A 115,343-nucleotide genomic window follows, 5' to 3' on the forward strand; every position below is an offset into this window, starting at 1 on the left:
GTTCTTCGCGGCTTAACGGATGGCTGGAGCCTGTTTCAGCCGCGCGGTCGCTCCATGTTGTGCCCGTTCCGAGGAGCCGGTCGAGCAGCGACAGAAATTCCGCTTGGGTAACTTGGTCGTTCGGTTTATAAGTATCCGTTGTGTCCTTACCGTTCGCGAGGTAATGGGAAGCGATCACCTCGATTTCGTTTTTGGCCCAATGTCCGGTAATATCCGTAAAGGTTTTGAGCGCTTCGGCCGCGAGGAACGCGCCCGGCTTGGAAACCTGGAACGTCACGGCGCCCGATTGGTTGTTGCCCGGTGCCGCATAGGTCCATACGCCATCGTTATTTTTTGAGAAGACGCCGACTTTGCCGCGGTTTTTCACTTTTGACGAATCCAACGTCAAAGTAATGGATACCGGAGAGGTCAGTGCAGACGCCGGGTCGTTTAACGTCAAGTTGCCCGAAACGATATTCGCGGTTCCGCCGTTCGGAGCCTGAACCGTTCCAGCGGCAGCGTTGGTAAAGCTGAACGAAACGGAAAGACCGTCTTTCGTGACAAAGCTTTTCAGGGTGCCGGCCGGAATGTTGATTTCAAAACCTTTGCCTTTGATGGTCAACGGTTTGGCCGACTTCAGCAATTGATCCGTTAGCGTGTTGTTCAGCTTCAAGCTAAATGGATGGTAGGCTTCAATGGCCGTGTCGCTAATATCTACCGTCACGTTTTTGCTGTCCTGTTTATTCAGCTGCCCTGTCACATATGCGGCGTCGATATTTAGTTCAGCCGTTTTTTGATCGCCCGTGCCTTTTTCGGTCAACACGCCGGCTGTGAGCTTGGAACCGGACGGCGTACTAGGTGCAGCAGGTGTTGATGCCGATCCTCCGCTTGTCGACGAGCCGCCTCCACCTGGAGACGAACCGCCTCCGTTACCGCCGCCCGGATTCGGGTTCGGAATCGGTTTTGCGCAAGGCATTCTGTCCGGGACGGTTTTCTCTAACGCACCCACGGATTGAGCCGATTCAAATTTGTCTTTGGTCACTTGCAAGGCGCCCGATACTTGATCTTTTTCCGGACTTGCAGATGTTTTCGGCGATGCGACTCCGGTGTCGTCCGGTCGTTCCGAATCTGTTCCGGTATCGGTGACCGGCTGGTTCTGGTCAGGTTTTGGGTTGTCGTCCGTTTTCTTTCTGTCGGATACGATGACTTGGATGCCCGTTAACGACGATGCCTTAACCGCTTTTTGATCCGTATTGATCATTTCGGCTCCGCCGAGGTCAATGGAATAAGTGCCCGGTTCCGGTGCGGTAAACGTGAAATGCCCCAGGGTGCCTTGTTTTGCCGGTCGATCCAAATCATAACCAAAGGTCGCCGTTTTCTTGCCGGCATCATTCAAGGAGCTGGTTTCAATTTCTTTGGCGCCGGGAACGATTTGATTCAGCTTCAGTTTGGCGTCATAAGTCACTTTAACCGTCATCGATTGAATGTCGTCGCGGCCGTCGAAATGGATGTTGACGTCAAATGGTTCATTCGTGTACACGCTGCTTTGCACCGTTGCGAGACTAACGTCCGTGCCGTCGCCTTTCAAGTTGTACTCATAAGTTTTGGCAGGCGCGGCCGAACCGTTTCCGGCGTCGTCGGATACGTAGAGTTCGATTTTGTTCTGCCCTTGCTTCAGGGGAACCTTGACGGTGAATTTGCCGGCGGAATCGATGGTGCCTTTAAATTCTTTGTTTTTCGGATCCGCCGTATCCACGACCGCCTTCACATGGATCAGGTCTTGAACGGTTCCGAGGCCGAAGTTCAGGAGCAAGTCGCTTTTAATGCTGCCTTGCAGCACGCCTTCATCGGGTTTGTCGGGGCTGACCGCTACTTCTTCCGGAAGTTTCGCAATCGGCGCCGTGTTGTCGAGGAGGAACGCTTTTGCCGAATCGAGCACCAGCGTCGGTTCCTTGGCTCCCGCTTTTATAAGTACAGGGATCAGGGCATAAATACCGTCAGGATGGTCTTTTTTGTTCAATTTTACTTGGTTCCCTTGATCGTCATACATCGTTCCGTCCCAATCAAATGAATAGTAGAACGGATCGAGTTTATCCGCGAAGTCGTCTTGATAGATTTGACCGACGGGTTCCAGCGTATCGTCATCGTTAACGAGAGCTACGATAAACGCGTAATCGTCCGCTTTTTCGTTTAACGCGTAATAAACCGTAACCCCTTTGCCGCCTTCCGCGGTCGAAAGGTAGATCGGATCTACTTCCACATTCGACATTTCAGGCTGATCATAGGATTCGCCGACATATACGCTGAACGGCACATGCAGTTGATGCCCGGTTTTCATCTGCGTAAATTCGATGTTTCCTTGATAGATCCCCTCCGGCGTTCCTTCCGGAATGGTGAGCGTGACCGGCAGATCAAAGGAAGACTCGTTCGACTTCAAATGGATATCGCACAGATCCGGAATCAGCGATAATCCGCTGTTGCTTGTCCAATCGACATACACGCCGTAGTGCTGATTGCTGCCCGCGATATTATCGATCGTCAGCTTTCTTGTTGTAGTCGTTCCTGCGCCTAATTGTCCGAAGGAGAGGCTGCCCGAATAAGCGGTTTGGACCTCGCCTGTTTGCAGCTGGGACGGCAGGTTTTCTTCGACCTTCACGATCGCTTCGGCTGCGGCGGTATTTTTCAAATCGACCCGGCCAGCGCCTTGTTCGTTCACGCCGTATTGTCTGCCTTGACGGTCCTTCATCAACAAGGCGTTGTTCGTTAACCAAGCCTTGATTTGATCCGGTTTCAGGGTCAGGCCGTCTTTCCGGCTTTTCTCAAGCAAGAGGGCGGCGGAACCGGCCACATGAGGCGTTGCCATGCTGGTGCCCTGCAATTCCTCGTAGGCGTTCGCATAGTCTCCGTCGAAAGCCGGAATGGATGACTTGATGCCCACGCCCGGGGCTGCAATATCCGGTTTGATGCTGTAAAAGGGCAGGGAAGGGCCTCTGGAGCTCAGGTCCGCAAGCAAATCCTGTTCCTTCTTGTAATTGAAGGCGACATGATTATCTCCCTTATCGATGGCATCTTTCAGCTTTTTGCCGCTATCCTGCGTAATCGTGTAGGTCGGCACGGATTGCTTCGCGCCTTCGATCGTCGCATTGATTTCGCCTGCCGTATTGTTGAAAATGATGAGCGCTTTTGCGCCGTTTGCCGCGGCGTTTTCGGATTTTTCGGCAAACGAGATTTCGCCGCGGGAGACGAGCACCGTTTTTCCGGCAACGTTCAGGTTTTTGTAATCGCCCGCTTTTCCGAGTCCCGCATACACCAGTTCAAGGTCGGCATCGGTATTGTCGAGCTTTCCCGATCCGGCCGCCAGTTGGGCATAGATGGTACCCAAGTTGGCGGAAATGAAGATCGGCGTGTTGAGCGGCGGCGTCGAAGCGCCGACGGAAATGGCCAGCTGCGCGGAAGCCGGGCTGCCGACGGTCTCGTCGCCGGGGCCTTCGTTCCCGTTGGCGACGACCACGGTCACGCCGGCCAAAGCGGCATTGTCCACCGCAATCGAGTCGGGCGTATAAGGATTATTCATGGAAGAACCAAGGGACAGGTTGATGACGTCCACGCCGTCGCTGACCGCTTTTTCAATTCCGGCGATAACATTTTCGGTGCTGCCTGAGCCGTAAGGACCAAGCACGCGGTATACGTAGAGGTCGGAAGCAGGCGCTACGCCGCGAACCCAACCGCTGCCTGTGTCGGGATGATCCGGATCCCCCCGGCCGGCAATCGTGCCGGAAACATGGGTGCCGTGCGAGGTTTCGTAAGGTTTGCCGTCTTTCGGCGGTTTGCTGGAATCGGGCAGCGTTTCCATCGGGTCACCGTCGTTATCCACAAAATCATATCCGCCTTTATAAGCGTCCTTCAAGCTGGGGTGGTGGTAATCGATGCCGGTATCGATGACGGCTACCTTGATCCCTTTGCCGTCATAACCCGAATTCCACATCTCGTTCGCGCCGATCAGCGGAGCGCTCTCGTCCATGTAGGGGGTAATTTCAGGCTTTTCCTCGATCGGGAGCGCATGGACTTCCGCGTTCGGGAAAACAGCCTTCACTCCGGGCAGCGTCAGCAGCTGGTCGACCTGATTCGCAGGCAGCGTCACGGCATAACCGTTAAACACTTTCGAATATTCCCGGTGAAATTGAGCGGATGTTTTGGCAAGCGCGGCCGATTTAAACGTGAGATGCTCTTGGTTCAGCTGCGTCTGATAGCTGCCGATGGAAGAGCGGGCCCGCAAGGACGGTTTGCTTTCGTACACCTTCAGCGGGTCGTTCTCAAGCTGGACGATAACGGAAATCGGCTCGCTGCTGTCGGATTCGGGCACGAAGTTTTGTGGTTTTTTAGCAGCCGAGAACGCTTGAAGCCCGGAAGCGTTTTGTTTCAGCAAATCCTTTGCGGCTCCTTGCTTTAGTAGGGAATCCAGGCTGATTTTGGCGTTTTCGGGAAGTTTGAACGCAACCGGGGCCGCGGAAACCGCACCGGGATAAATCATTCCTGCCGCGAGCACGGCGCTTAACATAAGCTTGGAATACCCGCGAATTTTAGTCCTTTTTTTTCTGCTCAATTCATATCCTCCTTTAATCGATAATGGAATGCTTCGACTCCGGCCCCCCTTTGTCCATAACGTTAATTGAACACTAGTAAAATACATTTTCATTTTACAATTTTTACATTTATCTGGTATGAGACCGAAGAGGGACGGCCTTTAGGATCAGACCTGGCGAACGCCGTCGTTTCGAAGTGTCAAAAAAAGAAAGTAAACCTTGGCCGGCCCACGCAAAAGGCCTGATGGGCGATTTTTTTTCGCTTTTATCGTATTTGGCGGAATTGAAGATGGGAATCAGGACATGGGGGAAGCGGAAGGGAAGCTGCAAAAATCGGCTTGATTCCACAGAACTCGTTTCTTGCAACTTTTACAATCGGGAACTGAATATTTGCGGACAAAACGCAATAAAGATGAAATACGGAATCGCTTTCGAAGCGAAAAAAGGAGGGATATGATGATGATCGCAAAACGGAAATGGGCGCTGATGTCGTCGGTTTTGCTGCTAGCCGTGACCGTGGGTTGTTCCAGTCCGGGATCAAGTTCGGCTCCCAAAGGAACGGGAAACGATCCTGCTCCATCCCAGAGCGGGGGAGACAAAGGCACGACGGAAAAGAAAACGATTACGATCACGTACCGCGACGACGGCACCGGCGAAAAAGGGACGTTATATAAATGGATCAAAGAGGTTTCTGCGCAATATCCGAATAAAAACGTCGAAATCAAACCGACGCCGATCCAGGCATCGGAGGGAGATTATTTTGCCAAAATCGCGCTGGCCCTCAAATCGAAAGACACCGCTCCGGATATCGTCACCGAGGATACGTTCATGCTGAATTCAGACGCAAGCGCCGGCTTCCTCGAACCGATGGATGACAGGCTGAAAGGCTGGGAGGACTGGAGCAACGGCTCGTTCATCGAAGCGATGAAAAAGGGCGTTACGGCCAGCGACGGCAAAGTGTACGGGGTACCGTACAATACGGATTCGCGCGGGCTTTGGTACAACAAGGAGATATTCAAGAAAGCGGGACTCCCGGAAGATTGGAAGCCAAAAACGTGGGATGAGGTGCTGGATGCGGCCCGGACCATCAAGGAAAAAGTGGGCGGCGACGTCGTCCCGATCTGGATGAACCTTGGCAAAGCGACCGGGGAAGCCACCTCGATGCAGACGTACGAAATGCTGCTGTACGGAACAGGCGAACGGCTTTATGACGACGCCGGCAAAAAATGGATCGTCAAAAGCCAAGGCATCAACGATGCGCTCGGCTTTATCGAGACGGTGACGAAGGAAAAGCTCGGCCCGCCGCTTTCGAAAGTGTTGAACGGGCAGGCGGGCAACACCGCGACCCGCGAATATTTGCCGAAGGGCAAGCTGGCGATTTCGCTGGACGGCTCCTGGATTACGGGCAATTACCTGGATAGCGGGGCCGCTCCTTGGCCGGAGTACAAAGACGTCCTCGGATTCGCGCCGATGCCGACCAGCAAAGGGCAGGATCCGGGTACGATCACGCTGGCGGGCGGCTGGGCGCTGTCCATTCCGAGCAATGCCCAGCATAAAGACGAAGCCTGGGATTTCATCAAATTCGCTTTGAACAAGGAAAACACGAAGAAGCTTGTCATTTCGTCCGGAAACATTACGGTACGGGCGGATGTCGCCAAAGATCCGGAATATACGAAAATGCCGTTTAATGAAATCGCGACGGAATACTTGCAAAACGCTGAATTCAGACCCGCCCAGGACAAATATCCGGAAGTGTCGACGCAAATCCAAACGATGGTCGAGTCGGTCGCGACCGGCACAGCCGCGGCGGATGCAGCCAAAAAGTACGCGCAGGACGTCACCCGGATCGTCGGGCAGGATCATGTCATAGAAAAATAAAAAGCCCCGCATGCCTGCGCGAAACCGTCATCGGTGCGAAGCGCGGGCATGCGGTGTTCGCATTTCATCCGAGAAAGGAGAGTCGCGTCCATGGGCGGAGTCTCGGTATCATCCCCTCAGTTTAGAAAAAGAAACTGGACCTGGTTGTATTTTCTGCTGCCTTCCATCGTCATCATGCTGCTGTTTTTTATTTATCCGATCCTGCTGACGTTTTTTTACTCTTTTACGAACCTGGCGTTAACCGGGGAAGCCGCAAAAGAGCTGAAATTCGTCGGGTTGGACAATTACGCGCGGATGTTCCAGGACCCGACGGTTCGAATCAGCATTTGGAACACGCTCATATTCCTGATCGGTTCGGCCGTGATCGGACAGCAGGTGCTTGGTTTTCTGATCGCCCTGCTGATGAAGCATAAAAACAAGACGTTCCGGCGCGTCATCGGCACCGTCGTATTGGCCGGATGGGTCACGCCCGAAATCGTGTGCGCCCTATGCTTGTACAGCTTTTTCGGCGATGAAGGCACGCTGAACGCAATCATTACGTCTTTTGGCATCTCGCCGGTCACGTGGCTGTATACCGTTCCGATGTTGACCGTTATTCTCGCGAACATCTGGCACGGGACCGCTTTTTCGATGCTTGTCTTTCAGGCGGCGCTGGATGACGTGCCGAGCGAAATCGAGGAAGCGGCGGTCGTGGACGGCGCATCCAGGCTGCAAATTTTGTTCCGGATCACCATTCCCTATATCAGGGAAACGATCACGACCAACATGATGCTCGTCACGCTGCAAACGTTGGGCGTGTTTGGCCTCATATACGCCATGACGGGCGGCGGTCCGGGAACCAAAACGACGACGCTGCCGATTTTTATGTACAACCAGGCCTTCGTGAACTACCAGCTCGGTTACGGAACGGCCATTTCGCTTCTGTTGCTGCTGCTCGGCATCGTGCTCAGCCTGTTTTATATCCGTTCGTTAAAAGAGTAAAGGAGATTTCGTATGAACGCCAAACAGCGCAAGCTTATCTATCGAATCCTTCCTTATGTCATTTTATCGTTGATCGGGATCTGTTTTTTGCTGCCGCTATTGTGGGTGCTGGTGGCATCCGTCGATCCGAATGCTATGCAATCGCTGAAAATGCCCAAGCAGCTGACGGCCGGGAACTATGTCGATGTGCTGACCAGCCGTGAAAACCAGCGGGCTTTTGCCATCGGTCTGTTGATGTCGCTGGGTCAAGCCCTCGTCGTCGTCCTGCTCGCGCTGCTTGCCGCCTATCCGCTGTCCCGCTATCAATTGAAATACAAGAAGCCGTTTATGCTGACGATATTGTTCATGACTTCGCTGCCGATTACGGCCGTCATGGTGCCGGTGTATCAGCTGTTTCTCACGTTGAAGCTGTATGACAACGTCGTTGGCGTCGTGCTTTTTTACGTCGCTTCGTCCATGCCGTACGGGATTTGGATGATCAAAAATTTCATGGATTCCGTGCCCGAAGATCTTGAAGAGGCGGCATGGGTGGACGGCGCGTCGGTGTTAACCGGCATTCGAAAAATCGTCGCTCCGCTCATGGTGCCCGGGATCTGCACGGTAGCGATTTTTACGTTTTCCGGCAGCTGGGGCAACTTTTTCGTTCCTTACATTTTGCTGCAAAATCCCGAAAACTTTCCCGCCTCTTTAAAACTTTATCAATTTTTCGGCCAATACGGCATGGTAGACTACGGCAGGCTGGCGGCGTTTTCGGTATTATATGCGATACCGTCGATCGTGCTGTATATTCTGTCGCAGCGGTTTATGTCCAAAGGTTTCAGCATGCAGGGAGGGACGAAGGGGTAGCGCATTCATTCATTCAAATGGTTGTGACGGATGGAAATGAGGATGCTGCTGGCAAACAGCGGTTGAAGGGTCCACGAAAAAAGGAAAAGGCGAAGGGACAATCCCCGCGTAACGGGGCGCACCTTCGTCTTTTTCGTTACATTTGCAGTTCCTTAACCATGTCCGCCAGTTTGTTCATCGTCTTCCAGTTCCGAACCGTACCCGGCGTACCCAGCTTGTTCAAACTGTCCGCCAGCTTGGATTCATTGAATTTGTTGCGGATCAGCATGTAAAGGTCGGGACCGATAATCGTGTATTCATCGATGCCGCGGTCGACCGCGGCGAGGCGCTCCATGCCTTCAGCCGTCGGAATCCCCGAAAGCATCGACACATGGATGGATTCGCCTTCCTGAAGCGAAGCTTCATCATAAGGGCACTGCCGGAGAATCGCCGTAAAGTCCGCGCCGCTGCGGATGATGACGGGAATGTTCAGCCCGAAAGCGCTATTGATTTCCTTTTCGATGAGATCCCGCAAGGAATCGGCGTCCAGATCCGAGGCCAGTACCACGTTGCCGCTTTGGATATACGTTTGAACCTGCTTGCATCCCGCTTTCTCAAGTACTTCCCGAAGCTCGGCCATTTTGATTTTGTTATGCCCGCCGACGTTAATGCCGCGAAGCAGCGCCGCGTATATGGTCATTTTAATCGTTCCTCCCCTGTCGGAATGGGATCGTTTTTTTTGTCAATATGGTAGATTTTATATAATCCTCTTCCATCTTGCAAATGAAAATTATTTGCTTATATTTCGTATAGCACCGTAAAGCAGGGAGGGCATCTCTCTGCTTTTTTTGTTGATGCTACGTTTGAAGGCGAGTTGTTGAATTGCGCTGGCGATCGAACGTTTAACGATAAATCGATGAAGTACGAGGGAATATGCGGCGAATCGGAAAATCGGATCACAAAGTAGACACAATTAGCGGGAATTTTAGCCAACTCGGGCTATATGGAACGAAGGGCGACTTCTGTAGAATATGTAACGTAAACCGAACCCATGGAGGTGTTATCCGCTGTCCAAATTTCGTTTTGCATGGGCCGTTACGCTCCTATGCTGCTTTTTCGTTTTGTTTCCATCCGCTTCAGGTAGGGCAGCTGCATCCGCCGCCGTTCCCCTGCAGCCGATCGTAGATCAGGCCCGGACCGGGGAGACGATTCGGCTCGCTCCGGGAACTTATCTTGGCCCCGTCACCATCCGCAAATCCGTCGCCATCGAAGGAGACGGTGCAGCAACCATAATAAACGACAGCGCCAACTCCGCCATCTCCGTTGAAGCCGACGGAACCCGGTTAAGCGGACTGTTGATTAGACATCAAGGAAATGGGGATACGGCCGGCGTTGAGGTTCATGCCCGTTCGGTTCAATTGGAGCGGCTGAAGATCAACACTCGTGGGCATGGCATGATGCTGCGGGACGCGAATGACGCCGTGATCCGAAACAACGACATCGCATCTTTTGCGGAGACCGCCGCGCATCCCGAAGAAAAAGGGAATGGAATCGATCTTTACAACGCTCAGAATAACAAAATTTCGAACAACAAAATCGCTTATATGCGGGATGCGATTTACATGGAAAACGGCCGCAACGAAACGGTACAAGGGAACCGGGTTTCTTATTCGCGGTATGGCATTCACCTGATGTACATAGACGATTCGCAAGTGGCGGATAACACCGGGGAATTCAACTTTACCGGGGCGATGGTGATGGTCGTGTCCAATACGTCGATTTCAGGCAATGCATTCCGAATGCAAAAGGGCAACGCCAATTCGCAGGGGATTCTGCTATACGACGTGCGCCAATCCCGGATCGAGCGGAACGTGCTCGAAGGAAACCGGGTCGGGATTTATATGGAAAACGCTGCGGAAAACCGGCTGGCGGACAATGATCTCATCCGCAATTTTGTCGGCATCCAAATGATCCGCTCGGACAGGAACGAAATGAAACATAACGCGTTTGTCGCAAATGTCATCGAAGCTTCGGAAAAAGAAAGCGGGAGCAACCGTTTAACGGGGAACTATTGGGACTCCTTTCAAGGACTCGATTTGACGAATGACGGAATCAGCGAATTGCCGTTTTCGGTTCGTCCGTTCTATCAGAACGTCATTGCGGGGAATTCGGCTTATCAGCTGTTTTTCCAGTCTCCGGGGATGAATTTTTTGAGCGAGATGTTTTCGGGAGGCGTTCAAGCCGCCAAAGACAATGCGCCGTTGATGAAATTGGATATTCAGGAAGCGGCAGCGCGTGGCCGGACAGGGGATAACGTTGCCGTAGCCGCCGTCGGATTCGTGCTGCTTGCAGCTGCGTTATCGATAATCGTTTTAGGGGGAATTCGAACATGAAAACAAAAAGATTCTGGATGCCGGTCGCCGTGGTGACGCTTGGCGCGCTCGTTATGAGCGGTTGCGGTGCAAAAAAATACGAAGCCTTGCCCATCGATGAAGCCGTCGATATTTGCGAGGAATGCAAAATGCAGGTCAAAGACGGCGTATACGCGACGCAGCTGACGCTGGCGGACGGAAAAAATTATAAGTTCGACGATATCGGATGCATGGAAAAATGGGAAAAGGAGCATGCGCAGGAAAAGCTGGGCATGGATTTCGTTCGCGATTACAACGATAAAACGTGGATCGAACATGACAAGGCCACCTATGTTTATGATCCGTCCATCCGCACGCCCATGGCTTACGGGGTGATCAGCTTCACAGACAAAAAAGCGGCCGAGGAATTTGTTGCCAAAGAAGGGGTCGGGAAGGTCATGAGCGCGGAAGAGCTGGCCCATCATGATTGGAAGCAAAATAAAGACATGATGATGGGGCATGAGGGAAGCGGATCGGGAGACATGAAGGACATGAAAGGAATGGACGGGACGAGCGAACGCAAGCAGGGGCATTCGGACCATCCATAAACGAAAGGAACCGGGGATGCAAACATGTCGGATATGATCCAATTGGCCAAAAGGGAAATCAGGTTAGGGTTCCGGAATCCTTGGTCGTATTCCTTCCTGATTTTGTTCAGCGTTTTTGGTTTGTGCCTGCTTGGCATTAACGCTCAGAACTATGTGCAAGGGTATTCCGGAGTGACAGCATCGATGCTCAGCCTTATTTTGTATCTGCTGCCTTTGATGACGTTGTTTATCGGAGCGTTTTCGCTTACTTCCGAGAAAGAAGACGGAAGCTGGCAGCTTCTGTCCGCGTATCCGCTCGGGACGCTCGCTTTCGTTGCCGGGAAATATGCGGGACTCCTTGTCGTGCTGCTGACGGTGACGTCTTTCGGGTATGGCCTGATGGGCATGCTTGGCGGCATGATCGGCGCAAATCTCGACTTTAATACGTACGGCTTGTTCTTCATCTTTTCATGTTTATTGGTCCTGCTGTTTTTAGGCTTGGCCATGCTTGTCGGCTCGTTGTCCAAAAACCGATGGCACGCGCTGACGATTTCCGTATCCGTCTGGTTTTTTGCCGTCATCGGCTGGCAGGCGTTTCTGCTTTCCTTTTTAAACCTGCTGCCTTATTTGTGGATCAAACCGCTGCTGGTGACGTCCACGTTTCTGAATCCCGCCGAGCTGGTCCGGATTTTTGTCGTCGTCCGTTTGGGAGGCGGCTCTATTTTGGGTCCGGAATATTACCGATGGGTCGAGTGGATTCAGCGTCCCGGCGGGGGTTTGCTTTTTGGGGCGGCATGCCTGATGTGGACGGTTTGCTTGATGACAGCCGTGTATTGGATTTGGGAAAGGGGGCGCCGGCGTGGATGAAGTGATCGTACAGGTCGAAGGATTATCCAAAAGCATAAAAAAACAGCCGATCGTAAGCGATGTTTCTTTCAGCCTGAAGAAAGGCGGCATCCTGGCATTGTGCGGCGGCAACGGGGCCGGAAAAAGCACCGTGCTGCGCATGCTTGCCGGCATTGTGCAGCCGACGGCCGGGAGCGTATCTGTGAACGGCATCAGCCGGGAGCACAACCGGCGGCTGTATGCCGAACAAATCGGCTATATGCCGGATGATTTTCAATTTCAGCCTGGGTTTGCGGCGCGGGAAACATTGCTTTTTTGGGCGGCGCTCCGAAAGGTTTCCAAGGAACGGGTCGAAGAAGTTCTGGCGATGGTCGGCCTGGAAACCGCCGGAAAAAAGCGGGTCGGCTCCTTTTCCAAAGGGATGCGGCAGCGGCTCCTTCTGGCCCAGGCCCTGCTGGCAAAGCCGCCCGCGCTGCTCATGGACGAACCGACGAACGGCCTCGATCCGTTTTGGACCCGAGAATTCGTTCGTTTGCTCAAGCAGCTCCGGCATGACGGCGGCACGATGATATTTTCGACGCATCAGCTGGAAGTGGCCGAGGAGTTGGCCGACCACGTCGTCTTTTTACATCGGGGCCGGGTTGCCGGCGAGGGGAGCGTCCGTTTTTTCCGGGACAGGTATCGTTCCCTGCATGATGCGTTTCATGCCAGTTTGGGGTTGGAATAAGCGATGCAAAAAGCGTGCAGCCTGCGGGCAATGACGGTCTCATCCGGAGGAAGCTGCTCCGCCGCGTAAGGCTTAAGGCTTGGATGGCTGCCAACCATAACCGCGGTATGGGCGTGCTGGAACATCGTCGCATCGTTTGCATCGTTACCGAAAGCAACGTACGACTTGTCCTCCAGTCCAAGCTTGATGAGCCCGCTCCACTTATCGATGCCGGGAGGGCTAATATCCAATATGCCTTCGTTTCCATGCTCATGCACCACAACGGGCAATGCCGACAGTTTACCGAGCAGCAGCTTGCGGTCCGGGACGTCAAGCCACGCCATTTTTACAATTTTGTCCATGGAAGTGAGAGGAACCTGGCGTGCGCGCCGCTGCGGATCGACATTGCGCCGGATCGGGTGATCATCCCTTCCCGTGTAGGCGTAGTCCCATTCGCCGTCGATAAGATAGGGGAGCCGATGTTCTTCGATGATCGCCAGCAGATGTTTTTGCGTATCCGCTTCAAAATGAACCGTCGACATGATATGGTTATCTTTGGCTGCAAAAGCGCCGTTTCCCCCGACCAACGGATAATGGTGCATATGCGGGGGAAGGACGGGAAGCAGGTCGCGAATCGGGCGCGCGGAAGCAAAAATAACTTCGTGGCCGCGGCGAGTCAGTTCGTCGATCGCGTTGACGATGGCGACGCCAAGCGGCTTGCCTTGAAAACAAAGCGTACCGTCGAGATCAAATACGAATTTCATTGGTTGCACATCCTTCGTCTTTTTGTTTATATCATAGAAGGCGTTGGCGACCAAGGAAAGGACATATGTCCCGAAAGGATCATCGAATCTCATGAAAGTGATACACGATTCCAACTTACTGCAAAAGAAAATGCGGGAATTCGATCTGGAAAGCCTGTTCACCTCATTTTCCGGCATCCCGTTCGAACTCCGCCTTTACGAAGAAGGCGAACTCGTGCTTGCCGAGGGAGAGCGGATGGATGCGCTGTTGTTTTTGGTGGAGGGCAGGGTCAAAATTTCATCCAGCGTGCAGACGGGAAAAGCGCTGCTGCTTCGGTTTTGCGAACCATTTTCGGTGATGGGGGACATTGAGCTGATCCAGGACGTGCCGGTGCAGTCCCAAGTGGAGGCGGTTCGGCGCACGTTGTGCCTGGCGGTTCCATTTTCGTATATTTACGGGCATTTATTGGACGACCCGAAATTTCTAATGTTCCTGTTGACCCATGTTACCTTCAAGCTTCAGACCTGCACGGCGGCTTCAAGGGTCAATTTGCTGGCCGGCGTCGAAAACCGGTTTGCCAGCTATCTGCTGTCCACCCTGCATGAACAAAGCGAATTCGGCCAGGAAATCCGGACGGCCAATACGCAGGAAATCGCGGATTTGATCGGCACGACGTCACGTCATTTGAACCGCGTCATCCTGAAGCTAACCGAACAAGGTGTCATCCGCAAAGAAAAGGATTTGATTTACATTTTGGACGCGCGAGCGCTTAAGGAACTGTCCAACGGAATTCGTTACGAGTAGGTTCTTGCTTAGAATGATGAATCACTTTGCAACTCCTCTTGATTCATAAATATTCCTTATTCTTCAAAGCGTAGTCTTTGCAAATAAAATTTGAACCGTCATTTGATGTTGAATTCATATTAGACCTTGTGATATGGTTAACCCAACCAGCATTGAAAGGGTGAACCAAGGCCAATGATCTACTAATCCTGTCTTCAGCGAATAATCGTGTTAAACGATTCATTTCCGGATAGGGTTAGTGTGGGCTTTGATCGATATATGCACGAGGTGTGCCGTTCCATGATGAACGGCTTGTCATTTCGCGTCAGCCTGCCCCTGTCCGGATTACGGAACAGGGGCTTTTTGCGCGGATTTTATGTCCCTGATTCCGTGAACATGATCAAGGAGGAACTAAACATGAAATGGACATTTCGCGAGTATAAGGTGCCGATGCCAGATTCCGGACCGTACGGTATGGCCTGCGGCCAGGACGGTGCTTTGTGGTTTACGGAGCAGAAGGGAAACCGGCTCGGAAGGATAACGGAATGCGGAGAAATAAGCTCTTTTGTTGTCCCGACGCCGCAAGCGGGTGTGATGTCGGTCGTTGCCGATTCCCGGGGGGACGTCTGGTTTACGGAATATCACGCGAATAAAATCGGGAGATGGAAGCCCGGCGGCGTTTTTGCCGAATATGACGTTCCGACGCTAAACGCCGCGCCTTTCGGCTTGACGGAAGGTCCGGATGGCGCGATATGGTTTACGGAAATGAACACGGGCAAGATCGGAAAAATATCACCCGCAGGCGAAATTGCCGAATACGCATTGCCTAATACCCAATCATTCCCTTCCTTTATAACCCAAGGCTCGGACGGAGCGCTTTGGTTTACGTTAAATCAGGGAAATAAAATCGGCCGGATCACCGTGGAGGGGAAAATCACGGAGTTCGACATTCCGACGCCCCAATCCGGACCGGTCGGAATCGCAAACGGACCCGACGGCGCGTTGTGGTTCGTCGAAATTATGGGGAATAAGATCGGAAGAATCACGATCGGCGGCGAGATCAAGGAATACGCGATTCCGACGCCGAATGCGCGGCCGCATGCGATTGCGCCGGGAATACGGGGAGACCTCTGGTTTACCGAATGGGGAGGCAACCGCATCGGCAGGATTACGATCGACGGCGCCATGACGGAATACTTGATCCCGACCGACATGGCGGAACCGCATGGCATTGCAGTGTCCGAAAACGGGGATGTCTGGTTTGCGGAAGAATGCGATAAAATCGGGCGGCTTATCATGGAAAAGTAACAAGCCGAACCATGTACGGCGTGGCTAAACATCCCCCTTGAACGGCTGCATCTGGAAGTGGACAAAAGTCCAAGGGACACGAAAACTACGGTAAAAACTCAATGAAGCTTTTCGAAGCTGCCGATAGCGGGACGCCCTTTAAAGTTGCAATCCCGACCCGTCGTTCCGGGATCGGCGGATCCAGCGGAATTTCGATCAGTTTGCCCGTCGCCAGTTCATTCATAACGAAATTGCGGGCGATAAACGTCAAACCGAAGCCGCTTCGGGCAAACTCGACCAATAAATCAAGGCTTCCCAATTCAAATTCGGGCCTCAACTCGACGCCGTTGGATTTTGCGTATTCGTCAAGATAATGCCGCGTGCTTCCTCCGGGCTCCAGGAGCAGCAACGGATATTGGCCGATGGAAGCCAGGGGAAACGGAGCCTGCATTAGGGAAACGTATTGTGGATGGCCCACCAAACAATCCTGCAGCACCAAGCTTTGGCGGAAATCGACTTTGGGGTCCGACACGGGCAGATTGACGATCCCGAAGTCGATTTTTCCTTCTTTTAAAAGCGCCAAGGTTTCCGGCGTCGTACGATTCGTAACGTGCACGCGAATTTCCGGGTACTTCGCATGAAACTGCTCGAGGTAAGGCAGCAGGTAATGCTTGCATAACGTGTCGCTGGCGCCGATATGGATTTCTCCATGCAATAAATTTTGCATTTCCGCAATTTTTTTCTTGCCGACTTCAAGCAGGTGAATGGCCTGTTCAACGTATTGAAACAAAACCTCGCCTTCGGCAGTGAGAACGACTCCTTTGGACGTGCGAAAAAACAAAGGCCCTCCAAGGCTGCCCTCCAACTGCTTGAGCGTGTGACTGACCGCGGGCTGCGTAATGTGCAGTTCTTCCGCTGCTTTCGTTAAGCTGCCCAGCTTGGCGGTCCAATAAAAAACGCGGTACCATTCCATATTCGTATCCATTGTCATTACTCCTGTTTATATCAAAGATTATTAATATCAATTTCACTTATGTAATAATCGGAATTATACTTATCCTTGTTGATAAATTCAAGCGATGGGGAGGAAATGCAATTGCCAGTCACAGCGATTGTAGGAGCTAACTGGGGAGACGAAGGCAAAGGCAAAATGACCGACGTTCTTACGGCGGATGCGTCTTATGTTGTCCGTTTTCAAGGAGGCAGCAATGCGGGACACACGATCATTAACGATTACGGAAAATTTGCGCTGCATATGCTGCCGTCGGGGGTATTTTACCCTGATGCCGTCAACGTGATCGGTCCGGGAACGGCACTGGATGTTGAAATGCTGCTGAAGGAACGGGACGAGCTGTTGTCGAGAGGCGTGCCGGAACCGAAGCTGGCCGTTTCAAGCCGGGCTCAGATCGTTCTGCCGGTGCACCGGCTTTTTGACGAACTGGAGGAGGAGCGGTTGGGCGCGCGGAGTTTCGGCTCGACCAAACGGGGGATCGCCCCGTTTTATGCCGATAAATATGCAAAGCTGGGGATCCAGGTTGCGGACTTATATGACGGGAAAAGATTGATACCGCGATTGGAACAACTGCTTGACGCCAAAAACGTGCTGCTTGAGCATTTGTACGGTAAACAGCCTATACGGGCGGAAGAGCTGGCGAAGCCGTTGCTGGAAATGGGCGAAAAGCTTCGGCCTTACGTCGTTGACACGACCCAAATGCTGAATGAAGCTTACCGCAGCGGAGCCTCCATATTGCTTGAGGGCCAGCTCGGGGCGCTACGCGATCCGGATCACGGCATCTATCCGTTTTCGACGTCCTCTTCGACATTGGCGGGTTTCGCAACGGTCGGGGCAGGGCTGCCTGCGCAGGCGATCACCGATGTGGTTGCCGTCGTCAAAGCGTATTCCAGCTGCGTCGGCGCCGGGCCATTTGTGACCGAGCTCGATGGAGCGGAAGCTGAGGAATTGCGCCGGCGCGGAGGCGATGCGGGCGAATACGGCGCTTTGACGGGCCGCCCGAGAAGGGTCGGCTGGTTTGACGCGGTGGCGACGCGCTACGGCTGCATGGTGCAGGGCGCGACCGAAATCGCATTGACCAATCTGGATGTGCTCGGCTATCTGGACCAAATTCCGGTTTGCGCTGCGTATGAACTGGAAGACGGTACGGTAACAGATCAATTTCCGGTAACCTCCATGATTGACGGTGCGAAGCCGGTGCTTCAATATTTTGAAGGCTGGAAATGCGATATATCCGGAGCGCGCACGTTTGAGGAACTGCCTGAGGCCGCCCGGCGTTATGTCGAATATATCGAATCGGCCGTCCAGGTCAAAGCGAAATATGTTTCGGTCGGCCCGAGACGGGATCAGTTGATTTCGCGTGCTCTATAATAAATGAACCGGTATAAGAGGAAAAAGAACCCCGATCATATAGGATTGCGGGTTCTTTTTGTATGCAGCCACATACATGGAACTCGACCCATTATATTCGAAGATGGCGCACTTTTCGGAAAATATGCATAAATTTCCTCCTATGGCGAAAACTAACGTTCATTAGAGGAGGGTGATGCTGCATGTGCCAGCGTTATTCAATGGCCGCCGACCTGCCGGTGTTGATGGACCATTTTCAAGTTGACCGCGTGATGTATTATTACAGAAACCGTTATAACGTCAGTCCGACCCAATTTACCCCGGTCATACTTCAGCAAAACGGCGAGCGCGTCCTGGACGAGTTCCGTTGGGGGTTCATTCCCTACTGGGGGAAAGACGCGGTCAACGCCGACCTGCGTACGGTGAAGGACAACCCTTCGTACCGCAAAATGATCGAGAAACAGCGGTGCGTTATTCCGTGCAACGGTTTTTACTATTGGAAAAAGGAAGGGAAGAAGGCGTACCCCGTGCGAGTGGTGATGAAAAACCGCGGGATGTTCGGAGTAGCCGGTCTATACGAAATCTGGAAAGATCACCATGGCGAGCCGCTCCGGACCTTTACGCTGGTCATGACAAGCGCCAACCGCTTGATCGGAAATTTGGAGGAACCCCGGATGCCGGCCATTTTGCCGGAGGAAGCGATAAAAGACTGGCTGAATGAAGAACCCGGCGAATTTCACCGGCTAAGCTCGCTCCTGCAAACCTACTCCGACGAGGAAATGGAGGCATACCCGGTCACGCCGCTGATCGGCAACGACACGCATGACAGCGAAGAATGCATCCGGGAAATGGATTTGCGGACGGCCTGGGTGAAGCAGTAACTCTAGCGGTTCCGACCGAGAATGAGCATGTTTTGGCGCAATCCCCTCGCCGCCTTTTGCCGCAATTCCCTTTGCCGCAAAAGGCAGCAGGTCCTTGCCTCCCCCTGCTTCATTGGCGCAAACGCTTCAATATGTTATATTATTTGAGCTGGGGGATTCTTTTTTTGAAAGGACAGGCTGTCCTCAGGAGAGGGGGAACTAGGATGAGTTGGCGCAAACCGCTCTTTGGAATCGCTTTGCTGTGCTGCCTATTGTTAAGTGCTTGTTCTTCCGGGGAGGAACACACCGCGGCGCCGGCGTCAGCTCCCACCGTGCAGGATTCCGCCGAACCGGCGGCCGGCGAAGGCCAGACGTTGACGGTGGTGGCTCCGAGCGCAGAGAACAAGGTAAGTCCAAAAAATGATGCAGGCAAATATAAAATTCAAACCAAGCTGACCGATTTTCAGCTGTTAAGCGAAACGCAGGGCATTGCCTGGGGATTGACCCGCAATGAGCTTCGTTTGTATTTAACCGAAGACAACGGCCGGACCTGGGTTAACATTTCTCCGTCGGCCAATGTGCAGTTTCCGGCGAACCCCAAGTACGGAAAAGATATCTATTTTACGGACCCGATGCACGGATGGATTGTCCGCGATCCTTCGGGAATGTCGGAAACGATCGTTTTGCATACGAGCGACGGGGGAGAAACCTGGAGCATTTCTTCGATCCCGCAAAAAAACAGGGTATCGGCGTTGAATTTCGATTCGCCCCTGCACGGCGTGATGATGACGACGGAGGAGGCATCGACGGGCAAGGAGCTGAAGGTGCTCTATCGCACGGATGACGGCGGGGCCGTCTGGAACGTCGCGATGCAGAACACGGTCTACGATCCGGGAAAATCGGGCGCCGGCAGTCCCATTCCGCATCTTGGATATACGGTGGGCCTGAACTTCAGGGATTCGCTGAACGGTTTCGTGATGGTTCAGGAGTTGGGCGAACCGAAACTCTACCGGACGAAGGACGGGGGCAAGAAATGGATCGCAGGCCCGTCCATTTTTGACAGGGAGAAGCTGAAGCCGTGCGTCTCCTATGCGGCGGGGAACCTTGAGTTTTTTGGGGCTTCGCGTCAGGAAGGATGGATTCCGATCGGCTGCAGGCTGGGTGAGAGCACCAAATATAACGGCTATTTCACGAAAGACGGCGGCGAGACGTGGACCTTTGCCAACTTCGCGCTTCAAGCAAGCGAAGGTCTGAACCAATCCCTGCGGCCTTCCTTCATTAATGCAAGCGAAGGATGGGCGCTGGTCGGCAGCACGCTGTATCATACCGTCGACCAAGGCAAGGCATGGTCGGCGATGGCCGGCGATGAAGCGCTGAAGGAAAAGCTGAAGCAGTACCCTGAAGTCGTCAAGCTGCAGTTTTCGTCTCCAACCGTGGGGTGGCTTCTCATCGGCAACAACGAGCAAAAAAGCTCGCGGCTTCTTCAGACAACCGATGGCGGAGTCACGTGGAGAGTGTTGTAACATGAATGGAGAACAGGATGTTCTCCGTTTCAGAGTGTGGACCCGTAGGGTTGTGAAACGAATGATTTTTTCCGTTTCACAACCCTATTTTTCTTTTGAAATTTAGCGTGAATCTGTTTTGGGATCATGTTAAATTTCCCTATTTTATTGCAATTCGCAAGGTTTTTTGAGATTCAATGCATCACATAGAAGCGTCGTGTATTGTTACATTGTTGAAATAGAAACAAAAACTCCATATAATATGGTAATGCACCAACGGGTGGGAGGATAGGCGATGAACAAACAAGAAGAGGTCCTCTTGGAGTTCAGGGATTTATTTAACAAGATGGCTTGGCTTAATAAGAATAAGATGGAAGACAGTCTTAAGGGTTATAAGCCTTCCGAAGTACATTGTATCGAATCCATTGGAAAGCATGTCGATCCCAACGTGACTAAACTTGCCGAGTCCTTATATATGACGAGAGGCGCCATAAGTAAATTGACGAAGAAGCTCATGGAAAAGGGCCTGATCGATAGCTACCAGAAGCCGGAAAACAAGAAAGAAATCTATTTTAGGCTTACCTCGCTAGGGAAAGACATTTATAACATCCATGAGGAACTGCACAAAGAGTTTCAAGAGCGGGATCGAGCCGTGTTTGAGCAGGTAACCGAAGAACAATTTGAAAGTATGCTTCGCTTCATCGAAATGTATAGCAGGCATTTGGATGCAGAAATAAAGAAACAGGGGATAAGTATACATTAAGCCAGAATCCATGGGATCAGGATTTTGCAAAATTCGATTCCAGCCGCTTCCGGGTATAATATATAGACGAACTAAACCGTTTTGCTCTATCTATTGCTGATTAAAAGTCGCTCCTTGGATTTTTGCAAAAACCTCGAATATGAAAATGAAACCACAAGCAGCCTTGCTCTATTGAGAGCGGGCTGCTTTTTTATTTTGGTTACTTTGTTGACAGGGAAACAAAATTGCGATATTGTTGACAAGGAAACAAACGAGAACTTCTGAGAGAGGAGAATAAAATGACAAAAAACAATATAAAGGAACCGGGATTACCCCGAGAAATCCTCATGGCTGCCTGGGCTATTGCACTGGGAGCTATTGCCCCAATGCTTGACTCCACGATGGTGAACATCGCCATCGACAAACTCAATAAGGATTTCAACACGACTTTGGATACCGTTCAATGGTCCGTAACAGGTTATGTGTTAGCCCTTGCGATTGCAGTTCCCGTATCCGGCTGGCTGATGAACAAATATAACGGTAAGAAAATATACATCGGGGCGGTGATCGCCTTTGGGATCATTTCTGTTCTAGCAGGAATCAGCTGGGATATTTCCAGCTTCATCTTCTTCCGCTTGCTCCAAGGATTCAGCGCCGGGATCATTACCACGATCATGTCAACTCTTTTGGTTAAAACAGCGGGTCCTGAAAATGTAGGGAAAGTGATGGCCATCGTCAGCACGCCTATGATTCTCGGACCGATCTTAGGTCCTGTCATCGGTGGCTTCATCGTTCAAGGCGCATCATGGCATTGGATATTCTTCATCAACGTGTTCATCGTTCTGATCGCTGCACCGCTGATGATGAAAAAGATTCCGGACTTTGAACCGTTCAACAAAGACGGTAAACTCGATGTGTTTGGGATTATTGATTTGTCCTTCATGAGTGCGGCATTGATTTACGGAATTACGAAAGCGGCGGACCATGCATCCTTTACCAATCGCGAAACCATTCTATGGGTGGGTATCGGCCTCGCTTTAGCCCTTATTTACTTCGTATACAATCGGATCAGAAAAAATCAAACCGTGCTGCCCATGGATTTGTTTGCGCACAAGAGCTTCGCAGCAGCAAGCATCGGTTTGTTTTTAGCGAATATTGCCGTCATGGGGCCAATGCTAATCCTGCCGTTGTTCTTTCAAAACCTCCGTCATTTCACGGCAATCGAAGCAGCGCTTGCGTTAATTCCTCAAGGCGTCGGAATGCTCGTTACTCGGCCGATGATCGGAAAAATGATCGATAAGATCGGCGCGAAATACGTCGTTATGGCCAGCCTTGTTCTTTCCCTTATCGGATCGATCCCGCTCATCTTTATCACCGATAAAACAAGCATGATTTGGATTTCCATCGTATTGTTCATCCGCGGCACCAGTTTTGGAGGAATTATGCTCCCGCTCACCAGTGACGCTTATACGGGACTTGACAGCAAACAACTTCCGGAAGCGGGTGTCGGGATCAATATGATTGAAAACGTCGGTTCCAGCTTTGGTTCAGCGGTGATCGCAACCGTTGTCGCAGCTGCCGTACAAGGAATGCGACCCACGATTTCCAATGACTTAAAAGGTTACCATGCCGGATTTTTCGTGTCCGCCGTTGTCCTTGCGGTCATCTTCATTCCAAGTCTATTCCTCACGCATAAAAAGAGCGCATCATAAAAAACGGAGCTTGAACAACAAGTTGCCGCATGAAGAGCCGACCATTAAAAATTTTTAGAGAACCCTTGCAATCGATTGGGAACCCCGATTGTTGCAGCGGTTCTTTTTTGTTTTGATAGATGGGTTTGGAATTGAACGCAAAACACTCTATCACGCTATCGTCGCAGGCTTATATACTAAAAAAAGTGACGTTCAAGCCTGTGCCGGAACCTACTAGGGTGCCACTGTTTAGAATTGACATATCGTTTTGGAACTGTTTTGAAACCGAAGAACACCATGGAGGAATGACAAATGCGCAAAAAATGGTTTTACAGGCTGCTGCTATCGTACCTGCCGATCTTTCTGGCGATCACTTCTTTGCTGTGGTTTATCTCGGCCATGGCAATGAGCGAAATATCCAAGAAAGCGTCGGAGAGAGCCAATGACGCATCAGCCGCACATGCGATGGATTTGCTCGATGCATCGCTGAAATCGATTGATGCCGCCGTGTTGAAGGAACTTGGAAAAAGCGGGGCGCTTGCCCAGTTTTTTTACCTGCCGGAAGAAGGCACGACGTTTAATACGCTGTACCAGCCTTCGAATATGCTGCGGAGCCTGATGACCGGCATCCAAAGTATCCGCATCGATTCCATCTATTTATACCGCCAGCGGGACGGCGCCGTGTTATCTGCGGATTCCTTGCTTCCGATAGACCAAAGCGGGGACCGCGAATTTATCCAAGGGCTGCTTGACGAGCCGGACGGCCCGGCGAAAGTTTGGTCCGATGTGAGGAGCTATCGGGAGTTTCGAGGGGAAGGGAACCCGGCGGACGTCGTGTCGTTAGTTCGTCAGGTCCCGGTCATCAGCGGCGGAGAAGGGTTTATCGTCGTTAATATCCGGACGAGCTCCATATCCCAGCTGATCGAGAATGTGATGGGTTCGGAATATACCAGCATCGGGCTTCGCGACGAGAAGGGCAAGTATCTGTTCAAGGAGCATGATGAAGCTTCCCCCCAAACCTTTTTCGACAATCCAAAGACGGCCCGCGTACGTTCCGAGTATACAGGTTGGGAGCTGCAATCCGGCATAAAGTATACGGGCATTTTCAATTTAATTACGGGATTTGCAGAAATACTGCTCACGGTTGGAGGATTGGCGATCATGATCGGGATTATCGGAATCGTGCTCGTAACAAGGCGAAATTACAATCCGATCCAATCGATTCTCATGAGAATCCAGCATGCGTCGCGAGGGAAAATGCTGGACTTGCTCCCCCAATCGGGCAAGGATGAGTTCAAGTTTATCGAAAACGCTGTGGACAATCTGATGGAACAGTCGATCCGGTACGAGGAGCGCCAGCGGCAGGATCTTGTTTACCGCCGTCAATTTTTCTTTGAGGAATTAATGGAGGGCAACCGGATCATCGAGGAGCGGGAATGGAGCGAACAGATGGCGCTGCTTGAGCTTCCTGCGGACTGCGCAGCATTCCAGGTCATTGTCCTGGAGCTCGACCATTATGGACGGTTTGCGGCGGAATATTCCAAGCGGGATCAATATTTGTTGAAATTCGTGCTAAGCAGCATCGTCCGGGAGCTTTCTTCCGATGGCGAAGCAAACATTTGGACCGAATGGCTGAATCCAAGGCAAATGACCGTATTGTATCAATATCGTCGCAACCCGGCGACGGAGTACGACATCTTGCACGCGTCCAGGAAATGGCTGGATTGGATCGCCGGCAATCTGAAATTTACCGTCACCGTCGGCGTAGGCGGAAGAGTAAAGCCGCCTGCGAACATTCCGGAATCCTACCGGCAAGCCCTCGAAGCTTTAAGATACAAGACCGTGCTCGGGACAGGGCGAACGATCGCTTATGAAGAGATCGAAGGGATGAATCCGGGGGAAATCTTTTCCCATCTTCAAACGATCCGCTCCCTGGCCCAGAAATTCAGAATGGGAAATGCGGAGTGGCTGGACGATTTTGAACGCCTGTTTGAAGAGCTCCGGGCCATGCTGCTCTCGCGCGAAGAACTTGAAAATGTAGGAGGTTATCTGATTTACCACTTGCAGCGTGAAACAGGAGGGCTTACGGCCGATGTGCGGGAGCTTTGGGAAGAGGGGGCGGCGGACCGGCTTCATGAATGTTTGGAACAATTCGATACGGCGGAAGAACTTTATGTTCAATTGCGCGAATGTTTGGCGGATACGGCGGAACGATTGAAGCGGCTACGCGAAGGGAAGCGCAACCATCTTCAAATTCGTGAAATCAAAACCTACATCGACCAGCATTACGGCAATCCGGATTTGTCGTTGACCTACCTAAGCGATACGTTTGGGCTGAATCCGAAATATATTAGTCAACTGTTCAAAGAGGAGTACGGGGTGAATTTTGTGGACTATTTGACGCAAGTTCGGATGGAGCACGCCAAGCAAATGCTGGTGGACACCGACCTGGCTATCAAGGATATTGCCGTTCATTCAGGGTATTTGCATGCATTTTCCTTCATCCGTGTCTTCAAAAAAATGACGGGGTTAACGCCGGGCGATTTCAGGAAAAACAGCCGGTAATTCAAGGGTTTTCGCCGGAAAAACCGAGCATTGTGCATGGAAGGAAAACTGTTTATTGAATTGGGCTTAGGCGCTGCATTATCGTAAAGGCACTCCGGATCAAGCCGGGAGAAGAAAGGGGGGAGAGCATGAAGGCAATCAAAACAGATACCGTGGTGATCCGGCCGCGGAGAGCGCATGGAAATGGGGGGGATAGAAAGAAAAAATTAAAAATGAATGAAGCCGGCAGCCGCCGCAAACGTTTCAAGAGCAATATTCCGCTCTTCATCTTGTTTATTCCGATCATCGTATTTTTCATCGTGTTCAAGTATTTTCCTATGGTCGGACTTGTGATCGCTTTCAAAAATTACAATTTTTCGGGCGGCATATGGGGGAGCGAATGGGTCGGGCTGGAGAATTTTCGGATGCTTTTTTCCAATCCGCAGACGCTATCGATCATTAGAAATACGGTGGTGTTAAGCTGTTTGGGACTGATCATCGGATTTCCGTTTCCTATTTTGCTTGCCATCTTGATGAATGACGTTCGCAGAATGTGGTTCAAGCGGACCGTGCAGACGCTCGTTTATTTGCCCCATTTCCTGTCGTGGGTCGTTTTGGGCGGGATGGTGCTGACGATTTTTTCGATTGAAACGGGAATTGTCAATCATTTGCTGCAGGCCTGGTTCGGTTTTTCCTATCCGTTTCTGTACAAAGAAGGTTCGTGGATTGCGATTTTTATCGGGTCCGGCATTTGGAAAGAAGCGGGATGGGGGGCCATCATTTATTTGGCGGCTTTATCCGGAATCGACCCTAGCCTTTACGAGGCCGCCAGCATCGACGGCGCAGGCAAATGGAAGAAAATTTTAAATGTGACGCTGCCCGGTATATTGCCCACGATCGTCATGATGTTTATTTTAAATATCGGCCACGTCATGGAAGTGGGATTCGACCAGGTGTTTATGCTGAAAAACTCGGTTGTCTCCAACATTTCCGAAGTGATCAGCACCTATATTTACCGGATTGGCTTAAAGGGTGCGCAATTTTCGCTGTCGACGGCAATGGGATTGTTTGAATCGATCATCGGCCTGATTCTGGTCGTTACCGCCAATCGGATCGCCAGAAAATTCGGCCAAGGACTTTGGTAAGGAGGGATGCTTGGGATGAGGGATACGCTTGGCGAGAAAGTATTTTACCTGTTTAATTACGCGCTTCTTTCACTGTTTGGCCTGCTTTGCCTCCTGCCGATTTTGAACATCGTATCCGTGTCATTCAGCGATTCGCATGCTGTCGCTTCGGGGAGAGTTTCGTTATGGCCTTCGGGTTTTTCGCTGGATTCCTACAAGGCGTTGTTCGTTGGAACCGGCATCGTCCGCGCGCTGATCAACAACGTGGAGATTACGGTCGTCGGCGTTGCGCTTAGCATGATTGCCACGATCATGGCTGCTTATCCGCTGTCCCGAAGCTATTTCTACGGACGCCGGTTTTTCACGCTGGCCATCGTATTTACGATGTTGTTCGGGGGCGGGCTTATTCCTTCGTATCTGGTGATCCAAGCGCTGGGACTTATAGATCATTACAGCGCCCTATGGCTGCCCGGTTTGGTGAGCGCTTTCAACATGCTTGTGCTCAAAACTCATTTTGAAAATCTTCCGGCCGAGATGGAGGAGGCGGCAAGAATCGACGGGTGCAATGAATGGCGCTTGATCGGTCAAATTTTTCTGCCGCTGTCGATGCCCGTTATTGCCGCGCTTACCCTTTTTTATGCGGTGGGATACTGGAATTCATTTATGAACGTTTTGATTTATATCAACAGTCCGGAAAAACATAATTTAACGGTGTTGGTCCAGCAAATGATCTACAGCCAGTCATTGCTGTCGGAAATCAACAACGTTCAGCCGGATGAAATCCAGCAGTTGACGCCGGATGGGGTAAAATCGGCCGGGATCGTAGTCATGATCGCTCCGCTTTTGGCCGTTTATCCGTTCCTGCAAAAGTATTTCGTTAAGGGCGTCATGATCGGCGCGATTAAAGGATAATAAAAAGTCGACATTTATGGGGGTAAATATGATCACGACGAAAAAAATGGGAACCTTCATCGCGATTGCGGCACTTTTGTCGCTGACTTTGGCAGGCTGCGCCAAGGGAGGAAATCAGGGGGACGGCAGCACTACGGATGGCAAACCGTCCATCTCCTCCGCGATCTATGATCGGGGAAGCGTTCCGCCAAGCGAAGGGACCGTCGAGAAAAACCGCTGGACGAAATGGATCAACGAAAACGGGCCGGTTAACGTTACGTTTACGGCGATTCCCCGCTGGGAGTCGGGAGAAAAGTACAACACATTGTTTGCTTCAAAAACGGCGCCCGATCTTATTTTCGAATACGACTCGGGTCTTCGGGACCAACTGTACAACCAGAAGCAGCTGATGCCGATCGACGACATGATCGAAAAATACAGCACCGATTACAAGCAGCTGCTCGAACAAAACCCGCTCTTAAAAAAGCTCGCCATAAAATCGGACGGCAAAATGTACGAGTTTGGGCATATCAACGGACTGGCAACCAACCATGTGCTTTACATCCGGGAGGATTGGCTTAAAAAGCTGCATTTGGACGTTCCGAAGACGACCGAAGATCTGTATCAGGTGGCCAAAGCATTTACGGAGCAGGACCCGGACGGCAACGGGAAAAAGGATACTTACGGATACAGCCTTAGTTTTGTAACGGCCAATATTACGGATAAGATCTTCCAAAACGTAGGCTGGGTCATTGAGGACGGAAAGCTGATTCACGATTGGGACCGGCAGAAAGCTGCAACGATATTCAAGAAGAGACTGTACGATGAAGGTTTGGTCGACAAGGACTTTCTGGCCGACAAAAACGGGGAAAAAGCGAGACAAGACTTCATCAACGGGAAGCTCGGCATGTTCGGCATGAACAACGGTGCGGATGCCCCGGGCCTGCAGCTGCTGGAAGCATTGCGCAAAAACGATCCGAATGCAGTCATCCGAGCCATACCGCTCCCTAAAAGCGAATTCGGCCAATTCAGTCCGGCGGTTCAAAATCCGATCCAAATGACAGCGGCCGTCAATGCCAGAGCCAAAAATCCGGAAGCCGTCATGAAGTATGTCGATTTCCTTGTGAAAAAGGATACTCAAAAGACGCTGCGCTACGGAATTGAAGGCGAGCATTGGAAGGAGGCCGGCGGCGGCTGTCCGGCTGTCATCGATAAAGAAAAAAACGATAAAGAGCTCAGTTACAATATCGACTATCAAATGCTGACCAACAAAACGGATTTCGGAAAATGCGGAACGTTTGCGAGCACGCTCGATCCCTCGAAACCGCTGGAGAAGGAATTTTTAGGCATCATCGATCAAGCCAAGGAGGCTTACCTGGATCCTTCCCGGCCCCTGGCGTCGATCGCGTCGGATGAGCATATGCCTTCTCCGCCGCAGAACATCCAGTTGATCCAATCGAACGCAGGCCAACCTATGGGAGATATTATCAACAAGGTCGTGGTCAGCGGTTCCTCGTATTCGGTGGACCAGGCCATGAAGGACATCAAATCCGTATGGGATAAAGCGGGTGGTCAGCAAGTAGACGAATGGTATGCCAAATGGTACGACGAAAATAAGGATAAAGCGTTTTTAACGCCGGACATGTATAAGATTGAAATAAATCAGTAGACCATATGCACTTTACCTACTGTAATTGAAGTGAATACAGTTTAATGATGGATTCCGCATGATGGATTCCGTATGATGAATTCCGCATGATGGCGGCCCGCAAGGTCATCGCTTGAACTGGAAGGCGGTTTCTTGCGGGTTTTGCCCCAACATCGGATCGCTGCTTCTCCTGGATGCAAAATTGTGCGAAGCCGCTTGCGAATAACCGGGAAAAAGTTCATGAAATGCTTGTCTGACAAGGACTAGTGGTTTTTTTGTCATTTTCCCCGCATATACTTGTTATGAACAGGCCCGCATAGGAAGCATCGCTCAGCCTAAAGTTGAAAAGGAGGGGGAAGCATGCCAGGGGAATCGTCATTTTGGATGTTTGACTTCTTCGGTAAAGTCATGCCGATCTTTTTTGTTGCCATTATCGGTATCATCGCTGTGTCTGCCGGCAGAGGATTGCTGCAGTGGGGGCGGAACAACAAGCAGCCTGTTCTCACGGTCGACTCCCGGATCGTCAGCAAGCGGACCGAAGTCCATCAACGCCATACGCATGAACCGAATGATCAGATGACCAGCCATACGAATACGGTCTATTATATTACGTTCGAAGTGGACAGCGGAGACCGGATGGAGTTTCCCGTCAGCGGCAAAGAGTTCGGCTTGTGCGCGGAAGGGGATTCGGGAAGGCTTACGTTTCAAGGCACGAGGTACAAAGGCTTTGAACGGCGCATGCGGTTTGCCGGAGAAGCCGAAGCGGGGGCGCGATATCGGAATTATGAGCGGTTGTAATACGGAAATGACGCGTGCCGAATGAAAGGGACTGCATCTGTTTGGGGATGCGGTCCTTTGCGTTTTGCGAATGTTTCTTGAAACGCGGCTCCGGTGAAAGTAAAGTAGAGGCATCAGGTTAGGCAAGTACCAAGGAGGAATAACACATGTCATTTGAAAATCTTGTCGTGGTTGTGACCGGGGCGGCCCAAGGCATCGGGTACGGCGTGGCGAAGGCTTTTGCGGAAAAAGGATCAAAGCTCGTCCTGGCGGATTTGAACGGGGATCAAGGCGCAGCAGCGGCGGCGGCCATTCGGCATGAAGGCAGACAAGCTATTTTTGTCCCTTGCGACGTACGAAAAGAGGAAGACATAAAGCGGCTTATGAAAGCCGCGGAAGAAGAATACGGCAGAATCGACGCGCTGATCAATAATGCAGGGGTTTCCCGCTGGAAGTCTCCTTTGGAGCTGTCCGTCGAGGAATGGGACGACGTCTTGAATACGAATGCGCGAAGCTGTTTTCTCGCCACCCGGGAAGCGGCCTTTTCGATGAAAAAGCATGGCGTTCCGGGAGCCGTCGTCAACATTGCATCCACGCGCGCGCTGATGTCCGAACCGAACTCGGAAGCGTACGCCGCCTCGAAGGGGGCGATCGTGGCGCTGACCCACGCGATGGCCGTATCGCTCGGCCCGGACCGGATCCGCGTCAATTGCGTCAGTCCGGGATGGATCGAAACGCAGAGCTACGACGCTTTGAAAAAAGCGGATCATGAGCAGCATCCGGCCGGAAGGGTAGGCAAACCGGAGGATATCGCCAAAGCCTGCCTATATTTGGCAGACCCGGACAATTCTTTCGTAACCGGGACTCATTTGGTGATTGATGGGGGAATGACTCGAAAAATGATTTACGAACCGTAACTTTTCTCCTGCGCAGTTGGCCCTAAAGCTTTCCATTTTTTCACTATCGCACGCCGAGCGGACGGACACGCCGTCACCGGCATAGTTCCTTTTATGCAGTTTCGTTTGCCGGACCATAAGGTGAGCCTGTTCCTTTAAGGATTACGGCTCATCTTTTTTTAGGGGATCAATGCTATAATTACTCCGTTTACTACTTGAGGATTGGGGAGTCCTCACATAGGAATGGAGGGAAATTATGATTGTCAAAAATTCTCGATGGCTCGCTGTCCTGCTGATTCTGGCCGCGGTCCTGCTTACAGGATTCGACTCCCCGTCGAAGGGAGTAAAGGCCACTTGGGTTTGGCAGACGGAACTAATCGAGGATGGTGGAGAACATCTGCTGGATTTCGCTCACAAAGAAGGCATCAATCTGATCTATTTGCAAATCAATCGGGATTTGCCTAAAGAGACCTATGAAACGTTCGTGCGGCGCGCACACGAAGGGAATGTCGCCGTTCATGCGCTGGGCGGGGATCCGCGATGGGCGCTGCCGAAATATCTGGACCGCATGCTTGGCCTTGCCGAATGGACGATGGACTATAATGCCGTCGCGCCGCCCGAAAGCCGGTTCGATGGCATCCATCTCGATATAGAACCTTATGTTCTACCCCAGTGGGAAGAGGATCCGAATGCCGTCATTCAAACCTGGGAGAGCAACTTGACCGCTTTTCTGGGCAAAACATCCGGCTCCGGTCTTGAGCTCGGCATCGATATTCCTTTCTGGTTCGACGGTTACAGCTCGTCGGAGGGCGGATCTCTCAACGAATGGCTGATGCGTCAATTCGATCACATCACCGTGCTCGCCTACCGTAATGAAATCGACTCCGATTACGGGATCATCCCGCTGTCCAGAGACGAACTCGATTTGGGCGACAGGCTCGGCAAAAAAGTACTGATCGGCGTGAACACGAAGCAAATGCCGGGGGAGAGCCACACCACGTTCTACGGCCGGAATAAAGAACAGATGAACCAATCGCTTTCGGCGTTATCCGAACAATTGAGCTCGCATTCTTCTTTTTCCGGACTCGTCATACATGACTTCCGCTATTGGGAGAACATGCCCGACGAAGGAGGCAGCGGCGGCGACAATCCGGATCCCGAGCCCGATCCAGGGGACATGGTTCCGGATGCGGAACCGGTCAACCGGGATCAAACGGTACGAGGCACGTATATCTGGGAAGCGAACCAGGTGCTGCAGAACGGACAGGAAATCCTTGACTTTGCCAAGGAGAAAAAGCTCAACTGGCTTTACGTCCGCCTCGATTTGCAGCAGCCGTTCAGCGCGTATCGGACCTTCGTCAAAGAGGCGTCCGCCGCGGGGATTGAAGTCCATGCGATGGGAGGACACCCGGTTTGGGCGCTTCAGGAAAGCAGGCCCAAAATGATGAAGCTCGTCAATTACGTCAAAGACTACAACCGCGCGGTGGACGGGGACGAACGTTTCCACGGCATCCATTTGGATATCGAGCCGTATGTCCTGCCGGAATGGAAAACCGATGACAAGCGGGTCATATCGGAATGGGCATCCAATCTGGATGCGTTCGTCACCGAGCTGAAGAAAGATTCCCATTTGCAAGCCAGCATGGATTTGGCGGTTTGGCTGGATAAATATAAAGCCCCCGGCGAAGACGTTTCGCTTAGCAAATGGATGATTCAGCGCATGGACCATGTGTCGTTGATGGCATTCCGGAATACGGCCGCCGGGTCCAACGGCATCGCCGGCGTCTCCAAAGAAGAAATCGGATTTGCGAACGAATTGGGCAAGCCGATCCTCATTTCGGTGGAGATGAAAGAAAATTATGAGGGCGCCCACATCAGCTTCTTCGAAAAAGGAGCGGAATATATGGAGGGAGAGCTTGCCAAGCTGCCGGAACTGTTCTCGAATTCCCCTTCCTATACCGGCAACGTGGTGCACGCCTACGATTATTGGCGAAATGCCAAGCCATAACCCGTTAAAACGAATTTTTCCGTCAAAGCCTCTGCCCGTGCCTTTAAAGCCGGGAAGAGGCTTTTTAATATATAAGATTTCCATGCCGCTTCGCGGCACCAGACTTAAGGCCGGATCATCTGGGCATTCACACAGAAAGCCTAAAAGGCATAACATAAGGTGTTGGCAATGCGAGTGAGATAAAGGAGCGTGAACGCAAATGGCAGGACTTGAGAAACACTATTTCGGGCGCGGCAATACGGCGGCGGGATTGTATACGCTGTACGATTCCATTTTAAGCGGGTTGGATACGGTATTTGTCATCGACGGGCGGATCGGTCCGGGAACCTCCCAGGTGCTTGGCGAGCTGGCCGAAGCATGGAAAGACAACGGCTGGACGAAGCATTATATACATGAAACGCTGGACAGCAAGCGGCTGGAAGGCATCATTTTGGAGGAAGCGCGGATCGGCATCGTCGACGGAAACGCGTGGAGCGCCGATCCCGTGCTTGAAGGCACGGAAATCCGCGTGATCGACGCTACCGCGGCGCTGCGGGCAGGGCTCTTCGAAGAAGCCGAAGCCGAGGTGAAGGAGAAGGAGCGGGAAATCGCGGACCTGTACCCGAAGGCGTTCGACTCTTTTTTAAGAACGCTGCGCATACACGACGAATGGGAAAAATTTTATATCGATAACCTGGACCGCGACCGCGCCAATCAAATCACGGCCGAATTTGCCGACGAATGCCTGATCCCGTTCCGTTCCAAAAAAGCGAACGTTACCCGCCGGTTCCTCGGCGCGGCGACGTGGCAAGGGGCAATCGACTACGTGCCGAATTTGACGGAAACGCTCCGCACGCGCATCTTCGTGAAGGGACGTCCGGGTTCCGGCAAATCCACCATGTTTAAGAAATTGGCTATAGAAGCGGAAACGCGGGGGATCGACACCGAAATTTACCACTGCGGCTTTGATCCGAACAGCCTGGATATGCTCATTTTTCCGGAGCTCAGCCTGGCCGTTTTCGACAGCACCGCGCCGCATGAGCATTTTCCGAGCCGCGAAGGCGACAGCATTCTCGACGTGTACGAACTGGCCATAAAACCAGGCACGGACGAGGCGTTCGCGGAAGAAATCGCCGAGATCCGGAGCAGATATTCGGCATCCATGAAACATTCGATTTCCATTTTGGCGGACATCAAGCGGATTCGCGACGAAGCATGGGAAGCTTTCGATGCGGCTTTGGATCCGGCTGAGCTTCGCTCGATCGCAAGCCAAATCGTCCGGCAGGTCGATGCGCTGACCAATTCGTCCGTATGATTCGAGCGGACTGCCGTTAATTTTTTGGAGGAAATGCGAACCTATAGGATAGGCGTCTTTTCCCGATGATAACCGGAGAAGGCGCTTGTTCTTCGTTGGCCGATCGGGAATGGAAGGGGAAAATCGTCAGAATTGACTTATCCTTGTCGCAATAAAGTACAAGTTGCAGCGATTTGTTGTCACTCATCTGGGCGAATGCACATACACTTATATGGAAAATCATTCTTGCAGGGAGGTAGAATCTTGGCTGTTATCAAAACGAATACAGGGCAGACCCGATTGCTCGCTCGTTTGATGAGGGCTGAAGCCGAAGGTGAAGGGAGTCTTGGAATGCTGATGGTCGGCAACGTCGGCGTGAACCGGATTCTCGGAAATTGTCTGGATTTCAACAATATCCGCAGCATCAGGGATATGGTTTATCAAAGCCCAGGCGGTTTTGAAGCCCCGACGAAGTCGTATTTTTATCAAAGGGCCAGAGAACAGGACATCAGGCTTGCGCAGCGCAATATTAACGGCGAACGGTTTTGGCCGGCTTCCAACGCTTTATGGTTTTTCCGCCCCACGGGCAATTGTCCGTCGACCTGGTTTAACCAGGCGAATACCGGACGATTTAAAAATCACTGCTTCTTTAGTCCTTCGAGCGAGGATTGTCCGAATGTGTATTGATTCGAAAATAACGAACAAAAGCTACGAATTGTACTTAATTAAGGAGGATTTGAACGTATGATGCCTCAATTTTTTCGTCCGGCGCCTTATCCGACGGGCAGCGGATATCCGGGAATATCGGGAAGCGGCATGGGAACGCCCGGAACAATTGGAATGCCAGGAACGATGGGAACTCCAGGAACGATGGGAACTCCAGGAACGATGGGAACAATGGGAACGGTTCCGCCCTCAGTCACAAGCGGCAGCCCGATGACCCCGACGGGAGCGGTAGTCCAAGCGCCGCAGCAATTCGAGCAGTCCTATGTAGAAAACATATTGCGTTTGAATTTGGGAAAAACGGGAACTTTCTACATGACTTACGAAAACAACTCCCAATGGAACGCCAAAATTTTCACAGGCGTCATCGAAGCCGCCGGTCGGGACCATATCATCATTTCCGAACGGTCCACCGGTCAGCGCATCCTGCTGTTGACGCTGAATCTGGATTTCATCACGTTTAACGAGCCCCTTGTTTACCAATATCCCGGCGTGATCGGCAATCCGCCCCAAAGCCGGTAACGAGGGATTGCCGCTCTTCTAGATGTAGAGTGCGGCGGGAAGTTTATCTCCGTATTTGGATTAAAGCGCCGAAAAGACCGCCTTTAATGTCATAAAAGACAGGGGGCGGCTCTTTTTGCCTGCTTAGCGGATGTTTGCTTGCAAAAACAACGGGTCCCTGTCATATACAGACTTACCTTAAGGTTTGACTGTCCAGTGTATAAATATATAATTAAATATATATTCCAAAATCATACACAAGCGGATTTTGCGAAAAACCTTAACTATAGATAGGAGATGGATCCATTGGGAAGTTGACGGCCAACACTATTTTTATGCATGACAGGAATCATCATTTTACGATACGAAGGAGGTGTACCTATTTGCCGGTCAAGACTTGCGGTGAATAGGAAGAAGATTGACTGACCCCTTACCGAGTTTGATCAATTTGATTTGGGTAGTGGTACTTGTATTATTGAACGGTTTTTTCGTTTCCGCGGAGTTTGCCATGGTAAAAATCAGGAGCAGCCGCGTAGAAACTTTGGTTGACGAAGGACGCAAAGGCGCGGCGTTTGCCCGCAGCATCGTCAACAATCTGGATGCTTATTTATCCGCTTGCCAGCTCGGCATCACGCTGGCATCACTTGGACTTGGATGGCTAGGGGAACCGGCCGTGGCAAGTCTGGTCCGACCTCTGATTCACGCCCTGGGCTTTGGAGAAGCCGCAGTTCACGGCATTGCCGTGGTCATCGCGTTTCTCATCATTACGATTCTTCATATCGTGCTTGGAGAACTGGCGCCGAAATCGATGGCGATCCGCAAAGCGGAATCGGTCGTGCTTATGTCCGCCGCTCCAATGGTTTATTTCAATAAGCTGATGTATCCGTTCATCTGGGTATTGAACGGGCTTGCCAACGCGCTATTGCGCCTGTTCGGGATCGCCCCGGCTTCGGAATCCGAATCCGCCCATACGGAGGAAGAAATCAGGATTCTGATGAAGGAAAGCAACAAAAACGGGCTCATCGACAATACGGAACTTGCGCTCGTGGACAACATTTTCGATTTTGCGGAGACGACCGGGCGGGAAATCATGATTCCCCGTACCGAAATGATCTGCCTCAACACGCAGCTTTCCCGCGAAGAAAATCTTGAAATTGCTTACGAAGGCATGAGAACCAGATACCCGGTCTGCGACGGCGATAAGGACCATATCATCGGCTTCATTCATATTAAGGATTTGCTTCGTTCTACGGCTACCGAATATAATGCTTTAATTCGTCCGATCCTTGCTGTACCGGAATCCATTCAGATCAGCGCTCTGCTGAAGCTGATGCAGCGGGGGAAGACCCAGATTGCCATTTTGATCGATGAATACGGCGGCACATCCGGGCTCGTAACCCTGGAAGACATTATGGAAGAAATCGTCGGTGAAATCCAGGACGAATTCGACGAAGAACGTCCTGGCATCGAGAAGATTCATGAGAATGAATATTCGATTGACGGGTTGATGCTTATCGATGAAATCAACGACCGATTCGGACTCGATTTGGATACGTCGGACTACGACACCGTAGGCGGCTGGCTGTATTCCCACATCGAGACGATCCCGCCGCACAAGGGGCAATCGGCTGAAATCGATGGACATATTTTCATAGTGGAAGAAACGGATCACAAGCGCATTTCAAGGATTAAGCTTCTGATACCGCAGGTTATGGCGGAGGAAGCGGGCGCATAAAGTGTGAAATAGATGAAAGGCACGGGTGCATTTGGCCCGTGTCTTTTGATGTTTTTCGAAAGACCCCGCAAAGGACCTGAACCGACATATCGAAGCCAGGCACCTTATTCTGCGGGGGATTTTGCATTGTTGAACGACGGGTGGATTTTCTGGTATGATGGCAACTATCTGCATCGGCCCACAAGAGAGCCATTATACAACGACGCCATAAATTACAAAGTATTTCGATTGAAATAGTGGAATGCGTTAAAGTGTTCACGATATAATGAAGTCAATTTAGTTCATATTTTGGGAGGGAGGAGAGACAAGTTGGCGTTTGATATAGAAATTGCGTTTGAACCCGTTCACGAGTTTATGAATAGCTTGCATTCCTACATATGTCGAAAGTCACACAAAAAGATAGATCTCGCCCTATGCTGGGCACAAGAAACAAAGGAGCGGCTCACGCCTGATTTTGCCCGCCTGCTGGATGACATGCTCGTTAACGGAGACTGGGGCTTCGCGTATTTGACCGCTTTTGTTGCTCCAAAGGGCTTGAGGGTTGACGGTTTTCTCGATTGGTTCGGGCAGCTGGGCACCCGCGATTTGATCGAGCTTTTCGCCGCCAACGGCAACGAATTTCCGGAGGAAGACATCGAGGTTTTCCATGAAAAAATGCTGCACCTGTTTCGGGAGTGGCACGAGCAGTATTTTAAGCACGTAGACCCGGCGATCCTGCCGGCGTTAGAGCGCGAGAAGCAGGACAGGCTGCGGCGCCTGGGGGAAATCCAGGGCGAAGAATTCGTCGACGAAACGACGAACGGCATGCTTTTCAAGCCGCTGCCCCAAATCGAGAAGCTCGTTCTCGTGCCTCAATACCATTTTCAGCCGCTGAATATGGTGGCCCAATACGGGAGCATGCTCGTCTGCCATTATAATGCGCGCATCTATTTGGGGGATGAAGACCTCATTCCGACGCATGATCTCCGGTTGCTCCGCAGCCTCGGCGAAAAAAACCGGATGAAAATATTGAAATTTTTGAACCTTGGCCCGCGCACGTTCACGGAAATCGTCAGCCATTTAAAGTTATCCAAGGGCATCACGCACGATCATATCTCGAAACTCCGCAGCGCCGGCGTACTTTACGCCCATTTCGAAGGCGAGAATTTGACCGAATACAGCTTGAGAAGACGGGCTTTGGACGAGCTTCAGGAACGTATATACCGTTATATAGAAGAAGACTGACGCAAGCGGTAACCTCCTTATTTTGCCGGACACGGCGGTGAGGAGGTTTTTTATCGTTCGATGGGTAGTGAAAATAAAAGTTCGTGAATACAGCAGGGGCCTTATAAAAATTTTTTCAGAAAACTTTTTAAGTTCTCTATTTACAGAACTCGGTTTGGTTCCTATAATAGACAATAATTAATGGAATCTTAATTCATACTTATCTTATAGGAATGATCGAGATGGGTACAAAATGGGAGGTTATCGTTTCATGAAAAAGGGCGTTATTTTATTAACTTCACTCATGCTTGTCGGCTCGCTGCTGATGGCGGCGTGCTCGAACAAAAACGATGCGGATCCGGCCGCAAGCGGCAATGCCGCGCAAACGGAACAAGGTTCGAAGGAGGGGGCTGCGGCAACGCCGGGCGGCGAATCCGGATTAAAGGAACCTTACGCGGCAGCGGACATGTCGAAACTTCCGGCCGTCGCGAAGCAGCGGACCGATACGATCATCGTCGGCCTTACCGATCCGAGCGGCGCGTTTACGCCTTACTTTACCCAAAGCGGCTATGACGGCAACGTCAACTCGTTGTTGTTCAGCTCACTGGTAACTGTAGACGATAAAGGGCTGCCAATTCCTGATTTGGCCGAAAAATGGGATGTTTCGGACGATCAGCTCACTTATACATACCATCTGCGCAAAGACTTGAAGTTCAGCGACGGATCGCCGTTGACGGCGGATGACGTCGCGTTTACGTGGACGATTCAGTTCGACAAAGCTTATGACGGGGATTCCATGGTTCCGACGCTCGCCGTTAAAGGGGCGCAGGCTTACAAGGAAGGCAAAGCGCAAAGCATCGAAGGGATCAAAGTCATCGATCCGCAGACGATTTCCGTGACGCTCGAAAAACCGAACGCCACCGCGCTCGTCATGTTGGGAGGACAGGTTTTGTCCAAAGCGTATTACGGCAAAGACTATAAATTCGGACAATTGGATTACATCAAAAAATTGCATTCGAACCCGGTCGGCAGCGGTCCGTACAAGCTGGAAAAATTCATTCCGGGACAAGAAGTCCGCTTCGTGGCCAACGAAAATTATTACAAAGGCAAACCGAAAACGGAACGCTTTATTTATAAAACGTCGGAAGGCGATACTTGGCAGTACCTCGAAACCGGCGAAGTCGACTACGCTTCGTTCAGCGCCACGACGGAAAACATCGAGAAGCTGAAATCCCTCGGCTTCGTGAACATCATCCCTTATACGCCTAGTTCCTATGGATACCTTCAGGTTAACCTTGAGCACGATGTGCTTAAGGACAAAAAAGTGCGGCAAGCGCTCACCTACGGTTTGGACCGCCAAAGCATCTACGTGGATGCCAACCAGGGAGCAGGTTCGGTTGCGAACATTCCGGCTTCCCCGATCTCCTGGGCGTACACGGAAGAAGGCATCAACCCGTATAAATTCGATACGGAAAAAGCGAAGCAGCTTCTGGACGAAGCCGGATGGAAGGAAGGAGCGGACGGTATCCGTGAAAAAGACGGCAAACCGCTGACTATCCATTATTTAGGGTCCAAAAACAAGCAGACCGACATTTTCATCGCGGTTGCGAAAGAAAACTTCCAGGCGCTGGGCGTGAAATTCGAACCGGAAGTGTTCGCGGACTTCAACTCGCTCGTATCGAAAGTGGAAAGCGGAGATTACGATCTCGTTTCCTTCTCCACGCCGATGCTGTCCGACCCTTCCGACGGCGTCGTGCAGTTCATGAACGGCGAAATCAAAGGCTACGACAATCCGAAATTCAAAGAATTATATGAAAAAGGTTTGGCGACGACCGACATCGAGCAGCGGAAACAAGTTTACAAAGAACTCTTCCAGCTGCTGAACGATGAACTGCCGATCATTTTCACGAGCTACAAAAAAACCGTCTATGGATACAATGGAAGAATCGACAATCTTTCTGTTAGCCCGTTCGTCGGGTTGGCCAACAGTCTTCCGGACTGGACGCTGAAACCGGCGCAATAATCCGCGGCAAACATTTACGTCCCTCGCTTCGCGGCTTGATCGCCGCGGACGGGGGACCATGCGATTAGGAGGCTAATGATGAGTGCGTATTTAACGAAAAGGATCAGCTATATGCTGATCATTTTGCTGGCTGCGTCGCTGTTGATTTTTTGCTTGTACGCGCTGACACCGGGGGATTTCATCAGCAACAACATCAAATTAAGTCCCGAGCGCAAAGCCGAGCTGAGGGAAATATACGGGTTTAATAAACCTCTGCTCGAACGGTACGGCATTTGGATGAAAAACGCGCTGCACGGCGATTTCGGATATTCCCTGGCCCAGCAGAAGCCGGTGCTGACGCTGTTTAACGAATACATCTGGAATTCCTTCCTGCTTGCCGTCGTGTCCACGTTTTTAACGTGGGTGATCGCCGTCATTATCGGCGTCGTTTCCGCGTACAAGCAGTATTCGTGGTTCGATACGCTGGTGATGGTTTTGATTTTTGCGGCGATGTCGCTTCCGTCGTTTTTTATCGGTTTATTCCTGATCAAAATATGCGCCGTCGACCTGAAGTGGCTGCCTCCGGGCGGCATGCTGACGACGGGCAGCAACGCGACGGGGTGGGCGTACGTCAAAGAAGTGATTCACCATATGACGCTCCCCGTCGTTGTCATGACTTTGCTTGGGGTCGGTTCCTTGACCCGCTATTTCCGCAGCAACATGATCGACGTCATCAAGCAGGACTACATCCGCACGGCGCGGGCCAAAGGTTTGAAGGAGAACAAGGTGCTTTTCAGACACGCGCTTCGCAATGCGCTTTTGCCTGCCATCACGCTGGTGGGCTTTGAGCTTCCGTCCTTGTTCGGTGGTTCGCTGATCATCGAGAAAATTTTCAACTGGCCGGGAATCGGGCAGCTGTACATCCAGTCCTTCGGGCTGCGGGATTATCCGCTGCTTATGGGCTTTACGATGCTGTTAGCGGTGTTGACCGTCATCGGTACGCTGCTTTCCGACATTTTGTATCATATTGCCGACCCGCGCGTCCGGCTGCACTAGGAGGGGGGAACAGATATGTCATTGAACAGCACTCCGATCCCCGGAGCGGTCGGGACAAACAAGGCTTCTGCGAAATCTTCATCCCTTTTCAGGCAGTCGATGCGCAGGCTGATGAAAAACAAGCTCGCCGTTTCGGGGCTTATCGTTGTCGTTGTTATGTTTTTGGCCTGTTTTGTGGGGCCGTTTTTCTCGCCTTACACCGATAATAAAGTCAATATGGCTTTGATGAACAAACCGCCGAGCCTCAAGCATTGGCTGGGGACGGACGCCCTTGGCCGGGATGTCTTGACCCGCGTGCTTCAGGCCGGCCGCATTTCGCTTACCGTCGGCCTGGCGTCCATGGTATTGTCCGTTTTTATCGGTTCGCTTCTTGGAGCGATCGCAGGGTATTACCGGGGCATCGTCGACCAAATCATTATGCGGATCGCGGACCTCTTGCTGACGATTCCGGGACTGCCGCTGCTGTTTATTTTCGGGGCGCTGCTTTCCGACTGGAAGGTGCCGACCGAATACCGGATGTACATCGTCATGTTGATGCTCGGTTTGGTTAACTGGCCGGGCCTCGCCCGGATGGTACGGGGCCAGATGCTGAGCCTTCGGGAACGGGAATTCATGCAGGCCGCGGTCGTTCTCGGGCTCCGGGACCGCCGCAAACTGTTCAACCATTTGCTGCCGAACATCGTCCCGTTATTGATCGTGATCGCGACTCTGAACATCGGCGGATCGATTCTCAGCGAATCGGCGCTCAGCTTTTTCGGGCTTGGGGTCATGGCACCGACGCCGACATGGGGGAACATGATCGACGCGGCAAACAACCTGATCGATTTTCAGGAGCATCCATGGCTGTGGGTTCCTCCGGGCTTTTCCATTTTCGCCACCGTCATCGCGATCAACATTTTCGGGGACGGCCTCAGAGACGTTCTTGATCCTAAACAGAAGAGGTAGGTGGGGAACTTCCGATGAAAGATTTAATGAAAATAAATCATCTCAGCACGCATTTTAATACCGAAAACGGTACGGTCAAAGCCGTCAACGATGTCAGCCTGCGCGTACGCCAAGGCGAGACGGTATGCATCGTAGGGGAATCCGGCTGCGGCAAAAGCGTGACCGCGATGTCCATCATGGGTTTGGTCGAGGAACCGGGCGGCAAAGTCGTAAACGGCCAAATCGAATTTGAGGGCCGGGATCTTTTGAAATTAAGCAAAAACGAGCTGCGCTCCATCCGTGGCAACGAAATATCGATGATTTTTCAGGAGCCGATGTCTTCGCTTAATCCGGTTCTGAAAATCGGTCAGCAAATCATGGAGCCGCTGCTCGTCCATCAAAAGCTGAGCAAGAAGGAAGCGCGGAAACGGGCGATCGAGCTGATCGAAAAAGTGGGCATTTCGCGTGCCGAGCAAATCGCGGATTCTTACCCGCATGAGCTGAGCGGAGGCATGCTGCAGCGGATCATGATCGCCATCGCGATTTCGGGCAATCCGAAATTGCTCATCGCCGACGAACCGACCACCGCGCTCGACGTGACGATCCAGGCGCAAATCCTGGACATTCTCCGCCAGTTCAAAGAACAAAACAACATGTCCATCATGCTGATCACCCATGATCTCGGCGTCGTGGCCGAAATGGCGGATTACGTTATCGTCATGTACGCGGGCAAAATCGTGGAGGAAGGCGAAGTCGTCAAGCTGTTCCAATCGCCGAAACACCCGTATACCCAAGGGTTGTTGAAATCCAAACCGATCATCAACCAGCGCACGGATGAGCTGTATTCCATCCCGGGGCAGGTCCCGAATCCGCTGGAGTTGACGGAATCCTGCTATTTCCACGACCGCTGCCAGCACTGCATGGACATTTGCAGAACGAAGCAGCCTGTTTTGAAAGAAGTCGGCGAGCAGCAGAAAGCCGCTTGCTGGCTGTACGAGGAGGCGCTGGTCCATGCCTGAGGCATTGCTTGAAGTCAATCATTTGAAAAAATATTTTCCGATCCAAAAAGGGCTGCTGAACCGGACGGTCGGACACGTAAAGGCGGTCGACGATATCAGCCTGACGATTGCGCGCGGGGAAACCTTCGGCCTTGTCGGCGAATCCGGAAGCGGCAAAAGTACGGTCGGCAAAACGATCATCCGCCTTACCGAAAAAACCGATGGCGAGGTGAAATTCAAAGGCGTCGATGTATACGGATTGTCCGCCGAGGAGCTGCGCAAAATCCGTCCCAGCATGCAGCTTATCTTCCAGGATCCGTACAGCTCGCTAAATCCGAGGATTCGGGTAGGCGATGCCATCGGGGAAGCGCTGCTCGATCACGGTCTCGTGCCAAAAGAGGAAATCCGGGAACGGGTGCTTGAGGTGCTGCAATCCTGCGGATTGTCGTCCTATCATATCGACCGTTTTCCGCACGAATTTTCGGGAGGACAGCGTCAGCGGATCGGGATCGCCCGGGCGCTCATTTTGAACCCGGACCTGATCATTGCCGACGAACCGGTATCCGCGCTGGACGTGTCGATCCAGGCCCAAATCATCAATTTGTTCCGTAAGCTGCAGGAAACGCGGGGGCTCACGTATTTGTTCATCTCCCATGACCTGAGCGTCGTCGAGCATCTTTGTACCCGGATCGGCGTCATGTATTTGGGTTCGATGATGGAAACCGCATCGCGGGACGAACTGTTCAAAAATCCGCTTCATCCGTATACCAAAGCGCTTTTGTCGGCGGTGCCGATTCCGATTCCGAAGCTGAAACGAGAACGGATCGTCCTGAAAGGGGACATCCCAAATCCCGCGGACCCGCCGGCCGGCTGCAAGTTCCACACGCGCTGCCCGTTTGCGGTAGCTCGATGCAAAGAAGAGGTGCCGCAATTCCGCGACGCAGGCGGCGGGCATTTCGTGGCTTGCCATTTGGCGTAGTGTACAACTAAACTTGATAGTCCAAGATGTGAAAGGCATGGTTCCCGAAGGGAATCATGCCTTTTTGCGATTGCTTGTACACGTCGGTCGGGTGGAACGCATTGAAGAAACGATTGCGCAATTTTAATGTTTTTTAAACGAAAAGGTATGCTTTTTTTAACCTTAAACATTTATGATTTTGGTGATGGTTATGTTGAAGGTTCCATGAGGAGGAAGGTATGCGGTTATTTGAAGCGCTTTTGTCCATTTCTTGCTTTATGATGCTGAGTTCACTGGTTTTAACGAAAAAAACGGTTCGTAAAAATGTGGCGGCGGCCATTTTGGGCGTGATCAGTTTAGGAATATTGGCGGCCCAACTGCTTGTGGAGGGATACCGCTGGCAGATGGGGATCGTATATGCGCTGTCTTTTATTTGTATTTGTTATTGGGCGGCAGGCTTTCTGTCTGGTGCGAACAGGCTGGCGAAAATACGAAGGCGATGGTTCAAATACGTTACATATGCAGCTGCCGTGCTGCTTTTATCGGTCTCCGTTTGCTTATCCGCCTTGCTGCCTGTCGTTCGGTTTCCCGAACCGGGAGGAAAATATCAGGTGGGCACGAAAACGTTCCATTTTGTAGATGAAAATCGGGAAGAAATATTCACGGATAACCCTGCCGATCATAGGGAGTTGATGGTACGTGTGTGGTATCCCGCGGACAAACTGGCCGACGGACGTCCTGAGCCGCTTTTGCCCCATAACAACCATGACTTTGATGCCTATATCGGAAGTTACGCCAAGCAGATCGGCATTCCGTCATGGTTATTGAGCTACTGGAAATATATCGACACCCATTCGTATCCAAATGCCAAAGCGGTGCGCGAAGCGGCGCCGTATCCTCTGGTCATCTTAAGCCATGGCATGGGCACGGGGATGGTGCTTCACGCTTCACAGGCTGAAAACCTGGCAAGCCACGGCTACGTCGTTGCCGCGATCGACCATACCTACAGCACGTTGGCGACGGTTTTTCCGGACGGCAGGGTGACGGATTATAGGACGGTCATGGACGAGAATCATTTTTGGGAGCAGGGAAGGAAGATCGGGAAAGTATGGAGCGGAGATGTCAGGTTCGTCTTGGACAAATTGGCAGCGGTCAACTCGGGGGCAGGTTCAGCCGGATTGGAAGGGATGATGGACATGAAGCGGATCGGCATTATGGGACATTCCTTCGGCGGGGCGACGGCGTTTGATGCGTCCTATACGGACGACCGGATCAAAGCGGGAATCGATATGGACGGAACCGTTTATGAGCTGGAGGGCCGGGAAGCGCCGAACAAACCTTTTTTATTCATGAGGGCGGGGGATTATATCAAAAATATGGATATCCTGAAGAACGACAAGAACATCGACAAAACCAGTCTCGGACATCTCGAAAAAGAGTTTTCTGTTTCCAAAAAAGCAGTGGAACACGGAGGGAACTTTGTGGAGATCGACGGCGCTGGACATTATAATTTTACGGATTTGCAGCTGTTCTCCCCACTGCTCCCATGGACGGGAATGACGGGTGCGCTTAAGGGAAGCCGGGGCGCGGAAATCGTCGATCGGTACGTGCTGGAATTTTTCGACGAACATTTGAAGGGAAACGTCGGAACGCTGCTGAAAGGACCGAATGAGGCGTACCCGGAGGTGCGATTTTACGGCAACGCAAGCAAATAAACGTTAGAGAGGGTTAAGAGGTCTCCGGCATGGAGACCTCTTTTGAGGCTGCGGTTATCCATGTTACAACACATTAATCTGTACGATCGTGAGGTTAGGCCAGATCTTATTCCAGTTTTTGTTCCTGACCCGGTTTTCATAGATTTGCGCGCGTTCCGGCGTGGTGTTGTAGTAGGGTGTCGGTTTGACGATCAAGTCGATCGCATCCTGTATGCCATGCGGGGCGGTCAGCACAATGCGGTCATGTTCGTCCAATGTCAGGCCAAGGGCCGTGGCGGTTTCCGTAAAGTTGGAAATGGCGTCGACGGATGAAACAAACGGAGGCATTCGGTTTAATAGATGCATCCGGGCTTCGTTTTTGACGGACCACGGCACATTCGGGCGGATGGAAAACAGCTTGCTTTCGTGCTCTTTTTCCACGGCTTCGTCCGGATTGCCCGGATCGAAAAAGACGACATCCACGTCCGGCAAAGGCGTTCTTTCGGTAAAACCATGCTGCACATCCCAAATTTTCGAGCGGACAAAACCGGCGCAAACCCACCAGTCCGGAAGCTGCAGCGTTTTGGCGGCATGAAGGATGTCCATCATCCAGTCGTCCGATTGCACGAGACGAATGAGATCCTGTTCCGATCGGATCATATTTACGTTATTCCTCCTCGCATTAAAATGCCACGAAGCCGAGCGATAACTTATTATACTACAGCAAAAGACAGCAAAAGAGGAGCAGAAGCAAATTCACAAAAAAATTTGTAAAATAGTGAAACCTTGTCCAAATGATTTACGTTATAACTAGTGTATTCCAAAAATAACCATTCAAGGAAAGGTGAGAGTATGAAGAAATCCAATGTTCGCAAGCTATTATCCATGACCGTTGCCGTCTCTGCGCTCAGCATGCTGCTGGCGACCGGGGCGGGAGCCGAATCGTACGCAGCCGACAATACTTCCGCTTCTTCTGCAGTGACTGAGCCTGGTGCTCTCACACCACCTCCTCCAGAGACTTACAATAACATGAGCCTTAACGGCAATTATTTGTATCTTGCTGATGGAAACGCCAATATTTCGGCGATCGGCGACGGAAAGCTAAGCGTCAATGCGCAAACGACGGCTACGACGGTCGTTGACGTCATTAAAGCCGATGTGACGCTGCAGCGGTTTACCGGCACGGGCTGGGTGAATGTCAATTCAAACCTCTTCTCCAGAAATTCGTCCGATTTTGTGACAGGCGATGCGATCTTTGTCGGGGTTAAAGGTTTTTATTACCGAATTGCCTGCATTCATTCCATTAACAAAAACGGTGTTTTCGAACAAAAAATTACGTATTCAGGAAGCGTACTGGCCTATTAATAGATTATCAAAAAACGGCAACCCGACCCGGGTATGCCGTTTTTTTGTCCAATTGTGAAGGACTCCTCTGCGGGTGTTCGAATGGCAAACCGTTCGTGGACTTACATCTTTAATAGGCTCTGAATAACAATTAAAGGAATTTACCCCTTTTTATTATAAAAATATCCCTTCTGCTCGCCGTGTCTTTTCTTGATAATGAAGAAGTAAAACGCTTGCGCATGAGTTAACCTGCAAAAACGAAGCCGAAGGGAGGGAGTTTTCCGGCAACCCATTGCTTTCAAACGTTTGCAAGCGCTGTCAAGTCCAATAAGAGGAGGAAAGTAACGCATGATCCTCAACCGAATGGCATTCCGAAAAACATGGAGTATCGCATTGGCTTTTTTTATGGTTTTTACGTTGTCCCAGTGGTCAGGGGCGGGAATACCGAAAGCGCATGCCGCCGTGACCGGCAAAACGATGGTGGGCTATTGGCATAACTTTGACAACGGCTCCGGTTTTATCAGGCTTCGAGACGTTTCTCCCAAGTTCGACGTGATCAATGTTTCTTTTGCCGAGCCCGCTTCCGGAGCGACGAACGGTACAATCGCCTTTGCGCCGTATAATTACACGGATGCGGATTTCAAGGCGGACATCGCCTATTTGCAAAGCCAAGGGAAAAAGGTCATCATTTCGATCGGCGGCGCGAACGGGCAGGTCCAGCTTGTAAGTACGGCAGCCCGCGACAATTTCGTGAATTCCGTCACGGCGATCATTGAAAAATACGGATTTGACGGGTTGGACGTCGATTTTGAAGGCCATTCGCTTTATTTGAACACGGGGGACAACGATTTCAAACATCCGACCACTCCGGTCATTGTGAATTTGATTTCGGCTTTGCGCACCATTAACGATCATTTCGGAACGGATCGGTTTTATTTGACGATGGCGCCGGAGACCTTTTTCGTGCAGCTGGGTTATTCGTTTTACGGCGGAAGCTGCATCAGCTGCGACAACCGCGCGGGGGCCTATCTCCCCGTCATCTACGCGACCCGCGATATCCTTGACTGGCTGCAGGTACAGAATTACAATTCCGGCCCGATTACGGGGCTTGACGATCAATACCACAACATGGGCACGGCCGATTTCCACGTCGCCATGGCGGATATGCTGCTGACCGGGTTTCCGGTCGCCAAAAATCAAAACAGCTTTTTCCCGGCGCTTAGGCCGCACCAAGTGGTGTTGGGGCTGCCGGCGAACGCAAATGCAGGCGGTGGATTCACTTCCGTCAGCGAAGTGCAAAAGGCGCTGGACGCCCTGATCAAAGGGATTCAATTGCCCGGCTACAAAATGAGGGGGAACACGGGCGGATATCCGGATTTCCGCGGGTTGATGACTTGGTCAATCAACTGGGACCGGTACAACAATTTCGAGTTTTCGAACAATCACCGTGCTTATTTGGATGCCTTAACCCCGCCGGTTCCCGATCCGGTTCCGCCCACGGCTCCGACCAACTTGACCGTCGCTTCCAAAACGGCTACCAGCGTGACGTTAAGCTGGACCGCTTCGACGGATAACGTCGGCGTTACAGGTTATACCGTTACCTACGGAACAGGCAGCGTCAACGTCGGCGGAACCAGCGCCACGATCAGCGGTTTAACGCCAAATACAACCTATTCGTTTACCGTCACCGCAAGGGACGCTGCGGGTAACGTTTCGCCGGGAACCTCGGTGACCGTCACGACGGATGCGCAGGGCGGCGTTCAGGCATGGGCTCCGAATGTCAGCTACAAAACCGGAGACGAAGCAGTCTATCAAGGGAAAACCTATATCTGCCGCCAACCGCATACTTCCCTGCCCGGATGGGAACCGCCGAACGTTCCGGCGCTTTGGCAGATCAAATAGCAAACAGCCCTGCAAAATGCGGCGTGCCGAGCAACATTAAAAATCGCAGGTGAATGAAGGAGGACGCAACCGAGCATAGGCGAGGGAGCGTCCTTTTATACGCAGAGGGGGCGGATTTTTGATAAAGGAACGAAAGGGGGCTTGAAGGCAGCAAAAAACCGCCCCTTGGCTTCGGCCAGGGACGGTCCCGTTCTGCGATGATTAGCGCAACGTTTTAAGCGCGCCGCTCCATGCAAGCACTTGATCCAGCATTCCGTTCAGGTTCGTCAGATGCAGATCGGCAGGCTTGAACGTCGAGAAGTTTTCAAAGTCGGTGAACAGCGACAGCGCCGGATGGATACGAACGTCCGCCACGGACAATTCGCCCAAAATGCCGCGCAAATGTTCCGCCGCACGGGCGCCGCCGACGGAACCGTAGCTGACGATCCCTGCAGCTTTGTTAATCCATGCATCGCGAGCATAATCAAGCGCGTTTTTCAGCGAAGCGGTGATGCTGTGGTTGTATTCCTGCACGATAAAAACGAAGCCGTCCAATTCGAAAAGCTTCTTGTTCCAAGCTTCAGCTTGTTCCGAAGCGTCCGCTTCTCCCAGGAGGGGCAGCTTGTAATCGGCAATGTCCACGATCTCATAGTTCGCGTCGCCGCGTTCGTCCGCGATTTTTTTGACCCATTCCCCAACCTGCGGGCTCAAACGGCCTTCGCGGGTGCTTCCCAAAATAATACCAATGTTCAGTTTAGACATCTCTTCTTCTCTCCTTATCGGGATTGTAGTTATCGTGTTATGAATTGATTCGGTTGTTAGTATCATAATATCATCGCATATACATTGTCAAGTAACTTACAATAAGTTTGTGGTTTATTTTGTATCCCGGCTTTAAAACCTGCCTCTTTGTTATATGATGAGGTCATCCAAAAAAGTCACGGAAGTGTTAAAAGCAAGTCATCATCCTGGTAGCGCGGCGAAAAAGAGATGGATATAATCTAGTTGCAAACGCTTACAATTGCTTTCAAATGAAAAAAAAGGGGGGGCTGTCTAGTCGCGGTAAAAGCTTTGAAACGGGTTCGGAAAGCATCGTTCTGTTTTTCTCGGAGTTGTGAAGCGGATTTACATTGATTTTATGACGCTGCGAAAGGTGGTTTTGTTATGGGAAGAACCTTCGTCAAAAAACTGATGGGCATGTCGTTAAGCGCGCTGCTGCTCGCCGCTGCGGCCTTGCCGTTTACCGCGCAGGCGGCATCGGATGTCACCGTCAATTGGAACGATGTCAAACAGGAGATCGACGGGTTCGGAGTTTCGCAGGCCGGTTGGTCCGATGCCATCTACGATTTGAGGGAACCGGCTCGGAGTGAAGTGATGGACCTGCTGTTCAGGCCCGATATCGGGATCGGCATATCGATTTTCCGCGGTGCATTGTTCCCCGAGTTCAATCCCGCTCCGGGGCAATACGATTTTAATGTAAGACCCGATCAGGTATGGGTCATGCAGCAGGCGAAAGCGAGAGGAGTCGATAAACTGATCGCCAGCACCTGGAGTCCTCCGGCGTGGATGAAAACGAACAACTCGACGACTCACGGCGGGTATTTGAAGCAGGAGAATTACGGCGATTACGCTGCGCTGATGTCCAAATTCATCAAGGCATACAAGCAGCAGTTCGGCCTGGATCTGTACGCCGTTTCGATCGCCAACGAACCCAACTCCATGACGTTTCTGTCCTGGGATTCGAGCGAATGGAATTCGACGAACTTCCAGGTGTTCCTGAAAGATTATTTGAAACAGGCCATGGTCAATGAAGGCGTTCAAGCGACCAAAGTCATCGCCGGCGAATCGTCCTGGTGGTCCGAGGACCTGATCAAAGATTCGTTAAACGATCCCGCTTCCGCCGAAAGGCTCGATATCGTCGCCGGCCACAATTACCCCGTGCCGATTATCAATACGGAGCTGCCGACAACCCCGTTTTCGACGGCCCTTTCCAAAGGGAAAAAGGTATGGATGACGGAGGTGTCCAAGGTCGACTCCTACGATCCGGGCATGGGATCAGGCCTCAAATTCGCCAAGCAGATGCATAACTTCATGACCAAGGCGGGCGTTAATGCGTGGATGTATTGGACCGGCGCGATCCCGGGCAACAACGACGAAGGGCTTATCAATGTCGACAAAGCCGCCAACACGTACGCAGTAACGAAACGCTACTATACATTCGGAAATTTCAGCAAGTTCATCAAACCCGGCTACGTGCGGATCGGAGCCCCTGACAGTCCCCAATCGGGCGTATACACCTCGGCTTATAAAGATCCGGCCACCGGCAAATTCGCGATCGTCGCCATTAACGACAACGACGCCACGTCGGAATTCGACCTCGTGCCAAGCGGTTTTACGGCCGGCCGCCTGACGCCTTATACGACCAACGACAACCTCAATTTGGCCGCAGGTCCAGCCATTCCTTTACAAAACGGAAAATTTCACGCCATTCTTCCTCCAAAAAGCATCGTGACCTACACCGGCGAAAACGGCTCGCCGTCTCTCCAGGAACAAACGCTCACGGACGAATTAAACGACTGGTCCAAAACCTACTCCCACACCAGCGGCCTCGTCATGGACTCCAGCAACAGCGGATATTTTAACGGCGATACGTCCCGGGTAAAACGCAATAACGGCACCACCGAAAACTTCGTTTACAACATTCCGAACATTACAAATTTTAAAGCGGATCTGTATCAATTCAGCATTTGGGACGGCGTCGCGTTTTACGCGTCTGCCGACAACGAGCATTGGACGCAAATTGCCCATACGAGCACGCCAGGCAGCTACACCGGAAGCAAATGGTACAAAAAAACGTATACACCGCTGGAAATGCCCGCAGGCACCCAATATTTGAAAATCGAATTATCCGGCAGCGACTCCTGGGAAAAGCAAGTTTCCCGAGTGGTAATCAACTCTTTATCATAATCGAAAGCCGGAAGCTTTGAGTATAGTTTTTAGCTATAACTGGATATAGGATAATACAGTTACGCTATATCCATCAATACGTGATATCTTTCTTGTAACCATTTTATTTAGGATTTGGCAAAATCTTAATTAGGAGTGTTACAAGATGACAAAAAGCAGTGTTTTGGGATACCCGCGCATCGGATCAAACCGTGAATGGAAAAAAGCGCTGGAAGCGTTTTGGGCCGGAAAAATCGACGAAACGGAATTTCAAAGCCGGTTGAAGGACATCCGGTTGGACCATTTGCGCAAACTTCGGGAAAAAGGCATCGACCTGATCCCGGTCAACGATTTCAGCTATTATGACCATGTTCTGGATACGGCCGCGATGTTCGGCATTATTCCGAAGCGTTTTGATTATGACGGGGGCGCCGTGCCTTTGTCCGTTTATTACGGAATCGCCCGCGGCACGAAAAATGCGGCGGCGAGCGAAATGACGAAGTGGTTCAATACCAACTATCATTATATCGTTCCGGAATTGGATGGGGCGACGCCGGCGATTACCGAAAACAAACCGCTGGCAGCCTATCGGGAAGCGAAGGAACATCTCGGCATCGAAGGGAAACCGGTCCTTCTCGGACCGCTGACGTTCCTCAAACTGTCCAAAGGGTACTCCGAATCCGAAACGGATGCCTGGCTTGAGCGATTGCTCCCGCTTTATGTGCAAATTCTTCGGGAGCTTGCGCTTGAAGGGGTGGCATGGGTACAAATCGACGAGCCGATCTTGGTCACCCGTCTATCCGGCGAAGACCTTGGGCGGCTCAAAACCATCTACGGCACGTTTGCCGCAGAGGTCCCGGCCCTTAACGTCATGCTGCAAACGTATTTCGAAGCGATCGAAAATTACGATGAAATCGTCGCGCTGCCGGTTCAAGGCATCGGGCTTGATTTTGTGCACGGATTCGCCGGAAATATCCGGTCGATCAAGTCGTCGGGATTCCCTGCGGATAAAGTGTTGGGAGCGGGAATCGTCGACGGAAGGGGGATCTGGAAGGCGCCGCTCCGCGAAAAGCTCGGGCTGCTCGAGACGCTTCAGCAGTTCGTTTCGGCCGACCGGATCGTCGTGCAGTCCTCGTGCAGCCTGCTGCATGTCCCCGTGACCGTACAAAACGAAACGAAGCTGCTGCCGGAACTGAAAAACGCGCTGGCGTTTGCCGACGAGAAAGTGGACGAAATCGTACTTTTGACCAAAGCCGTTTCCTCGGGCAAGGACGCCGTCGCCGGCGAACTCGAAGCTTGCGACCTAGCGATCGGGGCGTTGATGCAGTCAAAAGAGCGCAACCGGAGCGATATCCAAGATGCGGTTGCCGTCATCGGCAAGCAGGACGGAAGAAGGAATCTGCCTTTTGCCGAGCGGCATGCCGCCCAGCAGCAAAAATGGCAGCTCCCGGTTCTTCCGACGACGACCATCGGCAGTTTTCCGCAATCGGTCGAGGTCCGCAAAGCCAGGCAGCTGTGGAGAAAAGGAGAATGGAGCAGCGAACAATACGCCGGCTTCATCCGCGATCAAATCGATACGTGGATCAACCTGCAGGAGGATATCGGGCTTGACGTGCTGGTCCATGGCGAATTCGAGCGGACGGACATGGTGGAGTTTTTCGGCGAAAAGCTAGGGGGTTTTGCCTTCACGCAATACGGGTGGGTGCAGTCGTACGGCTCCCGGTGCGTCAAACCGCCGATCATATTCGGGGACGTTGCGTTCGAAGAGCCGATGACGGTCGAGGAAACGAAATATGCCCAATCGAAAACGAGCCGCCCCGTCAAAGGCATGCTGACCGGCCCGATTACGATCATGAACTGGTCGTTCGTCCGGGAAGATATCTCCCGCGAACAAATCGCCTACCAACTGGCCTATGCGTTGAGACAGGAGGTAGAGGCGCTTGAGAAAGCCGGTATCGGCTTGATTCAAGTCGATGAGCCTGCCGTCCGCGAAGGGCTGCCGCTGAAGGAAAAAGATCAGGCGGAATATCTGGCCTGGGCCGTAAAAGCTTTCCGCTTGACGACATGCACGGTCCAGGATACGACGCAAATTCACACGCATATGTGCTATTGCGAGTTCCATGACATGATCGATTCGATCACGGAGATGGATGCCGACGTCATTTCGATCGAAACCTCGCGCAGCCATGGCGAACTGATCCACAGCTTCGAGGAAAACACGTACGGGCTTGGCATCGGTCTCGGCGTATACGATATCCACAGTCCGCGCGTTCCGGGCGTCGAGGAGATGACCGGCATGATCGACCGCGCGCTGCGCGTGCTCGATCCGAAGCTGTTCTGGATCAATCCGGACTGCGGATTGAAAACCCGGGGGATGGATGAAACCATCGCCTCCTTGCGCAACATGGTGGAAGCGACGAAAATTTCGCGAGACAAATACGCCGTTCGGGTCTAATGGTTACCCGGACGCTCAAAACCCGCATTTTTGCGGGTTTTTTCTTTGCCGGGATTTTGTGAAATTCGATTCCGACCGCTCCCGGGTACAATATATAGACGAATTGAACCGTTTCGCTCTATCTATTGCTGATTGAAAGTCGCTCCTTGGATTTTTGCAAAATCCTCCTTTGCATAAAAAGAACGGTATTGGAGTTATTCCTGTTTGCGAGTATAATATTTCTATCTTATTTATGCATAGCCGCTTTCAAAAAGTTTGCTTGATCTGCATTCCTACCACGAAGAGGATTACGATGTTTGCATTCCGGAAAGCGATTGATTTTTTCCAACCATTATGTTCTAATGGAGTCACCTACTTTTTATACATTTGACTTTACTAAGTGCTTATTTTTTGAATGAAATTTCATTTTAAACAAACAATCATGAATAAACGATCAAAGCGGGGGATTTTGTTATGGAAGTCATTGATATCTCGTCAAAGCCGCCTGTCGATTCCAAACCGGTCGTACTAATGATCGGCAAATTCGACGGAATCCATAAAGGACATCAGGCGATTCTCGAAACGGCCCTTCGGTTGAAAGGGGAAGGGGAGTCGCTTGCCGTCATGAGCTTTTCGGAGCATCCGCTCTGGGTATTGAAACAGGATGAGGCGTTCAAGCGGAAAATCACGCCGGACGGCGACAAATTGCACATTCTTAAGCAATATGGCGTCGAGCGTTATTACCGGATTCGTTTCTCGAAGGAATATGCGGAGGTTTCCGCGGAGGAATTCGTGCTGGAGCATCTTTCAAACCTGAACGTCAAACGGATCGTTGTCGGGGAAGGTTTTCGCTTCGGCCACGGACAGGGAGGCGGTAAGAAGGAACTAAGCGAGCTTTGTTCCCGGATCGGCGCGGAAGTGACGGTGATCCCGCTCGTCACCGAAAACGGGGCGAAAATAAGCAGCGCGGCGATTCGTTCCGACATATCAAACGGCCATGTGGAAGCGGCGGCAGCCCTTTTAAACCGTCCATACTCTGTTACGGGGATCGTCATTCACGGTCAGAAGCTCGGAAGGAAACTCGGTTTTCCTACTATTAATATGGGCGGCGTGGACGACTATGTATTTCCGAAGCCCGGCGTTTACGTGGGGACGGCCCAAATCCACGGCGAACCGGAGGGGAAAGATCGATACGACGTATTGATCAGCGCGGGGTACCGCCCGACCGTCGATGGAGAAGGGTATTTGATCGAAGCTTTTCTGCTTGACTTTTCCGGGGATTTGTACGACCGGACCGTAACGATCGGCTTCACGCATTATTTGCGCGGCGAAATCAAGTTCACGGGATTGGATGCGTTGATTGAGCAAATGAAACAGGATGAGGCCAACGCGAGAAAGCTGCTTTCTGCAAGTCCCGTCTAAATCACGAACGAACCATCGCTTCTGTTCTCGGGGAGGGAAAGCCATGGGGATCATCATCGTCGAAATTTGCGACGGCAGTCTCATTCGGGAGATCGATATCGCCGACCTATTGGAAGCCGAATATCCGGAGGTTGCAGTGCTTGAAAGCACCTGCCTCTCGTTTTGCGGCATTTGCGCGAGAAGGCCCTATGCGCTCGTCAACGGCAAGCGGATTTTTGCCAAAACGGCTGAAGAATGCCTCGATCTGATCAGGCAGTGCATTGAGAAAGAATTGGAAATCTATGCATAACAAGTACCCGAACATGATTTCTAATACAGGGCCCAGGGTACGGAAAAAGGTTTCGACGAACCTAACAGGTATTCGAAAAACTCCATATTACAGAAAATGATTTCGGCGAAGCTGTACGAGTGAAAACTCGGCAGCTTTTTTTGTTGGCGTGGGTTGGGTCTGGTAATGAAAATCATTTGTAAGATCCAAGAAAAGTTCATTTGACCGCTCGAACAAAAACGTGTATATTGATTATATAAAATATCAGATTAGAATAATTCTAATTTAAATATAGGAGGAATGAAGACATGAAAAATTACGACTATCATCATCTGGACCACGTCAAAGAGCAGCACACCTCGAAAAAAACGCTGTGGATTACCCTGCTGCTGACTTTGTTTTTTACCATTGTCGAAGTCGCGGGCGGGCTGATCTCCCATTCCTTGGCCCTGTTATCCGATTCCGCGCATATGATATCCGACGTATTGGCTTTAGGGTTAAGCATGGCCGCCATTTATATGGCCACCCGGAAGCCGAACCGGAAATACACGTTCGGGTTTCTGCGGTTTGAGATCATTGCATCGTTTTTGAACGGCCTGGCATTGGCCGTCATTGCATTGGGCATTTTCGTGGAAGGCATTCAGCGCATGATCCATCCGGTGGACGTGAAGCTGCCGACGATGCTGACCATCGCGGTGATCGGGCTGATCGTCAATATCGTTTTGACCGTTGTTCTCAGCCGCAGCATGAAGGAAGAAGAAAATTTGAACGTGAAAAGCGCGCTTTGGCATTTTTTCGGAGATCTGCTGAGCTCCGTCGGCATCATCGTGTCGGCCGTACTGATTCATTTTACCGGATATCAATTTCTGGATCCGCTGATCAGCATGGTCATCGGGGGAATTATTTTTACCGGAGGGGCCAAAATCATCCGCGAATCCTACCTCGTGCTGATGGAATCGGTGCCGGACAAATTCGATTTGGACGCCATTCGGAAAGATATCCGCGCGTTGGAAGGAATTGAAGACGTGCATGAGCTTCATTTGTGGTCCGTTTCGACCGAGCATTACTCGTTGACCGCCCACGTGTTCATTCGGAAAGACATGCAGCCTTTTTACGTTATTTCTGCGATCAATGCGCTGTTGCAGGAAAAATACGGCATCGCCCATTCCACCATTCAAATCGAACATCCGTCGATCCACGATCACGGGGAATATGGACAGCGGTTTTTGCTGAAACATGCTTGAGCGGCAGCGCTCCAAGCGATTTAAAATAATTTTCATGGTGCCGCAGCCTTATGCGGTTTAAAAATCGATTGACGAGAAAAATGCAGTCAAATACAATAAAGGAAAATATGTGAAATATTAGAATGATGTTTTTATCATGGATAGGGTTTTGCCTCTTACGTCGAATGCCGTAGATGAACCGTTGTTCATCTGCGGTTTTTTGCATCCATCGGGCCTATGCGTGCCTGCAACATAATGTTCATATTAAAAAGGAGTGTTGAAGAGGTGCACACATGGCCAGTGACCCATGAAGCTTTAGCGAAGCGAATCCAGCGGGCCGAAATCGGCTTTACGACCTCGCGGATCCGTTCCATCGGCGAACAACCGGGCAATCCGCAAGGCGTCGAAATTCAAACCTTCGGAAGCGCCGTTTCCTTTTACGTCAAAACGATGCCTTGGGGGTTGTTTAATTCGGTCAAGGGGTTGTCTGGTGACGACGCAGGCAGGGTTGAAGATATCATCCGGTTTTATAAAGAGCGGAATCGCGCTTTTCTGCTGGACATCGATCCGGTGGATACGGACCCGAAGCTGTTCCGCCATTTGGCGGAAAACGGGCTGTTCCAGCAAGGTTTCCATTCCGTCCTGTATGGAATGCCTGACCCCCAAAAGCCGGAACTCCCTTCAGGCATCACGATTCGCCAAGTGGACAATGAAGCGGATTTCGATGCTTATGCAGGCATTCATTGCGTCGGCTCCGGGATGGATATCGCCCATAAACATCATTTTGCGGAGAACAATATCGGGTTGCTGAACCGGCCGGGTTGGACATTGTATTTGGCCTATTGGCAGGATCAGCCCGCAGCGGTCGGCGTCATGCATGTCTCCGATGGGATTGCCTCGTTTACGCTTGCGGCTACGCATCCCGAGTTTCGGAACAAAGGCTTGCAGTCTTCGCTTTTGAAATGGCGGATGCATGAAGCCTATCAAGCCGGATGCGAATTGGTCGCCGCCCAGGCCGCATTCGGGAGCACAAGCCAAAACAACATGGAGCGGGCCGGTATGCGTCTTGCTTGGACGCGGGCCGTTTGGGCCCCTCTTTCGGGAAGCTGAGCCAGCCATCCAAGTTAAGGAGCGGCAGCCCGTTTCAAGCTTTTGATACGACGGACTGGCAAAATGAAATCTTCATTTTCTCCTCGTCGGCTGATTTTGGAAAAAAGCGAAATTCGTGCAAGCGGTTCGATTCTAAAACCCGAGAGCTGACACATATCGTTAGATAGCGTCGAGTTCTTGTTGCACAGAACGCTTTTTACCATTTTTCCGCGAGGTGAACGAATGAAAAGAAAAACGCTTTACTGGCTTCTCAGCTGCCTGATCCTGGTCGGGTTATTTCCGGCGGGCGCGTCCGCGCAAACGGAACCGGAATCCGTCATTTACGGGGGTGGACCGTTTTATTCCGGCGGCACGGCAACCATGAACACTCTGAAACAATCCGGATTTACGACCGTGATGTTATGGACGATCCATGTCCACGGCAACGGAGATCTTTATTACAACGATCAGCTCGTCGTTTCCAACGGGACCTATGTCGGCAATTCGGCTTGGCCGGGCCAGCTCGCAACGCTCAAGCAAGCGCCGACCTCGGTCAAACGCCTCGAAATCAGCGTCGGCTCTTGGGGCGTAAGCGATTTTCAAAACATTAAAAACCTGATTGCTTCCCAAGGCACCGGCACGAACAGCATTTTGTACAAAAATTTTGTCGCGCTGAAAAATGCCACATCGGCCGATGCCGTGAGCTTCGACAATGAAGATTTGTATGACGTCGCCTCATCGGTGTCGTTCGGCAAAATGCTGTCCGATCTTGGATTCAACATTACGTTATGTCCTTATACCAATGTCAGTTATTGGAAAAGCGTCAAGTCCCAGCTCGGCGCTAGCGTGGACCGCATTTACCTGCAGGTATACGACGGCGGAGCCGGAAACGATCCTGCCTACTGGAACAGCCAAATGGGAATGACCGTGATGCCGGGACTTGACAGCAAAACGTCCAGCGGCGGGAATACGCCGGGGCAGGTCGCCAGCCGGATGGCCGGTTGGAAGGCGTCGGCGGGCATTACCGGGGGATTTATCTGGTATTACGACGCGATATTGAATAATCCGGGCGCCGGTTCGGCGGCCGATTATGCGGCAGCCATCAACAATGCGCTGTCCTCGCCAAGCTCCGGATCGCTGGCGACCGGCGGGACGGCTGCGGCAAGCTCGACGAACAGCCCGGCCGGAGAAGAGAAAGAAAAAGCGTTCGATGGCAGCAGCGCGACCAAATGGCTTATTTTTGCGAATTCGGGCTGGATTCAGTATCAGTTCGGAAACAACGCCGCCCATGCCGCTGCGTCGTATTCGATCACGTCCGCCAACGATTATCCAGCCAGGGATCCGAAAAACTGGACGCTTCTCGGATCTAACGACGGAACGAACTGGACGACGCTGGATTCCCGCTCGAACGAAAGTTTTTCAAGCCGTTTTCAGACGAAAACTTATGGGTTGAACAATTCGACAGCGTTTAAATATTACCGATTGAACGTTACGGCAAACAACGGCGGAGAGGAGCTGCAAATCGCCGAGATCGGTTTGTATCCTTAACATTCGCATGTTCCGGCGGCTGCTTCGGCAGTTTGCCGGACTTTTTTTGTCCGGTCTAAAAACACATGGTAAGAAGATGAACTTTTTTAATTTACATACCACTTCTTATCTTTTATTATAAGGATAATTGAGGATAAGAGGTGAACGCGTTTATGAATGCCAAAGAAGCTGCCGTGCTGCTCGGGGTTCATTACAAAACGGTGCTGAATATGATCAATGACGGCCGCTTGACGGCTACCAAAACCGATTCCGGGGATTGGGAAATAAGCGAAAGCGATCTGGCTGCCCGCGAGCAGCAAATCCATGACAAGGAATTTTCGGCGATTTATGCTCATATGGCTGTCCAAATGATCGAGAAAACTCACAACCGGGCGGTGAAGGCTGCTCGTGAAGAACTTCTATTTGCTGCGCGGTCTCTTGTTAAACATGCAGACCATCCAAGCCAGTTCAGCCAACAGGCGAAACGCCTACAGGACGCTCTCGATGCCTTTAAAGCAGCGGAGGCATTTACGATCACGGTCGAATCAATCCGGAAGCAGGCGGAAAGCGAAAGCTGATGGAAAACAAACGTTGGAGCGTCTTGCGGAGCATCCGGCGTCACAGTAATCGGACACGATGGCATGTTATGCTTAACATAGGGCTTGCCTTCCACAGGCTGGTTCTTTCTTGTATTTGCATCATGATGAAGAGGGAGAGATATTATCCATGGAAACGATCGAAATTTCGGATGATCTTTTTGAACTGCTGGACGGCGAACGGCTCGACCGAAAACAACATGAAGCGATGATGCTGATGACCGTAACCGACGATGGCTGGCCTCATAATGCCATGATCAGCGTTGGGGAAATCGTCGCGTTCGACAAAAAAACGCTGCGGTTGGCCTTATGGCCCGGAACGAATACGACCCAAAACTGCATTCGAAGCGGCAAAGCGCTTCTCGTGGCCGTCTATAAAGGAAAAGTGAATTACGTACGCCTTTCGCTTACGCGAATCGGAATGGCGGAAGAAGCTAAACATCCGCTGGAGCGGTTTTCGGCCGTCGTTGCTTCGTTTAAAGAAGATGTGGCCAAATATGCGGATATTACTTCGGGGATACAGATTCAGTTAAAAAATCCGGACGAAGTGCTGACGCGATGGAAAGAAACGCTGAAGGAAACGAAAGGCTGATCGGTTTTATGAATTTTCAAAAAACATATTTACCTCACGCCGATTTTTTTATATGATAAACGTATTATCAAATGCAGTATCCTATCAAATGCGATGAAGAGAAGAGTAAATAAATCGATTCTTTCACAGAGAGCTCCGTCCGCTGAAAAGGAGCAAAGGGTTATTTATTGAACAAAGCCTCTGAGCAGCACATTGGAACCATACAACGGGGATAGTGTGCCAGGTGCTCCTGTTACAGGGCTAGAGTATATGCATGGATCGCATGCCGTACTTGAAGAGGCTGATATGGCGACGTATCGGCGAATTTGGGGTGGTACCACGAGTGTTCAATCTCGTCCCTGAGACTAGGTCTTGGGGGTGGGATTTTTTATTGTATCAGGGTTCGATGCTGCATGTACGACATGTACGCCGCACAGGCGAACTGAATAGGTAATGAGTATAGGAAGATTGATGATACCGGTCCGTTTGGCGGACGATCTAAACAAACCTCAAACATGATGACACTATCGAAAGGATTTGAAACTTATGGCTGAAAAACTGAAAGCGGGTATTGTCGGAGGAACGGGAATGGTTGGTCAGCGCTTTGTCCAGCTGCTGGATCAGCATCCATGGTTCGAAGTGACCGCGATTGCGGCAAGCAAAAATTCGGCGGGCAAAACGTACGAGGAATCCGTGCAGGGCAGATGGAAAATGGCCGGATCCATGCCGGAGCAGGTCAAAAATATCGTCGTGCAGGATGCTTCGCAAGTCGAAGAATTTGCCTCGCAGGTCGATTTTATCTTCTGTGCCGTGGATATGAGCAAAGACCAAATCAAGGCGCTGGAAGAAGCTTACGCGAAAACCGGGACTCCCGTCATTTCCAACAACTCGGCGCATCGCTGGACGCCGGACGTTCCGATGGTCATTCCGGAGATCAACCCGGATCATATCGGTGTTATTGAAGCTCAAAGAAAACGCCTGGGCACCAAAACGGGTTTTATTGCGGTAAAACCGAACTGCTCCATTCAGAGCTACGTGCCGGCGCTTCACGCGCTGCTTGATTTCAAACCGGAAAAAGTGGTGGCTTCGACGTATCAGGCGATCTCCGGGGCGGGCAAAAACTTTACCGACTGGCCTGAAATGCTCGACAACGTGATCCCTTACATCGGCGGCGAAGAAGAAAAAAGCGAACAGGAGCCGCTGCGTATTTGGGGCAAGCTGCAAAACGGCGAAATCGTCAAAGCCAGCTCGCCGCTCATTACGACGCAATGTATCCGCGTTCCGGTGACGGACGGCCATTTGGCCACCGTGTTCGTCTCCTTCGAAAACAAGCCTTCGAAAGAAGAAATCATCGAACGCTGGCGTCAATACAAAGGACGTCCGCAGGAGCTCGGGCTGCCAAGCGCGCCGCAGCAATTCATCACGTATTTTGAGGAAGAAAACCGTCCGCAAACGAAGCTCGACCGCGACATTGAACGCGGCATGGGCGTGTCGGTAGGCAGACTTCGCGAGGACTCCATATACGATTATAAATTCGTAGGCCTTTCGCATAACACGCTTCGCGGAGCGGCAGGCGGCGCCGTTCTGATCGCCGAGCTGCTGAAAGCGGAAGGATATATTCAGCCGAAGTAAGTTTCGACAAAAAAACAGCATGCCCCCGATTCCGGGAGCTTGCTGTTTTTTTTCATTCCCACCAGTGCTTCATTTCTTTAAAGGTGACGTCCCACAACTTTTCATCGCCTTCAAGTGTGATGGTCAGTTCATCCGTTTTTTCGAGAGGCAGTTCGAATTCGTTGATTTGGTTGTCTCCATTTTCGCCCGAAACGGTAAGCATTTCGCTGCCGTTGACGAAAATCGTTATTTTCCCGTCTTTGCTTGCCTGATCGGGTAAACCGTAATAACCTGCAAGAACCCCTTCTTTACCTCCGATATGGTAAGTATAACTTCCCGTTTTTTTGCCTTCGATTGCATACAGGTTGAGTTGTGGTTTGATCGTTTCGCCCCCGATGGCGAAGGTTTGGGAGTGATTCGCGGCGGACGACTGGCCACTGGTTTCCTGAAGGTCAGATAGAGCAATGACCGGACCTTCCTTTTTGGCGAACGTTGCCGTAACCGCTTCGGAAAAGCCTACGAACGCCACGGTCAGGACAACGGCTAACATGCCGGTCCGTGCTAGCTTGCTCCAGATGTTGGCCGCACGGAATCCGAATGCCATTGCCCCATATCCGATGGCGGCGCCGATTGAATTTTGAATCGCGTCATTGATGTCGAAGCTGCCGAGAAACGTCAGCGCCTGCAGCGTTTCCAGCAATAAAATGCCCGCGAAAAAAAGCGAAATGAAAGGGAGGAACTTCAGGCGAAACAGCCAAGGAATCAAGATGCCAAATGGAATGAATGCCGCCACATTGCTTAAATTGAAGAACCACATCATAAAAAAATGCAGATCGGATGCTCTTGGAAATCTCAAACTAAACACAGAGTCGGGTAACCATATAAAGGTATACTCATGAGTTTGTTTGGCTGCATCGATCCGTCCGAAGCCAAAAAACATGAGGTATAAAATGACGATGGCATAAAAAATTGTGATTGCTATAATGATTTTGCGTTGTTTAACTTCCATATGAACCCCTTTCGCATTGTATCGACCGTGAACATGTATCAGTATACGATGAGTCCGCTAATCAAGCTATTTGTGATCCTTACGCGAATCTTACAGGTATGTAAGAAACAATCAAACCGTTGATCCGCCTTGGCAAAAAGCCAGGCGATCGACTTCATGCGTTTTTCGGAATCCGGTTCGACTGAAGCCAAGATCCATAAAAAATATGAACTTCATATGAATGGGAAGCGGCTGCTTTTCATAAAGAAACCGAGCCTTTCCGTCAAATAAAACGGCAGGGCTCGGTATTTAGTGAGAAAAAGAAAATGAAACGGAGGGCTAAATTCGTTTATGACTGCGCGACATGGGAAAGTGTCGGGCGTTTCTTCGTGATTTAGATGCGTTCCCGGCGCGCGTTGCGGACTTGGATTTGCCCGTCTTGCCGCGGCTGCGGCGAGCTCGTGGGGGGTTATGGTCTGAAAGTGGAGCGGGATGGAGGATGTTCGCCGGCAATTTCAATGCAGTATAGTTGACCGGAATGATGCCCATCGACTGCATGGCATAGGCCAAGTCGGGATCCGTGAACACGGATAGTTCCCGCTCCCGGATGTCCGTCCATTCCGATATTCCGCGGAGAACGTCATCGACGTATCCCGGGTGGCATACGATCTCCGTGATCCCCTCCGGAAGCGATCGCAAATATCTCATCAATCTTTGCTTTGCACCGCTGTCTCCATAGGTATCAAGCAGTACGGCGTCGGTCATGCCGGGCAGCTGCACGCCACGTAGCGGATGAACGATTTGGGATTTCCGAAGCGGCACGTTTTCTATGACGGCTTTTTCCGCCATAACCTTATAAATCACGGGATCGTTTTGATGCAGCAGATGATGGGAATCCAAGTGGGTAGGAATAAGGCCGGTGCCGATCATGCGATTCCACTGCGCATCCAGTTCTTTCTTCACATCGGCGGCATCCCGAAAGCGCATGGTTCTGCCGTCGTGAAAAACGCCGTCCGGCCTTACGAGCGAAGGTATGCTCGCCGGGTTGGAAAGGGGTTTTCCGTAAGTCAGGTTGAAATGCAATCCGATGCCGAGTCCCTGCAGCCATCGGGAGGCATTGACCGCATCTTCAGAGCCGGGCATGTTGACCATCAAGGAAGTGCTGGTAATTCCTCCAGCCTGATAGGCTCTGATAATGCCTCCGTTGACGGCGGGCGACAGCCCAAAATCGTCGGCGTTGATGATGACTTGCCTGCTCAATGGCGATTCCCCCTGACGATAAAAAGTACGGATCATTTGCATGAGGTATATATGCCTGTTGTATTAGTCTAATCCGCATCAAGAAAGGCGAAACGGACGCAGGCCTATCATCGAACCCATTTCTTCCGTTCCGGGCGTATTATTTTCTGAAAAGCTTCCGGTAGGAATTCGGGGATTGTCCCGCATTTCGGGCAAAACATCTCACGAAATAAGGAAAGGACCTGAAGCCGGCAAGCTCCGCGATTCGGCCGATCGGTTCATCCGTATGAATAAGCATCCGCTTTGCCTGCTCGATCCGGTATCTCGTCAAATATTCCAACGGGGTGCAGCCAAACGCTTTTTTCATGCATAAGGAAATGTAGTTGGGGTGGAAATGAAGCGATTCGGATAACATTTGATAGCTGATATGTTCCATATAATGGCGGCGAAGAAATTCGCCTGCCCGTTCCGCGATGCGAACATGGGGGCTTTCCGCATATTCGCCTCCTTGATATTGAAGCGCGGACAGCAGATCCTGCAAATGGACTTGCTGCTTCCAGCGCGCTTTTGCGGATTGCTCCATATTCAGGAGCATGATGCGGCGTACCGCCGATCCGGCCGGCCCGTTTGGCTCCAGCTTTCCCGTCTGCGGAATGTAAATCGAAAATTTCTCGATCCGGCCATAAGGGGAATCCTCCGGTTCCGCCCAAAAGGATGCCTCATCCGATGAGGCGTTCCAACTTCCGAGCGTATGGAAGTGAAGCCAATAAAAATGCGTTTCGGTCCGGCAAGGCTCGGCGGTTCTGTGCGACCGGTCCGGGCGCAGAATCCCGTAATGTCCGGACGCGATATGCAAGGGGCTGCCTTCCTCCTCCAGATACAAACATCCACTGGTTACCATGAGTAGGTCGAAAACGCCGATGCCGCTCCGATCCGGATGGGTTCCGCCGGGAGGATACGTGTCTTCCCCGCACGAAACGTAGTGGGGGAGGGGCGGAGATACGAATTGGAACATTGCTCTCCTCCTTCCTTTGGCTATTGTTGCTATTATCATAACGAGAATACGGAGGGATGCCAATAAGCGAGGGATGCCATACAGGTTGCGATCGGATAAAAACAGGTTGTTTTCGGTTATCGAAACCGCCGAACGATCATGTTATATTTCGAAAGAAGCAACGGCGTTTATGCCAAAATCGAATGGAGGGGAGCGGGAAACGTGAAATTGTTCGAAACTGCATTTGACGGTTTGCTGCTTGGAGCGATTAAACCGATGGGCTGGTTAAAGGATCAGCTTCGCATCCAAGCCGACGGATTAACCGGGCATTTGGAGGAACATTGGCCGGACGTGGGACCGGATAACGGCTGGATCGGAGGCAAAGGAGAAAGCTGGGAACGGGGGCCGTATTATGTAGACGGTCTGCTGCCCTTGGCTTATTTGCTCGAAGACGGGGAACTGATCGCCAAAGCGAAGAAATGGGTGGAATGGACGCTGGCGAACCAAAAAGAGGACGGAAGCTTTGGACCCGAGCGGATCGAAACGCCGAATCACGATGTCGACAAATCCCAGGATTGGTGGCATTTGATGATTATGTTAAAAGTCATCGTGCAATATGGAGAAGTGGCCGGGGATGAACGGGTGATTCCTTTTTTGACCCGATTTTTTGGTTACGTCTATCGCGTGATCGGAGAACAACCGCTTCAGGGATGGGCCAAAGCACGCGGCGCGGAGATGCTTCTAAGCATAATCTGGCTTTATAAGCGAACGCAGGACAGCTTTCTGCTGGAATTGGCGGACATCGTTGCAAACCAGACGACGGATTGGACCGATATTTTTCACGACTTTCCGTTTTGGCGCAAAGTGGATACGTTTGACTGGACAACCCACGTCGTCAACGTAGCGATGGGCATCAAGACACCCGGCGTTCTTTATGAGTTGACCGGGGATGCGTTCGAACGCGACGCGGTTCATCGCGGAATCGATTCGCTGATGACGTATCACGGTCAGGCTCACGGCATGTTTTCCGGCGACGAGTTTCTTTCGGGAACGCATCCGAGTCAAGGCGTGGAGCTGTGCGCCGTAGTCGAATACATGTTTTCGATGGAGCAGCTGACGCGGATTTTCGGCGAAGGACGATTCGGGGATATCCTTGAAAAGGTGGCGTTTAATGCGCTGCCTGCGGGGATCGCTCCCGATTGGAGCGCTCACCAATACGACCAGCAGGTAAACCAGATTTTATGCAACGTGGCCCCGCGCAGCTGGGTGAACGGGCCGGATGCGAACATTTTCGGTCTGGAGCCGAATTTTGGCTGCTGTACAGCAAATATGCATCAGGGCTGGCCGAAATATGCCTCGCATTTGTGGATGAGCGATCAAAAAGGCGGGCTTGCAGCCGCCTCCTACGCGCCTTGTACCGTTAAAGCGAGCGTCGGCGGCGGAACGGCCGCCAAACTTACCGTAACCGGCGATTATCCGTTCCGCGAGCAAGTAAGAATAGATATCCATTTGGAGCGTCCGGACACCTTTGCCGTTTCGCTGCGTATTCCTGTTTGGTGCGACCGGCCTGAGGTCACCGTCAATCAAGGCAGGGTGGACATTCATGTTCAAAACGGTTACGCACGCCTGGAGCGGGAATGGCGCGACGGGGATGTCATCAGCCTTTCGCTGCCAATGACGGTCACGACCTCTTTCCGAAACCAATACGCAGTCAGCGTGGAGCGCGGGCCGCTTGTCTATGTGCTTCCAATCAAGGAAAACTGGCAGACGATCCAGCGGCGTGAAAGGTTCCATGACTGGGAAGTGTATCCGGGTTCCGCATGGAAATACGGATTGCTGTCCGACACCGGGTTTAAGGTTACCGAATCGGAAATCCCGAAGCAGCCATTTTCCCGGGACGGTGCACCCGTGCGGATCACGGCGTTCGGCAAGCTGATCAAAGACTGGAAGATGGAGGGAAACAATGCCGGTACGCCGCCGATGAACCCTGACTGTGCCGGCCAGCCGGCGACGGAGCTTCAGCTGATTCCCTACGGGTGCGCCCGTTTAAGAATCGGAGAATTTCCGCTGATTGGACCCCGAAAGCCTGCCGGAAACCGAAACCGGTGCCGATAATTTTGTTGATACCTTGTTTCAGCAAGATATGTTATTGTGGTAAAGTATGACATTGAAATGCAGATGGGAGGATGCCAATTGGATCGAATCACGCTTGAAGTTCTAGACAGCGACGGAACCGTAAAAGCGGCCGTCACCGACGATGGACAGGTCCAACTCGTTTATTCCGGCAACTATCAGCCGGGGGACGAAATTGTTTTAAAAAGCGAATCGAAAAACGTATATTTGATCATGCAACTTGACGATGCCATAGGCCCGGCCTTTATCTATTTAAAGGAGCATGAATTCCGCTTTCCCGTTCCTTTCGGCGAGAAAAAGTTTTCTTATTCCCCGAAAGCGTTTTCCGGCGAGCTGCATGCGCTGAACGCGCGACTGGCGGCGGAGGATGAAATCAACGCATACAAAAACGTGGCGCTGAATGCCTATGACCATCATGATAACGACTCTTGCTTTCCCCATGCGAGCGCAAACGTGGAAACCCGGGGCGAATCCGTCTTTGCCGCACGGAACGCGATCAACGGCAACAGCATGAATTATTCCCACGGAAAGTGGCCTTTTGAGTCTTGGGGAATCAACCAGCGGAAGGATGCGGAGATTACGGTCCATTTTGGCAGAACGGTCGACATCGACAAGGTGGCGATCACGATCCGGGCGGATTTTCCGCATGATAATTATTGGGAACGGGTTACGCTTGTTTTTTCGGACGGGAGCAAACATGTTGCAGACCTGGTCAAAACCGACCGGAAGCAGATGATCGTCCTGGAACCTCGAAAAGTGGAATGGGTTACGCTGAAGGATCTGATCCAATCGAATGAACCGTCGCCATTCCCGGCGCTGAGCCAGTTCGAGGTTTTCGGCCGCGAGGCGGCGAAAGGCGAATAGCCAATATTTGCTTTGCGCATAGTAAAAGGCGAACCTATCAATCAAGGAGGCCTTTTCGCATGAATGTACAAAGGGCAAAGGAAATCGCATCGTCACCGGTCATGGCCAACGTCATGTGCGACGGGACGCCGATCTACATTCAACATGTCGACGAGCAAAACGAAACCGCCCGCATTTACCCGCTGGGTAATCCGCAAGATGAACGGGAAGTGCCTTTGTATTCGTTATCGGAGCAGGATGGAGCGTTGGAATAATCGGTACATGCAGATGCAGTCGGCGTCGGGTTTGTTCATATGCCTGTCTCGATCGGGAAGAACGTTCCTCTTTCCATAGCTGAGCGTTATGAAGGTGACCATGTTATCGTTAAAAGCCCTTAGCCGGATCATGCCGGCAAGGGCTTTTTTTCTGCGGGAAGAATGTTGTCGAATTATTTTAACCAAACGAAAAGGAAATGTGCGGAACGCGAAGAAAAGGTTTAGGAAGCTCGTTATGGCTTGATTTTGTTGAAATACATCTTCGACGAAAAAAGAGGTGGGCGATTGATCATGGTAACGGATAGCAGAAGGTATTGGATCGATACGATGAGCCGCATTGCGGAGCCCGTTTTGAATGCGCTTTCCGAAAAGCGCTTGAAAGCATCGATGCCGGTCAAAGGGGACCCGTCGCGGATTCCATATATGCATCTTGAAGCTTTGGGAAGGTTGTTGGCCGGCATGGCGCCTTGGCTGGAAACGGGCGGACGGAGCGGAGAGGAAGGAGAACTGCGCGAACGGTATGCCGAGCTGGCAAGGCGGGCGATCGATGCCGGGACGGACCCGGAATCCCCCGACTGCGTGAACCTCACTCAAGGGGAGCAGCCGCTTGTCGATATGGCCTTTCTGGCGCAGGCGATTCTTCGCGCCCCGACCGAACTATGGGATAAGCTGGATGCAAGGGTCAAGAAAAACGTCACGAATGCGCTGTATACGCTGCGGAGGGTAAGGCCTTTTTACAGCAATTGGCTGCTGTTCGCGGCGACCGTGGAAGCATGTTTGTTCCGGATCGGCGAACAGTGGGACCCGATGCGGATCGATTTTGCTTTAAAGCAGCATGAAAAGTGGTATCTTGGCGACGGGATGTATTCGGACGGGGAAGAGTTTGCCTGGGATTATTACAACGGATTCGTCATCCAACCGATGCTGATCGACATTTTGGATACGGTCGGCGATCAGTATCAAGATTGGGCCGCCAGCCGTCCGGTCGTCCTTCAAAGGGCGAAACGGTATGCGGCGATTCAGGAACGGCTCATTTCTCCCGAAGGCACGTTTCCTCCGATCGGCCGCTCTCTTGCATACCGCTTCGGCGCATTTCAGCCTTTAAGCCAAATGGCGCTTCGGGAAGACCTCCCCGAAAAGCTGGCCCCGCCTCAAGTGCGCTGCGCATTGACTGCCGTGATCAAGCGGATGGCGGAAGCTCCCGGTTTTTACGACGACCGGGGATGGCTGAGCATCGGTTTCTGCGGGGACCAGCCGGAAATAGGAGAATTATACATATCGGCAGGAAGCGTGTATCTATGTTCCTTGGTCTTTTTGCCGCTTGGCCTGCCTGCGGAATCTCCGTTTTGGCGCGATGCGGATCAGGAATGGACCTCGCGCAAAGCATGGTCGGGGCTTTCTTTTCCTATCGACAAAAGCTTGTAGATGCCGGGAGGCTGAGGTTTCACACCGCTTTATGAAACGTAGTCGGTATCGCGGAATTTTAGGGTTTCCATTGAAAAAAAGCCAAGAACGTACCCTGTGTCTCGGCCGAAATGGGGAGGAGAATCCATGTATAACGAAAAGATGACGATTCCATTATTGCCTGGCGAATGCTGGTGGGGTTGATTGCGCCAGTATTGCATAAGGAAGCGGTATCCCGTAAGGTGGTCTTTCCTTCCGGCGTCTGGGAGGGAGCGGACGGCAGCCGGGTAACCGGACCTTGCGAAATGGAAGTGGATGCGCCGCTGTCGACGCTGCCATGGTACCGCAAACGAAAGACCGATCCGGAAAAAACCTACACATGAGCAGTCGGCTGACGGACGCCTTTATCCGGTACCGTTTTACAAGCTGTAGATCCTGCAAAAAAAGCAGTCCAGCGGCTTTTCTTAAAGCGCTGGACTGCCAATACTCCCGATTGCCCCGGTTTATCGCTCCTTAAAACATCTATCAAGAACAACATTTACGCTTTCGTTCGAATCCATTTCCAGCCGATCAGCAGCATTCCGATACTGATGGCCAGAAAATACAACGGCATCGTCAGCAGCGAACCGTTATGAAGAACGCTCATTCCCCATGTCGCCGCGCTGACCAGCAAATAATATCCCAAACTGAATACGGCACCGGCTGTCCCGATCACGTCTTTAAAATCCGCAAGCGCCAGGCTCAGGCAATTGGGCAGCGCAATTCCGGATCCGATGAACAAGGCAAACATCGTGATGACGATGCCGATCATGACCAAGATGTCCGGCAGCATCGGCAAGCAGCATGCGATCGTTAACAGAAGCGCACCTGACGCCATCACGAGACAGCCCAGATGAATGATCGTTTCCGGAGCGCGAGTGCGCAGCAATCTTTTGGAGATCAAGGTGCCCACGACGGATGCCAACGCTACAAAGATACCCAAAAAGCCGTAAACTCCCGGCGAAAGGCGAAAGCGTTCGATAAAAAGGAAGGGAGCCTCCGCGTAATAGCTGAATAAAACCCCGTTGATTCCGCCGATCAATGCTCCGAACGCCAGTACCCGCGGCAATGACAGCATAGTTTTCACGACAGGAAAAACGGCTGCTTTCGTCCTTGCGGACACATCCGTCGTTTCAGGCAGTTTCAAAAAAGCGTAAACAAACAGCAAACAGCTCATCGCCACAAGCGAAAAAAAGACGGCTTTAAAACCGAAGGCCTGGTCGATCCATCCGCCGATCAGCGGTCCGACTGCAGGGGTAAAAGCGATGACGGCCGATATTCGAGCGAACATCGCATGCCGTTTTTCTCCCGGAACGCTTTCACGAAGCATCGTTTGCGTAATGATCGACCCCGTTGCCGCGCCGAATGCCTGAATAAACCGGCTGATTAGAAGAAAGGCAATGGATTCCGAAAAAAAACATAAAAGGCTGCCGACGCCGTAGACCACGAGGCCGCCAAGCATGGCCGGCCTGCGCCCGATCAGGTCGGATAGCCACCCGAAGCCGAAAACGCCCAGCGCAAATCCGATAAAATAAACGCTTAGGGTGAACTGAACGGAGCTGTTCGAAACGCCGAGCGCCGCGGAAATATCGGGGAGCGACGGCGTATAGACGGTTTCGCTGATTTGCGGAAACGCCACAAGAACAATCATCAACAATAAAGACGGTGCTGCTTATTTTTTCATTTATGTTAGCCCTCCTACAAGCTAAAGCTGCTATTCCGTTACGTCAAGAATAGGAGCCTAGCTAGGGAAAAGGGGGCATCATGATGGCGATGCGGCTGTAGATCGACATTTCAAATACCTTTCTTTTTATCGAATGTAGGAGGGTTAAGCAAAGTCAACAAACTTTCGCTAGATTAACATCCTGAAGAGATTTGGTCAATCATTGGCAGATTTATTCGCTTTTTGCGATCAGCTGCAATGGACGGCACGACCCGAACCTGTTTGGTGACGAAAAAGGTTAAGCATTATAATAAATTCGGATTTCATCATATATTCAGCCGTCTTGGCGATCATAAAATCACATACATCAAAGCTATACGCAGGAGGTTTCGTCAATGTTAGGAATCACGGTAAACAGAACGGGAGAACGTCACCCGCTGGAACTGAAAGAGTTGGAAATTCCACGCCCCACTGCGGGGGAACTGCTGATCAAAGTTCATGCCGCGGCGGTCAACCGAACGGATATCGTTACCCGGCAAGGGAAGGCGGGATATATGACCAACCCGATTTTAGGCGTTGAAGTCGCCGGAACGGTGACGGAGGCCAGCGGCAATACCGGTTTTCAGACCGGAGATCGCGTCATGGGTTTGGTCAACGGGGGAGGTTATGCGGAATATGCGGTCATGCCTGCGGAGCGGGCGATGAAAATTCCGGAGTCGTTTACGTTCGCGGAAGCGGCCGCGATCCCGGAAGTATTTCTGACGGCTTATCAGACGTTGTTTTGGATCGGAAAACTCCGGGAGAACGAATCGGTGTTAATCCATGCTGGCGCAAGCGGCGTAGGTACGGCGGCCATTCAATTGGCCAAAACGTTGCGCAATGCCAAAGTCATCGTAACGGCCGGGAGCCGCGAAAAACTTGAGTTTTGCCGAAAACTGGGCGCAGACGTCCTCATCAATTACAAGGAGCAGGACTTTGACGAGGAAGTGCTGAAGGCGACGGAAGGCAAAGGAGTCGATGTCATTCTGGATTTTGTCGGAGCCGACTACTGGGAAAGAAACCTGAAAAGCATCAAGCCGTCCGGGCGCTGGGTTTTGATCGGCATCCTTGGGGGCAGCGTGGTTAAGCAGGTGGATTTATTCCCGCTTATGGGCAAAATGATCGAATTGACAGGTACGCTGCTAACGCCAAGGGACGATGATTATAAAGCTCGATTGACAAAAGAATTTTACGGCGCGGCGTTGCCGTATTTTGTAAACGGAGAGATGCGGCCGATCGTCGACACCATCTTCCCTTTGGAAAAAGCCGAGGAAGCTCACATGCACATGCTGGAAAACCGGAATATCGGAAAAATCATTCTCGAGGTCGGTGCCATGTAATAGTGGCTGGGTTAAGCAAGATCGTTCCGACATTCCAGCTAATTCAACAATTCAAGAAATGCGCCGGCGGCGATGGACAAGGATACATCCTTCGGAATCGCGATGCCGAAACGCCGTTCAGGCAGCGGGGTTTCGGTCTCGAGTTCCAGCAGGGAACCGTCCGCGATGTTGTGGGCGACGAAACTTTTCGGCAAAAAGGCGGCCCCGTACCCGCGTTTGGCAAATTCGGCGAGCATGTCCAAATTGTTTAATTCGAAGTCAGCGTCCACCTCGAATCCCTGCGATCGAAACCATCCTTCGATAAACAAACGGGTTGAGCTGCCCGGCGTTAACATCAGGAGAGGGAGCTGCGTCAGTTCCGCTGTCGGCAAAGGCTTTTGCGCCCGGTCCGCAAAGGCGTTTCCGACAACGGCGCAATAGGATGAGGCATGGGAGGAATGGATCCGGATCTCATCATCCGAAATCGGGAGATGGACCAAACCGAGATCAAGCGCCCCGTTTTTCAGCCGCTCCAAAATACGGCTTGTATTTTCCTGGGACATCTGGATGCGGATTTGGGGGTAGCGGGCATGGAAGACGTCCAGCGTAGGCAGGAGAAAGTCCTTGATAATCGCCCCGTTGGCACCGATTCGCAGCCTGCCTTCGCTGAAGCGCTTCAGCTTCTTCATGTAACGCTCCGCCGATTCGAGCTCTTCGAATGCTTGCCGCACATGCATGTATAACGCTTGTCCTTCCTGCGTCAACCGAACGCCTTTCGACAGTCTGTCGAAAAGGGCGACCCCGAGCGCCTCCTCCAGCTGTTTGATGGCGTAACTTACGGACGGCTGCGTCATGTGAAGGGTTTGGGCGGCTTTGGTCAAATTGGAGTTTTCGGCGGCATGAAGAAATATCCGGTACCATTCGGTATTGATCATCATTTGTTATCAATCCTCTCTATGACAAACATCGAAAATTGCAATTTCATTTATTTCAAGTATACAGCTAAACTAAAAGAGAAGAAATCCTAACGACCCAGGGGGAATCAAAATGGCCGGAAGCACGTTTGGCGAAAGATTAAAAATGACGACGTTCGGAGAATCGCACGGCGAAGCGGTAGGCGTGATCGTGGAAGGCGTTACGCCAGGCGTTGAGCTGGATGAGGCATATATCCAAGTCCAAATGGACCGGAGGAAGCCGGGGCAATCGTCCGTGACGACGCCGCGGAAAGAATACGACAAAATCCGGATTTTATCCGGAACGTTCGAGGGGCGTACGACGGGAACACCGCTTTGCATCATGCTGAACAACACGGATATGCGCCCATCGGCTTATGATGACATCAAATCCATGTACAGACCGGGACATGCGGATTACACTTATGAGAAAAAGTACGGCATCCGCGACTACCGCGGCAGCGGCAGGGCCTCGGGAAGAGAGACTGCGGCGCGTGTGGCCGCAGGAGCAGTGGCCCGCAGGCTGCTTGAACGCCGCGGCGTTTCGATCGTGGCCTACTCGCTGGAAATCGGGGGCATCCGGTGCGAGTCGTTTGACGAAAACGTTATTGAACGCAACGCGGTGAGGGCATGCGACCCCTCGGCGGCGGAGCGCATGGTCGAACTCATCGAACGGCTGGCGGCGGAAGGCAACAGCTGCGGCGGCATCGTGGAATGCCGGATTCGCGGCGTGGCGCCGGGGCTCGGGGAGCCCGTATTCGACAAGCTGGATGCGGAGCTGGCCAAGGCGATGCTGTCGATCGGGGCGATTAAAGGGATTGAATTCGGCGCCGGTTTCGAAGCGGCCAACATGCGGGGCAGCGAGCATAACGACCAGATGGACGCAAGCGGGTTTTTGACGAACCATGCGGGCGGCATCATCGGCGGCATCAGCACCGGAGATGAGATCGTGTTCCGGGTTGTCGTCAAGCCGACGTCGTCCATCTCCTCTCCGCAGCGCACGGTGGATATGGAAGGCAACGAACGGGAAATCGCGACCATCGGCCGCCACGATCCTTGCATTTGTCCGCGCGTCGTGCCCGTGATCGAAGCGATGGCATGCATGGTGATCGAAGATCATTATAAACGCCAAGCGGCTTTGCTGGACGAATAACGTCTTGCTTACGGCACTAAACGCTCGGTATTTAGCTTTTCGATATTCAGGAAGGATGGAGGTTGATGATGGATCTGACATTATTGCAAGCCGAAACGGAGGAAGACATCGCGTCGTTGGCGGACATGGCCTCGCGTATTTGGTTTGAATATTTCGTAAGCATCATCTCGAAGGAACAAATCGAATACATGGTGGAGAAGTTCCAATCCGTCGAGGCCATCCAAGACCAGACGAAACGTCAAGGATACGAATATTATTTTATGAACATACACGGCGCCAACATCGGCTATTTGGGCATGAAAGAGGAGGATGGCAGGCTGTTCCTTAGCAAGTTTTACATTCTTAAGGAACACCGGGGAAAAGGGTATGCCAGCCAAGCGATGAAGCTCCTGACGGAGTTATGCAAAAAGCGGAGCTTGGGTTCGATTTGGCTGACTGTGAACAGGCATAATCATTCCACCATCGCCGTGTACGAGAAAAAAGGCTTCAAAACCGTACGAACGCAAGTCGCGGACATCGGAAACGGTTTTGTGATGGATGATTACGTTATGGAGAAAAAAATCGCTGAATAAGTTATTGAAAAAGCAAGTCCCGCTAACGCCACCAAGGCAAGCGGGACTTTTTGTTTACTCCATGATTTTGTTCAAGCGCAGCAGATATTCCCCGCGATTCAGCGGATTTAATTGCCTGCGCTCGTTTTCCGGGAACACGGAACGCACCTTGGCATAGCCGACGGGCTTGATCGACAGCATGCCTTCGCCGTTCGTTAACGAGTGCAGCTCCGCTTTCAGCGTGTCCGCCGTCCGCACCGGGATCGTCGCGTTCAAATGGGCAACCTTGCCTTGAAAATCGGGCTCCTGAAACGTTCCTTCCAACTGGGCCAGCCGGGACAACACTTTGCTTAAACTGTTTTCGGGCAATATCATGCGGGCGCTGCCGACAGGTTCATAAACGACCGTGCCAGCCCTCGACAGGGCATCCATCAGCACAAGCGGAACCAATCGCCGGAAGTCTTTGGCGGTGGATACGGGGCTTGCGTACCCCGTATGCGTCAACGTGACGGTGATATCGGTTACGGGCCAGCCGTACAAGCCTTCGTTCAACGTTTCGGCGACCGTCTCCTGAATGGCTTTTTGAAAGGACAGGGGGAGAGACCCGAGCTCAACCTCCAAATTGTAGGTTAACCCGCTGCCGGCAGGGCCGGGTTCGACCCGGAAACCGACGGTCGCCCAAAAAGGATTGCCCGCTTCCCCTATAAATTCCGCGGACTTTCCGCAAGCAACCGGTTTTTCGATGCACATCACTCTTGGAGGGGAGAAGGAGACACGTATGCCGTACTCCTCCCAAATGGTCTCGGCCAGCACTTCCTGCTGAACCTTTCCGAACACCCGGATCGTATGCTCCTGCGTATTTTGATCATGCTGGTACTCCAAAAATGGATCCTCGATGGTCAAAGCGCTAAGCGCATGGGAAAGAGCCGTCGGATCCTGGGCATGCTCCGCAAGCACGTTTACTTGAATCGGGGGTTTGTGAAAGGCGAAGTCCCTGATCCGGCCGGATCGAACGCCGATCACGTCGCCCACAAACAGCTCCGCGCTTGTCATCACCGCGATGTCTCCTGCACTCACTAAGCTGGCGGCAGTTCTTTTATCTCCCTGAAGGAACTGCAGCTGCTTGACCTTAAGCATGCGTTCGGGGCCATTCCGGGAAATCACCTGCACTTCGTCCCGCAACCGGAGCTGCCCCGCGAATAATCGGATAAAAGCCGCTCTTTCACCCGCCCGATCTTTAACGACCTTAAACACGATGCCGGACAACGGGCGGTCCTCTGCCGGCTTACTCCCCGTCGCAGCGTTCGAGGGTATGAAGTCGCCCAGGCAATCAAGCAGATGCTTGACGCCCATGCCTTTGGCGGCCGAACCGGCGAACAGGGGAAAGGCTTTTCCGTCTTTTGTCTGTTGGATCAATTCCTTGTGCAGCCTTTCGGACGTTAAGGGAACGTCCTCCGCGTACAACCGAAGCAATTCATCGTCATGAGCGGCCAAGGTTTCGAGCCACCGTGCTGATAACGGATCGGCTTCCTGAAGGCGCACCTCTTCGCAGCCTTCGTTCTCCACGATGTTCATTTCGCAAATATGCTCATCCAATAACGACCGGATCATGTTCCGGACCTTAGCATAATCCGCGCCCATGCGGTCGATTTTGTTCATGAATAACAGGGTCGGCATGCCCAGCTGCTTAAGTGTCTGCATGAGCACCCGGGTTTGCGCCTGAACGCCCTCGACCGCGGATATGACAAGAATCACCCCGTCCAGGACGCTCAGGGAATGCTCGACTTCCGAAATAAAATCGGCATGTCCAGGCGTATCGATCAAATTTACCTTCAGTTCGTCGCCGACCCAAAAAGATACCGCTGCGGATTTCACCGTAATGCCTCTTCTCCGCTCGATGTCGAGCGAATCCGTCGTCGTATCTCCGCGGTCGACGGACCCGGCCCGGCTTTTTACGCCCGATTGATACAGGATCTGTTCCGTCAGCGTCGTTTTTCCTGCGTCAACATGGGCCAACACCCCAATATTGATTATTTTCATATATTAAGATCACCGTTTTCTTCATCATGATTTGTCCTTTCGAATGGGTTCTGTTTGTGAATTGCCGCATAGCAAATCGCCTCCGTTTGATTTATTGCTTATTATTTTAGCCGTGATTCGGTTTATGGAGAGGGGAGAGATCGGTTATAGCCGTTTTTTACCTTGGTTTTCCGGAAGTTTTCGTTGAACCTTCATCCACATCCAAATTCACTTTACAACTCGGCTTACAAGGCTGTAAGGTTGGCGTCATCCAAATCGATAGGCGAATCGGGCGATTCCGATTATACTGGCTCAAGTAGTCCTTCCTTGGATCGACTCGCATTTTGAAAAATAAAGGTGATGACGATGGAAGAAAAGCAGTTCAATAAAATTATAATGAACGTGCTGCTGATCGCAGCGATTCTATATTTATCCGCTCTCGTTTTCGGCAATATGTTGGATTGGTCTTTGCATATCGGGGAAAGATTGTTTTCGTTTGCGAGACGTTTCGTGGAGCATTTTACAATTTGAATAGATCGGGGTACTTGAACGACTCAGAATTTCCCCGGGAAATTCAGGGATAAGAAGGAAATAAATCCGAAGCGGCGAACTATAAATAAGAGAACGCATGTTTGCTTTCGGATCCTGCAGGCAATGCTTCAATCGTCCATCACAGAGGGAAGCAAGGGCATTCCGGCGTCATCCATTTTGATGAAATGAGGCGATAGAATGGAAAAAAATGCGTTGTTAAAGCGCATAGAATGCGCATACGTCCCTGTGAGCGACGTTCCTGCGGCGGTGGGCTGGTACGAAAACGTGCTTGGCCTGAAGCTTCGTTCGCCGCTTGAGCCCGGGCGTGGAGCGATCATGATCATGGGCAGCGGCCAGTGGCTGTTTTTGCTGCCGAGTCCCGGCGGTCATCCGCTTCGATTTGAGACGACCGGTTGGGATGAAACCGGAAGCCCTTATGAAATGTTCCCGCTTTGCTTTGAGACGGACGATATACATGCACTGGGAGCTTCCTTGAAGGAATCCGGCGCTTGGGCGGAAAGTGAAATCCGGGACGAAGGCGGCTGCGGTTTGCAGTTAACCTTCAAGGATCCGGACGGCAATAAGTTTCAAGCATGGCAGCAGCCGTAATATATCCGGCCAATTTCGGCCCGGTTTGAATGTTTCCCCATACCAATCTATCTTTTTCGGCATAAGGTGAAGGGATGCGAATGCTAGAAGAACTTTGAAACCTTAACATGTTAATGCCGAAAGGAGCGTTTGGCCCATGGGCAGAAAATCGATTCAAGAACTTCAGGCAGGTTACGCGGATCATTTGTATACGCCGCTCGAAATAACAAAAGGATATTTAAAACGCATAAAATTAAAAGACAAGAAGTTGAATTCCTATATCACGACGGCCAAGGAACGGGCGGTCCAAGAGGCGAAAATCATCGAAGCCAAAGCCAAGGCCGGCGAACAGACGGGCTTGCTGTACGGCATTCCGCTTGCGTACAAAGACAATATCGACACCAAAGGCATACGTACAACAAACGGCTCCTCGATCGATGCGAATCACGTTCCGGGCAAAAATGCGGCAATCGTTGACCGGCTGCTCGGAGAGGATTCCATTCTGCTAGGAAAAAACAATTTGCACGAATATGCGCTCGGGGTAACGTCCAACAATCCCCATTACGGTCCGGTGCATAATCCCTGGAACCCGAAATATACGCCCGGAGGATCGAGCGGCGGATCGGCGGCCGCCGTGGCGGCCGACCTGTCGGTAGCCTCGATCGGGACCGATACCGGCGGATCCGTGCGGATTCCGGCCGCATCCTGCGGCGTCATCGGATTAAAGCCGACCTATAACAAGGTGCCGACCCAAGGCGTATTTTACGTATCATGGACGCTCGACCATGTGGGTCCGATTACGGCAACGATGACCGATATGGCGATCCTTGCGGGAGCCATGACCAAGCAATCCTATCTTCCTTGCCTCAATCAGGGCATACGGGGACTTCGGATCGGCGTTCCCACCAGCTACTTCAATGAGCATATCGATCCGGATACCTACGCGCTGTACCGCAGCGCTTTGAATGCGCTCGAGTCGCTCGGCGCGATCCTCATCGACGCGGACGTGTCGTTCGTCGCCGGCAATGCCGACGTCTCGCTAACGATTGCCGCGTCGGAAGCAGGCGTCGTGCACAAAAGCCGGATGGAATGTTGCCTGTCCCAATACGGGGCGGACGCCAGGGCATTTCTCGAATCCTCGCTGGATATTACGGCAATTCAATATATTGAAGCGCTCAAAATGAAAGAAGTCTATATGAAGGCGTTCGACAAGCTGTTTAGGGAAAGCATCGACGTGCTTGCAACGCCGACGATACCGATTCCCGCCAGAAAAATCGGCGTTGACGAAGTGCAGATCGGTCCGTACAAGGAAAGCGTCTTTGACGCTATGACGCGGTACACCGGCATTTTCAATATGGCTGAACTTCCCGCGATGTCCATTCCGTGCGGGTTGACCGTCGAAGGGCTCCCCGTAGGGCTTCAGCTGGTCGCGGCCCGCTGCAGGGAGGATTTGCTGATCCGCGCGGGTTACGCTTACGAGCAGGATCAGCTTAGAGATTTTTATCGTCTCCGGGATCAGGTATGTGCCGGTTATTGATTCCATGAAGAAGTTGAAGCTTCGGCCATTAAGGAAATAGGCATCCGTGCGCAATGCGCATCGGGTGCTTTTTTTCGGAAATTCGGATTTTCAAGGCAATAACTACCGAATAAATCCGTGCAATCATCCGGCAAAACGTTGCTGCACCGCTGAAAACGCCGTGATGAATCGCTGAATCATCCGTTTTCCTTTCTCACCGGGTTATGCCTTCAAAGAGAAAAACCTGCAGCATTTCCGAATTTTTCAGGCGCGAATGAACATACTAAACGGAAACCGTTAAAGCGGCATGGCATCAATAGCGAATCGTTGCCCGGGAGGTGCGGAGATGAACAACAGCGGTGAATCCGCAATAACGCCCCGACTTATGGACAATATCGAGAGGATCAAAGCGCTGTACGCGGATTGCTTTGATGTCGTTTTTCACGATCTCAAATGCGGCCGAAAGGCGGCGGTCATCGTATTTTTGACGGGGATGACCGACAACGAAATGCTGAACCGGTATATTCTTGACCCTGCGCTTCAGAAGCTGGCGGATGATGAGGGAGGGCTGAACGCATTATGCGAATGTTTGCCCGTATCGTCGTTTTCCCAAGTAAAGACGCTTGAGCAGGCCGTGATGGAGGTCGGAAACGGAAACCCGGTGCTGCTCATGGAGGACGAACATCAGGCGCTTTCGTTTTCTTTGGCAAAATGGGAGAAACGTTCGATTACCGAACCTGAGGCGGAATCGGTCGTACGTGGTCCCCGTGAAGGTTTTGTCGAGACATTGATCGACAATGTGACCATGATTCGCCGTAAACTGAAGACGCCGACGCTCAAGATGAAATCGATGCGGATCGGACGATACTCCCAAACGGAGGTCGTCATCGCTTATATGAATGATATCGTCGATCCCGCTTTGATTTCGGAAATCGAATCGAGGCTTGAACGCATCGACGTCGACGGGATTTTGGAGAGCGGCAACATTGAAGAGCTGATCGAGGACAATCCATACTCGCCGTTTCCTCAACTGCAAACGACGGAACGGCCGGATGTCGTGGCGGCCAATCTTTTGGAAGGAAGGGCAGCCATCCTGGTCGAAGGCACGCCGATCGTCCTGATCGCGCCGACTTCGATTTTTGCTTTTTTGCATTCGCCTGAAGATTATTACCAGCGTTATTATATCGGCTCGGCTATCCGCTGGCTTCGCTATCTTTTTGCTCTTATCGCCCTGATCGGCCCGTCATTTTACGTGGCCGTCGTTACGTTTCACCAGGAAATGATTCCGACCACGCTGCTTTTGAATATGACCAAGTCAAGGGAACAAATCCCGTTCCCGGCTCTTGTCGAGGCGTTATTGATGGAAATCACGTTCGAAGCGCTCCGCGAAGCGGGAGTAAGGCTTCCGAAACAAATCGGCGCGGCGGTCAGCATCGTGGGGGCGCTCGTTATCGGACAGGCCGCGATTGCGGCGGGGCTCGTCTCTTCCCCGATGGTCATGGTCGTGGCAATCACGGGCATCGCCTCCTTTTTGATACCGCATTTTACGCTCGGGATTTCCATCAGGCTGCTAAGGTTTCCGATGATGCTTTTGGCGGGGACGCTGGGCTTTTTCGGATTGATGATGGGCTTTGCGCTTATATTGACCCATTTGTTTTCGCTCCGGTCGTTTGGTGCGCCGTATACATCGATCGTAACCGTTACGCGCTGGAAACAATTGAAGGACGTCGCGGTCCGCGTGCCGTTTTGGAAAATGAACAGAAGGCCCAGAACGGGATTCTGGAACCGATACCGTCAAGGGCCCCATCAGCGGCCAGGCTCATCCCGGGGTGGTAGCAAATGATGAAGGTTCTAAAAAAAATCGGCGCTGCATGCCTTCTGCTTGGCCTGCTTCCTTTATTGGGCGGATGCTGGGATCGCACGGAGGTGAATGATCTTGCCTTGATCATGGCGGCAGGGCTGGATGTCGGGCAAAACGGTGACATCGAGCTTTCCGTACAGGTGTTCACGCCAAGCCAATCCGGCAGCGAAGGAAGCGGCGGCATGGGCGGGAGCTCCGGAAGCGACACGATTGTCGTTCAAAGCGCCAGCGGGACCGACTTGGCCGAGGCAGCCGCAAAGCTGCAGGAGCAGATGCCGCGAAAAGTTTTTTGGGGCCACGGCGAGGTATTCATTATCGGGGAACGGCTGGCGAAACAAGGCATACTCGACCAGATCGATTTTATTTTTCGGCATCCGCAGCCGCGTGAGCGGGCTTACGTTTTCATCAGCAAGGGAGATGCCAAGAAGATTCTGGACATTCATCCGAAAATGGAAAGGGACGTTGCGGAAACGCTGCGGGAGATGGCTATTTTGCCATTCGGCATGAATGTTTCGCTCAAAGATTTGAGCGAGATGCTTACAGGCCGCTCGAAAGCCGCGGTAGTCCCGTATATTGTCCAAAAGGAAGATAACGATGGCAGCCCCTTCCCGTTCATCTCCGGTGCCGCCGTCATTAAGGATGGAAAACTGCAGGGAGCATTCGACGATACGGCGAAACGCGATACCTTGCTGATCCTGAATAAGCTCAAAAGGACGAATGTTACGTTTCATGTAAACGAAAGAGGCGGAAAAGGAGAAGGAGTCATGACCGCCAGGGTCATCAAAGGCCGCACGAAGCTAATTCCCGTTATCCGCGGCGATCGGTGGAGCATGATTGTCCGTTTCGAAGGCGAGGCGAGCATTCTCCAAAACGAAACGCGCGTCAATCTGATGAAGCCGCAAGAAGTACGGCATGTGGAAGAACAAATGAACCGGGAGATCGAAAAACGGATCCAGGCCACTTTTCGGCTCATCCAAAGGGAAACCGGCGCCGACGTTTTCGGGTTTTCGGATGCGTTCTGGCGGAAATATCCGCAAACGTGGGTAAGGGAGCAGCGACATTGGGACGATATTTTTCAAAACGTCGATCTGAATGCCGATTCTAAGGTGGAAATTTTATGGCCTGGTTTCTCCGGGAAAAGCTACAAATGAGGGTGACGTATGATCGTAATTCAAATGCTGGGGATTACCTTGCTGGCCGCAGCCATCTTTGCTTATGATTACCCGAGATTGCGGCCGGGCGCAAAAAAAGAGAAGATTGCATTTGCCGTTATAACCGCGGCCGGATGGGCGATTGCGCTGCTGCTCATGTTTTTCCCCCGCCTACCGGGGCCGACCGAGCTGATCAATTATGCGACAAGGCCGATCTGGAACATCTTTTATCCTGAAGGATAGGAGGCAAGTCGGAACAGAATGGAGAAGGAAAAAATCTCGGGCACGCAACTCGTTTTCATGATGTATTTGATGGTCGGCGGCACCTCGATTCTTGTCGTGCCTTCGTTTACGGCCATGTATGCCAAACAGGACATGTGGTTGTCGCCGATCATCGGTTCGATATTCGGCATCGTTTGCGTGTTCCTGGCGTGGATCATGAACAGGTTCTATCCGGAACAAACGATGGTTCAGCACCTGCACCGCGTGTTTGGCCGAATGATCGGCAGCGTGCTGGGAGCTTTGATCCTCTTTTTCCAAATCGACGCGATCGGGCTTATTACGAGGGAATATGCCGAATTTATCGTACAGGCGTTTCTGTCGCAGACGCCGATTACCGTCATTGTCGGGTGTATCGTGGTCACGTGTTCCTTTGCCGTACGATCGGGAGTAGAGGTCATCGGCAGATTTGCCCTGATCTTCGGCCCGATTTTCTTTTTATTCGTCGTGTCCATCTTTATATTTCTGCTGCCGGAATATGATTTTTTGAATATCCTTCCCGTGTTCGGGTTGGGGGTGCTTCCTTCGGTTAAGGGGGCGCTTGAACCGTCGGTTTGGTTTATGGAATTTTTGTTTATCACCTCTTTTTATCCTTCCGTTCGCAAAGGGGATAATCGCCTCAAAGGAGGTTTGCTCGCGGTCATCCTTATGATGTTCACGATGGTGATCACCAATTCCACCTGTCTGTTTCTGTTCGGGGAGACGACGGCCAACCTGACGTTTCCTTTTCTGTCGGCGTCGCGTTATATCAACATATCCGATTTTTTCTCGCACGTAGAGGCTACCGTCATGGCGCTGTGGATTCTGGGCGGATTCGTGCAGATTTCGATGTGGCATTACTCATTTGTTTTGAGCGTCTCGCAATGGCTTAATATTAAAGATTATCGCCCGCTGGTATTTCCGGTCGGCCTGCTGATCGCCGTATTCAGCATTTGGGTGGCCAAAAACTTTCAGCAAATGCTTCACTATTTCCCGACCGGGGGGACGGGTTCGTCGATTATAACCTTAGTGTTAATTCCGATCTTGCTGGTTGTAGTTGCTTGGATTCGGCGTAAAATAGCTTCCTGAATTTTTGTGGACACAGGTGGGAAGGGGAGTATGGCTGCATTTGGTGCATCGACGTGGGCGGCGGACCGGACGGGGAGCAACAGGCGATTTACGAGATTGACCACGAAATTTTGTTCGATTTGGACGAAGTACATACGGAACGGAAGAAACTCCAAGAGCATCTTGTTTTTTTGTATCCGAATTTCAAAGCTTATTTTGACCATAACTTTCTGGAAAAAGGGTAAAAAGAGAGCCGTCGGGTCCGTGTTGGAAAACAGGACTGCCGTCGGCTTTCGTTACGAAATACGAAGGATCGATGTTTCATAGCTCCTTTTGGCTGACACCGGGAGCACGTTATTTGCCCTAGGCAAATTTGCTTTTTTTTAGCGCTGTTTCTTCGCTTCCAGGATCAGTTTGGAATGTTTCAGCACTTTGACACGGTAGGTGCCCCCCTCCCTAATGTCAATCTTGGGGTCGGCAATTTCGTATTGCGTGCCTTCGCTCGTTCTGACCATGTCTCCGCCGCGCTTCGGGTTCCACTTGTCCTCAACATGGATTATTTTAATGATCGGGCCCTGCACGATATCGGCCGTCACCATTCCGAGCATGATGAGCGGGTACAGGGACAACAAGACGAGAAACGCCATGAAACCTAGGTCTGCTTTGGTCATTCCTGCACGTCGGCGGCGGATTCGATAAAAGACATATGTAGGAATGAAACTGAAGAAAAACAGTACGCCGCTGTACCCGCCAATGCCGATCCATAAATGCTTGCGCTCGTCGCCGCCGTATTTGAAAAAAACGACCAACATGCCGATCAAGCAGAACACGATAAGGGCCATCCGCAGCAAGTTTCTTTTTTTCTTGTACCAAACCCGCCCGTCCGGGGAGGAGAGATCCAAAACTGAGACCACCGCAGTCAAAGGCACTCGGGCCGTTTTGGTCATGAGCCACATCCTTTCCAAGTTGATCATGACATGATTATAATCAACCTGCGTTTTGAATAAAATGGATTTTTAAAAGCAGCGGCGAATTTAGGGAAGAAAGCGGAACACGTGAGGAACAATACAAGATCATTTCGTCATGATTATAAGGAATAGGGAGGCCGTACAAATGCAGGAAATCCGGAATTATTACGAAGGATCCCACGATAAAGACGCCATTCGATCCATTTATGGCACGGAACAGAATCTGAAGGCGAAATATGAGGTCTTGGAAACGTACGGCTTGCGAAAGGAGACATTCGAAGAGTGGTTAATCGGCAAGCTGAAGCTGACGGGAAGTGAACTCGTGCTTGACGTCGGGGCGGGAAACGGGAGATTTTCTCTGCCTGTCGGCCGAATGCTGAAAGGCAGCGGCGGTTTTTTGGCTGCATGCGATTTGGCCGAGGGGGTAATGATTCCTTCCCGGGTTCAAGCCGAAAAGGAATCATTGCCCATTTTGCATATGCAGGCCGATGCGGAGAACCTCCCGTTTTTGTCCGAACAATTCGATCTCGTGATGGCAAACCACATGCTGTACCATCTTCCGAATCTGAATCGGGGACTGGCGGAAATGGGCAGGGTATTAAAACAATCTGGCCGATTACTCGCAACAACCAACAGCGAAAAAGGCATGCCGGAGTTGTTCGGACTGCACTTGAACACGATGGACCGGCTAGGCATTCCTTTTGGCGTTAAGGAAGAGCTGATCGCGTTTTCCTTGGAGAACGGGGAGCAAACGTTAAGCAAACATTTCAAGCAGGTCGAATCTTGGACGTACGAAGCGGGTTTTATGGTGAAAGAGCCGGAGCCCGTATTTCAATATTATGCGGCAACGCAGCTGTATCAAGGGCCTATGAACGACGACAACCTATCTAAAGAAGTTCGCGATGCCATTGCTCCTTGTTTTATTCAATTGACGGAAGAGCTGATCCGCGAAAAAGGAGGAGAGCTCGTCATTTCTAAACCGGTGGGGGCGTTTGTAGGCAAAATATAAATGTTATTAATTAAAAAATTCGGCCGGCAGCTCAAACGAGACGCTTCTTTCCCCGGAGTAACCCAATCCACTTTCGCTAAAAAATCTGCCGCGAAGCTCCTTTTTGCTTTTCCCAAAAGCGTATTGCACGCTGATATCCACGATATTTTTCTGCTTAGCCTTAAAGGATTCAAATTTATCAAGCTCAAAAGCGATGCTCCGCACTTGATAGGGCGGATTTTTTTTAGGATTGCATTCGGATTTCGTTTTTCCGTAACAGACATTGACGTCAAACTTTCTGTCGTCTGGTTGTAAAAGCGCGTATTTCCCATTGATCGTGCCTTCTATTCTATTGATATTCATCTCCCCGTTTTCCCTCTGGTTATCGATCGCGGCAATGACGTAAAGCTGGTCCGGAATCGGATAGTTTTGCTGGCTCACGGCCCCTTTTATCAAGAAAGCATATTGATAATAGATGTGAATGTCATCTGCGATTTCCGAAATTTCATTCAAGGGCAGGCGGGATACGGATTTGACCGATTTAATATTTTTAAAATTATACAGACCGTACAATATGGTTTCCGGTTCGACGTCTTGAGGGACGATTTGTTTTTTGGCAACGTTGCAGCTTGATAACAAAGCGATGATGAGAAAGATGATTAAAAAGCGATTTCCAAGTGACCTGATCATAAAAATCATAAGCTCCTTCAACAACTTTGGTTGGGTTGGAAAAATTTAACGATAAATCGGTTTGAAAACTAAATTAAACGAAACGGTGCAAAAACGCAAGCCTTTATTATTCCCTTCGGCCGCAGCAATCATGGTTGTTTTGCGTTGGAACAGCATGGGACGTGTGGTAAATTATACATAACGATAACGATACATAACGGAGGCAGCTACGTCGAGGTTTGCAAGCAAGCCATAGCCGGATCAAAAAAGGCGAATCTCTCTCTTAGCACAAATGGCCTTATATCCGTAGAGGAGGATTCATGTTTATGCGCGAAATAGGCGTTACAGCCAAAATTAGTGAAAACCGGCTGAAGGCAGTCTCAAAACAGATACTTCAAACGGACGACGGTTTCCTTTCCCAATGGGACTGCGAACCGATCGGGCCGAAGAACCGGAATTTCGTGACGGACGGGGTTTACCGCGTTTCAGGCAAATACGTTATCGGGGGAGCGGTTCACGAATGGACCGCAATCCTTAAAATCGTCTTGGCCGACCCGAACCGGGACGATCCGGCCCACTACAATTATTGGCGCCGCGAGGTGCTCGCTTACGAGTCTGGATTGCTGAAAAGCCTGCCTGCAAGTTTCCGGGCGCCGGAATGCTATGCGATCGATGAACAGGATGACGGGTCCGTTTGGTTATGGCTTGAGGACATACCGCATGAATCCAAGCGCTGGGAGCGAGGGGACTACGCATTTGCAGCCGCTAAGCTGGGGGAATTTCACGCGGCCTATGTACTCGGCCAGCCGCTGCCCGATTTTTCGTGGATCAATCGTCATTGGATGCGTTCTTGGATTCATGAATGCAAGAAATACCGCCAAGTGCATCAGGAGTCTATAGCCAAACACCCTGCGGTTTCGTCTAATGGTTTAACTTCTGTCATCGACCGGTTTGCCGTGTTGGAAACCCTCATCCCCGAATGGTTGGCGGCGCTGGAGCGACTGCCGAGAACGTTCTCCCACCAGGATTATTATGAATCCAATATTTTGCTGACGCCCGATGGCTTGCATGAAGGAAGCCTTGCGTTGATCGATTGGCAGTTTGCCAGCATTTCCGGTGTCGGCGAGGATCTGGGCCGCTTTTTCGGATTATCCGTCAGCCGTGGACAAGTTCCGCTGGAGTCGTACAGGGATGATCTTGAGCTTTTCATATCTTCATACATCTCAGGTTTGAAGGGTGCAGGGTGGCGTGGCGACGAGGCGCTTCCTCGCTTCGGATGTCTTGCCGCTTTTGCGCTGCGTGCCGTGTGGGAGGTGCCCAAGCTGCTGAAAAAGTTGGAACAGGACCCGAAGGCGCCAGAGAGCCGAAAACTCATGCGGATCGCGGAGATGCAGATGGAGGCGGCGGAAGAAGCGGAAGCATTGCGGAGGCAGTTGATGTTGAAGAAGATTTAAGCACTGATGTCCTATCGGTCTGCGGTCCGAAAGCAACGTAAAATCCTAGTGGGAATCATGTTTTATGAGGAGCTAAGAGGAATGGGGAAAGGGAGCATTATTTTTTTGAACGGCGTGACGAGTTCAGGTAAAACATCTATTGTAGACGCCATCCAATCGCGATCCGAGAAATTTTTTTATGTGGTTGCCAACGATCTTTTCGAGCAAATGATCGGCGATAAATATTTGCAGGAAGATTACTGGAAATATTTGAGCGAAGCCATTTGGATGATGTATCATACCGCAAGGTTATTTTCGGATCTGGGAAAGAACGTTCTCATTGACGGCATTTTAGTTGAAAGACCCGAATTGAAGCCCCACTATGACACGGTCCGGGAAATTTTTGCCGGATATCCGTTCGATATCGTTGAGGTGTTTTGCCCGTTGGAAGTTTGCAGGCAGCGCAACCGGGAACGTCACGACAGAACGGAAGATCAATCCGATTGGCAAAGCCAACTCATGGCGGATAACATACATTATAGCTGTTCGGTCGACACGAGCCTTTTTTCGCCAAATGAATGCGCTGAAATAATTATTAAAGCATTAGCAACCGGTTCGTAAACAGAGGACCAAAAATGGGGTCCGCTATCTTGGCGACGTCAACTAGTTAATTTCGGAACGTTTGATGCGTTCAACATTTTGTGTGTGTTTTTTGAAGGGAGTGATGTGGTATGAAAAATATCCAAACGATCAAAAGAGGAAACATGCACTAACCAGCGGGGGAACGGCCGTGAAATTTCCTCCGCAGAACAATCACCGGGAGGGAATATTTATTGGAAATCAGACTTGAAGCAGTGTCGGCTGAAAACTGGTATGCTTGTACCGGGCTAAAGGTAAAGACGGAACAATTGAACGTATTTCCGGCTCCAGTGGTCTACTGGATCGCCGAGTCCAAATTCATGGATCATTTCGAACTTCGTGCCATAAACGCAAACGGCAGCTTGGTCGGCTTTATCGTATTTTGCCCGGAGCCCGATGAAGAAGGAAACTGCTGGATACCGGCCTTCATGATCGATGAAAGGCATCAAGGCAAGGGTTATGGTAAAGCAGCGTTAAAAAAATTGTTGGAACATATGCGAGCCATAAACTGTAAAAGAGTAATGATTGGACATCGACCCGAAAATCTGGTTGCGGCAAATTTGTACGAGTCGCTGGGATTTATGAAAGTTACAGAAGAAATCGTGGACGGCGAAATCATTCGGTTGCTCCAATTCGCGTAAAAAAATAGCGCTATCGCACATGCCTATATTTAACCGCCTTAACCTTTTTAAGGCGGTTTTTTTATGGAAAGGGGAGCGACAAGGAGGAGGTTTGTTCACAGCTTGAACCTTTTGAACAGGAATACTCCGACCGGCCGGTAAAAGAAAAAATATGCGTATTCCCTCGTCCAACTTGCAAAAATCAGCATCCGCTTAAAAATTTTAAAGGCCGTTTCGTAAAATTTTTATATCATCTTAACAAAGTGAAATTTCCTTTCCGGGGCAAACCTTTTATCATCGTTGATGACAACGCTTACAAGGCGAATTCACATGTTGGGGGAGCGATTCGATGGTATGAAGGGTATGCTCAAGGAACTGCGAAGCAATCGGTGGTATTATGTGATGGCGCTGCCGGGGCTGCTATATTTCCTGGTGTTTTGTTATTTGCCGCTGCCGGGGATTTTGATCGCGTTTAAGGATTACAACTTCAAGGACGGCATATTCGGAAGCCCGTGGGTGGGTCTGAGGAACTTCGCGTTTTATTTTCAAGGCGATTATGCGTGGAGAACGACGTTTAACACGCTGTTTATCAACGCCAACTACATTGTTTTCGGGACGGTCATCGCCGTCGCCTTCGCCATTTTGCTGAACGAAATCCGTAAAAGTTTTTTTCGCAGAATGTATCAAAGCCTCATGTTTCTGCCTTACTTTTTTTCGGCGGTCGTCGTCGGCAACTTCGTTTACTTGATGTTCAGCTCCAAATACGGACTGGTGAACCAGCTGAGGGATCTGTTGCATTTGGCTACTGTCGACTGGTATTCCGCTCCGGGGTATTGGGTGGCGATCCTTGTTGGCGTGTACGTTTGGAAAAATACGGGTTATGCGGTCATTTTGTATTTGGCGACCATCATCGGCATCGACGATGAATTATTTGAAGCGGCCGCGCTGGACGGCGCCAATCGTTGGCAAAGCATCCGGTACATTACGTTGCCGCTGCTTGTGCCGACCATCACGATCGTCACGCTGCTTGCGGTCGGGAAAATTTTTTACGGGGATTTTCAAACGATCTACTCGATTGTCGGTGATAACGGACTTTTGTTTCCAACGACGGACGTCATCGATACTTACGTGTTTCGGGCGGTCAAAAACGTCGGGGACGTCAGCATGCCGGCAGCCGTAGGCCTGTACCAGTCGATATGCGGATTTCTGTTTGTTCTCGGCTGCAATTGGGCTGTCAAAAAAATGAACAACGACAACGCGCTGTTTTGACGGAGGAATGATCGTATGCACGCACAAAAAACAAGATACTCGTTTTCCCAAGCATTATTTCATCTCATCGCGACCGCCTTCTGCGCTTTTACGACGATTCCGTTCCTATTGACGGTTATGGTTTCGATTTCCGGCGAGTCCTCAGTGATACAGCATGGGTATTCGCTGTTTCCGGACACGTTTTCATGGGATGCCTACCGACTCATTTTCTCCGGAGACGAAATTTGGAGGGGGTATATGGTTTCCATTGCTGTGACGGCGATTGGGACGGGACTCGGATTGCTGCTCAGTGCCATGCTTGCCCACACGATGGCCCGGCAGAAGGTAAAATATCGCAACGGCATCGCCTTGTTTATTTTCATTACGATGATTTTTAACGCGGGGCTTGTCCCATGGTACATCTTCGTCACCAAATATTTGCATCTGAAGGATACGCTGGCCGCATTGATTTTGCCGATGCTCGTCAATCCTTTTCATGTGTTCCTGATCCGGAATTACTTCAAGTCGCTGCCGCCGGCGCTAATGGAATCGGCTGAAATGGAAGGGGCGGGACCGTTTTACGTGTTTGCCAAAATCATGCTGCCGCTTTCCACGCCGATTATCGCGACGGTGGCCTTGTTTTATTCGCTTGCATATTGGAATGATTGGGGACTTGCGCTGTGGTTAATCGACGACCGGAGGTTGTACCCGCTTCAATTCATCCTGTTCAAAATCCAATCCATGATCCATTACATGAGCACGCAGGGGAATCTGGTGTCAGGCAGCCAAACGCTGCCGTCGGAGACGGCGCAGATGGCCATGGTGCTGGTCACGATCGGCCCGATCATCCTCGTCTATCCGTTTATTCAGCGGTATTTCGTGAAAGGCATCATGATCGGCGCGGTCAAAGGATAGGTTGCAGCCGTCCGAAGGCGGTTCAACATAGATAGATTTTTTCTACTTAATAGGGGAGGTTCTGAATGGTGACGAAAAAGAAGGTGCTTGTTTCCATCCTTATATTGGCGATGATGCTATGCGGTCTGCTCACAGCTTGTTCCGGCTCCGGCGGTTCAGCGTCCGAAAAGGAGGGGAACGCGGACGAGAAGAAAAACGAACAGGGCACGGGAGGAGAGAAAAAAGCGCAAGTCGGCGGAACCGTCAAAATCGTGCTTCCCGGCGACGCGCCAAAAGATCTGGCCAACGTGCAGAAAGCGCTTGAAGACAAGCTGAACGCCGATGGGCTGCCGTTGAAGCTCGAATTTACGTACTTCCCATGGGATCAATATTCCAACAAGCTGAACCTGATCGCCGCCTCGGGCGAAAAATACGATTTGGCCTGGACGCACGTTAGCTGGTTATCCCAAATCGTTTCCAAACATGTCGTGGCGCCGCTTGACGAGTGGCTTGAAACAAACGGCAAGGACCTTAAGGCGAGCATTCCGTCGGCCAACTGGCTCAGCGCTTCGATCGATAACAGGATTTACGGCATTCCTACGCTCGTGCCGACGGCCGAAAACAACAACTTCTTTGCGATTCGGGGAGACCTGCGCCAAAAATACAACCTGCCCGAAATCCGCACGCTCGCCGATTTTGAAAACTATCTCGATACGATCAAGAAAAACGAACCCGGAATGATGCCGATCGCCAATGACGGCACCCGCGCGCTGCTGCGGGAGTTCGGAGACGTTTATCTTCCCGTCGGCGACATGGGAGCAGGGCCGGGATATGTGGATCCTGCGGATCCGGAGCTGAAAGTGTACAACTTCTACGAATCCGAAATTTTTAAAAACATCGTGAACACGAAGCGAAAATGGTATTTGAACGGCTGGATGCCGAAGGACGCCCAGGAAATCAAGGATCCCGAAGCCGCGCTCAATAACGGGAAACTTGCGGCCATCTGGTCCAACGTGTTGAAAACGACGGAACGGATCGACGCGTTCAAGAAAACGCTTCCCCAAGGGGATCTGGAGGACGTGTTCCTGAATCCCGACAAGCCGAAATACAATTTTGATGCGGCCTCCAACCTGCTGTCGGTATTCTCTACGAGCGAAAATCCGGAAGGGGCCGTTGCCTTCGTCAATTGGTTCCGCAGCCAGCAAGAGAATTACGACCTTTTTTCTTACGGCGTGAAGGACGTCAACTATAAAATGGATGGCAGCGCCATTTCCGTTGAAGGCATCGGCGACCAGCAAACCTACAATCAGGTGTACTGGGCCTGGGACGATATTCGCCTCAAACATTTCAGCAAGCACGTCAGCCCGGAGCTTATCCAATCGCTGCAAAAATGGGATGAAGGGGCGGTTGAGGCGCCTACGCTCGGTTTCCGGTTTAATGCCGATCCGGTCAAAGCCGAAATGGCCCAAATCAATGCCGTCGAAAAGGAATATGTGGATGCGGCGTATGCGGGATTTTCGGACTATGATCAATTTTATCCGAAATTCCAAAGCAAGCTGAAATCGGCAGGAATCGACAAAGTCATCGAAGAGATGCAGCGGCAGCTGGATGCATTTATCGCTTCCAAGCAGAAATAACGGCTCTTAAGGTGTCAGTTCGCTCGTCGCATTCATTTTGAAATATTGGGGAGGGAATTCCGAAATGCTCAAGTTGAAATCACTGGCCATTGCCGCTTTGTCCGCATCACTTGCGCTTGGACAATTTGCTTCCGCACCGCTTTTTTCTCCAAGGGTATTTGCCGCCGGCTCAGGGACCGAGACGCCGATCCCGGGAGGGGCGCCGCCGCAAGAAGGACGGCCTGAAGCCGAACAACCAGCGGCGCAAGAACCTCCCGGCGCTCAGACGCCTGAATCAGAGCAGGAGCAGTCAGGGGAAACATCTCCCCCAGCCGAAGTCCAGCCCCCAGCTGACGGGGGACAAAAGACCGTGCCGGAGATTGAGCCGGGAGAGGGGGCAGCAGCACCCGACAGTACCGACGCTGCCGTTTCCGGGATGAACTTGGCGCTTAACAAGCCGGTGACGGTGAGCAGCGCGCTTCCGCAGCATCCCGGCGTCTACTTGACGGATGGTCGTTTGGACCGCATGTGGTCCACAAGCGATACCGGATGGCAGAGCAGTCCGCTGGCCGACGAATGGGCGATGGTGGACCTGGGCTCCGTTCAGCCGATCAAGCGCTGGACGGTGTACCATGGCGCATCGGGCACGTGGGCTACGCAGGATTTCCAACTGGAATACAGCTCGGGTGACATGAACGGCCCCTGGCAAACGGCGGATTCGGTGGTTGGCAACATGGATGCCGTGACCGACCGAGTTTTGCCGGATGCCGTATCGGCCCGATATGTCCGGCTCCACGTGACCAAAAAGACGGCAGAAGGCGTCGATTGGCCCGCCGTACGGATCAGCGAGCTTGAGCTGTACGCGCAGGCGGCCGTGGTCCCCGTCCTGACGGCTGAGCCGCAATCCGGAACGGTATTGCCGGGCACGCAGGTGAAGCTCTCCAGCTCTCCGGGCACGGCCGCCGTCTATTACACGACGGACGGAACGGACCCGGTGACATCCGAGACCCGGCATAAATACATTGAGCCGATTACAGTCGAGTCCGATATGAGCATCAAAGCGGTTGCGATCGACGAAAAGGGAGGGGGTGTCAGCGAGATCGGGAGCTTTGAATATCGGGTTCTCACGGAGGACTTTTCCCAATATCCGAACCTGGCGTTGACCGCGACCGCGGAAATGTCGTCTCCTGCAGGCTGGGGCAATGTCGCCGGACGCGCCATCGACGGCAATCCCGGAACCTACGCCCAACCGGAGCAGAATGTGCTGTGGGACTTGACCGTCGATCTGGGCCGCAGCCAGCCGGTCAATTACGCCGTCCTCCGAAAAAATCCGGATCATGTCAATTACGTGACCAAGTTTACGATTGACGCGTCGGAGGATGGAGAGCATTGGACCACGGTGGCCGAGGAAACGGGCAATGACGATTCAAAGGATCAGGTATATGGATTTGCCCCGACAAAGGCGCGTTACGTCAGGCTTCACCAGCTGGAGAAAGTCGGCATTGCCGCTGCCATATGGGAGTTTGAACTCTACAACACGGCCGTCGTGCTGCCTGTGGAGGCAAGCGTCAAACCGGGACCGGTGATCGACGGCACGAAGGTCGAGCTGTTCGGCGGCCAGCCTGGGGCAACGATTTATTATACGACCGACGGCACCGATCCAAGGACATCAGATACAAAGACTCCGTATAAGGAGCCGATCGTTCTACACGGCGAAGGTATCGGCAAAATAACCAAGCTGCAGGCCTATGCGGCCAAGGAGGGAAAAGAGGACAGCGAGGTCAAAACGTTCGAATATCAAGTCATACCGCTGTCGGCTGACCCGCCGCCGGGAGATGTGGCTGCGGGCACGGCCGTCGCGTTGTCCAGCTCCGTTCCGGGAGCCTCCATCTTTTATACGCTTGACGGCTCCGACCCGTTGACATCGGCGGCCAGGAAACAATATGCGGATCCCGTTGTCATCGAAGACGACGTTACGATCCGCGCCTACGTCACGGATGGGACGGACAAGAGCCTTACGGCATCCATGACGTACAGCATTTTACGCGATGAAACCAACGTCGCGCTGAGCAAAGTGGCGTCCGCATCGTCGTCGCAGCCGACGGCTGGTCCTGCGAATGCCGTCGACGGCAAGGACGAAACCGCATGGATCGCGGGAAGTACGGAGCCAAACAGCTGGCTGCTGGTCGATCTGGGCCGCGATTACGAACTGACGGGTACGCAGATCACCTGGAATGAAGCGAAAAACTACAAATACAAAATCGAAGTGTCCGCCGACGCCCTCCATTGGTATCAGGCGGCTGACCAAACGGGGATCTCCGGCCGGGATCAGGTGAGAAAAGATCGCTTCCTGGAGACGGCCCGGCGTTATGTTCGGATCACAGTTACAGGGCTCGAGCCCGGCACCAAGGCGGGCATCCGCGAATTCGCGGTATGGGGAACGCCAAGCGATCCGATGCCGAACGTACCGGTCGGGCCGGAAACCAACGGTTGGCCGCGGCCAGTCATCGTTCCTCTCCCGGCATCCGTGAACGGCGTACCCGACCCCGTCGTCAGCTTAAACGGAACATGGAAGTTCAAGCTGAACCCCGGCCAGGGATTCTGGCGAAACGGCACGGACACGTCGGATTGGAAGGAGGTTCGGGTTCCGGCCAACTTGGAGGTGCTCGGATTCGACATCCGCGGACAACAGGGAGGCGACTGGTTCCCTGACCGCAACATTGAACACGCATATCGGAAAACGGTCGACATTCCCGAAACCTTTCAAAGCAGCAAGGTGATGCTCCGTTTCGAAGCGGCATTCAATTACGCGCGCGTTTGGGTTAACGGCCATTTGGTCCGTCAGCACCGTGGAGGTTTCACGACCTTTGACGCCGACATTACGGAATACGTTACCCCCGGCGAACCCGCAACGATCACCGTAGGCCTAACGGCGGAAACGGGATTTATCGAATATCAGCACGTCCGCGGTTTGGTCGGGCAGGTAAAACTGTTTGCGCTTCCTGTCGATCATATGACCCGGCTGCAGACGGAAACCGAATTTGATGCCGCCTATTCGGACGCGATCTTAAAAGTTTCGGCAGGCATGGCGCTGGAGGAAGCGAAGCAGGGGGAAGTTGAGCTGCAGCTTACCGATCCGGACGGGAAAGAGGTGCCGATTCAATCGTCCGTCATATCCGTGACGGGAGATCAGCCGGAAGCATCAATCCAAATTCCGGTCGCCAAGCCCGCCAAATGGGATGCCGAGCATCCGCGGCTCTACACGTTGAAAGCCACGGTCATGGCAGGCGGTAAACCTGTGCAAACCGTGATCCGCAAGGTTGGCTTCCGGTCGATCCGGATGGAAGGCAACGCCATGCTGGTAAACGGGAAAGTCGTGAAGCTGCGCGGCGTGGATTGGCATCAGTCCTCCCCGCTCATCGGCGTCGCCGCCGATCCGGAGCATGATCGCGAGTCGCTTGTTAAGTTAAAGGAAGCCAATGTCAATTACATTCGCGCATCCCATTGGCCGCAATATGAATATGTGCTGGATCTGGCCGACGAGCTCGGCTTTTACGTCGAGCAGGAAAACTCCGTCATGTTCGTTAGCGACGGCAGGGCAAGCGATCCCAAATATTTAAACAACTATATGGGCCAGTTCTCCGAAACGATCGAGAAAGACCGCAGCCATCCAAGCATCGTAATCTGGTCCGTCGGCAATGAAAGCGCGTGGGGGAGCAATGTGGCCGCTACCCATGATTACGTCAAAGCCGTTGATCCGTCACGGCCCGTGAAATTCAGCTGGGGGTTCAACGCTCCGGCCGGTTATACCGACCTGTTCAGCATTCATTACACTCCTTACGGCCATACTTTCGGCACGCATGACAAACCGGAGCTGTATGACGAATATGCTCACGGATATGTCTATTACGGCGACTGGATCGATGACGATCCGGCATATCGGGATTTCTACGGTACAGCGCTTCACCGGCTGTGGGATGACCTGTACGAGACGCCGGGCGTGTTAGGCGGAGCCATTTGGCACTCGCGCGATCTCCGCTTTTATGGTCCGAACGGGATCTGGCAGGGCTTCCTGGTCAACTGGGGCATCCTCGACGAATGGAACAGGGAAAAGCCGGAATACTGGAACGTCAAGAAAGCCTATTCCCCCGTAAGGATTAACGCCGATTCGCTTCCGAACCCGGGAGCCGGCAAACAGCTGACGATTCCGATTGAAAATCGTTATAATCATACGAACTTGAGCGAGGTCACCATTGAGTGGAGCGTCGGGAAAGAAAAAGGAAAAATCCAGGGGCCATCCGTAGAGCCGATGAGCAAAGGGCAGCTTGCGCTTCCGGCAAGAAAGTGGAAAAACGGCGATGCCATCCGCTTGAAAATATACCGGGATGACCATACCGCAGCGAACCCGCTTGTTGACGAATACATGCTTACCATCGGGCAAAAAACAATTGTTCCGTGGAAGCCGCAAGGAAAAACCCCGGACATTAAGGAAACGAAAGGCGAGATTATCGTCACCGGCAAAGACTTTCGGATGGTCTTCAGCAAGCTCACGGGCATGATTACAAGCGGTGAATATCAAGGGAAAACGCTTCTGACCGGCGGGCCGTATTTGGATTTGGGCTATACGTCGAAGCTGGGGGCGTGGACGCCTTCCGGGATCAGCCAGAGCATTTCGGGCAAAGAAGCCGTTATCCGCATTTCCGGCAAATACGGAGCGACTAGCGTGGATTTCGAGATGCGGATCGACGGCAAAGGGCTCATTTCCACGACATATACTGTTGCGGACCCGCCGGAAATTTACGACGCCGTCGGCGTATCCTTTGATGCCGCCGCAGGTGCCGACCGGATCACGTGGGACCGGAATGGCGAATGGAACGTTTATCCGGAAGACCAAATCGGCAGACTCAGCGGTGCAGCTTATAAGGAACGGGCCGAAGGGGAAGAGAAATACGGCGTCAAACCGGATTGGCCTTGGATGGAGGATGAGAAGGAAGGCCTCGGGACAGCGGATTTCCGCGCCTCCAAGACCAACGTGAATTACGCTTCCCTCATTTTCGGGAAATCCGGGAACCGCGTATCCGTCCAAGGTGACGGCTCCGGATCGGTAAAAGCATCTTTGAACGCGGACAGCTCGGTACGCTTGCACATCCGGAACGGCTGGTCGCATCCAGCCGGATTCCCCGGATGGATCGAAGCGAATCCGGTACAAAAACCGATTGCCATTAGCTCCGGATATTCCGGCACCGTCCGGATGAAGCTCACGGACCGCGACGATTTTGAGTTCAATTTCACAGACGCGCCGCAGTATTTAAGCGATATGGAATGGGCGGACGCAACAAGCGGCTGGGGCCGGGTGAGAAAAGATTGGAGCGTCGGCGGAAACGCGTTGACCCTGTATGACGGCAAAGGCAGCCGTTCTTACGAGAAAGGCTTGGGAACCCATGCCTCATCAGAAATCCGCTACTCCATCGGGAGCAAAGGCTACAAGCGGTTTACCGCCACGGTGGGAATCGATCAAGAGAGCAACGGCGGGTCGGCCGTGTTCCAGGTCTGGGCGGACGGCGTCAAGCTGTTCGACAGCGGCGCGATGAATCGCAGCATGCCTGCCCGCCAGGCCGATGTCGACATTTCCGGCAAAAACGAGCTTAAACTCGTGGTTCTGGATGGCGGAGACGGAAACGCCGAGGACCATGCCGATTGGGCCGACGCCAAGCTTACGCCGGCGCGATAACTAAAGCAGGCCTTCCTCGTCAGGGGAAGGCCTGTATCCTCGATCCCGGAAGATTCGACCGCCTTCGAATCGGAAGGATTCGGCCGATCAACGGCCAATATATTTAGGAATCAAGAACGACAGGGATGTGAAGCGCCGGTGAACCCGATGAAATGGAGATGGCATGTGCCGACCCGAAGCTTTCTGTTCAGATTGATCGCTGCCAACACGATCATTTTTGTTTTGAGCCTGCTTATTCTTTCGGTCGTCAACTACACGTTTACCAATATGATCAGCGAGAAGCAAATCTCGGAAACGCACCGGAAGCTGCTCGATCAAACCAATGCCAACATTGAAATGTTGTATGAAAGAGCTTTTCGGGTCGGGGAGCAGCTTCTGAACGATAAGGACGTGATCAAAAGCCTGTATGCGCTCCGGCTGGATCCGGCGGATTCGCTCGTCCTGGACCGCAAGCTTCACGATGCCGTCAATGCGAACGAGTTTATCAATTCCGTATATTTGTATAACGGGGCGACGGGAAGTTTCATCCATTCGATCCCGCAGGACGTTGAAATATTCGACATCGATCCGGAAGCCCGCAGGCTGGTTCATGTCCGCAGCGGACTGGGCAAAATGATCTTTCTTCCCCACAGACAGCAGTACGTTTATTCGGGCAAGCATTACGACAACCCGATTCTTTCCCTGATCTTCATTCCGTCCGATGCGAGATCGGAGTATGCGATTTTCATTAATCTAAAACTGTCGGCCCTTCAGGAATTGTTTGACAAAATGGGCGGTTCCCCGGAATCCAGCTTTATGGTCACGAACAAAAACGGCATTTTGATCACCCGCAGCGACAAGCCCGAGGCGTTCATGGACGCCGCTTCCGGCGCCGAATTCATGGGCAAGGTGATGAAGTCGGGCAACGTTTCCGGCAGCTTCGTCGATTCGATAAGCGGGTCAAAATCTTTGGTCACGTATGCTTACAACGACAAGCTTGAATGGTATTTGCTGAATGCGACGAGCTATGCGTATCTGACAAAAGGAAGCTTTATACTTCAGCGAAACATTATCATCATATCATTGCTGCTGCTTTTCGCATGTTTTGCGGCCACGATCCTAATGAACCGTAAATTATACGGCCCCATCGGAAACGTGGTTCAAATGGTCAAAGGAAGCCATCCGGCAACCGGGGAAGCTGCCGGAGGATCCGGCGATGAAGCCGCGTATTTAAGCGACGTGTTCAAAAATCTGATCGGCAAAGTCACGTCCCTTGAAGATTCAGCGGTCAAACACAGGGAGAGGCTGAAAGAAAGCCGTCTTAAGGATATTCTCCTTGGCGAGCCTGCCACCGACGAAACGATGAAGGATTTGCATTCCGCACTGCATGGCATAAGGCTGCATTCCGGACCGATGCGGGCGGTGGCGGTCGTCGTAGAGAGTCCGGTTCAAAGGGAAGGGAGCGTGGCGGATACGGGAATCCGGCTGGTCAAGGATACCGTTTTCGAGCTGGCGCGCCGCATTTTTCAGGAACGGGAGGAGATGGAAAAGGTCGATATCGGACGGCAGATGTTTGCGATTTTGATGCATGAGCCCCAGGACCATCCCTCGACCCATCGGCTGAATATGCTGGTACAGCAGGCTGAACGGGTGACGGGCTTCCGCATGAAAATCGGCGTGGGCAGCCGGGCGGTGTCGATCGGGGAGCTGGGGCAATCTTTTGAGGATGCAAGGGAAGCATTGGAGTACAGTTTCGTGGACCATCGCCGAATGGTCTATCATTTCGATGCGATTCGGGCCTCAATGGAATCTTCATCTCGTTATCCCGTCAAATTGGAAAGGTCCCTGTTCGAAGCCATTAAAGTTAACGACCGAAAAGAGGCAGGAAGAATTCTCGGCGAATGGTTCGGTGCACTGCGCCGCTACGCGCCGGCGGACATCCGTGCCGCGTTGCGGCAATCGGTGACGACGATTGAAACCGAATTCGGAACGATGGCAGATTTTACGCCGCTGCTAAGAGATTATGGGAAAGATTCGCTTTACGGCATCGTGCAGCATTTTGCGGAGCTCGAACGGGTCGAGGCGTTTTATGGAGAGCTGGCCGATTTTATCATCGAACAGTTGAAAATGAATCGGCACCAGGATCGCGCCGATGTCGTGAGGATCGCCTGCGAATTTATCGGAAACCATTACCGGAGCAGCGGTCTTTCGGCGGAGCTTGTCGCCTCCGAGCTCAACCTTTCCGTGCCTTATTTCAGCAAACTGTTTAATGAGGTAATGAGCGTTTCCTTTACGCAATACGTGACCGATCTGCGGCTGCATGAAGCCGAACAGCTGCTGCTCGCGACAACGTTAAACGTGAAGGATATCGGGGAGCGGATCGGGTTTCAAAACAGCTCTTATTTTATAACGGTGTTCAAAAAGAAAAACGGGACCTCACCCAACCAATTCAGGAAAATGAACAGAGCGGACCGTGTCGCGGAGTAGCGCTGTTTTAAATCGGAATGGCCGTTAATCGTGCGTGCGCAGAGGTTCGATCGACTGCGGGAGAACGATACACAAAACACGGCTTTCGGTCCGATTTACTTCGCTTTGCGAATTAATATAGTATTGAACAAGAAGTCATTTTTTCGGGGGGATGTTGAATGCGCATACAATTTGACCGGTTTCCGAATGGCGCGAACAAAGCGCTGACGCTCAGCTTCGATGACGGCAGGGAGCATGATCGCAGATTGGTAAAAATGCTGAACGATTACGGACTCAAGGCGACGTTTCACTTAAATAGCGGCACGCTTGGCAGGGAGGGGTACGTCGATCCGGCCGAAGTGGAGGATTTGTACCGCGGACATGAAGTCGCGGCGCATACCGTAAGCCATCCGTTTTTGGACCGATCGCCGGCGGAGCAAATCGTTTGGCAGGTCGTGGAGGACCGGAAAGCGCTGGAGGCTCTTATCCGCGTCCCTGTAAAAGGAATGAGCTACCCGTACGGTACTTACAGCGATCAAGTGGTTGACCTGCTTCGTTCCGTCGGCATCGAATATGCCCGTACGGTCAACAGCCACGGCTCGTTTGCTTTGCCTGAAGACTGGCTCCGCTGGCATCCGACCTGCCATCATAAACAAATGGCGGAATATGCGGAGAAGTTCGTATCTCTGGAGCAGAGGCATTCGCACATGGCGCTTTTATACGTATGGGGACATAGCTATGAATTCGAAAACGACCGGAATTGGGAGCTGATCGAACGGTTCGGCGAAATCGCCGGCGGCAGGAAGGACATTTGGTACGCGACCAACGCCGAAATTTATGCCTATTCGGACGCGTTGAAGCGGCTCCGGTTTTCAGCGGACAACCGTATCGTCCATAATCCGTCGGCGTTATCCGTCTGGATCAGCGCGGAAGGCGACCCGGTCGAGATTGCCCCGGGACAAACGGTACAGTTATAAAAAATATTACGAATAGAGCATGGCGACAAACTGGCGGATTCTATTCCCGCAAATTTTATTGCCGCCCGCGATGATAGATTTTCCGGTATACGGCCGGCGTCAAGCTTTCGAACTTTTTGAACGTTTTAATGAAATATCCGGGATCGGCAAATCCAAGCTCGTCGCTGATATGGTTCACGGATAAATCGGTGGTCTCGAGGAGCTGCTTTGCCCATTCGATTTTTAGGCGCGGAACGAACACCGAAAAGTTTTCTCCTGTTTCCCGGGTGAACACACGGCTGAAATAACTCGGACTGACGTGGCAAAGCACTGCCATGTCCTGAAGGCGAACGTTTTCGTTTTTATGGAGGTACATGTAATCAAAAGCAGGCTGCAGCAACGGATTACCGGCTTGATACACGCGTTCCGTGCCCTGTTTGATTTTCGTTTCGATCAATGTGCTGGACAGTTCATGCTTCATCGCCTGGATCTGCTCGTAAGCCTGTGGCGTGCCGACCATCGTTTCGGAAACGGCAGGCTCCGTGTTCAGCAGCTTTTTGTACATGTCGACGGTAGCATGTTTTTCGATCGCTTCCTCGACGATGTAATTGCATAGATGAAAAAGCATGTCCGCTATGGTCGACACCTCCTCGGAGGATAATTCGGGAAGCGCGCGGTATTCCGGCTCAAGCTCCTTAAACTTCCGGTCTGTTTCAGCGTTGGGCGGACGGGTTACGATTTGTTCGAGGGGCAGATCGGCATCGCGAAGCTTGATTTGTCCCGCCATGATGGCGCCGATATAATGGTCGTCGACAATGATGGGCACGGCGATGTCTACGATGCCGAAATGGCAGCGGTATACATATGGCTTATTGGTGCGAACCGCTTCGAGGCCGCCGCGCGCATCGCATTTTTGGCAGTAGGAGGACAAGGCTCCGTCCTTGCGAACCCCCTGGCAAAAGGCTTGGCATCGGCTGTGTTTGGTGACCGGAACGCCTTTGTAATCGACCGTGATGATCGCCATCTTGGTCACGGTGGAGAGCGAATCCTGCAGCTTATGCCATTTATCGATATCGATGATTCGTTTCAAGTCGTAACGCGGGTTCATGTGCATCGTCTCCCAATGTTTTGTTCGTTAGAGCAAAAAGAGCAGCCGTTGAGGCAGGAATACGGCGTCCGACCGCAGCTGCGCTTATTCTATTATACTAAAACTCTATTTTCAGGAACAAGATAGTACAATTTTTAGACGATAGGACAAAAAAACACCATCGGAAAGCGCTTTAAAAAGCGGGTTGAGTGCCATGATTTCCGCTAGTCCCCCGCATATAATGGACATGAGATTACGGCGGAGGGGAAATGAATCATGAGAAAAGCATTTATCAGCCCAAGCAAATACGTCCAAGGCGAAAACGAGCTGCTGAATTTGGGGTATTTTATTCGCACCTACGGAGGTTCCGCGCTGCTGATCGCCCATCCGGAAGACGTCAAACGGGTGAAGGACAAGCTTGATTTTACATCCAAAAAATTCAATGTTACGCTTGTTGAAAGCGAATTCCGCGGGGAGTGTTCCCGCGAAGAAGTAAAGCGCCTGCAAGAGCTTGCCCGGGAGAAACAATGCGCATGCACGATCGGCCTCGGCGGAGGCAAAGCGATCGATACGGCCAAATGCGTTGCGGAAGGCGACGCGCTCATCATCGTGCCGACGATTGCCGCCACGGATGCGCCGACCAGCCACTCGGCGGTGATGTACACCGGCGAAGGAGCTTTTGAAGATTATGCTTATTTCAAGCAAAGCCCAAGCGTGGTGATGATCGATACGACCGTCATTGCGAACGCGCCGACCCGTTTCCTCGTATCCGGGATGGGGGACGCCTTGTCCACTTATTTTGAAGCCAGAGCCACATCACGCTCCTTTTCGAAAGTCAACGCGGGATTGCCCTGCGGCGTTCATGAAGGTGCGGCTCCCGTCGCCAGGGGAACCAAGGCTGCATTGGCGCTGGCCAAGCTGTGTTACGACACGCTGCTGGAAGACGGAGTTCAGGCCAAAGTCGCCTGCGACGCCAATCAAGTAACGCCGGCGCTGGAAAACATCATCGAGACCAACATCCTGTTGTCCGGCCTTGGTTTCGAAAGCGGCGGATTGGCCGCTGCGCATGCGATTCATAACGGTTTGACGGTTCTGCCGGGAACCCATCATTATTTCCACGGCGAAAAGGTTGCTTTCAGCACGATCGCCCAACTCGTGCTTGAAAATGCGTCCAAGGCGGAAATCAACGAAGTGCTGGAATTTTGCGCGTCGGTCGGGCTGCCGGTATGCTTAGAAGACATCGGTGTAGAGAGCATGACGCCGGAGGAGCTGCGTTTGGTTGCTGAAACGGCCTGCATACCGGAGGAATCCATCCATGCGATGCCATTCCCGATTACGGAGGAAGCTGTGGCCTCGGCCATTTTGGTTGCGGACCAAATCGGCCGGGCTTTCAAACAAAGCAAAAAGGATGCGATACGATGAAAAAAATTATGAATAAGCCGGAAACGCTTGTCAGGGAAATGCTTAGCGGCCTCGTCATGGCGCATCCGGAACTCGAGTTCAACGGCAAATATAAAATCATCAAGAAAAAAGAGATGAATCCGCAAAAGGTTACGCTGATCAGCGGCGGCGGAAGCGGTCATGAGCCCGCTCACGCGGGGTTCGTGGGCAAGGGAATGCTCGACGTCGCGGTTTGCGGCGACGTGTTTGCTTCGCCGTCGCAAATCCAGGTCTATCAAGCCATCCGCGCATCGGCAAGCGAAAAAGGCACGCTGCTCATCATCAAAAACTACAGCGGCGACATCATGAACTTTAAAAATGCGGCGCATCTTGCCGGCGAGGACGGCATCCGGGTTGACTATGTCAAAGTTGACGACGACATTGCGGTGGAAGACAGCCTGTACACCGTCGGGCGCAGAGGCGTGGCAGGCACGGTGCTCGTGCATAAAATCGCCGGCGCGGCGGCGGAAGCGGGCCTGTCCCTCGAGCAGGTGAAGCAGGCCGCCCAAGATGCGATCGATAACGTCAAAAGCATCGGTTTTGCGCTGACCTCCTGTACCGTTCCGGCGAAGGGAACCCCGACGTTCGCGATTGGCGAGCAGGAGATGGAATATGGCGTCGGCATCCACGGCGAACCGGGCATCCGGCGCGAATCGATGATTCCGGCGGACATCCTGGCTGCCCGCATGGTCGCTCAGCTGTTGGAGAGCCTGCAGATGAGCGGAAAGGATAACGAAGAAGCTGCCGTGCTGGTAAACGGCTTCGGAGGGACGCCGCTGCAGGAGCTTTATCTGTTGAACCATGCCGTGATGCGCGAGCTCGACTCTCGCGGAATCACGGTGTACAAGGTGTTCGTCGGCAACTACATGACGAGCATCGACATGGCGGGCGCATCCGTATCGATCATGAAACTGAATGACCGGCTGAAGCAGCTGCTCGCTGCGGAATGCGAGACGCCGGCGCTGGTCGTCCGCGGACCGTTCGAGCCGGTTCGTTATAACGGGGCGGCGATCGAGGAGGCAGAGCGAGAACCGGAATCGTTCGGCATGGTTACCGGCGAAGAACATGCCGTCATTCGTGGCGGCAAGCTGTCGCTGGACAACATGATTTATCTGGTCGATAAAATGAGCGCAGTGATCATCGAAAACGAAGTTCCGTTCTGCGAGCTGGACTCCCATGCAGGCGACGGGGATTTCGGCATGAGCGTGGCGAAAGGATTCAAGCAGCTCAAAGCGGAATGGGACGACGTGATCTCCCAGGCAAAAGATATCGGCTCGTTCCTGGATGCCTGTTCGCTGGTGATCATGGAGCATTGCGGCGGAGCTTCGGGACCGATTTGGGGTTCGGCGTTCCGGGCGGCAGGAAAATATGCGGGGGAACGCAAGGAGCTTTCCGTTCCTGAAATTTCCGAAATGATGAGCGCGGTGGTCAAAGGAATCCAGGACACCGGCGAGAGATCCTTCGGAAGAGGGGCGGTTGTCGGCGACAAAACGTTGATCGACGCACTCGTTCCTTACGCGGAAGCGTGGGCAAACGCCGCTGAAGCCGGCTCCGACATCATCTCCGCCGGAGTCGCGGCTGCTGAGGCGGCGGTTGAAGGAGCCAAAAAAACCGAAGCGATCGCAGCCCGGATGGGGCGCGCAGGTACGATCGGCGACCGGAGCATCGGTTACCCGGATGCCGGGGCGTATGCGCTTGGCGTCATTTTTACCGAAATTGCGCATTCTCTTAAATCGTAATCATTTAGGAGCAGACCCTGCTTGGGTTCAATCCGAGACCAAAGTAGCCAGTCGTGGATTCCATTCCGACGACTGGCTATTTGCGGCTTGAAAGGGTGTTTAATGTCCGTCTCGCGGCTTGTTAGCCGATATCAATTTGACCAATCCGGCTGTAATCGCCAAGCATAAACTGATCAATATCCAGATCGCGCTCTGAAAAGCGATGGAATCATCATGATGAGAATCCCGGACGGAATAAAACACGGCGGCTATGGCGACAATGCCAAGCGTTTGGGAAACCTGCGTGAACGTGGTGAGCACCCCCGAAGCCGAACCCGCATCTTCTTTGGCGGTTTTGGCGAGAATGCTCTGAATGAGGAGCGGTGCAATGATCCCTTGACCGACACCTGCGAACAACAGAGCGGCAGCCAGAGCAGGGATGGAAGCTCCGCCGCTTGATAATCGTATGATTGCAATCATTGCAACATAACTCAGGAACATAATGGTGACCCCGGCGTAAACAATATTTATCGAAAATTTGCGGACAAGCCGGGGAGCGAGCATTGAAAAGACGGCAAAGCCGAGTCCAAGCGGAAGAAAGGTCATGCCCGATGAGTAAGGTTCAAGTCCAAGCCCCAGCTGCAAGTATAACGTGAGAACATAATACAAGCCCGCATTTCCCGAGTAATACGCCAAAATGACGATCATTCCGAAATTAAAGGCCGAGCTTTGAAATAATTTCAAATCGATCAGGGGAGATTTGCTTTTTTGCTTTAACCGGTTTTCATATTTGAGGAAAAACGATATGACGAGAATCGACACAGCCAGCGATACCCAGGTCCATGCCGGCCAACCCCGTTCGCTTCCGCTGATTAAAGGATACACGAACAGAAAAAGTCCTGCCGTGATGAGAAGAACCCCAACTGCATCAACCTGTTTCGCTTTTTCCAAAACCGTCTCCTGCAGAATGAATAAAGACCCCAGAATGGCTGCGATGCCAAATGGAATGTTGATGAAAAAAACGTTTCGCCAACCCATGTCGAGCATATTCCATTCGATGAGCAAACCGCCGACGACCTGACCGGCAACGGAAGCTAATCCAATGACGGCCCCATATATGCCAAGCGCAACACCCCGTTCTTTCTGGTTAGGGAAAGAAGCCTGGATCGTAGAAAGAACCTGCGGCACCATAATGGCTGCCGAAACGCCCTGAAATACCCTTGCTGCAATTAACCAAGAGGCAGCCTCCGCAAAGCCGCAAAGCAAAGAGGCGACGGTAAATCCGGAGACGCCGGCGATAAACATTTTCTTCCTGCCGAAAAGATCCCCGAATCTTCCTCCGGTTACGAGAAGTACCGCATAGGCCAACGTATAAGCTGCGACGACCCATTCGATTTGCGCATCCGTTGCGGCAAGCCCCTTTTTCATTTGCGGTATCGCAACGTTCACGATAAAAACGTCCAAAATGGCCATAAACGTCGCAAACAAAACGATGGTTAACGACCACCATTTGCGCCGATCCTTATGCTGGGTCAAATGTACCGCATTCGCCGATAAGTTCCCTTCCATGAGGTAAACCTCCTTTAATCATAAATAAAATACTGAACCGTAAAGTAAATATATATTATTTCGATTTTATAACCGTGTCAATATGCAAATTTTCAAAATCAAATAAAAAAACTTGCCGCTCAAGATGAGTCGGCAAGTTTCGAATCGGGAAGCCCGCATCGGTTAATTAACGGGAGAGATTCCGTATTGGATCATGTTGAACGCTTTTTGCATCCAATCGCTCGGATTTTCCGTTTCAGGTTTAAAAAGCATGCAGTAGAAGTAGGCGCCGCTAATCAAATCGATGAGGGTATCCTCGTCGATGTCCTTGCGGATTTGCCCCTTTTGAATACCTTTCTTTAAAATTTTCGCGTAATCTTTGCGGCGCGGGGCTATAAAATTTTGCTTGTATTGTTCAAGCAGTTGCGGAGATTCGAGCATTCCGGCCACCAATTTATGGGGAGCGGCCTCCGCCGAACCCAAAGAAAGCTCCATGGAAGCCAACATATTTTCCAGCAAAGCACGCAAATCCGCCAGTGCATCTCCCGTATCCGGAATGGCCGTTTGCTCGGCTGCCAGACCGAAAGCATCCGTGATCAGTTCGTCTTTGGAATTCCATCGAAGATATATTGTCGGTTTGCTCACGCCGGCACGTGCGGCAACGTCATCCATACTGAAATTGTTCATGCCGAATTCCAGCATCAATGTCCGAGTCGCTTGCAAAATCAAAAGATCGGTAGACGCGCTGCGGGGACGTCCCCGTTTTTTGCCGTTTTCGCCCATTCGGAAGATCACCTCGTCATTAATACTTAACTAAACCGTACTGTAAATTAATATAGTGATTTTGGCAAATTAACGCAATCGCACACGAGAAAATGAGAGATTCTTTGAAGGACATTTGTCTGAATTCGACAAACATGATAGCATATCGACATATGAAGAGGATGTTGCGATATCAAGGTTTCGACGCATCCATCGGATCGATGAACCATGAGAGGTTGTATTATGCCAAAAACGATACTGATTGTGGAAGACGAACCTATTTTACGGGAAATCATGAAGGATTATTTTCTTGAAGGAGGATACGGGGTGCTTGAAGCCGCGGACGGAAAACAAGCGCTCGTGTTATTTGAAGAGCATGGGGCTGATTTGATCATATTAGACATTATGCTCCCGGAATTGGACGGCTGGTCGGTGTGCAAACGCATCCGCAAGACGTCGAACGTCCCGATCATCATGCTGACGGCCCGTTCGGATGAAGACGACACGCTCCTTGGCTTCGAACTCGGCGCCGACGACTACGTGACCAAACCGTACAGCCCTCCCATACTCCTTGCGCGGGCGAAGCGGCTTCTGGAGAACCGGCAGGTTCGGGAACAGGAGAGCGACACGTTGTCCAGCAGCGGCATCTTGATCGATTTTCCTTCCCGAACCGTCACGGTCGACGGGGAAAGCTGCAGTTTGACGCATACGGAATTCGAAATTCTGGCGTACCTGATGAAAAACAAAGGGATCATCATAAGCCGGGAACAGCTGATTACGAAAATTTGGGGTTACGATTTCGTGGGAGACGACCGCACGGTCAACAGCCATATCCGCAATTTGCGTTCCAAGCTGGGGGAACATGCCAAACATATCGTTACGGTCGTGCGTTCGGGATATAAATTCGAGGACGAGCCATGAAAAAGGGAATCGTTCTAAAACTGTTCCTGTTGACGGCGGGTTTGTGCCTGTTCCTGATCGCCGTTATTTTCGCCTTGCAAACCGTGTTTTTTAAACAATTTTATGCCCATCAAAAGGTAAAGGATGTTCAGTCGGCACTACAGGCTTACAAACAGGACTACATGAAACATGCCGCGAACGCGCAGGAGACGGCGAAGCTCGAACAGGATTTTTACCAGAAGCATAACACCTGGATCACGGTATTGGATTCCCGCGGCAATTTGCAAAATACCGACGATTATTTTATGGAGATCAAGCTGGACCGAGCGTACGATTACCCTGCATATTCCGGTCGCACGATAAAGATTCCGCTCTACAGCTTTATTAACGTGGAAGAATTTTATAGCGATAACACGTTTCTGACTCCCTGGATCAAGGAGGGCGAACCCATCGCCTTTGAAGGATTGATCATGAAAGAGCAGCTGGTTATCCAACGGATGGCGAAATACCCATATAATCTGCGGGAGGAAAGCCAGCTGGAGAATCGGCAGATGGTAAACAAGGAGTACGAAGTCGTCAACCGATACCCAACTCCTCCGACCCAGTATCACGAAAAATATCCCTCCATTCTGGCGAGCGGAATGATTACGAAAGTGCAAATACCGGAAGGCGCAGGTGGATCGCGCTACACGAACCACTTGTTTCTGGAACGCATCAAAGCATTCCAGGCGGATTTGCTTTACGGGGATTTTGATCAAACCGCAAATGCGAATCAAATGTTGAATTATGAAGAAAACCATGTGAACTACAAAATATTCGTGGATCCGATCAAAGACCGGAACGGAAATTCCGAATATCTGTTTGCGATGACGTCGCTGCAGCCCGTTAATGAAGCCGTAGGGATGATCCAAAACTACTACGTGTACATCATTATCGCCACCCTTCTGCTCGCGCTGCTCGTTTCGTTTTATTATTCCCGCCGGATCGCCCGGCCGCTGCTGCGCATCAACCGTACGGCCCGTCAAATGGCGGCGCTTGACTTTTCCGAAAAAATCCAGGTGACGACGCGCGATGAAATCGGCGATTTGTCGCACAGCATTAACGAGCTCTCCGAGCGGCTGCAAGCTCATATCCTCAGGCTGGAAGAGGACATCGCAAAGGAAAAACAGCTGGAGCGTACGCGAAAGGAATTTATTTCCGGCGTATCGCATGAGCTCAAGACGCCATTAAGCGTCATTCAAAGCTGCCTTTCCGTGCTGAAGGACGGGGTTGCGAGCCATAAGCGGGATCATTATTTTGCGGCGATGGAAAATGAAGTGAACCGGATGAATCTGCTGATCGTCGATATGCTGGAGCTGGCCAAATATGAATCCGGCACGTATAAAATGGACTTGGATACGTTTGCGATCGACGCCGTCATCCGGCGGATTTGCGCTAAACTGGCAGGGGAGATCGAGGACAAACGCTTGCAGCTGCATGTTTCCCTTAACCCCATAGAGGTGGTCGCCAATGAACTCCGGATCGAGCAAGTGGTCGTCAATTTCCTTACCAACGCGATTCGCTATACGCCGGAGGAGGAATCCATATATATCACGATCGCTGAAGAAGCGAACATCGTAAAAATAAGCATTGAAAATAAGGGCGCTCATATCCCGAACGAGCAACTGGAGAAAATATGGGACCGTTTCTACCGCGGGGAACCCTCCCGCCATCGTTCGACCGGAGGAACCGGGCTCGGCCTGGCCATTTCGAAAAAAATTCTAGAGATGCACGGTGTGCCTTACGGCGTGACCAACACGGCGGACGGGGTCCAATTTTATTTTTATTTGAATAAAAAAACGTAAGATTAAAGCGCGAACTTCGGTTCTGCGCTTTTTATTTTTAATTGATGTTGATTTCATCTGCATCTGCTCTGCATCTCTTTCTACTAATCTTTTTTTGTAGATAGAGAGGAGATGGGATCATGACAGCAGGAACAAAACCGGATCATGTTTCGAACGGTAAAACGCCCGCAGCAAAAAAACGCAGACGTTTGATGGTGCTGATTGCGGCACTTTGTCTGGTCGGTTTTTGCCTTTTTAGATGGACGACGTTTGACGGGGAGGTAGCTGCTGAGCAGCACGCAAAAACGTTCGCGGGCGGGCAACCGGCGGCGGCAGCCGGTAAGGCCGTTCAAGATAAAGAAAATGGCAGGCCGAAAGGGAAGGTTGTCTATTTGACGTTTGACGACGGTCCCAGCGATTGGACGGGTAAAATTTTGGACGTGCTCGATCAGCAGGGGGTCAAGGCAACCTTTTTTATGCAAGGAAGCCAATTGAAACATCAGAATTTGCAAAAGTTCGTCAAACGCGCGGTGCGGGAAGGCCATTATGTCGGGGGGCATAGCATGACCCATCAATATAAAAAGCTTTACGATCAAAAACAATTTGTACCCGAAATGAAAGAAAACCTGGCGCTCATCCATGACCTCACGGGCGAAAATCCCCATTTGGTGCGGCCGCCGTACGGCTCGGCTCCGGGACTCGAAGACCGTAAGCTTCGCGATCAAATCGCCAAAGAAGGCATCAAAATCTGGGATTGGACGATCGATTCGAACGATTGGAAGTTGAAGGACCATCCGGAGCAAATCGTCGAAAACATCAAAAAAGCGACGAAAGTCGATCTGGAAGTGGTGTTGTTGCATGAAAAGCCGCAAACGTTGCAGGTTCTTCCGGAAATTATCGCGTTTTATCAGAAAAAAGGTTACCGCTTTGGCGTTTACAACGATGACGAGCATTTCCATATGAATTTTCAGAAGGATCATCGATTATAATCGCGGCCATGCATATTGAAGGCTTCGTTTGAAAGAAGGAGCTGCTCCGGGAGACCATGCGGTCTTGCAAGGAGCGCTCCTTTTTTTGTTTTTGCCGCCCGAATCTATAAATCTTTTTCATATGATCTGCACTTTATCTTGATCTCGCGCGATTAAACTCTTTTTCGGGAGGAGGAGAGAGAGAATGAGAAAGAGGAAAGCCATACTGGTCGTAACGTTTATGCTGTCTGTGGCGCTGATCATCCTGCTGTGCAACATCCTCTTGGGTGACAGGGCGGCAAGCCGCGGCAAAAACGAACAATACCATCAAACGATACGCCTGTTAAGCGAAAACAGAGCCGCATCCCATCAGCCGGGGGCGCCGTACAAAATCGTCATCGATGCCGGGCATGGAGGCAAGGATCGGGGAGCGACGGGGGCAAGCGGACGTTTCGAAAAGGATTTGACGCTGCAGTTGGCGCTAAAAGTCGAGGAACTGGCGAAGCAAGAGCCCGAAATCGAGGTCTATCTGACCCGTACGGACGATCGTTTCATATCCTCGATTGACCGCGCCAGACCGAAATTCGCCAATGATTTGGGCGCGGATCTGTTTATTTCCATTCACGGCAATACGTATGAGGATCCAAGCGTGTCCGGCACGGAAACCTACTACTACCATGAAGATTCCCGTCCTTTGGCCGAGATCATGCAGCGCCATGTGGTGGAAACAAGCGGGTTTCGGGATCGGGGCGTCAAAAAAGAGAATTACTTCGTCGTGAAGGATACCTTTATGCCGGCCGTTCTCATCGAGACGGGATATGTAACCAATCCGCAGGAAGAGGAGCAAATGCAAAATAGCGAGGTTCAATACCGGATCGCCGGCTCCATTCTGGACGGAATCAAAGAATATTTGAAGCTTGGATAAAGAGAGGGAGATCGATATGAACAAAAAAATCACTACTGCAATCCTGATGGGGAGTGTCGCGTTGGCACTGGCGGCGTGCGGAAACCCAGCGGCGAACGACAAGGTTCAACAGCCGGCGGCGTCCCAGGCGCAGGAACAAAAGGCGGATATGCAGAAATCGGATGCAAATTCGTTCAAAACCATTTTTCAAGACAGCGTATTTTTAGGGGATTCCATTACGGAGGGGCTTTCCTTCCATGACGTGCTGAACGAAAAAAATGTGCTTGCCGGCGCGGGGAAAACGGCGGAATTTTCGCTTAAAGACATCGACGAGCTCACCAAGCGCAATCCAAAGAAAATCTTTATTCAATTGGGTTCGGACGACATTTTATGGCCGACGGACGATCCTATTGCTTACTCCATGAAAAATTACGCAAAGTTGATCGGCATGATCAAGGAAAAGCTTCCGCAAGCCCGGATCACGCTGTTGTCGGTGACACCGGTAACGGAGGACGCTATCAAAATGGAGCCTCGGTATAAAAATATCGGCGATTACAATCAGGCCGTCAAAGAACTGGCCGGCAAAGAAGGCGCCTCTTTTGTCGATTTGTCGCCGATCTTTTCAAACAGCCCCGATTTTTATGACGTGGACGGGATTCATTTTAAACCCGACTATTATACGAAATTACTGGAGCTGTTGAAGGAGCAAACGAAATAATATGCCGACGGTTCACTCTGTTTTGGAGGTGACGCGGGTTGGTTTTTAGCAGTCTTATCTTTTTGTTTCTTTTTCTGCCCGTCACCCTTCTGGTTTATTATGGTTCGCC

The 115,343-nt window shown here is 51.7% G+C and carries 95 protein-coding genes and 1 other annotated feature (2 of these 96 cut by a window edge); of the genes, 78 read left to right on the forward strand and 17 right to left on the reverse strand.

Going from position 1 to position 115,343, the window contains the following annotated elements; genetic code table 11:
* Positions 1-4,582: the 5' portion of a S8 family serine peptidase gene (locus RJP21_RS11135; RefSeq protein WP_310859314.1), read on the reverse strand. The gene continues 236 nt to the left of window position 1, outside the view; only the first 4,582 of its 4,818 coding nucleotides appear in the window; it begins with the start codon at positions 4,580-4,582; the stop codon falls past the left edge of the window.
* Positions 4,583-5,018: 436 nt separating this feature from the next.
* Between RJP21_RS11135 and RJP21_RS11140 the strand changes: the two genes are divergently transcribed.
* The 3 genes from RJP21_RS11140 (at position 5,019) to RJP21_RS11150 (ending at position 8,267) form a co-directional block, all read left to right on the forward strand.
* On the forward strand, positions 5,019-6,440 hold the full coding sequence (locus RJP21_RS11140; protein WP_310859315.1) for an ABC transporter substrate-binding protein: 1,422 nt from the start codon (positions 5,019-5,021) through the stop codon (positions 6,438-6,440).
* Between the two features lie 90 nt (positions 6,441-6,530).
* Positions 6,531-7,421: a carbohydrate ABC transporter permease gene (locus tag RJP21_RS11145; protein WP_160044839.1), complete on the forward strand. Its 891-nt coding sequence runs from the start codon at positions 6,531-6,533 to the stop codon at positions 7,419-7,421.
* A gap of 12 nt (positions 7,422-7,433) precedes the next feature.
* On the forward strand, positions 7,434-8,267 hold the full coding sequence (locus tag RJP21_RS11150) for a carbohydrate ABC transporter permease (RefSeq protein ID WP_310859316.1): 834 nt from the start codon (positions 7,434-7,436) through the stop codon (positions 8,265-8,267).
* Positions 8,268-8,403: 136 nt separating this feature from the next.
* On the opposite strand, the gene RJP21_RS11155 is transcribed toward RJP21_RS11150, so the two are convergent.
* Complete coding sequence (locus tag RJP21_RS11155) at positions 8,404-8,946, reverse strand: DUF1697 domain-containing protein (RefSeq protein WP_310859317.1); 543 nt, start codon at positions 8,944-8,946, stop codon at positions 8,404-8,406.
* A 421-nt stretch (positions 8,947-9,367) separates the two neighbouring features.
* Between RJP21_RS11155 and RJP21_RS11160 the strand changes: the two genes are divergently transcribed.
* Genes RJP21_RS11160 through RJP21_RS11175 form a run of 4 tightly spaced genes read left to right on the forward strand, consistent with a single transcriptional unit; the run spans position 9,368 to position 12,757 of the window.
* On the forward strand, positions 9,368-10,639 hold the full coding sequence (locus RJP21_RS11160) for a right-handed parallel beta-helix repeat-containing protein (protein WP_310859318.1): 1,272 nt from the start codon (positions 9,368-9,370) through the stop codon (positions 10,637-10,639).
* Positions 10,636-11,205, forward strand: coding sequence for a nitrous oxide reductase accessory protein NosL (locus tag RJP21_RS11165; RefSeq protein ID WP_310859319.1), 570 nt, complete (start codon positions 10,636-10,638; stop codon positions 11,203-11,205). The genes RJP21_RS11160 and RJP21_RS11165 overlap by 4 nt, the downstream gene beginning before the upstream one ends.
* A 24-nt stretch (positions 11,206-11,229) precedes the next feature.
* A complete protein-coding gene (locus RJP21_RS11170) occupies positions 11,230-12,051 on the forward strand; it encodes an ABC transporter permease (protein ID WP_310859320.1) in 822 nt (273 codons plus the stop codon).
* On the forward strand, positions 12,044-12,757 hold the full coding sequence (locus tag RJP21_RS11175) for an ABC transporter ATP-binding protein (RefSeq protein ID WP_310859321.1): 714 nt from the start codon (positions 12,044-12,046) through the stop codon (positions 12,755-12,757). The genes RJP21_RS11170 and RJP21_RS11175 overlap by 8 nt, the downstream gene beginning before the upstream one ends.
* Here RJP21_RS11175 and RJP21_RS11180 read toward each other — a convergent pair.
* Positions 12,733-13,500 (reverse strand): HAD-IIB family hydrolase, encoded by a 768-nt coding sequence (locus RJP21_RS11180; protein WP_310859322.1) that lies wholly within the window; start codon positions 13,498-13,500, stop codon positions 12,733-12,735. The two genes, RJP21_RS11175 and RJP21_RS11180, sit on opposite strands and share 25 nt — an antisense overlap.
* Positions 13,501-13,591: 91 nt before the next feature.
* On the opposite strand from RJP21_RS11180, the gene RJP21_RS11185 reads away from it, so the two are divergent.
* Positions 13,592-14,284, forward strand: a complete 693-nt coding sequence (locus RJP21_RS11185) for a Crp/Fnr family transcriptional regulator (RefSeq protein WP_310859323.1) — start codon at positions 13,592-13,594, stop codon at positions 14,282-14,284.
* Between the two features lie 396 nt (positions 14,285-14,680).
* Positions 14,681-15,571 (forward strand): Vgb family protein, encoded by an 891-nt coding sequence (locus tag RJP21_RS11190; RefSeq protein ID WP_310859324.1) that lies wholly within the window; start codon positions 14,681-14,683, stop codon positions 15,569-15,571.
* Positions 15,572-15,656: 85 nt separating this feature from the next.
* Here the strand turns inward: RJP21_RS11190 and RJP21_RS11195 are convergent, their stop codons facing one another.
* Positions 15,657-16,535, reverse strand: a complete 879-nt coding sequence (locus tag RJP21_RS11195) for a LysR family transcriptional regulator (RefSeq protein WP_310859325.1) — start codon at positions 16,533-16,535, stop codon at positions 15,657-15,659.
* A gap of 111 nt (positions 16,536-16,646) precedes the next feature.
* Between RJP21_RS11195 and RJP21_RS11200 the strand changes: the two genes are divergently transcribed.
* The 23 genes from RJP21_RS11200 to RJP21_RS11310 all read left to right on the forward strand — a co-directional run bounded on the left by RJP21_RS11200 (position 16,647) and on the right by RJP21_RS11310 (position 45,683).
* A complete protein-coding gene (locus RJP21_RS11200; protein WP_310859326.1) occupies positions 16,647-17,933 on the forward strand; it encodes an adenylosuccinate synthase in 1,287 nt (428 codons plus the stop codon).
* Positions 17,934-18,115: 182 nt separating this feature from the next.
* Entirely contained in the window at positions 18,116-18,793 is a 678-nt protein-coding gene (locus RJP21_RS11205; RefSeq protein WP_310859327.1) for an SOS response-associated peptidase, read from the forward strand.
* A 203-nt stretch (positions 18,794-18,996) separates the two neighbouring features.
* Positions 18,997-20,295 carry a WD40/YVTN/BNR-like repeat-containing protein gene (locus RJP21_RS11210; RefSeq protein WP_310859328.1) on the forward strand — a complete coding sequence of 433 codons (1,299 nt, stop codon included), beginning with the start codon at positions 18,997-18,999 and terminating at the stop codon, positions 20,293-20,295.
* Positions 20,296-20,569: 274 nt separating this feature from the next.
* The gene (locus tag RJP21_RS11215; RefSeq protein WP_310859329.1) at positions 20,570-21,037 is read left to right on the forward strand and encodes a MarR family transcriptional regulator; all 468 of its coding nucleotides are present in this window, start codon (positions 20,570-20,572) and stop codon (positions 21,035-21,037) included.
* Positions 21,038-21,315: 278 nt separating this feature from the next.
* A complete protein-coding gene (locus tag RJP21_RS11220; protein ID WP_310859330.1) occupies positions 21,316-22,728 on the forward strand; it encodes an MDR family MFS transporter in 1,413 nt (470 codons plus the stop codon).
* A gap of 291 nt (positions 22,729-23,019) precedes the next feature.
* The gene (locus RJP21_RS11225; protein ID WP_310859331.1) at positions 23,020-25,272 is read left to right on the forward strand and encodes a helix-turn-helix domain-containing protein; all 2,253 of its coding nucleotides are present in this window, start codon (positions 23,020-23,022) and stop codon (positions 25,270-25,272) included.
* A gap of 128 nt (positions 25,273-25,400) precedes the next feature.
* The gene (locus RJP21_RS11230; RefSeq protein ID WP_397386205.1) at positions 25,401-26,396 is read left to right on the forward strand and encodes an ABC transporter permease; all 996 of its coding nucleotides are present in this window, start codon (positions 25,401-25,403) and stop codon (positions 26,394-26,396) included.
* A 15-nt stretch (positions 26,397-26,411) separates the two neighbouring features.
* Entirely contained in the window at positions 26,412-27,287 is an 876-nt protein-coding gene (locus tag RJP21_RS11235; protein ID WP_310859332.1) for a carbohydrate ABC transporter permease, read from the forward strand.
* 28 nt (positions 27,288-27,315) lie between these two features.
* Positions 27,316-28,935, forward strand: a complete 1,620-nt coding sequence (locus RJP21_RS11240; RefSeq protein WP_310859333.1) for an extracellular solute-binding protein — start codon at positions 27,316-27,318, stop codon at positions 28,933-28,935.
* A gap of 339 nt (positions 28,936-29,274) precedes the next feature.
* Positions 29,275-29,712 carry a DUF2500 domain-containing protein gene (locus RJP21_RS11245; protein WP_160044818.1) on the forward strand — a complete coding sequence of 146 codons (438 nt, stop codon included), beginning with the start codon at positions 29,275-29,277 and terminating at the stop codon, positions 29,710-29,712.
* A gap of 146 nt (positions 29,713-29,858) precedes the next feature.
* Positions 29,859-30,608: an SDR family NAD(P)-dependent oxidoreductase gene (locus RJP21_RS11250; protein ID WP_310859334.1), complete on the forward strand. Its 750-nt coding sequence runs from the start codon at positions 29,859-29,861 to the stop codon at positions 30,606-30,608.
* A gap of 235 nt (positions 30,609-30,843) precedes the next feature.
* Positions 30,844-32,595 (forward strand): hypothetical protein, encoded by a 1,752-nt coding sequence (locus tag RJP21_RS11255; protein WP_310859335.1) that lies wholly within the window; start codon positions 30,844-30,846, stop codon positions 32,593-32,595.
* A 199-nt stretch (positions 32,596-32,794) separates the two neighbouring features.
* On the forward strand, positions 32,795-33,889 hold the full coding sequence (locus RJP21_RS11260) for a hypothetical protein (protein WP_310859336.1): 1,095 nt from the start codon (positions 32,795-32,797) through the stop codon (positions 33,887-33,889).
* A 243-nt stretch (positions 33,890-34,132) separates the two neighbouring features.
* Positions 34,133-34,555: a cell wall hydrolase gene (locus RJP21_RS11265; protein ID WP_310859337.1), complete on the forward strand. Its 423-nt coding sequence runs from the start codon at positions 34,133-34,135 to the stop codon at positions 34,553-34,555.
* 165 nt (positions 34,556-34,720) lie between these two features.
* Entirely contained in the window at positions 34,721-35,113 is a 393-nt protein-coding gene (gerQ, locus tag RJP21_RS11270) for a spore coat protein GerQ (RefSeq protein WP_236575869.1), read from the forward strand.
* A gap of 397 nt (positions 35,114-35,510) precedes the next feature.
* Positions 35,511-36,827 (forward strand): hemolysin family protein, encoded by a 1,317-nt coding sequence (locus RJP21_RS11275; RefSeq protein ID WP_160044813.1) that lies wholly within the window; start codon positions 35,511-35,513, stop codon positions 36,825-36,827.
* A 309-nt stretch (positions 36,828-37,136) separates the two neighbouring features.
* Positions 37,137-38,051, forward strand: a complete 915-nt coding sequence (locus tag RJP21_RS11280) for an ArsR/SmtB family transcription factor (protein ID WP_310859338.1) — start codon at positions 37,137-37,139, stop codon at positions 38,049-38,051.
* Positions 38,052-38,301: 250 nt separating this feature from the next.
* Positions 38,302-40,053, forward strand: coding sequence for an ABC transporter substrate-binding protein (locus RJP21_RS11285; protein WP_310859339.1), 1,752 nt, complete (start codon positions 38,302-38,304; stop codon positions 40,051-40,053).
* Between the two features lie 78 nt (positions 40,054-40,131).
* A complete protein-coding gene (locus RJP21_RS11290) occupies positions 40,132-41,088 on the forward strand; it encodes an ABC transporter permease (RefSeq protein ID WP_310859340.1) in 957 nt (318 codons plus the stop codon).
* Positions 41,089-41,103: 15 nt separating this feature from the next.
* Positions 41,104-42,033 (forward strand): oligopeptide ABC transporter permease, encoded by a 930-nt coding sequence (gene opp4C / locus RJP21_RS11295; RefSeq protein ID WP_310859341.1) that lies wholly within the window; start codon positions 41,104-41,106, stop codon positions 42,031-42,033.
* Between the two features lie 14 nt (positions 42,034-42,047).
* Complete coding sequence (locus RJP21_RS11300; RefSeq protein ID WP_310859342.1) at positions 42,048-43,031, forward strand: ABC transporter ATP-binding protein; 984 nt, start codon at positions 42,048-42,050, stop codon at positions 43,029-43,031.
* Positions 43,024-43,989, forward strand: coding sequence for an ABC transporter ATP-binding protein (locus RJP21_RS11305; protein ID WP_310859343.1), 966 nt, complete (start codon positions 43,024-43,026; stop codon positions 43,987-43,989). The genes RJP21_RS11300 and RJP21_RS11305 overlap by 8 nt, the downstream gene beginning before the upstream one ends.
* Positions 43,990-44,207: 218 nt before the next feature.
* Positions 44,208-45,683 carry an alpha/beta hydrolase family protein gene (locus RJP21_RS11310; protein ID WP_310859344.1) on the forward strand — a complete coding sequence of 492 codons (1,476 nt, stop codon included), beginning with the start codon at positions 44,208-44,210 and terminating at the stop codon, positions 45,681-45,683.
* A gap of 63 nt (positions 45,684-45,746) precedes the next feature.
* Here RJP21_RS11310 and RJP21_RS11315 read toward each other — a convergent pair whose 3' ends face one another.
* Positions 45,747-46,322 carry a nucleotidyltransferase family protein gene (locus RJP21_RS11315; protein WP_310859345.1) on the reverse strand — a complete coding sequence of 192 codons (576 nt, stop codon included), beginning with the start codon at positions 46,320-46,322 and terminating at the stop codon, positions 45,747-45,749.
* Between the two features lie 192 nt (positions 46,323-46,514).
* Here RJP21_RS11315 and RJP21_RS11320 point away from each other — a divergent pair, with 192 nt between their 5' ends.
* Entirely contained in the window at positions 46,515-47,027 is a 513-nt protein-coding gene (locus RJP21_RS11320; protein ID WP_310859346.1) for a hypothetical protein, read from the forward strand.
* A gap of 327 nt (positions 47,028-47,354) precedes the next feature.
* Positions 47,355-48,908: a carbohydrate-binding protein gene (locus RJP21_RS11325; RefSeq protein WP_310859347.1), complete on the forward strand. Its 1,554-nt coding sequence runs from the start codon at positions 47,355-47,357 to the stop codon at positions 48,906-48,908.
* Between the two features lie 201 nt (positions 48,909-49,109).
* Here the strand turns inward: RJP21_RS11325 and RJP21_RS11330 are convergent, their stop codons facing one another.
* Positions 49,110-49,649 (reverse strand): NADPH-dependent FMN reductase, encoded by a 540-nt coding sequence (locus RJP21_RS11330; RefSeq protein WP_310859348.1) that lies wholly within the window; start codon positions 49,647-49,649, stop codon positions 49,110-49,112.
* A gap of 402 nt (positions 49,650-50,051) precedes the next feature.
* Between RJP21_RS11330 and RJP21_RS11335 the strand changes: the two genes are divergently transcribed.
* The 10 genes from RJP21_RS11335 to asd all read left to right on the forward strand — a co-directional run bounded on the left by RJP21_RS11335 (position 50,052) and on the right by asd (position 62,595).
* Complete coding sequence (locus RJP21_RS11335) at positions 50,052-51,854, forward strand: glycoside hydrolase family 30 protein (protein ID WP_310859349.1); 1,803 nt, start codon at positions 50,052-50,054, stop codon at positions 51,852-51,854.
* Positions 51,855-51,999: 145 nt separating this feature from the next.
* On the forward strand, positions 52,000-54,288 hold the full coding sequence (metE, locus tag RJP21_RS11340) for a 5-methyltetrahydropteroyltriglutamate--homocysteine S-methyltransferase (RefSeq protein WP_160044801.1): 2,289 nt from the start codon (positions 52,000-52,002) through the stop codon (positions 54,286-54,288).
* Between the two features lie 453 nt (positions 54,289-54,741).
* Positions 54,742-55,689, forward strand: a complete 948-nt coding sequence (locus RJP21_RS11345) for a bifunctional riboflavin kinase/FAD synthetase (protein WP_310859350.1) — start codon at positions 54,742-54,744, stop codon at positions 55,687-55,689.
* A 43-nt stretch (positions 55,690-55,732) separates the two neighbouring features.
* Entirely contained in the window at positions 55,733-55,978 is a 246-nt protein-coding gene (locus RJP21_RS11350) for a YuzB family protein (RefSeq protein WP_310859351.1), read from the forward strand.
* Between the two features lie 287 nt (positions 55,979-56,265).
* Positions 56,266-57,201: a cation diffusion facilitator family transporter gene (locus tag RJP21_RS11355; protein WP_310859352.1), complete on the forward strand. Its 936-nt coding sequence runs from the start codon at positions 56,266-56,268 to the stop codon at positions 57,199-57,201.
* 264 nt (positions 57,202-57,465) lie between these two features.
* Positions 57,466-58,290, forward strand: coding sequence for an N-acetyltransferase (locus RJP21_RS11360; RefSeq protein ID WP_310859353.1), 825 nt, complete (start codon positions 57,466-57,468; stop codon positions 58,288-58,290).
* Between the two features lie 222 nt (positions 58,291-58,512).
* Positions 58,513-59,817 carry a discoidin domain-containing protein gene (locus RJP21_RS11365; protein WP_310859354.1) on the forward strand — a complete coding sequence of 435 codons (1,305 nt, stop codon included), beginning with the start codon at positions 58,513-58,515 and terminating at the stop codon, positions 59,815-59,817.
* Positions 59,818-59,969: 152 nt separating this feature from the next.
* The gene (locus RJP21_RS11370) at positions 59,970-60,374 is read left to right on the forward strand and encodes an excisionase family DNA-binding protein (protein WP_310859355.1); all 405 of its coding nucleotides are present in this window, start codon (positions 59,970-59,972) and stop codon (positions 60,372-60,374) included.
* A 148-nt stretch (positions 60,375-60,522) separates the two neighbouring features.
* Positions 60,523-60,984 (forward strand): pyridoxamine 5'-phosphate oxidase family protein, encoded by a 462-nt coding sequence (locus tag RJP21_RS11375; RefSeq protein ID WP_310859356.1) that lies wholly within the window; start codon positions 60,523-60,525, stop codon positions 60,982-60,984.
* 84 nt (positions 60,985-61,068) lie between these two features.
* Positions 61,069-61,327: a binding site (T-box leader), on the forward strand.
* A gap of 182 nt (positions 61,328-61,509) precedes the next feature.
* On the forward strand, positions 61,510-62,595 hold the full coding sequence (asd, locus tag RJP21_RS11380) for an aspartate-semialdehyde dehydrogenase (protein ID WP_310859357.1): 1,086 nt from the start codon (positions 61,510-61,512) through the stop codon (positions 62,593-62,595).
* A gap of 52 nt (positions 62,596-62,647) precedes the next feature.
* On the opposite strand, the gene RJP21_RS11385 is transcribed toward asd, so the two are convergent.
* The 3 genes from RJP21_RS11385 to RJP21_RS11395 form a co-directional block, all read right to left on the reverse strand.
* Positions 62,648-63,583, reverse strand: a complete 936-nt coding sequence (locus RJP21_RS11385; RefSeq protein WP_310859358.1) for a VanZ family protein — start codon at positions 63,581-63,583, stop codon at positions 62,648-62,650.
* A 318-nt stretch (positions 63,584-63,901) separates the two neighbouring features.
* Positions 63,902-64,822 (reverse strand): carbohydrate deacetylase, encoded by a 921-nt coding sequence (locus RJP21_RS11390; protein WP_310859359.1) that lies wholly within the window; start codon positions 64,820-64,822, stop codon positions 63,902-63,904.
* Positions 64,823-64,961: 139 nt separating this feature from the next.
* On the reverse strand, positions 64,962-65,816 hold the full coding sequence (locus RJP21_RS11395; RefSeq protein ID WP_310859360.1) for a helix-turn-helix transcriptional regulator: 855 nt from the start codon (positions 65,814-65,816) through the stop codon (positions 64,962-64,964).
* Between the two features lie 201 nt (positions 65,817-66,017).
* Between RJP21_RS11395 and RJP21_RS11400 the strand changes: the two genes are divergently transcribed.
* The 5 genes from RJP21_RS11400 to RJP21_RS11420 all read left to right on the forward strand — a co-directional run bounded on the left by RJP21_RS11400 (position 66,018) and on the right by RJP21_RS11420 (position 70,833).
* Complete coding sequence (locus RJP21_RS11400; protein ID WP_310859361.1) at positions 66,018-67,910, forward strand: beta-L-arabinofuranosidase domain-containing protein; 1,893 nt, start codon at positions 66,018-66,020, stop codon at positions 67,908-67,910.
* Positions 67,911-67,988: 78 nt separating this feature from the next.
* Complete coding sequence (locus RJP21_RS11405; RefSeq protein ID WP_310859362.1) at positions 67,989-68,792, forward strand: carbohydrate-binding protein; 804 nt, start codon at positions 67,989-67,991, stop codon at positions 68,790-68,792.
* 59 nt (positions 68,793-68,851) lie between these two features.
* A complete protein-coding gene (locus RJP21_RS11410) occupies positions 68,852-69,046 on the forward strand; it encodes a small acid-soluble spore protein H (RefSeq protein ID WP_160044788.1) in 195 nt (64 codons plus the stop codon).
* Positions 69,047-69,337: 291 nt separating this feature from the next.
* Complete coding sequence (locus RJP21_RS11415) at positions 69,338-70,471, forward strand: DUF2264 domain-containing protein (protein WP_310859363.1); 1,134 nt, start codon at positions 69,338-69,340, stop codon at positions 70,469-70,471.
* Between the two features lie 179 nt (positions 70,472-70,650).
* Positions 70,651-70,833: a hypothetical protein gene (locus RJP21_RS11420; protein WP_310859364.1), complete on the forward strand. Its 183-nt coding sequence runs from the start codon at positions 70,651-70,653 to the stop codon at positions 70,831-70,833.
* Between the two features lie 155 nt (positions 70,834-70,988).
* Here the strand turns inward: RJP21_RS11420 and RJP21_RS11425 are convergent, their stop codons facing one another.
* A complete protein-coding gene (locus tag RJP21_RS11425; RefSeq protein WP_310859468.1) occupies positions 70,989-72,140 on the reverse strand; it encodes a multidrug effflux MFS transporter in 1,152 nt (383 codons plus the stop codon).
* A gap of 407 nt (positions 72,141-72,547) precedes the next feature.
* On the opposite strand from RJP21_RS11425, the gene RJP21_RS11430 reads away from it, so the two are divergent.
* On the forward strand, positions 72,548-73,531 hold the full coding sequence (locus RJP21_RS11430; RefSeq protein WP_310859365.1) for an NAD(P)H-quinone oxidoreductase: 984 nt from the start codon (positions 72,548-72,550) through the stop codon (positions 73,529-73,531).
* A gap of 38 nt (positions 73,532-73,569) precedes the next feature.
* On the opposite strand, the gene RJP21_RS11435 is transcribed toward RJP21_RS11430, so the two are convergent.
* Positions 73,570-74,448 (reverse strand): LysR family transcriptional regulator, encoded by an 879-nt coding sequence (locus tag RJP21_RS11435; protein ID WP_310859366.1) that lies wholly within the window; start codon positions 74,446-74,448, stop codon positions 73,570-73,572.
* Positions 74,449-74,557: 109 nt separating this feature from the next.
* Between RJP21_RS11435 and aroC the strand changes: the two genes are divergently transcribed.
* Positions 74,558-75,616, forward strand: coding sequence for a chorismate synthase (gene aroC / locus RJP21_RS11440; RefSeq protein ID WP_310859367.1), 1,059 nt, complete (start codon positions 74,558-74,560; stop codon positions 75,614-75,616).
* 65 nt (positions 75,617-75,681) lie between these two features.
* Positions 75,682-76,188: a GNAT family N-acetyltransferase gene (locus tag RJP21_RS11445; RefSeq protein ID WP_310859368.1), complete on the forward strand. Its 507-nt coding sequence runs from the start codon at positions 75,682-75,684 to the stop codon at positions 76,186-76,188.
* Positions 76,189-76,242: 54 nt separating this feature from the next.
* On the opposite strand, the gene RJP21_RS11450 is transcribed toward RJP21_RS11445, so the two are convergent.
* Positions 76,243-78,207 carry a GTP-binding protein gene (locus RJP21_RS11450; RefSeq protein ID WP_310859369.1) on the reverse strand — a complete coding sequence of 655 codons (1,965 nt, stop codon included), beginning with the start codon at positions 78,205-78,207 and terminating at the stop codon, positions 76,243-76,245.
* Between the two features lie 345 nt (positions 78,208-78,552).
* Here RJP21_RS11450 and RJP21_RS11455 point away from each other — a divergent pair, with 345 nt between their 5' ends.
* From RJP21_RS11455 to RJP21_RS11490, 8 genes are all read left to right on the forward strand, one after another.
* Positions 78,553-78,717: a hypothetical protein gene (locus RJP21_RS11455; RefSeq protein WP_310859370.1), complete on the forward strand. Its 165-nt coding sequence runs from the start codon at positions 78,553-78,555 to the stop codon at positions 78,715-78,717.
* 198 nt (positions 78,718-78,915) lie between these two features.
* Positions 78,916-79,326: a VOC family protein gene (locus RJP21_RS11460; protein WP_160044779.1), complete on the forward strand. Its 411-nt coding sequence runs from the start codon at positions 78,916-78,918 to the stop codon at positions 79,324-79,326.
* 136 nt (positions 79,327-79,462) lie between these two features.
* Positions 79,463-80,842, forward strand: coding sequence for an amidase (locus RJP21_RS11465; protein WP_310859371.1), 1,380 nt, complete (start codon positions 79,463-79,465; stop codon positions 80,840-80,842).
* Positions 80,843-81,167: 325 nt separating this feature from the next.
* Positions 81,168-82,664 (forward strand): spore germination protein, encoded by a 1,497-nt coding sequence (locus RJP21_RS11470; RefSeq protein ID WP_310859372.1) that lies wholly within the window; start codon positions 81,168-81,170, stop codon positions 82,662-82,664.
* A complete protein-coding gene (locus RJP21_RS11475) occupies positions 82,661-83,833 on the forward strand; it encodes a Ger(x)C family spore germination protein (protein WP_310859373.1) in 1,173 nt (390 codons plus the stop codon). The genes RJP21_RS11470 and RJP21_RS11475 overlap by 4 nt, the downstream gene beginning before the upstream one ends.
* Positions 83,834-83,842: 9 nt before the next feature.
* The gene (locus tag RJP21_RS11480) at positions 83,843-84,076 is read left to right on the forward strand and encodes a hypothetical protein (RefSeq protein ID WP_310859374.1); all 234 of its coding nucleotides are present in this window, start codon (positions 83,843-83,845) and stop codon (positions 84,074-84,076) included.
* An 18-nt stretch (positions 84,077-84,094) separates the two neighbouring features.
* On the forward strand, positions 84,095-85,180 hold the full coding sequence (locus RJP21_RS11485; protein WP_310859375.1) for a GerAB/ArcD/ProY family transporter: 1,086 nt from the start codon (positions 84,095-84,097) through the stop codon (positions 85,178-85,180).
* A 53-nt stretch (positions 85,181-85,233) separates the two neighbouring features.
* Positions 85,234-85,404 (forward strand): hypothetical protein, encoded by a 171-nt coding sequence (locus RJP21_RS11490; RefSeq protein WP_310859376.1) that lies wholly within the window; start codon positions 85,234-85,236, stop codon positions 85,402-85,404.
* Between the two features lie 138 nt (positions 85,405-85,542).
* On the opposite strand, the gene RJP21_RS11495 is transcribed toward RJP21_RS11490, so the two are convergent.
* The gene (locus RJP21_RS11495) at positions 85,543-86,106 is read right to left on the reverse strand and encodes a hypothetical protein (protein ID WP_310859377.1); all 564 of its coding nucleotides are present in this window, start codon (positions 86,104-86,106) and stop codon (positions 85,543-85,545) included.
* A gap of 166 nt (positions 86,107-86,272) precedes the next feature.
* Here RJP21_RS11495 and RJP21_RS11500 point away from each other — a divergent pair, with 166 nt between their 5' ends.
* Positions 86,273-87,136: a class I SAM-dependent methyltransferase gene (locus tag RJP21_RS11500; RefSeq protein WP_310859378.1), complete on the forward strand. Its 864-nt coding sequence runs from the start codon at positions 86,273-86,275 to the stop codon at positions 87,134-87,136.
* Positions 87,137-87,142: 6 nt separating this feature from the next.
* On the opposite strand, the gene RJP21_RS11505 is transcribed toward RJP21_RS11500, so the two are convergent.
* Entirely contained in the window at positions 87,143-87,805 is a 663-nt protein-coding gene (locus RJP21_RS11505) for a hypothetical protein (RefSeq protein ID WP_310859379.1), read from the reverse strand.
* Positions 87,806-88,110: 305 nt separating this feature from the next.
* Between RJP21_RS11505 and RJP21_RS11510 the strand changes: the two genes are divergently transcribed.
* From RJP21_RS11510 to RJP21_RS11550, 9 genes are all read left to right on the forward strand, one after another.
* Complete coding sequence (locus tag RJP21_RS11510) at positions 88,111-89,238, forward strand: phosphotransferase (RefSeq protein WP_310859380.1); 1,128 nt, start codon at positions 88,111-88,113, stop codon at positions 89,236-89,238.
* A gap of 81 nt (positions 89,239-89,319) precedes the next feature.
* Positions 89,320-89,838 carry a phosphotransferase-like protein gene (locus RJP21_RS11515; RefSeq protein ID WP_310859381.1) on the forward strand — a complete coding sequence of 173 codons (519 nt, stop codon included), beginning with the start codon at positions 89,320-89,322 and terminating at the stop codon, positions 89,836-89,838.
* Between the two features lie 212 nt (positions 89,839-90,050).
* The gene (locus RJP21_RS11520; RefSeq protein ID WP_310859382.1) at positions 90,051-90,497 is read left to right on the forward strand and encodes a GNAT family N-acetyltransferase; all 447 of its coding nucleotides are present in this window, start codon (positions 90,051-90,053) and stop codon (positions 90,495-90,497) included.
* 333 nt (positions 90,498-90,830) lie between these two features.
* The gene (locus RJP21_RS11525) at positions 90,831-91,745 is read left to right on the forward strand and encodes an ABC transporter permease (RefSeq protein ID WP_310859383.1); all 915 of its coding nucleotides are present in this window, start codon (positions 90,831-90,833) and stop codon (positions 91,743-91,745) included.
* 15 nt (positions 91,746-91,760) lie between these two features.
* Positions 91,761-92,639: a carbohydrate ABC transporter permease gene (locus RJP21_RS11530; RefSeq protein ID WP_310859384.1), complete on the forward strand. Its 879-nt coding sequence runs from the start codon at positions 91,761-91,763 to the stop codon at positions 92,637-92,639.
* Positions 92,640-92,704: 65 nt separating this feature from the next.
* Positions 92,705-94,255 carry an ABC transporter substrate-binding protein gene (locus tag RJP21_RS11535; protein WP_310859385.1) on the forward strand — a complete coding sequence of 517 codons (1,551 nt, stop codon included), beginning with the start codon at positions 92,705-92,707 and terminating at the stop codon, positions 94,253-94,255.
* Between the two features lie 64 nt (positions 94,256-94,319).
* Positions 94,320-99,965, forward strand: coding sequence for a discoidin domain-containing protein (locus tag RJP21_RS11540; RefSeq protein ID WP_310859386.1), 5,646 nt, complete (start codon positions 94,320-94,322; stop codon positions 99,963-99,965).
* Between the two features lie 147 nt (positions 99,966-100,112).
* Positions 100,113-102,431, forward strand: coding sequence for a helix-turn-helix domain-containing protein (locus RJP21_RS11545; RefSeq protein ID WP_310859469.1), 2,319 nt, complete (start codon positions 100,113-100,115; stop codon positions 102,429-102,431).
* A 158-nt stretch (positions 102,432-102,589) separates the two neighbouring features.
* The gene (locus RJP21_RS11550) at positions 102,590-103,387 is read left to right on the forward strand and encodes a polysaccharide deacetylase family protein (RefSeq protein ID WP_310859387.1); all 798 of its coding nucleotides are present in this window, start codon (positions 102,590-102,592) and stop codon (positions 103,385-103,387) included.
* 55 nt (positions 103,388-103,442) lie between these two features.
* On the opposite strand, the gene RJP21_RS11555 is transcribed toward RJP21_RS11550, so the two are convergent.
* On the reverse strand, positions 103,443-104,474 hold the full coding sequence (locus tag RJP21_RS11555) for a PocR ligand-binding domain-containing protein (protein ID WP_310859388.1): 1,032 nt from the start codon (positions 104,472-104,474) through the stop codon (positions 103,443-103,445).
* Between the two features lie 255 nt (positions 104,475-104,729).
* Between RJP21_RS11555 and RJP21_RS11560 the strand changes: the two genes are divergently transcribed.
* Both RJP21_RS11560 and dhaK read left to right on the forward strand, forming a co-directional pair.
* The gene (locus RJP21_RS11560; RefSeq protein WP_310859389.1) at positions 104,730-105,875 is read left to right on the forward strand and encodes a glycerol dehydrogenase; all 1,146 of its coding nucleotides are present in this window, start codon (positions 104,730-104,732) and stop codon (positions 105,873-105,875) included.
* Positions 105,872-107,632 carry a dihydroxyacetone kinase subunit DhaK gene (dhaK, locus tag RJP21_RS11565; protein WP_310859390.1) on the forward strand — a complete coding sequence of 587 codons (1,761 nt, stop codon included), beginning with the start codon at positions 105,872-105,874 and terminating at the stop codon, positions 107,630-107,632. The genes RJP21_RS11560 and dhaK overlap by 4 nt, the downstream gene beginning before the upstream one ends.
* Before the next feature lie 99 nt (positions 107,633-107,731).
* On the opposite strand, the gene RJP21_RS11570 is transcribed toward dhaK, so the two are convergent.
* Both RJP21_RS11570 and RJP21_RS11575 read right to left on the reverse strand, forming a co-directional pair.
* Positions 107,732-109,180: an MFS transporter gene (locus tag RJP21_RS11570; RefSeq protein WP_310859391.1), complete on the reverse strand. Its 1,449-nt coding sequence runs from the start codon at positions 109,178-109,180 to the stop codon at positions 107,732-107,734.
* Positions 109,181-109,342: 162 nt separating this feature from the next.
* Positions 109,343-109,942 (reverse strand): TetR/AcrR family transcriptional regulator, encoded by a 600-nt coding sequence (locus tag RJP21_RS11575; protein ID WP_310859392.1) that lies wholly within the window; start codon positions 109,940-109,942, stop codon positions 109,343-109,345.
* 222 nt (positions 109,943-110,164) lie between these two features.
* On the opposite strand from RJP21_RS11575, the gene RJP21_RS11580 reads away from it, so the two are divergent.
* The 6 genes from RJP21_RS11580 to RJP21_RS11605 form a co-directional block, all read left to right on the forward strand.
* Entirely contained in the window at positions 110,165-110,842 is a 678-nt protein-coding gene (locus RJP21_RS11580) for a response regulator transcription factor (RefSeq protein ID WP_310859393.1), read from the forward strand.
* A complete protein-coding gene (locus tag RJP21_RS11585) occupies positions 110,839-112,665 on the forward strand; it encodes a sensor histidine kinase (protein ID WP_310859394.1) in 1,827 nt (608 codons plus the stop codon). The genes RJP21_RS11580 and RJP21_RS11585 overlap by 4 nt, the downstream gene beginning before the upstream one ends.
* A 191-nt stretch (positions 112,666-112,856) precedes the next feature.
* Positions 112,857-113,633 carry a polysaccharide deacetylase family protein gene (locus RJP21_RS11590; protein ID WP_397386210.1) on the forward strand — a complete coding sequence of 259 codons (777 nt, stop codon included), beginning with the start codon at positions 112,857-112,859 and terminating at the stop codon, positions 113,631-113,633.
* 184 nt (positions 113,634-113,817) lie between these two features.
* Positions 113,818-114,537: an N-acetylmuramoyl-L-alanine amidase family protein gene (locus RJP21_RS11595; protein ID WP_310859396.1), complete on the forward strand. Its 720-nt coding sequence runs from the start codon at positions 113,818-113,820 to the stop codon at positions 114,535-114,537.
* Between the two features lie 16 nt (positions 114,538-114,553).
* Entirely contained in the window at positions 114,554-115,234 is a 681-nt protein-coding gene (locus RJP21_RS11600; RefSeq protein WP_310859397.1) for a GDSL-type esterase/lipase family protein, read from the forward strand.
* Positions 115,235-115,272: 38 nt separating this feature from the next.
* Positions 115,273-115,343: the start of an MBOAT family O-acyltransferase gene (locus RJP21_RS11605; protein WP_310859398.1), read on the forward strand. The gene runs 1,336 nt beyond the window's last position; the window shows 71 of its 1,407 coding nt (coding positions 1-71); it begins with the start codon at positions 115,273-115,275; its stop codon lies off the right edge, out of view.

The organism is Paenibacillus sp. VCA1 (assembly GCF_031583795.1).
Classification (GTDB): domain Bacteria; phylum Bacillota; class Bacilli; order Paenibacillales; family Paenibacillaceae; genus Paenibacillus_AQ; species Paenibacillus_AQ albilobatus.

Excerpts from the sequence above, each read along its gene's own strand:
- RJP21_RS11305 (WP_310859343.1), top strand. The coding sequence starts at position 43,024 with ATGCCTGAGGCATTGCTTGAAGTCAATCATTTGAAAAAATATTTTCCG.
- RJP21_RS11180 (WP_310859322.1), bottom strand. The coding sequence starts at position 13,500 with ATGAAATTCGTATTTGATCTCGACGGTACGCTTTGTTTTCAAGGCAAG.
- RJP21_RS11450 (WP_310859369.1), bottom strand. The coding sequence starts at position 78,207 with ATGAAAATAATCAATATTGGGGTGTTGGCCCATGTTGACGCAGGAAAA.
- dhaK (WP_310859390.1), top strand. The coding sequence starts at position 105,872 with ATGAAAAAAATTATGAATAAGCCGGAAACGCTTGTCAGGGAAATGCTT.
- RJP21_RS11425 (WP_310859468.1), bottom strand. The coding sequence starts at position 72,140 with ATGATTGTTCTTGTGGCGTTTCCGCAAATCAGCGAAACCGTCTATACG.
- RJP21_RS11410 (WP_160044788.1), top strand. The coding sequence starts at position 68,852 with ATGAATGTACAAAGGGCAAAGGAAATCGCATCGTCACCGGTCATGGCC.
- gerQ (WP_236575869.1), top strand. The coding sequence starts at position 34,721 with ATGGGAACTCCAGGAACGATGGGAACTCCAGGAACGATGGGAACAATG.
- RJP21_RS11485 (WP_310859375.1), top strand. The coding sequence starts at position 84,095 with ATGGAGAAGGAAAAAATCTCGGGCACGCAACTCGTTTTCATGATGTAT.
- RJP21_RS11355 (WP_310859352.1), top strand. The coding sequence starts at position 56,266 with ATGAAAAATTACGACTATCATCATCTGGACCACGTCAAAGAGCAGCAC.
- RJP21_RS11245 (WP_160044818.1), top strand. The coding sequence starts at position 29,275 with ATGCCAGGGGAATCGTCATTTTGGATGTTTGACTTCTTCGGTAAAGTC.
- RJP21_RS11530 (WP_310859384.1), top strand. The coding sequence starts at position 91,761 with ATGCACGCACAAAAAACAAGATACTCGTTTTCCCAAGCATTATTTCAT.
- RJP21_RS11215 (WP_310859329.1), top strand. The coding sequence starts at position 20,570 with ATGAACAAACAAGAAGAGGTCCTCTTGGAGTTCAGGGATTTATTTAAC.
- RJP21_RS11145 (WP_160044839.1), top strand. The coding sequence starts at position 6,531 with ATGGGCGGAGTCTCGGTATCATCCCCTCAGTTTAGAAAAAGAAACTGG.
- RJP21_RS11595 (WP_310859396.1), top strand. The coding sequence starts at position 113,818 with ATGAGAAAGAGGAAAGCCATACTGGTCGTAACGTTTATGCTGTCTGTG.
- RJP21_RS11320 (WP_310859346.1), top strand. The coding sequence starts at position 46,515 with ATGAAGAAATCCAATGTTCGCAAGCTATTATCCATGACCGTTGCCGTC.
- RJP21_RS11575 (WP_310859392.1), bottom strand. The coding sequence starts at position 109,942 with ATGGGCGAAAACGGCAAAAAACGGGGACGTCCCCGCAGCGCGTCTACC.
- RJP21_RS11350 (WP_310859351.1), top strand. The coding sequence starts at position 55,733 with ATGGGGATCATCATCGTCGAAATTTGCGACGGCAGTCTCATTCGGGAG.
- RJP21_RS11550 (WP_310859387.1), top strand. The coding sequence starts at position 102,590 with ATGCGCATACAATTTGACCGGTTTCCGAATGGCGCGAACAAAGCGCTG.
- RJP21_RS11165 (WP_310859319.1), top strand. The coding sequence starts at position 10,636 with ATGAAAACAAAAAGATTCTGGATGCCGGTCGCCGTGGTGACGCTTGGC.
- RJP21_RS11220 (WP_310859330.1), top strand. The coding sequence starts at position 21,316 with ATGACAAAAAACAATATAAAGGAACCGGGATTACCCCGAGAAATCCTC.
- RJP21_RS11455 (WP_310859370.1), top strand. The coding sequence starts at position 78,553 with ATGGAAGAAAAGCAGTTCAATAAAATTATAATGAACGTGCTGCTGATC.
- RJP21_RS11435 (WP_310859366.1), bottom strand. The coding sequence starts at position 74,448 with ATGATGATCAATACCGAATGGTACCGGATATTTCTTCATGCCGCCGAA.
- RJP21_RS11470 (WP_310859372.1), top strand. The coding sequence starts at position 81,168 with ATGAACAACAGCGGTGAATCCGCAATAACGCCCCGACTTATGGACAAT.
- RJP21_RS11535 (WP_310859385.1), top strand. The coding sequence starts at position 92,705 with ATGGTGACGAAAAAGAAGGTGCTTGTTTCCATCCTTATATTGGCGATG.
- RJP21_RS11430 (WP_310859365.1), top strand. The coding sequence starts at position 72,548 with ATGTTAGGAATCACGGTAAACAGAACGGGAGAACGTCACCCGCTGGAA.
- RJP21_RS11185 (WP_310859323.1), top strand. The coding sequence starts at position 13,592 with ATGAAAGTGATACACGATTCCAACTTACTGCAAAAGAAAATGCGGGAA.
- RJP21_RS11500 (WP_310859378.1), top strand. The coding sequence starts at position 86,273 with ATGCAGGAAATCCGGAATTATTACGAAGGATCCCACGATAAAGACGCC.
- RJP21_RS11495 (WP_310859377.1), bottom strand. The coding sequence starts at position 86,106 with ATGACCAAAACGGCCCGAGTGCCTTTGACTGCGGTGGTCTCAGTTTTG.
- RJP21_RS11545 (WP_310859469.1), top strand. The coding sequence starts at position 100,113 with ATGAAATGGAGATGGCATGTGCCGACCCGAAGCTTTCTGTTCAGATTG.
- aroC (WP_310859367.1), top strand. The coding sequence starts at position 74,558 with ATGGCCGGAAGCACGTTTGGCGAAAGATTAAAAATGACGACGTTCGGA.
- RJP21_RS11600 (WP_310859397.1), top strand. The coding sequence starts at position 114,554 with ATGAACAAAAAAATCACTACTGCAATCCTGATGGGGAGTGTCGCGTTG.
- RJP21_RS11365 (WP_310859354.1), top strand. The coding sequence starts at position 58,513 with ATGAAAAGAAAAACGCTTTACTGGCTTCTCAGCTGCCTGATCCTGGTC.
- RJP21_RS11225 (WP_310859331.1), top strand. The coding sequence starts at position 23,020 with ATGCGCAAAAAATGGTTTTACAGGCTGCTGCTATCGTACCTGCCGATC.
- RJP21_RS11375 (WP_310859356.1), top strand. The coding sequence starts at position 60,523 with ATGGAAACGATCGAAATTTCGGATGATCTTTTTGAACTGCTGGACGGC.
- RJP21_RS11510 (WP_310859380.1), top strand. The coding sequence starts at position 88,111 with ATGCGCGAAATAGGCGTTACAGCCAAAATTAGTGAAAACCGGCTGAAG.
- RJP21_RS11335 (WP_310859349.1), top strand. The coding sequence starts at position 50,052 with ATGGGAAGAACCTTCGTCAAAAAACTGATGGGCATGTCGTTAAGCGCG.
- RJP21_RS11290 (WP_310859340.1), top strand. The coding sequence starts at position 40,132 with ATGAGTGCGTATTTAACGAAAAGGATCAGCTATATGCTGATCATTTTG.
- RJP21_RS11580 (WP_310859393.1), top strand. The coding sequence starts at position 110,165 with ATGCCAAAAACGATACTGATTGTGGAAGACGAACCTATTTTACGGGAA.
- RJP21_RS11170 (WP_310859320.1), top strand. The coding sequence starts at position 11,230 with ATGTCGGATATGATCCAATTGGCCAAAAGGGAAATCAGGTTAGGGTTC.
- opp4C (WP_310859341.1), top strand. The coding sequence starts at position 41,104 with ATGTCATTGAACAGCACTCCGATCCCCGGAGCGGTCGGGACAAACAAG.
- RJP21_RS11540 (WP_310859386.1), top strand. The coding sequence starts at position 94,320 with ATGCTCAAGTTGAAATCACTGGCCATTGCCGCTTTGTCCGCATCACTT.
- RJP21_RS11300 (WP_310859342.1), top strand. The coding sequence starts at position 42,048 with ATGAAAGATTTAATGAAAATAAATCATCTCAGCACGCATTTTAATACC.
- RJP21_RS11480 (WP_310859374.1), top strand. The coding sequence starts at position 83,843 with ATGATCGTAATTCAAATGCTGGGGATTACCTTGCTGGCCGCAGCCATC.
- RJP21_RS11325 (WP_310859347.1), top strand. The coding sequence starts at position 47,355 with ATGATCCTCAACCGAATGGCATTCCGAAAAACATGGAGTATCGCATTG.
- RJP21_RS11560 (WP_310859389.1), top strand. The coding sequence starts at position 104,730 with ATGAGAAAAGCATTTATCAGCCCAAGCAAATACGTCCAAGGCGAAAAC.
- RJP21_RS11235 (WP_310859332.1), top strand. The coding sequence starts at position 26,412 with ATGAGGGATACGCTTGGCGAGAAAGTATTTTACCTGTTTAATTACGCG.
- RJP21_RS11395 (WP_310859360.1), bottom strand. The coding sequence starts at position 65,816 with ATGTTCCAATTCGTATCTCCGCCCCTCCCCCACTACGTTTCGTGCGGG.
- RJP21_RS11590 (WP_397386210.1), top strand. The coding sequence starts at position 112,857 with ATGGTGCTGATTGCGGCACTTTGTCTGGTCGGTTTTTGCCTTTTTAGA.
- RJP21_RS11515 (WP_310859381.1), top strand. The coding sequence starts at position 89,320 with ATGGGGAAAGGGAGCATTATTTTTTTGAACGGCGTGACGAGTTCAGGT.
- RJP21_RS11155 (WP_310859317.1), bottom strand. The coding sequence starts at position 8,946 with ATGACCATATACGCGGCGCTGCTTCGCGGCATTAACGTCGGCGGGCAT.
- RJP21_RS11195 (WP_310859325.1), bottom strand. The coding sequence starts at position 16,535 with ATGGATACGAATATGGAATGGTACCGCGTTTTTTATTGGACCGCCAAG.
- RJP21_RS11240 (WP_310859333.1), top strand. The coding sequence starts at position 27,316 with ATGATCACGACGAAAAAAATGGGAACCTTCATCGCGATTGCGGCACTT.
- RJP21_RS11460 (WP_160044779.1), top strand. The coding sequence starts at position 78,916 with ATGGAAAAAAATGCGTTGTTAAAGCGCATAGAATGCGCATACGTCCCT.
- RJP21_RS11555 (WP_310859388.1), bottom strand. The coding sequence starts at position 104,474 with ATGAACCCGCGTTACGACTTGAAACGAATCATCGATATCGATAAATGG.
- RJP21_RS11415 (WP_310859363.1), top strand. The coding sequence starts at position 69,338 with ATGGTAACGGATAGCAGAAGGTATTGGATCGATACGATGAGCCGCATT.
- RJP21_RS11315 (WP_310859345.1), bottom strand. The coding sequence starts at position 46,322 with ATGATCCGATCGGAACAGGATCTCATTCGTCTCGTGCAATCGGACGAC.
- asd (WP_310859357.1), top strand. The coding sequence starts at position 61,510 with ATGGCTGAAAAACTGAAAGCGGGTATTGTCGGAGGAACGGGAATGGTT.
- RJP21_RS11585 (WP_310859394.1), top strand. The coding sequence starts at position 110,839 with ATGAAAAAGGGAATCGTTCTAAAACTGTTCCTGTTGACGGCGGGTTTG.
- RJP21_RS11345 (WP_310859350.1), top strand. The coding sequence starts at position 54,742 with ATGGAAGTCATTGATATCTCGTCAAAGCCGCCTGTCGATTCCAAACCG.
- RJP21_RS11330 (WP_310859348.1), bottom strand. The coding sequence starts at position 49,649 with ATGTCTAAACTGAACATTGGTATTATTTTGGGAAGCACCCGCGAAGGC.
- RJP21_RS11140 (WP_310859315.1), top strand. The coding sequence starts at position 5,019 with ATGATGATCGCAAAACGGAAATGGGCGCTGATGTCGTCGGTTTTGCTG.
- RJP21_RS11465 (WP_310859371.1), top strand. The coding sequence starts at position 79,463 with ATGGGCAGAAAATCGATTCAAGAACTTCAGGCAGGTTACGCGGATCAT.
- RJP21_RS11210 (WP_310859328.1), top strand. The coding sequence starts at position 18,997 with ATGAGTTGGCGCAAACCGCTCTTTGGAATCGCTTTGCTGTGCTGCCTA.
- metE (WP_160044801.1), top strand. The coding sequence starts at position 52,000 with ATGACAAAAAGCAGTGTTTTGGGATACCCGCGCATCGGATCAAACCGT.
- RJP21_RS11505 (WP_310859379.1), bottom strand. The coding sequence starts at position 87,805 with ATGATCAGGTCACTTGGAAATCGCTTTTTAATCATCTTTCTCATCATC.
- RJP21_RS11230 (WP_397386205.1), top strand. The coding sequence starts at position 25,401 with ATGAAGGCAATCAAAACAGATACCGTGGTGATCCGGCCGCGGAGAGCG.
- RJP21_RS11525 (WP_310859383.1), top strand. The coding sequence starts at position 90,831 with ATGAAGGGTATGCTCAAGGAACTGCGAAGCAATCGGTGGTATTATGTG.
- RJP21_RS11260 (WP_310859336.1), top strand. The coding sequence starts at position 32,795 with ATGGCAGGACTTGAGAAACACTATTTCGGGCGCGGCAATACGGCGGCG.
- RJP21_RS11385 (WP_310859358.1), bottom strand. The coding sequence starts at position 63,583 with ATGGAAGTTAAACAACGCAAAATCATTATAGCAATCACAATTTTTTAT.
- RJP21_RS11310 (WP_310859344.1), top strand. The coding sequence starts at position 44,208 with ATGCGGTTATTTGAAGCGCTTTTGTCCATTTCTTGCTTTATGATGCTG.
- RJP21_RS11445 (WP_310859368.1), top strand. The coding sequence starts at position 75,682 with ATGATGGATCTGACATTATTGCAAGCCGAAACGGAGGAAGACATCGCG.
- RJP21_RS11255 (WP_310859335.1), top strand. The coding sequence starts at position 30,844 with ATGATTGTCAAAAATTCTCGATGGCTCGCTGTCCTGCTGATTCTGGCC.
- RJP21_RS11570 (WP_310859391.1), bottom strand. The coding sequence starts at position 109,180 with ATGGAAGGGAACTTATCGGCGAATGCGGTACATTTGACCCAGCATAAG.
- RJP21_RS11370 (WP_310859355.1), top strand. The coding sequence starts at position 59,970 with ATGAATGCCAAAGAAGCTGCCGTGCTGCTCGGGGTTCATTACAAAACG.
- RJP21_RS11190 (WP_310859324.1), top strand. The coding sequence starts at position 14,681 with ATGAAATGGACATTTCGCGAGTATAAGGTGCCGATGCCAGATTCCGGA.
- RJP21_RS11205 (WP_310859327.1), top strand. The coding sequence starts at position 18,116 with ATGTGCCAGCGTTATTCAATGGCCGCCGACCTGCCGGTGTTGATGGAC.
- RJP21_RS11475 (WP_310859373.1), top strand. The coding sequence starts at position 82,661 with ATGATGAAGGTTCTAAAAAAAATCGGCGCTGCATGCCTTCTGCTTGGC.
- RJP21_RS11250 (WP_310859334.1), top strand. The coding sequence starts at position 29,859 with ATGTCATTTGAAAATCTTGTCGTGGTTGTGACCGGGGCGGCCCAAGGC.
- RJP21_RS11285 (WP_310859339.1), top strand. The coding sequence starts at position 38,302 with ATGAAAAAGGGCGTTATTTTATTAACTTCACTCATGCTTGTCGGCTCG.
- RJP21_RS11150 (WP_310859316.1), top strand. The coding sequence starts at position 7,434 with ATGAACGCCAAACAGCGCAAGCTTATCTATCGAATCCTTCCTTATGTC.